Here is a 114793-nt window from a genome sequence, read left to right as displayed (position 1 = left end):
TGGTAGTAGCGCTGTATCTCTTTACAAAGAAAAAAAACCTGACATTGTTGTACTTGACTTAACTATGCCTATTATGAACGGATTAGATGTTTTAAAAAATATTTTAAAATTTGATCCAAAAGCAAAAGTAATAATTTGTTCAGCGATGGGGCAAAAAAGATTAATTAGTGATGCTATTGAAATAGGCGCTAAAGATTTCATAATTAAGCCTTATTTTAACGAATTAATTCCATCTTTAAATAAACTATTCAGGTAATTACGAAGCTGACCTATAATGTCTGACCTCACGCACATTTCACAATATATATTAGCCCATTTGTCTTATGTTATGTCCTATATATTATTATGTTGTGGGGTCTGGCACTTTGCTTTTGGATTCAGCCTCTTTTTTCTCCAAGATTATACAATTGTTTTTTCCTTTTAACAAAGATAACCCCTCTTCTTTTAAGCTGTTGCACGATTTATAAAAACGCTTGTATAAAATAAAAATCCCCCGCCAAACGTCAAGGGATTTATATTTAAACGCCATTTTTGCCCGACGCGAATAGATCGGGATTTTTAATGTTATTCAGTTTTATACTCAGCTGCAACCTTTCTGCACGATGTAGACTCGATGTTCCTCTTTTTTGGTCGCCTGGTTTCTTATTTCCGACCTTATCGTACCTGGTTAAATCCTATTTACCTCTATTTCTGTACAAAGGCATAAATCGTTTATTTTGCTGCGCAGTATCATCCTAATGCGAAATCTCTGTAAATGTTGACCATTGTTCATTGTTCTTCAACTACGCACCCGTCGTTAGTACAATCATTTTTAATATTAGTTATCATCTATTGGAACAGTTGTTTTTACGCCACTCTCAACAATTATCACATTTTTTAAATTCGCGGAAATTTCTTTATTAACTTCAATTACAAATGTTCTTGGTGTTGCATCGTCAGTACAAGGACCTTCTGAACTTGACAAATGAATAGTTATGTCTTGTTTATCGGTGGTTATTTTTACATCTCCTAATTTATCCGGACAACTCCCAGATTCCTCCAATCCAATGAAAAATATATCATTTTCATCAAAATTCACTTTAGGTATTTGCTGTCTTAATCTAAAGAAATTCCACAACTCTTCATACCGAATTTGATCATCTGTTCTCTTTACTAAATACCGCAAATAAGGCACCTGCTTCCTTTGTACTGCTGCTTCGTGAAAATTAAGAGGTAAGCTCTTTCCACTTGTCACTAGCCCTATATCAACATTAGTATTATTATCTTCTATGTTGATATGTTCCTTGGTATCGGTTGGAACTTCATCTCTTTTATAACTACTACAACCAAATAAAAATATGAATATAACAAAAGTCAAGGTAAGTAAAAATAACCTTTTCATAATACACCTCCCTCCTACTAAAAGATCATCTAATGCTTGCTGCATCCACTCGATTCTTTATCGCAATTCTTCTTCCGGTGTAAGTGGTCTGTCAACATATTCATAATCAATCATAAAGTGTTCGTTTCCTCGTTGGTTGTATACATAACAGCGATTTTTCCTTCAATTTTCATTTTTCTGAACCTTAAACTTGCTGATTAAATTCTGTAAACCTTCTGCCAGTTTAGATAATGAGTTGGCGGATGCCGAAATTTCTTCCATAGAAGCAAGCTGCTCTTCCGCTGATGCTGCTACGTTTTGAGAATACATAGAAGTATCTGCCGAAATTTGTTTAATCCCCGATACGGTGGCAGAAATTTCTTCTACGCTTGCTGCAACTTCTTTTGCTGTAGCTGCCATATCATGAATCTGATCAGCAAGCTTTTCCATAAATTCAAGGATTTCTTTAAAGCTGCCTTCTGTTTGTTCAACAATATTCAGACCATCTCCTACATCAAACGTTACTTGTTCAATTGATTGATTAGAACGAACCATATCTTGTTGAATCTCGATAATTAAGCTGGAAATTTGTGAGGCCGATTGTTGAGATTGTTCCGCTAATTTTCGAACTTCATCAGCAACCACGGCAAAGCCTTTTCCGTGTTCACCTGCCCTAGCTGCTTCAATGGCTGCATTTAAGGCTAATAAGTTGGTCTGTTCTGCAATGGCAGAAATGACTTTCGTGATGTCGCCAATTTCTTTCGAGCGCTTATCCAATGATTTTATAACTTCTCCACTTTCATTTACAGAACGACTGATTGAATTAATTTGTTGGACCGTTTTGCCAACAAGCTCCCAGCCATATTTTGCTTTTTGAGCAGCTTGAGAACTCAGTTCTGAAATAGAAGAAGCATTTTCGGCAATCGATTGAACTCCTTTACTCACTTCTTCTAATGCAGTTGCACCTTCTTGTATACTGGCAGTAGCATGTTCCGCGCCATTCGCTACTTGCTGAATCGACTCTGTAATGGCTTCAGTTGCCTTAGTTGTTTGTTCCGCACTGGCCGATAACTCTTCTGAAGAAGAAGCGACTTGCTCTGAGGCAGCAATTACTTCATTCATCATATTTTTAAGATTTTCAGCCATTCGGTTAAAACTAGCAGAAAGATTGCTCAATTCATCACCAGTGTTATCTTCAATTCGAGATGTAAAATCTCCATTTCCTGCTAATTCAAGAGCTGACGTAACCTTTGTCAATCTCTTTTTCATTCTCAAGGTAAACAAGTAAATAACTGAGCACGACACAATAACTATGACAGCAAGTATGATTAAAAATTTCACTAAGAAACTAGATAATATACTTTCAATGATGTTTTGAGGAGCTCCTACATAAAACATGCCAATGATTTCACCATTAGCATTTTTTATTGGCATATAGGCAGTTTGATAACGTTTCCCTGCTACATTCGCTTCACCGTAATAATGTTCTCCTTTTTTAAGTACAGCATCTACCACTTCAGAAGAGGCTTGTGTTCCAATTGCGCGATTTCCTCCTTTCATAACATTGGTCGATACACGTGTATCACCTTGGAAAATCGTTACCGTATCACCCGTATCTTCACCAATTTTATCTACTACTTCATAATTTTCATTTACGAGAACAGCTCCCTTATAAAGTTGATCATTCTTGATTTGCCAATCTCCAGGGTATTTATGATCAATATACCTATATGCTAAACGTAAATCGCCTTTTGCCTTTTCAATTGCAAATGCTTTAATTGCCTTTGTCATTTGTTGATTTACTACAACTCCTATAATAGTTGAGAACGAAATAATAATAGCCAGAACGATTAAGTTTATCTTCGTCCCTAAATTCAGTTTCAAGACAATCACCTCTATATATTCATTATTCTTCAAAGAATTGTTAAATAAACTAATGTAGCTTGTTCAACTTTTGTCAAATCAGCATGGATCCAACGTGCTTTTTTCCGATGCGAAGATTTGATGCTCATTACGGTCATACCGATCGCGCTTTTCACTTTCTTCTTTTTCGATGCGTTCAGCGGTTTCGCCAATACACCGTTCAATCGCTTCAAAAATATAGTTTGATGTTACGACGTGATATCTCCGTTGCAAAAAATGAGGTTCGAGTTTTTGAAGAGTTAACTTGCTCATACTGTTGCCTCCGTCAATTTTGGTTTATTACATTAAATATAAATATAACAAAATTATAAAAATTATAAATATAACAAATTTACTAAAATCTAACTACCCGTGTATAAAAATGACAATATAACTAATAAAGAGGCTGTCTCGAAAAAAGAGGTTGTCTCATAAGGGGCTGACCTCACGCGCGTTTCATAATATATAATTATGTCCTATATATCATGTTGTGGGATCTGAACTTTTGGAACACTCTCTTTTTATACGAAAATGTCCCGGAAAAAACAAAAAAGCCTGGGGCAAAGCAATCATAGTTATGCCCCCAAAAAAGAAAATAGCCTGTGATCTGCTTAATCATTAAGCAAGTCACAGACCCATCCATTTTCATTCATCGTGGTGGCTGGTAAGTCATAGACGTTTGAGACAGCCTCTTCTTTAACATTCAGTGAAAAACCGATATTTTAAGATGTTGTCCCTTTATCCACTATCACATAATTTTGTTCACATTCACCCTGCCGGAACATATCAAGACAACGTAGTTTACCTAAAACCCTCAATAAAAATCGAACTGCCTCTCAAAAAATGCCCTCCAATTTTAGTAAAGTTCACAGCTTTTTCATAGTTCATATCACCATATTATCAAAAAGTTAATTATAATAAATTTCAATCAAAAATCTATCTAATATGATTATTCTTATGAACCTCTCCCACCTACACGTTGTTTAGAGGTGAGAGACTTCTCGGTGAACACGTTAAACAACGCACCCGTTCGTTCGTCGTCACTATGGCGCTTCAAACAAAATCGCCAACGCAAAAAATAGTCATTGCACAATCCTGAGTCTTTCAAGTCTCACATCTCTCAGCCATCAACTCATTTGGAAAGTCAGTCATTAGCGCCGATACTTTCGCGTTCCGTAACAGAGGTACTACCTTTGCATCATTCACCGTGTAAACGCGTAATTTCATCCCTTGTGTTGCCGCTTCTTTTCCTTCTGAAGATAAAACAAACGACAAATCTCCATGTATGGCTTGAGCGTTCACTAACTTTGTACTTTGAATCGCGCTTTCATTAACTCCTGCAAACAATGTGCCGATATGAATCGTCGGATGAAGCTGCCGTACCTTTCCCATACTGCGTATGTTAAAAGAAGATAATATAACCTGCTTTTCTAGCTGAAATTGCTCAATCATTTTTAACAGCTTTTCTTCTAAATGCGGATAATCAATTACGTTATTTTTTAGCTCAATGTTAATCATTATTTTTTTATCTACATTTTGAACCCACTCTAACACCTCTCTTAAGGCAGGGATGCGTTGGCGGGCAAAGCAGTCATGAAACCAGCTTCCTGCATCAAACAAACGAAGCTGTTTATAAAGAAAGTCTTTTACATAACCAATCCCATTTGTTGTTCGATCGATTCGCTCATCATGAATAACGACAATTTCCCCATCTTTTGTCATTTGTACATCTAATTCAATCCCGTCAACACCAACATCATACGCTTTTTGAAACGCCAGCATCGTGTTTTCGGGATATTTCCCGCTAAATCCTCGATGAGCATAAATTTCCACTTTTCTCAACTCCCTCCTTTGCTGCGTTAAATCAAAGGAGCTGACCTTAAAGTGTCTGTTCACACACGCCATCCACAATATATACATTGTTCCTATATATCATGGTTGTAGGGTCTGATACTTTGCTTTCAGGTCAGCCTCTTTTATTTCAAACTTATTTCTTATTCGCTATTTCAAGAGCCCGGTCCGTTTCCGCTGCTGCACGATTCAACGCTTCTTGCGGATCAACACCTTGATATAGGCTTTCCATTGCTTTCACTACTTTTTGACGTGATTCTGGAAAAACGGATATGAGCGCTCCTTGCGTCGCAGGTATTGATTTTGTTTGTTTTAATTGATCGACAGTTACTTTTAATTGAGGGTATTTTTCCCATTCCGCTTTCACGATCTCTTCCTCATAAGCAGCTGGATTAATCGCAAAATATCCTGTCTTCACATGCCATTTCGCTTGAACTTCAGAGGTAGATAAATATTTCATGAACTCCCATGCCGCTTTTTGTTGCTTTTCGCTTATATCTTTCGTCATCCATAGCGACGCTCCGCCAATGATCACTCCTTGCCGCTCGACACCGTCTGGAACTGGCAAATAAGAAACTCCCACCTCAAACGGCGCATTGTCGATAATCGTTTTCACTCCTGCCGAAGAGTCCAAATACATCGCGATTTTCTTTGATTGAAACGCCGCACGCATATCATCCCAGTTTTGTCCTACGTTGTAGAACGTTCCTTCTTTATACATGTCACGAATCAAATCAAATACACGCAATCCTTCCTCCCCATTAAAAACCGCTTTCGTGGCGTTCTCCTTGCGACCATTTTCATGATTGACGTACAGCCCGCCTTGTACCGCGAGCATTTCTTCAAAAAACCAGCCATAATTTAAGATGGAAAAACCGTATTGAGTCGTTTGTCCCCCTTGTTTTTTTGTCAATTTTTTTGCTGCCTCTTTTAATTCACCATACGTCATCGGCGGCTTTTCAGGGTCCAATCCTGCTTCTTTGAACGCATCTTTGTTATAAATCAACACAGGCGTGGAGGAGTTAAACGGCATGGAGTAGATTTTTCCATTTACCGTATAATAATTCACGATATTTTTTTCCCATTGCGCTATGTCATAATTCTCTTCATCAATAAATTTTTGTACAGGCTGAATTTTACCGCTATCGATCATATACTTTGTTCCAACTTCAAATGTTTGCATAATCGCCGGTGCATCTTTCGTTCCGGCAACCGTATTAAATTTTGTCAACGCTTCTTCGTATGTGCCTTGAAAAATTGGTTTCACTTCAATCGAAGAATGGGACTTGTTAAATTCCTCCACAATCTCTTTTAATACCGTTTCTAAATCACCGCTCATCGCATGCCAAAAAACGATTTCTGTTTTTCCCTCTTTGTTTTCAGATGGAGTTGTCGCTGCTTCATCACTTTGATTTGAACAAGCAGCCAGTATCATAAAAATGAACGCGAACAAAGTGAAAATTCCCTTTTTCATCATTATTTCTCCCCCTTATTTAATAGCTCCCTGCATAAGTCCTTTTTGAAGATGCTTTTGCCCGACAAACAGCAGCAATAATGTTGGTAAAATGACTACGATAACTGCCGCCATCACCACCCCCCATTCTGTTGAAATTTCTTGCGTTTGCATCTGTTTTAGTCCAATTTGAACGGTACGGACACGATCGTTATTTGTAACGAGCAGCGGCCATAAATACATATTCCAAGTCGTTAAAAAGCTATAAATTCCTAATGTAATTAAGCTCGTTTTCGATAACGGAAGAACAATATTCCAAAAGAAACGAAAGTGACTAACCCCCGATACTTGTGCCGCCTCATATAATTCCAATGGAATCGTTTTAAAGTGCTGACGCAAAAGAAAGATGCCAAAAGCTAAAGCAAAAAATGGAACCGTCAATCCTAAATAGCTATTCAGCCAACCGAGCTTTTGGACGGTTAAAAAATTCGGAATCATCGTTGCCTCCCAAGGGATCAGCATCGTTGCAATGCATAGGAAAAAGAGAACATCTCTCCCTTTGAAGTTGAGAAACACAAAAGCAAATGCGGCCAAACTCGAAACGATTAACTGCCCCAACATGACAAGAAACGAAACGATAAAGCTATTTAACAAGTACTCTAGCAGCGGAACTTTCCGAAATGCTGCAACATAGTTAGCAGTTGTAAACTCCTGCGGCCATATATGTCCCTGCAGCACTTCCGCCCCGCTCATAAAACTGATGAGAAACGCGTAAACAATCGGAAACAGCATCACAACAGAACAAGTGATGAGAAGGGCATATAGCAGAAACGTTCGTAAAACGTTCATTGATAATGAACCTTCCTCTCTCCAAATTTAAATTGCAAAAAGGTAACCACTAAAATAGCGAAAAAAAGAATAACTGCCTGGGCACTAGCTGAACCGAAATTGTAATTAATAAAAGCATCTTTATAAATGGAGTAGACAATGACATTCGTTGCATCCATCGGGCCGCCCTTCGTCAAAATGTCGATTTGGCCAAACGTTTGGAATGAATGAATAAGTGACACCGTTGTCACAAAAAAAAGCGTTGGCGATAACAACGGCAATGTCACTTTACGAAGCTGATACAAGTAGCTCACCCCTGCAATGCGCGCACTTTCGTATAAAGATGGGTCAATATTTTGCAATCCTCCGAGCAAAATAAGAAATGTAAAGCCTGTATTCATCCAAATCGTTGAAATGGCGACGGAAACAAGCGCGATTTTTGGGTCAAGAAGCCACTGAACGTCCGAAATTCCAAATAAAGAGAGTACTTTATTGATAACTCCGATGGAAGGATTGTACATAAACATCCAAATCACAGAAGAGGCCGCTACACTCATCCCCATCGTTGAAGAAAAACATGTGCGAAATAAACCGATTCCTTTCAGCTTTTCATTGGCCATGAGCGCTAAACATAACGCCAGAAAAACACTCGTCGGAACCGTGTAGCAAACGAACAGCAATGTCGCTTTTACGCTTTGCAGAAAGTTCACGTCTTTTAACAAATAAACAAAATTCTCGATTCCGACAAATTGAACAGGATTTCCTTGGTAATCTGTTAAATAGACACTTAAATACATCGTCCGCAGCATCGGGTAAAAAAGAAAAATAGAAAACAAAATAAGAGATGGAAGTAAGTACGTTATTCCTTCTAACGTTGTCCTCATCGTTCGTTTTCGGCGAATCTGAACCGATGCAGGCGGTTGAACTGGAAGCGGTGTGTTCATTTTCTTTCCTCCCCGCTGGCTACATAAGAAGATACCGGGTGATTCAGTCGTTGCCCATCTTCATGAAAAAAGATGAAGGCTGTTTCATCAATGAATAAAGGTACTTGCTCACCGACATGAACGTTCCATTGCCCACTCCACCGCGCAATCCAATGCTCGGTTTTCGTCAGTTCGAATGTAATGAGCGTTTCGGTACCTAAAACTTCCACATTGACAACTTCCGCTATAAAATATTCATCGCCTGTATCAGCAAGGCGAATATGTTCCGGGCGAACGCCAACAATGACTTGTTGCTGTGAAGAAGGCAAATGATGATGAAGCCGCATTACCCGTTCGCTGTTAAAAAGCAACGAACTTTCTAGCACCTTTGCTTTCGCTAAGTTCATTGGTGGTGCTCCTATGAAAGAAGCGACAAATATATTGGAAGGATGGTTATAAATCTCAAGCGGTGCCCCAATTTGCTGCGGCCGCCCTTCGTTTAAAACCATCATTCGGTCTGCCATCGTCATCGCTTCTACTTGATCGTGCGTAACATAAATCATTGTGATTCCAAGACGTCTCTGCAGCTGACGAATTTCTGAGCGCATTTTCGACCGTAATTTTGCATCTAAATTCGATAAAGGCTCATCCATTAAGCAAATGGGGGCATGAGTGACAATCGCTCTTGCCAGTGCTACACGTTGGCGCTGCCCACCGGATAATTGGCGCGGTTTAAGTTTAAGAAAATCGGTCAATCCAAGCATCTCTGCTGCTTCTAAGCAACGTTTCTTTTGTTCTTGCTTAGAAATTTTCTTTGTATGTAGACCAAATGTAATGTTTTGTTCGACGGTTAAATGCGGATAAAGTGCATAGTTTTGAAATACCATCGACAAATTGCGTTCACTCGGCGGCATCCCATTGACCTTTATCCCGCCAATGAGTAATTCCCCTGATGTGATCGCTTCCAAACCGGCAATCATCCGTAAAATCGTACTTTTGCCGCAGCCGGACGGGCCGACAAGAACGAAAAACTCTCCCGGTTCAATGGAAACACTTAAATCTTGAATGACATCCTCTTTTCCGTTGTAAGACTTGCAAACATGAACTAATTCGACTTTCGCCACAGACGTTCACCTCTTCCCGATTTATACTTTTTCCACAGCCATGGACGTCCCGTCGAGACAGAAACCGCTCCGCTTTGCAACGCCGCTTCAATATGCTGCTCATGTTGAATCAACCCGCCTGTAATAATAGGAACGCGCGTCTGTTGACAAATCATCTCAATCATTTCCGGAATTAATCCGGGCATAATCTCCAATGCATCCGGCTGAACATCATGAATGCTTTTTATGCCATTTTCCACCGCATCTGTATCCACTAAAAATAAACGCTGAATGGTCATCAACCCTTCTTTTTTCGCTAATTGAACGAGAGAGCTTTTTGTCGTTACAATCCCATGCGGCTTTACAAACTTCGCTAAAAACTGTAAACCCTCGCGATCATAGCTAATTCCCGGAATCTTTTCGACATGAAGGAAAACAAAGCGTTGATGCTCTTTTAATAAATCGACATACCGCTTAATCACACTAATGTTTCCCGTTTGCAAAAAGGCAACTTGCAAGTCCGTTTTGAGAAATGTCTCTAAATGCTTCGGACTCTTAATTGCGGCAATAAGCCGATCGCTGCGAATACATTCCAACAACCGATCGCTCAAACAAATCCCCCTTTTCACCAAATAAAATGAAAAGAAACCATGAAAACATATAGGAGTATTCAGCGTGGTGTCCTCCTATTTTGTCTTCACGGTTTCTCATGCTCTCAACCTGCCCATTCACTTTTAATTACATCATAAAACGTTTTTGTAAATCGCATGTTAAAAAGGGGTTGTTTTTTTGTAAAATTTGGATATTTTATACAATTGGTATTAGTGTTTCATAGCAATTTAATATATGTTAAATCATAAAAAATTTGTCATATTTTCCATTAATAAATATCCCTTTCTATTTAGTAACATTTTTCTAAAAAAACCTTTATTTTCGTATTGAGATAAAGTATGATTAAAAAAAGTATTTTAGGACATGCCTGAAATATAGTTAAAGAGGTGATGGAATGAACATGTTTGTGCTCGTCATCGAAAAGCAACGGAATTATATGATGGAAATGGCGTTTCAATACGGCTTTACGGCCAAGCAAACTGTCAAAGCAAGTCAACACCTCGATAAGTTATTAAATTTGGTGCAACATTCCGAAATTTGGAAATATCTTGCTGAAGATGATAAAAACAGATATGAAAGCGCATTAGTAATGTGACAGTAAACTGCGTGCCACTTAAGTGCTTCTAAGCAGCCAGCATGCCTAAAGTTTTAAGTATAGAATATAGTCTTTAACAACACGGGAACGAATTGTGTTCATTCATCATCGTTGTGCCTGCCGCTTCAAGCAAACTCATTGGAACGAAACGGCTTTTGTTACTTGTGTTCAATTTGTTCAACGATTGGCTTTGCGTCTTCTTTTGTAAATTCCCCAAAAATGATAGTGATATTTCCATAACAATCTCTCCTGTTTGACAGCAAAACCATTCTTAACTGTCATCTACATAGGAGAGATTGTTATCAGGAGAGGGACATGGTTCTATTTGTTGTTGACAGATTGAAGTTTATTTTTGCTGTTCGTTATGATTATTATTAATTGGAATGTTTTTTGGCTTTTCCATTATTTCTTTGGAAAATTCCATCGTTGCTAAGCTTGGTATTTTCATTCGTCGATTCACAAAGTTATTTATGCCAAGCATCGCATTCTGAATCGGTTTTGACATCGTATACTGAGCATTGCGTCCTCTTCTCCTATTGAAAGCAACTGTCGCGGCAATTCCCAAGACTAAACTTAATATCGCCCATATTGCGTTGTTATTGTTTCGGCGCCCCGTTAAGCGCAACACTTGGTTCCACATCCCTCTATTACGCCCCAAATTGAATAGACGTAAACGATTCATGCTCTTTACACTCCTCTTTTCGAATTTTCCTTTCGCTCGAAAAAGAGAATAATTCTTTTCGAACATTTATTAATGTGCGTTAGAGAAGCAAGATCATGTATGGAAAACACTTACTTAATGCCAACGCATATCTTTTCCAACGAGAAATGTTAATAATCGGCGATTGTGCTCAAAGAGGCAAAGCTTTCTCCATGTTTATGCCGATGGAAGAAAGATGAGAGTTTCTCTTGTTGGTAGAGCGATTTTTGTTTTAAGTTTCAAAACGAACCTCTCCCACCTACACTTCGCTTAGAGGTGGGAGGCTTCTCAGTGAACATGTTAAAAAACATGTTATTTTTTTGTAATTATTTTCTTCTGTTTTCAGCGTTTATATGTTGTGCTACGCCGAATGTTCCGGCACTCTGTTTTATTGCTGAAATATGGATATGTTTTTTATAAAATAAACAAAAAGCAGGAACCAGTTAAGATTCCTGCTTTATTTGTTTAATTTCACGAATATCGTTATTTTAAATCCGGTAACAATTCTTCTACTGATTGATCGTTGGACATAAAGTTAGCTCTTCGCGGACTTTGTTCAAAAAGTTTAAATCCATATTTCTTCAGTTCCCGTTTTTGTTGTTCAGTTAAATGGTTATAAGAGGCAACAGATGGAGCTCCTGTTGCCTTATAAATAAGATTGCCGGTAACAGGACATTGAAAAACATCGGCTACATATCCTTCTCCATCTTCAATCGTAAACAGACGAACAGGCATTAAGTTCATCTCTTCTTTCCTTTCCATCAATTTTTCTTATTGCAATTATCGGAAAAACTCTTGTTTGCCCAGCCAAGTGTTTTATTTATCGCCATTATAAAAAATTAGGAAAATGCAAATGATAAAGTGGGATGCTCCGAAAGCAAAGTGCCAGACCCCACAACGATACTAATATATGATGTATTTCATATGAGGTCAGACACTTTTTGGTCAGCCCTTCTACACTTCCTGCAACTCTTCCACAGACACTTCCCGCTTTTCATTCAGATGACCGTCGCGCATATGAATGGTTGCTGTGTTATTCTTCTCGTCATAGCTGTCAATCCATACAGATACACCGTGATAATGAACAGTAATATCTGCTGGAGAGGAAACGATTTGCTTGACACGGTTCATATCCATTTACAAAACCTCCTGCGATATATGGTTTTCACAATGTTTATCTTTTCTTAATTAAAGAAAATTTATGTAAAAAAATGAGCAACTGCACAAACTATTGCTAAATGATGACTTGTTTTGGAGGAAACATTCTATGAAATTTCATTTAATCAACTCTTACCTTCGTATTCCATTATTTTACAGAATTTTACTTACAGGCGGCAGTTTTATTCTTTTATTCGGCCTCTTGATTCATCTCGTTGAACCAACAACATACCGCACGATTTTTGATGGCATATGGTGGGCAATTGTCACGACCTCGACAATCGGATATGGAGATTTCGTTCCGGAAACAACGGCAGGAAAATTCGTTGCGATTCTTCTTATTTTGTTAGGCACAGGATTCATCTCTGCATATTTCGTTACTTTGTCAGCTGCAGCCATCTCCAAAGAAAATGCATTAATTAACGGAACACTTGCCTATGAAAAAGAAGGGCATACGATTATTATTGGCTGGAACGAACGGGTACGGGAACTGTTAAGCCAATTAACGAAGTTGCGTCCTTTTGCTTCCTTTGTCATTATTGATGAAACGCTAGATAAACTTCCGATATCGAATAAAAATGTTCATTTTATAAAAGGAAATCCGACATACGAGCACGTCCTTCATAAAGCAAATATCGCCAAAGCGAAAACGGTATTGATTACTGCCAATCAGCATAAAAATGAAATGGAAGCAGATATGGCGGCGATTTTAACCTTATTAACGATGAAAGGGCTGAATCCTCATATTTATGCCATTATTGAAATTCTTACTGCCCATCAAGTGAACAATGCCAAACGGGCAGGAGCAGATGAAATCATCCAGACAAACTTACTTTCTAGTTTTATGATGCTGAACAGCGTGTTATCTTCAGGACTTTCACAAGTCGTTGAACATTTATTAGAACGATTAAAAGTTGAAAAATTGCAGCTGATCGATGTCCCAGACAATCTGATTGGAAAGACGTTCAAACAAGGACACGAAATGTTCTGGCAGCAGCAGACTCTGTTGCTCGGCATTATTAGAGAGGGAGAATCTTATCTTAATCCTCCCCCTCATTTTGTCATCGAAAAACATGACCAATTATTCATTTTGAAGCATTAATCAAGCAGGGTTTCTTCCAATTCTTTCACTAATGCTTTGCCGACATTCATATATTTTTCCGGGAACTGCGCGTCCGGGTCTTGCGGTTCAGAAAACTGATCGAAGGAAGCGCCTAAATTCCCAACATGAACATCGTCATCTAGCCCAATTTGATATTTATGAGATAACAAATACGGTCTTCCAATCTTCACTGTTGTACCATGCGAATCAAGCTGACCGTCAACAGCTTCAAACGGCACGCGCAAAAACTGATAACCGTCTTCATCATCTATTTTGTAGTCGAATGAGCCGTGGTCATAATCCCAATTGCCGCCAATCGTGTAACCGAGTGGTTTTAATTCTTGTTCTAGCTTAAATAATTGGAAGGTCTGTCCTTCAAGACGGGAAGGGATTTCAATCATTTCAACACCCCCTTTTTTATGTAGGGTGTCCAAATAAGTGCTAGCTTAGTTATCTTCCCATTTTTTCTTTTTCTTATCATTTTGTTATTTATTCCTTTTTGAATCAGGAATTTCTCCTGATTACTGGATTTTATCCTGTTTTTTTCTTGTCGAATCGGTCGTGGTGTCCCACTTTCTCAAATTGTGGGCAGCACAAACTAGCCCCCACTCCAAGGTATTTTTTGGGAGGCCTTTCAAAGAAAAACGATGAGAGAGGGTGTCCGAAAAGCGAACGCTTAGCGAACACTTTTGGGACACCCTCAACCACAATAATATAGTACATAAATAACATATATTATTTCGTGGGAGGTAACACTTTTGGAGCAGCCCCCCATTTGTTATTCTAAACTAAACCAGAGCTCATCATCCCATTCACGTTGCCATACAATTAACGGCGTATCATCTTCATCAACTAAGAAAGCTACCCATCCTTCAACTTCTCCACCTTCATACAATTCTGTGGACAAGCTTGGTTCCGGTTCAACAATCATAGGATTCTCGTAAACAACGCCATTACTACTTACTGCCTCGAACTTTGCTGAGTCTATATCATAAGAAGAAAAAGTTTCCCCCTCAAACTCGATTAATTTAAACTTGATGAATATCATTCAAGAAGAAAGACTTCATCGCCTACATGAATTTCACCTGTTTTTATAACAGAAGCATAAACGCCAAAATGATTATTTCTTTGTTGCATAAGAGTTTTAAGCAAAGACGAATCCCGTTCTGCATTATCAGGATTAACAGTAATAATCATACACCGTTCACAATGTCTTTTTAATTGAATCTCCACTTCTCGTCCTATTTTTATTCTTCTGCCAAACCACTTTTCTTCAATAAATGGGACTTTCTGTTTTAGCGATATAAGTAAATTAGGGCGAAAACGTTGATAATTGATCTCTTTTCCCCATATTTCTTTTAATTTAAGCAAAGAAGCGTCCGTTACCAATTGAATGTGTTCTTCTTCAATGGCCCCTAAAGGTACATAAGAGGGAGTATATTTTACAAGAGAAACTTTCCGTTTCGATTTGTTTTCTATTTCTCTAATTAGGTCTTCATCCCCCCAATCAATAACCTTGCCTTCAGGTGTCGTTATTTCGACTCTAGGATATTCTTCCATTAACTCTTCCCCAACAAATCTTGCTTTATATCGAACCATTTCCGGAAATTGTGTGATTGTTAAAAACTTCCCAGGTCTTGTTTCATCTAAAAAAGCATGACTACGGTCGCCATATAAACCATATTCCATTACTTTCGTTTTTTGTACACTCTCCCCATGGAAAGATTTCACAGGGTGACGGACAATTTCCTTGATATGACCGATTAACATTCCGTTTTCTCCCCCATTTTCTTTGAGTTTCTCCTAAAACAGCACGATTTGGGTCATGAAATCATCTCCATCAAGGCCGACACGTATAGCCATATCACAAAAAATGAAAAAAGAATCGAGAAAAAGATTTTCGGAGTACATGTCAAACCGCTTTTGAAAAAAATGTGATCAAACATCATTTTTGCACTCCGAAAATCTGCTCTTTTTCTTTTCTCGATTCTTCGAAAAATGCTGTTATTTCAAGCGTTTTTCAAGCTCCGCCTTCTTCTCTTCATACCCAGGTTTACCGAGAAGCGCGAACATGTTGACTTTGTACGCTTCAACACCCGGTTGGTCAAATGGGTTAACCCCTAGTAAATACCCGCTCATTGCACATGCTTTTTCAAAGAAATACACAAGATAACCGAATGTGTATTCATTTAATTCCGGAAGTGTAATGACTAAATTCGGCACGCCGCCGTCTGTATGCGCAAGCAGCGTTCCTTCAAATGCTTTCGTATTGACAAAATCAACCGTTTGGCCGGTTAAGTAATTTAAGCCGTCCAAGTCGCTTTCTTCCGCTTCAATCACTAAATCATGGCGCGGCTTTTCCACCTTTAATACCGTCTCAAATAAATCGCGGCGGCCTTCTTGGATATATTGCCCTAATGAGTGAAGGTCAGTTGAGAAGTTGGCAGATGCAGGGAAAATTCCTTTTTGGTCTTTTCCTTCGCTCTCGCCAAACAACTGCTTCCACCATTCTGCGAAATATTGCAGCGCCGGTTCATAGTTAATGAGCATTTCAATTGTTTTCCCTTTATTGTAAAGAATATTGCGGACTGCTGCATATTGGTAAGCAGGGTTTTCTTCAAGCTCCGATTTGCTGAAATCTTCACGGGCCTGAGCTGCCCCTTTCATCATTTCTTCAATGTTCGCGCCGCTCACCGCAATCGGAAGCAAACCAACCGCCGTTAAAACGGAATAGCGGCCGCCGACATCATCTGGAATAATAAATGTTTCATATCCTTCTTCAGTTGCTAATGTTTTTAATGCGCCGCGCGCTTTGTCCGTTGTTGCATAAATGCGCTTACGTGCTTCTTCTTTACCATATTTTTCTTCGAGCAGCTTGCGGAAAATACGGAAAGCAATCGCTGGTTCTGTTGTTGTTCCGGATTTCGAAATGACGTTAATGGAGAAGTCTTTTCCTTCCAACAAATCCATTACGTCTCTCATATATGTAGAGCTGATGTTGTTACCAACGAAAATAATTTGCGGTGTTTTCCGTTTTTCTGTTGGAAGAGCATTGTAGAAAGAATGCTGCAGCATTTCAATCGCTGCGCGCGCTCCTAAGTAAGAACCGCCGATACCGATAACAAGCAGAACGTCAGAGTCTGATTTAATTTTTTCCGCCGCTTTTTGAATGCGGGCAAATTCTTCTTTATCATAATTGACAGGAAGATCAATCCAGCCTAAAAAGTCATTTCCCGCTCCTGTCTTCTCATGTAATGAATGATGCGCAACTTTTACGGCGTCGCGTAAATATGTAAGCTCATGTTCTCCAAAAAAAGATAATGCTTTTGAGTAATCAAAACGAATATGTGTCATGTATTCGTTCCTCCAAACTAAAAATTTTTTACCTTATTCCACTTTAACGAAATGAACTTCGATAATCAAGTTGACAAAGATATTGTAAACGAATTCATTTTTGACATTTTTAGAAAAAATAGAGGCTGTCTGACCTTGGGGCTTTTTATACGAAAATGTCTCAAAAAACAAAAAGCCAGAGGCAAAGCAATCATAGTTATGTCCCGAAAAAGAAAATGGCCTGTAATCTGCCTAATAATTAAGCAAGTCACAGACCCATCCATTTTCATTCATCGTGGTGGCTGGTAAGTCATGGACGTTTGGGACAGCCTCTTTGAAATATTAAAGAGATGCACGTAAAATCGCTAATACATCATCACGGTTTAACTTTTTAAAACGGCCAAATTCGCCGAAAGCCATTGCCTTATCTGCCATTAATTCCAAATTTTCTTCACCAATTCCGTAATCAGCTAAACGGGACGGTGCACCGATGCTTGACCAGAATTCGCGCAGCTTTTCAATACCTTCTAAAGCGACTTCACGGTCCGATTTTCCGTCTGGTCTAACATCAAACACGCGAACTGCGAGTTGTTTAAAGCGAGCAACATTTTCATCAAGCACATGCTTCATCCAGTTTGGGAATAAAATTGCCAGTCCCCCTGCATGCGGGATGTCATAAACAGCGGAAACGGCGTGTTCAATGTTATGTGTCGCCCAATCGCCGCGCAAGCCCATTTGCAGGAACCCGTTTAAGGCAATCGTGCCACAGTAAAGAATCGTTTCACGCAGCTCATAATTTTCTAAATCATTCACAAGCTTTGGCGCTGTTTCCATCACCGTACGCAGCACCGATTCGCACATGCGGTCCTGCAGCGGGGTGTTTTCCACATGATGGAAATATTGTTCAAAGACGTGTGACATCATATCAACAATGCCGTAAATTGTCTGATCTTTCGGCACAGTTAATGTATAAGTTGGATCCAAAATCGAAAACTGCGGGAATGTGACCGGACTGCTCCAGCCATATTTTTCTTTTGTTTCCCAATTTGTAATAACAGAGCCAGAGTTCATTTCCGAGCCGGTTGCTGCAAGCGTTAAAATCGTACCAAACGGAAGAGCTTCCGTTACTGTCGTTTTCTTTGTAATAAAATCCCATGGATCGCCATCGTATTTTGCCCCTGCGGCAATCGCTTTTGTGCAATCGATTACGCTGCCGCCGCCAACAGCTAATAAAAATTCAATATTTTCTTTTTTACAAATATCAACACCTTTATATACGGTAGAAAGACGCGGATTTGGTTCGACTCCCGGGAGTTCAAATACTTCAATATTTAACTCGTTCAAAATGTTCATAACTTGGTCGTATAAGCCGTTACGTTTAATGCTGCCGCCGCCATATACAAGCAAAACCTTTTGGCCGTATTTAGGCAGTTCTTGTTTTAATTGTTCAATTTGTCCCTTTCCGAAAATTAGTTTTGTCGGATTATGAAACGTAAAATTTTGCATCACTTATCTCCTCCTTCACACTTTCATTATCACTAATTTTTCCTTGTTATGTAAAGCAAAGACACTTGATTAAATACAATGAATATTTTTATCACTTGTTATGCAACCTAGAAATGAACGCTATAAACAAAGGAGGAATCCGTTCATGAGTACACTGCAACGCATCGCACTATTACTTACCATTATCGGAGCAATCAACTGGGGCTTAATCGGCTTTTTTCAATTTGACTTAGTTGCTGCTATTTTTGGGGGACAAGATTCTTGGCTCTCCCGTATTATTTACAGTCTTGTCGGAATCGCGGGTTTAATCAACCTTGCTCTTTTATTCAGACCGGCTGAAGAACTCGGACGCACTGAACCAAAAGCTTCTAGGACATAAGAAAAGCGGAAGCGGCGCGATCAGCTCTCGAAGCCAAATGTTCTTCGACCGCAGAAGTGCTTGCACTTCAAGGGAGAAGGTTATTTGGCACAAGAGAGCTAGCCGCTAAAGCTAGACAATTAAGAAAAGCGGAGGCGAGCGTCCAACGCCGTGGGAAAATGTTCTTCCGACGAGAAATGCTTGCATTTCGACGGAGGAAGGTTATTTTCCACTAGGCGTTGCGAGCCGGAGCTAGACAATTAAGAAAAACGGAAGCGGCAAAAGAGGCTGACCATAAGTAAAATGTCAGACCCCACAACAAGGATATATTGTAGGATAAATCACTATATATCACGAGTTGTGCGTGAGGTGAGACACTTTTGGATCAGCCTCTGTTTGTCATTTGTTAAGTAAATCTTCTCTCTTTGACTGCTCAATCCATTCTTGCAGCTTTTCTCTTAATGTGTTAAATCCTCTCGGTCCTTCGATACTCGTTTTTATTTTTGCTTGCCGCTTTACTTTTTTATCAGCCAATACTTGTTTTACAGGCTGACTTTCTGCCGCCCTTATAGAAAGGCTGACTCTTTTTGACCCTTCATCGACAGAAAGGATCTTCACTGTTACTTCGTCGCCAACTTTCACATGCTCATTGATGTCTTTAACAAACCCATGCGCAACCTCGGAAATGTGTACAAGCCCTTGCGTCTCTTCATCAAGTGCCACAAATACACCATAAGGCTGAATTCCTGTTACTTTTCCTTTTACGATACTATCCACTGCAAACTTTGACATGAAAACACTCCTATTTTTTAAATATGCAATTTTAAATTATACCATTATGAATATGTATAATCAAAAAACACCATGACCATTAATAAGAAAGGTGACAAATTAAGTAAACTTTATGTAAATTAGCGCAAAAAACGACAGCATTTCGACAAGAATGATTCGAAAAAGTGATATGATAAATATAGAAAACTCACATAATACATACAAAGGAGGAAGAAAAAATGAATACAATTGGCCAAAACATAAAAAAATATCGGGAGCAGCGAAAAATGAGCCAGCAAGAATTAGCGCTAAAAGTACGAGTAGGAACGGCAACGATTCAAAAATATGAATCGGGAGAACAAATCCCCGATACACAAACCATTTTAAAGCTTTCAACCGCTCTTGATGTACCTGCCTCAGAATTGATGGAACAGGAAGTTTCCAATTCTTCGGGGATTGACCCGGAAATCGAATATCTCATTAAGGAAATCGGCGTAAAACGCGCAAAATTGATTTTGCGAAAAGCGAAAGAATTTAGCGAAGAAGATTTTTTACGCGTTATGCAAATGCTTTATGAAATTAAATATCATCCATCGGCAAAAGAATAAAAAACATTGATGAGGCTGACCTTAAAGCAAAGTGTCAGACCCTGCCATAATCATATATAGTACATAACGTTAGATGAAAACACTATATCATGGATTTTACGTGAGGTCAGACACTTTTCAGTCAGCCCTTTTTTAAGCTTGGAAACGAACCTCTTCCCGTTTTTTCCCATTCTTTCCGAACAGAATTACAACATTCCTTTAAAGAAATACAGCTGACCAATTTGTTGTACTTCAGTTCAATATAGGAGCAGTTATGTATTTTGATCGAAAACAAAAATGGAGAAATCGCAAATGCGATCTCTCCTTTGCTTTAGCTTTTCCGTCACCGCATTGGCAAACTGCCTTTTACAATCGAGCTAAAAAGCGCTTCATTCGCTTAACAGCTTCCTGTAATTGCTCAAGTGAAGAAGCATAGGAACAGCGAATATATCCTTCCCCGCTTTTGCCAAAAACGCTTCCCGGCACAACCGCTACCTTTTCTTCTAACAATAACTGTTCAGCAAATTGTTCTGACGTTAATCCTGTCGCTTTGATGGAAGGAAACGCATAAAAAGCTCCACCCGGCAAGTGGCAGGATAGCCCCATTTCATTCAATGATTGCACAAAATAATTGCGGCGGCGGCGGTAACTTTTCTTCATTTCCTCAACGTCATTGTCGCCGTTCTTCAAAGCTTCAATGGCACCATATTGCGCCATTGTCGGAGCGCACATCATCGCATATTGATGAATTTTAAGGATCGCTTGAGCAAATTCTTTCGGTGCAGCAACAAATCCGAGGCGCCATCCCGTCATGGCAAAACCTTTTGAAAAACCATTCACTAAAATCGTTCGCTCTTGCATATGAGGAATGGCCGGAAAGCTTGTATACGGCTCATCATAAACTAATTCCGCATAAATCTCATCAGAAATGACAATCAAGTCATGTTTTTGCACAATGGCGCCAATCGCCTCAAGCTCTCTTCTGTTCAGCACTGTTCCTGTTGGATTGTTCGGTGAACAAAGAATCATCGCCTTCGTCCGCGAAGTGATCGCTTTTTCGATTTGTTCGGGTTGAAGTTTAAATTCTTGCTTTCCGTCGGTTTGGACGGAGACGGGAACGCCGCCCGCTAAAGAAACAAGCGGTGCATAAGAAACAAAGCTCGGCTCAACAACAATGACTTCATCCCCTGGATTGATAATCGCTCTAAGTGCTAAATCAATCGCTTGACTTGCTCCAACAGTAACGATAATTTCCGTCTCCGGAGCGTATTCAACATGAAAACGGCGGGAAAGATAAGCTGCGATTTCTTCACGAAGCTCCAGAAGCCCCGCGTTTGCTGTATAAGACGTATACCCTTGTTCCAGGGAAAGAATGCAAGCTTCCCTCACGCTCCATGATGTCACAAAATCAGGTTCTCCTACGCCTAGAGAAATAACGCCCTCCATGCTTGCCGCTAAGTCAAAAAAGCGTCGAATGCCGGATGGCTTTAAGTTCACAACCGTTTCCGACAAATATGTTTTTGTTGCGCGCGTCATGGCGACATCACGATACGTTTGTCTTGATCGCCCTGTTCAAAAACGGTTCCGTCATGTTTATATTTTTTCAAAATAAAATGAGTTGTTGTTGAAATGACTGAATCAAGCGTTGATAACTTTTCAGAAACAAATTTCGCTATTTCGGACATGGACCGTCCTTCAATGACAACGGACAAGTCATACGCGCCGGACATTAAATAAACAGATTTGACTTCCGGAAATCGGTAAATGCGTTCCGCTACTTCATCAAAGCCAACGCCGCGCTTCGGTGTTACTTTCACATCAATCATCGCCGTAACACCTTCATGTCCGTCAATTTTCCGCCAATCAACGATGGCCGCATATTGAACAATCACTTTTTCTTCTTCTAACTTGCGCACAATCTGCTCTGTCTCTTCAATCGATAAAGATACCATTTTCGCAATGGTTTCTAGCGGTAAGCGGGCATTTTTCGATAAAATTTCAACGACTTCCAATTCTTTATCTGTTAACTTCATAAATCATCCCTCCTGTATTAGAATTTTCACATAATTTACATAAATTTGCACGAAAAATTTTCATAAAGTTCATAAAGAAATGTATATAAGGATATTCCGATGCGCAAATGAAAAAAGGACTGACCCGCAGTCTTGACCTCACGCATTGCACAATCATCGTTCATTTATCCAATGTGATTCCCTATATATTGTGCTTTGCATTGTGGGTCTGACACTTTTGGGCCAGCCTCTTTTGGCTTTTTACATCTCTCATTGTTTAATGATTTCAACCAATGGTAAAATATAATTCATGAAGGGGTAATGAAAATATGGGGGTCCGCCAACCTTCCAAATTATTTTAATGCCCCTTCGACTTCTTTTACCATTTCCATGACAGACACTAATCCGCCGCCTGATAAGTACCAAATATCAGGATTTAAATAAACGATATTGCCACTTTTATATGCGTTTGTCGTTTTCACTAAGTCGTTTTCCACTACTTGTTTTGCTGAAGATTGTCCGCCGACAACAGCCCCTCTGTCAATAACGAATAAATAATCAGGGTCTTTTTCGACAATATATTCAAAAGAAATGCTTTGGCCGTGAGTAGACACTTCAATGTTTTCATCCACAGCAGGTATGCCAAACACATCGTGAATGAGACCGAAACGTGATTTCGGGCCGTACGCACTCACTTTGCCGTCATTGGCTAAAATAATTAACGCGTTTTTACCATTTGTTTTTGCCTTTTCATTTAAAGAGGCAATCGCTTCATCTATTTTTCCAAGCTCTTCTTTTGCTACATCTTCCTTGCCAAAAATTTCAGCAAGCGTATTTACATTTTTCTTGAACGAGTCAATGTAGTTATTAGGATCGACCGCCATATAAATCGTTGGCGCAATTTCTGCAAATTGCTCATACAAGTCCATTTGTCTTCCGGAGATAATAATCAAGTCCGGACCGATTTCGTGGATTTTTTCAAAATCAGGCTCTTTTAAGCTTCCTGTATTCGCGTATTTTTCCTCTTCATATTTTGAAAGGTATTTTGGAATGTTTTCTTTTGGCAATCCGGCAATATCAACACCAAATTTGTCCAGTGTATCAAGCACTCCAAAATCGAAGACAACCACTTTTTTCGGATTTTTCTTGACCTTTGTTTCCCCAAGTTCATGCTTTACTGTGACTTCTTCGTTTGCTTTGTTTGAACCATTTGTACTGCCTGCTTCTTTACTTGAACCGTTTGAGCCGCAAGCCGCTGCTATGATGACAAGAAGAAGGCTGAGCATGAATAAAGATAATCTTTTGAACATCTGTTTCACCTCTTACATTTTTATTTTTATTTAAAATTTATTGAAAACAGTTCTCACCTAAAAGCAGAAAAGATATTGAAAGGCGCCTCTTTTTGCTTTAGGAGAACGTTTCAATAATTTTAATCACAAAGGAACTAAGCGTAATAAATGCATATTCTGTTTTGATCAATGTCTTGAATCGTGATATCCATTTCATAAATATCTTTTAAAACATATGAGTTCATAATGTTGTATGTCGGGCCTTCTTTCACGACTTTCCCATCTTTTAATGCAACAATATAGTCGGAATAACAAGAAGCAAAATTAATATCGTGAATGACGATAATGACCGTTTTGCCAAGCTCGTCGACTAAACGGCGCAGCACTTTCATAATTTGTACCGAATGTTTCATATCTAAATTGTTTAAAGGCTCATCAAGCAAGATGTATTCTGTATCTTGGGCGATGACCATGGCGATGAACGCTCTCTGCTTTTGTCCGCCGCTCAATTCGTCTAAATATTTATGTTGAATTTCTTCTAATTCCATATAGCGAATCGCTTCATCAACATAATGCCAATCCTCTTTTGTCAAGCGGCCTTGTGAGTATGGAAAGCGGCCAAAAGATACTAATTCTCTGACTGTTAAACGAAGATTAATAAAATTGGACTGTTTTAAAATCGAAATTTTCTTCGCAAGTTCATTGCTGTTGTATTTCGTAATATCTTGACCGTCAATAAAAACTTCTCCGGCGTCTTTAGCAATTAAACGGCTAATGATCGATAGAAGCGTGCTTTTTCCGGCACCATTCGGTCCGATAAACGAAGTAATTTTTCCTTTTTCAATTTTCAATGATACATTTTCAACGACATTTTTATTACCATATCGTTTGGAAACCCCTCTCACTTCTACCATGCTCGGCTTCTCTCCTTTAGCAAAAGAAATATAAAATAAATTCCACCGATAAAATTGATAATGACGCTTAACGTTGTCGAAAATGTAAATACCCTTTCAACAATGAGTTGACCGCCGACAAGAGCAATAATGCTAATCAGGCTGGAACCAACGAGCAAAAATTGATGCCGATACGTTTTAAAAAATTCGTAAGCGACATTGACAACAAGAAGGCCAAGAAACGTAATCGGTCCAACAAGCGCTGTTGAGACAGAAATGAATATCGTAACAATGATCAGCAATCGTTTGACAACATAATCATAGTTGACACCAAGGTTGACGGCATGCTCTTTTCCAAGCGCCAGCACATCCAAATATTTGCTGAACTTTGTCAAATAAAGCGCAGCCAGCAAAAGGATGATGACGGCAATATATAAAACATCTATGTTGATGTTGTTAAAGCTGGCAAACATTCTGTCTTGAACGATTAAAAATTCATTTGGGTCAATGAGCACTTGCATAAACGATGTAAAGCTTTGAAAAAATGTCCCCAAAATCATCCCGATTAATAGTAGAAAGTAAATGTTTTGCCCTTCGCTTTTGAAAAGGAATTTGTAAAGCAAAATGGCAAAAAACATCATTGCTGTAACAGAAATCAAGAAATTCACGTTTTTATTCATGAACGTTAAGTTTTGTGAGCCGAACACAAAAATGAGAAATGTTTGGATAAATAAATACAAAGAATCTAAACCAATAATGCTTGGCGTTAAAATACGGTTATTCGTAATTGTTTGAAAAATTAATGTCGCAATGGCGATCGCAGTGCCTGTCACGACAATCGCAAAAATTTTCATTCCTCTTTTCGGCAGGGCATAATCCCAATTGCTTCCCAAGCCGCCGAACAAAAACGCAGCGATTAAACTAAACATGACAATGAGCAATATGCCCAGTTTCCATTTATAATCCATATGCCTTTCTCCTCATCAATAAGTAAATAAAGATGCCGCTGCCAAGCACTCCTACTGTTAAGCCAATCGGAATTTCATATGGATAAATAATGATGCGCCCCAATATGTCGCAAAACAGGACGAATACAGCTCCTAACAGCGCTGTATGAGAAAGACTTTTCTTTAAATGGTCTCCTTGATAAATCGAGACAATATTCGGAATAATCAATCCTAAAAAAGGGATTAAACCAACCGTAAGAACAACGACTGCTGAAACTAAAGAAACGATGATTAAACCAACATTGACGACCTGCTTATATTTCAAACCTAAGTTAACGGCGAATTCCTCTCCCATTCCCGCTACCGTAAAGCGATCAGCATAAAGATAGGCAATAATAAGAAGCGGAATGCTTATGTACAACAGCTCATATCTCCCTTTTATCACCATCGAAAAATCGCCGTGCAGCCAGGATGAAATATTTTGGATTAAATCATACTTATAAGCAAAAAATGTAGTGATCGAGCTAATGATGTTGCCGAACATTAATCCGACGAGCGGAATGAAAATCGTATCTTTAAATTTAATTTTTTCCAAAATTTTCATAAAGATAAAAGTGCCAAGCAGTGCGAAAATAAAGGCGACAATCATTTTTTCAAGCGGACTCGCTGTCGTAAAAAGCAGCAATGAAACTAAAATGCCCAGCCTTGCTGAATCCATCGTGCCTGCTGTTGTTGGCGAAACAAACTTATTTTGGCTCAGCTGCTGCATAATCAAACCGCTTATACTTAGGCTAACACCGGCAATCACGATGCTGACGAGGCGCGGAATGCGGCTTTGCAGCATGATTTGCGTCTGTTCATTGCTTAAATCAAGCAATTCAAACGGAGAAATATTGGTCACTCCGATAAACAGAGACAAAAACGATAATAAAATGAATGCAATCACAAGATATCTTCGTTTCATTGCAGTTTCATCCTACTTTTTAATTTATGATATTGAAACTCATTATCATTAAAGATAAAAAATATAAATCGTTTTTAATAAAAACGATTCTCATTATCATCCAAAAATAGAACTGACCAATAAGCGTTTGTCCAGCCCCGCGTGCATTTCACCATATGCCATTCATTTGCTGTATAGTGTGTTGTAGGGATCCGACACTTTACTGTCTGGGTCAGCTTCATTTACTTGTTGTAACAAGTATTTTGCAATTAGAGAAAATCATTTTAGATTTTCTCTAATTTTGTCTAAAATGTTTAAACATTTTGCCAAGTCCTCAGCCTCAATACCGAGGGATGCTTCCTGAATCGTTTTACACGCCAACATTTTTAGCGGCTCTTCGATTTCCTTTGCCTTCTCGGTTAAATAAATCAAGTTTACCCGGCGGTCTTGAGGATGCGAGACCCTTTTTACCAAGCCGCTTTTAATCATATTATCAATCAACCGTGAAACGCTCGGCTGATCTTTTTCATTTAATAAAGCCAATTGATTTTGTGTTTGCCCGTCTTTTTCATAAAGACGGCTTAAAATTTGCCATTGCTCATGAGTTAAATAAAAACCGTTGTCTTTAAAATTCTGATTCAGTCGATTTGTCATGAGACGCGAAGCTTGGAATAATTTATAACCAAGCGAGTCATCTAAACGATACTTCATATAATCCATGAACTGTTTATCACCTATTTCCCTTATTTATCTTACAAAAAATTACTTGTCTACGCAAGTATTTTTTTTAACACTCACTTTCTGCTATAATTAATTTCATCTTACTTTATTACTTTAAAGCAACGCGGTTAGACCCCACATTCCGTTTCATTTTTCACTTTCAATAATTCTTCAGCTATTTTCATGCATTTTTCTAAAGGAATAATCTCTTCAAACGAGAATTCATAAATAGCTTGAATTTTTCGTGCTAACGGCTTAATTTCATCGTATTCGTGAACGGCTTGCAAAACGTCGACCGCCTCTGTTTCGTAAGCGTTGCTGCCGTAACCAAACGGATCCCAGCGCTGAATCATATCTAATAGCGTCATATTCATTTTTTGCATATTCATATTCATCTTCATCACCTTTTTTATTTTAACACGAACATATGAGAATGGAGAGATGTTTCATGTATTCGTTCGACGATTTTATTGAACGGCGAAACACTTATTCTGTCAAGTGGGATGAAACGGAGCGCATTTTTGGTGTAAAAGATGTGTTGCCGCTGTGGGTAGCTGATATGGATTTTAAAGCTCCTGAAAAAGTACTTGAAGCTTTGGCAAAAAGAGTGGAGCATGGCGTTTTTGGCTATACTTCCATTCCTGCTTCGCTAAAACAAGCCGTTTGCGACTGGATGATGAGCAAGCACGAATGGCACATTGACAGCAAGTGGCTTTCCTTTTCTACCGGAGTTGTACCCGCTTTAGCAACGGCCATTCAAGCGTTTACCTCTCCAGGTGATAAAATTATCGTACAGACTCCGGTTTATTATCCGTTTCTTCAGCTCGTCGAGAAAAACAACCGTGAACTTGTATTAAATCCGCTTCAGCTGACAAACGGAAAATATGAAATGGATTTCGCTGACCTTAAAGAAAAGATAAAAGGAGCAAAATTGCTGCTGCTCTGCAGCCCGCATAATCCCGGAGGGCGGGTATGGTCAAAAGAAGAGTTGATTAAGTTGGGAGAGTTATGTCTTGAACACAATGTCATTGTCGTTTCCGATGAAATTCATTCCGATTTAGTGTTTTCCGGTTCCCGTCACACACCGTTTGCCTCAATTTCCGAGGAGTTTGCACAAAATTCGGTCACATGCATCGCTCCGACAAAAACATTTAATTTAGCCGGCTTGCAATCCGCGATCTCGATTATTCCAAACCGTACATTAAAAACACAATTCGATAGCGTTCAACAGCGTCAAGGCTTTTTCACCCTCAATACGTTCGCCATCATCGGGACGGAAGCCGCTTACCGGCATGGTGAACAATGGCTTAACGATTTATTGAAATATATTGAGAAAAATGTTGAATTAACTTGTTCCTTCATTGAAAGACATTTACCAAAATTGAAGGTAATGAAGCCGGAAGCGACCTACCTTGTATGGATCGATTGCCGAAATCTGCAAAAAAGCGACCAAGAGCTAAAGCAGCTTCTTTTACAGAAAGGAAAAATTGCTGTTGAACCGGGAAACAAATTTGGTGAAGACGGCAGCGGCTTTATTCGTTTAAATGTCGCCTGCACTCGGGAAACATTGCAAGAAGCATTGAAAAGATTAGCAACGGCACTGGCGGAATTGTAAATATACCTGAACAACAAATCAAGAGGCTGTTCTGAAGCAAAGTGTCAGACCCCGCAACACAAAAAAACTACAAATGCGCGTGAGGTCAGACACTTTGAGACAGCCTCTTTATTGTGACTAAAGCGTCTATTCTTCCTTGTCAGCTTTACTTTCTCCCGTTTTTTCCCGCTCTTGTTTCTCTTCTTTGCTTTCGCCTCTGCCTTCTATTTTCTTTATTGCTCCGCAGGCAATTCTTCCGCCGGCATCCCCCGCCGGCTGTGTCATTCCATCATCTTTTTTCGCATGGATAACAAGAGAGGTTCCCTCTTTAGTTAATAATGTTGTTTTCCCTTCCTTTAACGTCACTTGCGGAGCAACAATCTCCGCTTTGACCTTTCCGTCTTCTCCGACAATTAAATTCGGCAAATCGCCGGCATGAGCTCCTTCGGGATGAAGCAGACCATGCTTTTTATCGTCCGGATTATAATGGTTACCTGCTGATTTAAAGTCCGGTGGCTTGCAGCTTCCTTTTTCATGAATGTGAAACGCATGCTCACCCGGCGGCAATCCTTCAAGATTTAATTCCATTTTAACCCCTTCCGGCTGTTCTGACAGCTTAACCGTTCCCAGTGAATCGCCAAAGCTGTTAAACATCTCTACATCCAGCTTTGTCGGCGGCTGTTCGGTACAAGCGCTTAAAACAGCGAAAACAAACAAAAAAAGCATTCCTCTTTTTAACACGTAAGACCCTCCAAAAACACGTTTTTGGGTCTAGTGTTTCCTAAACAAACGATATCTATAACTATTGCTGGTCTTTTATTATATTTTGTTTTCTCAATCGTTCCTCAAATTCTTTTGCCTTTTCTTCCTGATGCTTAGAAATTTTTATAATGAAACGCATCGTCAATACCGCAGCAATCATAAAAAGCGTAAACGTAATCGCCGCCGGAATGTATTCCGATTTATCTTCCGGAAAATATAAAAATAAGTTTAATATATAATTTAATAGCATCTTTCGACAACCTTTCATACATATAGATTTATAATCATATTATATCAGAGATGTTCCGGACACTTCTACTTTTGGAAATAAATAAGGGGCTGACCCAAAAACAAAACGTCAGACCCCGCAATGCAATATATAGTGAATGGACGATTATTGCGAAAAGCACATGAGATCAGACATTTATCGGTCAGCCCCTATTACAAAGCAAATTTACTTAACAGCTTGCTGAAGTCAACACGGTCGCCAATCGTCGTCGGTTTTGGTTTCGCCATATATTTTTTATCCTTTTCAATCAGCTTGAAAATATTATACGTCGTGAACGCGTCATCAAGCGCACAATGATGCTTGCCGACCCCTTCATTTCCATACTCTTGTACGGCTTTCCATAAACCAGTTTGATTTTGCTCCCCAAAAAACTTTTTATATTCCATCGCTAAATCGCGATGCTCACCGGTGAACGGAAATGGGAGACCCGCTTGCGAGCAGTTATGCCTGAGTACTTTCATATCCATATTTCCCCATGTAATAACCGTACTTGGATACAGGCTGTCATATTCTCTCAGCCAGCCGACAAGTTCTTCAAAGCTAATGCCTTTGTCTACTTGTTCTTGGGTGATATTTAAAAACGACTTACATCTTTCTGTCAAAATTGGAAATTTAATCGGCTTTACATAAGAAGAAAATTGATCATAAATTTCCCCATTTAGTACGGAAACAAGACCGACTTCAATAATTTCCGGAAAAAAACCGCGCGGATTTCTTTTACTCTCGGGCATCGTAAACTCAAAGTCAAGAAATAAATACTGATGTCTTTCCTTCACATCTCCGTCCCTCCCTTTTCAAAAAAACACATATTACAGCCTTTTCAATAACAAAGCAAAAATATTATTTCGACCAGTGATATTATTTTCATTATATCATGAGATTCCATTCTTTTACGTTTTTTTTCGCAAAATATTTAAAAAGAGGCGGAATATTCAAACTATTAGCCTAGCATTGACCGTTTCTCTGTATGTATGGAAAATGATAGTATGAAACATAGCTTCTTTTTTACGAAGGAAGTGGCAAATAAGTGCGTACAATCATTGGATATTTATTGACTTTTTTTACCTTGTCCTGCTTTTATATACTCATTTTAAAAATTGAAGAAGAATGGAACAACGTCAAACCTGTTTCCGCAGTCCTTGAAGAAAAAATCCAGATCAACGATATTCATTTGCAGCAAAACAGTTATATTTATGACCGAAATAACGAATTGATTTCCGAACATGTGAACGAGCAAAAAAGAAAATACATTCCGTTAAAAGAGATACCAGATATTGCAAAACAAATATTCATTGTAACAGAAGACTCCCGCTTCTATGAACATTCCGGATTCGACATAGCAGGAGTAACCCGGGCCGCGATTGTCAACGCAAAAAGCGGTTTGCTTGAACAAGGCGGCAGCACCATTACGCAGCAACTTGCGCGAAATCTTTTTTTAAATCACGAAAAAACATGGAACCGGAAATTAAGTGAATTGCTTTACGCTTACCAACTAGAGAAAAAGCTGACAAAAGATGAAATTTTAGAATTATACTTAAATGCGATTTATTTCCAACACGGTGTTTACGGAATCGAAACGGCGGCTCAATACTATTTCAGCCGCCCGCTTAAGCAATTAAGCATTGGGGAACTTGCGTTTATATGTGCAATTCCTAACAACCCGTCATTATATGACCCGCTCACTCATTTTACCGAAACGAAAAAACGGCAGGAACGCATCCTGCAAATTCTTTTTGACAAAGGGATGATTAACAAGGAAACCTTCCATGCAGCGCGTTCACAACCCATTTCCTTGCGCTTGCAAAAGCCGGTTGACCGTTTTCCTGATTATGTTACATATGTGTACGATGAATTAAAACAACTCATTGCCCTTAAAGAAGGAATCAGCGGTGAACAATTGGACAAGCGGGCAAGCGAAGTATTGCAATCGGGAGTGCGGATTTATACGTCTCTTGATCCAAATATTCAACAGACAGCCATCAATGCCATTCAAACGTATCTTCCGTACAAAAATGTGCAGGGAGCAGCTGTTGTTATCGATCACACAGCCGATGAAATTATCGCTTTAACCGGCGGCAAACATTACAAAAAATTTGACTTTCACCGCGCTTTTCAAGCATATCGCCAGCCCGGTTCCGCCATTAAACCGCTGCTTGTGTACGGTCCTTATATCGATCGATTTCGAGCAACTCCTTATTCGCTTGTTAGTGCAGGAGCGTTTTGTAAAAATGGTTACTGTCCAAAAAACTACAGCAATCGCACTTACGGAATGGTAACGCTGGAAACCGCGCTTCAATATTCATATAACACGCCGGCCGTACGGCTGCTTAATAAAATTGGAATTGAGCAAGCATTTGCCTATTTGCAAAAATTTGCGTTCAGCGGTCTGACAACTAAAGACTATGCGCTTCCGGCAGCGATTGGCGGCTTTACAAAAGGAATGACACCGCTTGAATTAACAAACGCCTATACGACGTTTGCCCATGATGGAATATTCCAAAAAGCATATGCCATTCGCAAAGTAACAGATTTACAAGGAAATGTGCTGTATGAACGTCCGCAGCACGCAAAGAAAATTTGGAGCAAAAAGACAAATGATACAATGCGGCAAATGCTCGCCGAAGTCGTAAAAGAAGGAACAGCGAAAAAAGCTTATTTTCCAAGCCCTTATATCGGCGGAAAAACAGGAACGACAAACGATTATAAAGATTTATGGTTCATCGGGCTTACCAATCATTATACTGCCGGCGTATGGGTTGGCCAGGACAAGCCAGCAAATATGGAAGCGATAAGCAAACAAACACCGCATTTACATATTTGGAAAACGATTATGCAAAGAGCTGCCCCATAAATGCCTAACCTCACGAGCAGCTTACAATTATTAAATATCCATTGTATTGTGAGGTCTGAGACTTTGTTTCCTTTGAACGAGCCTCCTTAATAAAAAACAAGAAGCTGACCAGCTATCGTCAACCTCTTGTTTTTCATTATTTTATTAAAGGGGCAGGCTCTCTAAAAAACCGTTATACAGTTTTATACATACATAAACAATCGTTAACATAAACGCAAACCAAAACGCAACATGAAAAAACACCATTCCAACAAGGCCTGTCAGCGGTAACGTTGAATACGTTTTATAAACAAAGTAAATAAAATATGCGAGCGTTGTCACTAAAAAGAGAACAACCATAACGACAATATCATTGACAAACAGAAGGGACAGCATTCCACTTAAAACGTAAAACAACGAGCCAAAACGAATTTCATTTAAAACGGCCCCTTGTCGATCTTTTGAAAAAAATAACATCGACAGCTGAATCATCGTATCAGCAATCAATTTTAAGGCGGAAAAAAACATAAAAAAAAGTAAACTTGCGAGGAAAAAAAGAGTAAGTTTTATTCCGTTTTCCGAAAAAAACTCTAACATTCCGCTGTATAAGCCAAATTTTTTTAATAAACGAATGATTTCTGTTTCCGCATAAATGCCGAAAGCCATGCTGTATAATATAATTGCAATGAGCGGCAAATATCCGGTTACATATGTATTTTTCATAAATACATCCTCCTACGTTTTCATTATAAAAAATACACTATAGAGTGGGAATAATAGCATGAAAAAATGGATTCATTTATTGCTTATTTTTCTGTTATTCGGCTGCGCTAACTCAGCCGAACCAAAAATTACATTCTTTTCACGAGCCTATTGTATATGAAGCAGGGGTTATTCAGTCATCTCCTCATAAGAAAGAGGCAGAACTGTTTTTAACCTATTTACACAGTAATGAAGCAAAAAATTTTTAAGGATTTCGAATTTATATTGGAAGATGAATAAGGTTGTCCTATAATATTTGGAAGATGTGATTAAAAACAAATATACCGTACTCATACGTCATCGCAAAAAGGAGGATTGGGGGCTTGAAAAACGTTATTATCCATAAAATTGTAACATTCATTTTCACAGAAGAGCAGCTAAGAGGCTACTGGAACAAACAAAAGCCAGCTGTAAATTTTGATTCCCTTACAAATAAACAGTTAATGAAGCTTGCTGAAGATATGCTTCATCATTCTTCACACAGCCAGCTTGAACAACACATTCTTGATCATGGGTGGAGAACGAAAGATGAGAAAGAAGGGCTTGTATTAGAGGAAGATGAATCACGGGAAGATATCCATGTCGAAGTAGTCGATACCTCCATTCCCGGCCGTACATCACACAAATTATTTATTGACCGCTTAACGGAACTTACTTGCGATAGTTGTCAATTTTCCTTCTATCTTCGAGAACTGCATACGGATGGAACTAAATTAAGTTGTCCATCATGCGGCGGTCCAGTCAATGAAAAATAAATTACAATTTATGAAGGGATGAAGACCATTGCATGGAACAGTAACGCACGAAGTTTCGAACTTTCAGTATTACTTAGCAATCGTCATCTTTTTAGTTACTTACGCCATCATCATTTCTGAAAAAATCAATCGTGCTGTAATTGCTTTGCTTGGCGCGGCATTCATGATTGCGTTCGGCATCGTTGATTTGCATAAGGCGTATACGCATCATATTGAGTGGGGAACGATTACCCTCCTTATCGGGATGATGATTCTTGTCAGCATTACAAGTAAATCGGGATTTTTCCAATATGTCGCTATTAAAGCAGCAAAAATGGCAAAAGGAAATCCGATTAATATTTTAGTCATTTTATCATTGTTAACAGCTACGTTATCGGCATTTCTCGATAACGTTACTACCGTATTGTTAATCGTTCCTGTAACATTTTCCATTACAAAAATATTGCGTGTCAATCCTGTACCTTATTTAATCTCAGAAGTATTATTTTCCAATATTGGCGGAACCGCAACATTAATCGGAGACCCGCCGAACATTATGATCGGCTCAGCGAACAAGCATCTTGATTTTAACGACTTTCTATTTAATTTAACACCTGTTGTAATCGTTATCATGCTTGTTACTGTCAGCATTCTTTATTTTATTTATCGCAAGCAACTGAAATCTGATCAAAAGCTGATTGAACAACTAATGACAATCGATGAAAGGGAGTATATCAAAGATGCTGTTCTATTAAAAAAATCGGTAACCGTATTAGGATTGACGATTTTAGGCTTCATTCTCCATTCCGTTATCCATCTCGATGCAGCGGTTATCGCAATGACAGGGGCAATTATTTTAATGTTAATCGGCGTTAAAGAACATGAGCTTGAAGACGTCTTCGCTTCTGTCGAATGGGTAACGATTTTCTTCTTTGCCGGCTTATTTACATTGGTCGGTGGACTTGTCGACATCGGCTTAATTAAGAGCTTAGCGGAGCATGCCTTAGAAATAACCGGCGGAGACATTTCTGTTGCCTCTTATTTAATTCTTTGGGTATCAGGAATTGCTTCAGCAACGATTGATAACATTCCGTTTGTCGCAACAATGATCCCGCTTATCCAGGATATGGCAGTCGGCATGGGCTTATCCCCTGACTCCCCGCAAATTGACGTGCTATGGTGGTCGTTAGCATTAGGAGCCTGCCTAGGCGGAAACGGAACGCTCATCGGGGCATCCGCAAACGTCATTGTGGCAGGAATGGCGTCGCGTGAAGGGCACGGATTCAGTTATATGGATTTCTTAAAAATCGGAGCCCCTTTAACGCTCATTGCTCTGCTTATCTCACATGTCTATATTTGGATTCGTTATCTCATGTAGAAATTGATTTTCTAAGAAAAGCGCGTTCATAAAGCGAACGCGCTCTTTTTTATTTTTCCTACATATAGTAAAGAGGAAATTTTATAATTTTACAAAGGAAAGGATGATGGATTATGTATTTTTATAGTGCATATCCCACTGCACCATATCAACAACTTGGCTGCAACACTTATCCAGCGTTCCCTTTACCGCCTTATCGTCAATACCCGCCGGTCGATCCCACATTATTTAATCAATCTGCTATCGCTATGCAACTAACATGAACAATATCTTCGTTCGCTCCCATTTTACTTCCCTTCTCAATTTCTTTTACATAATCGTTAAAATCGTTCATAATTCCCACCTAAAATAATGATATAGTGTAAAGATAGTTTTTACAGATGACAAACAGAACATGCAAGGACATAGAAATTTTTATATGAGAAAAATAACTACGTAAATAAACTTTGTTTCATAAATCCTAGCCTATCGCTTTTCTAATCTATACAAATAAATTTTCTCTTCCTAATTGCAATTGTCAGCCCTTCCAAAAATAAGATTGACATATTTCCCGTTATTCGATACGATTTTGTTAACTATATATAGTAGGAGGTTAACATATGTCTAATCAACCAAGATTCCGCGCACTTGATCTTACCTTAGTCGGAATGTTTGTCGCGTTAATGGCGATTGGCGCAAATATTACATCATGGGCACCGTTTTTAGTGATCGGCAGCGTACCAATTACACTCCAAACATTTTTCTGCGTGCTAGCCGGAGCTCTTTTAGGCCGTCGCCTCGGAGCTTTAGCAATGACGGTTTATATGTTCGTCGGTTTGTTCGGTGCACCAGTATTTGCCCAATTTTCTGGCGGCTTCGGCATGATTGTCCGCCCGACATTTGGCTTTATTTTATCGTTTATTCTTGCCGCTTATGTAACTGGTCTTATTATTGAAAAAAGCAGCGGAAAACCTTCTGTTATGCGATTTGTCGTTGCTACATTAATTGGCATGGTGATTAACTATGTCGTTGGAACGAACTGGATGTACTTTGCTTTTAAGTTTTGGGCTCAAGCGCCAGAAGGGTTCTCCTATGCGCTTGTCTGGAGCTGGATGCTCGCCCCGCTTCCAAAAGACATTATCCTATCTGTTGTTGCCGGAATAATCGCGCCGCGCATTTATTTCTCGTTGCAAAAAGCGTCTTCTTATACACGCCACATCGCTTAACATAATAAAAAGTGCATGTCGTAAACGACATGCACTTTTTATTATGTTAGAAAAATAGTTTTAATACTTGGTAAACAAAACCGGCAATAAGTGCAGAAATAGGCAATGTAATGATCCACGTCAATACAATCCGCTGTGCTACTCCCCATTTGACACCTTTCACGCGTTGCGCTGCACCAACACCCATGATGGCTGATGAAATAACATGCGTAGTACTTACAGGCAAATGGAAAGTAGTTGCCGCAAAAATAATCATTGCCGATGAAAGGTCAGCGGCAGCTCCGTTGACAGGGCGAATTTTCATAATTTTTCCGCCGACTGTTTTAATAATTTTCCATCCGCCGACGGAAGTGCCAAGTCCCATAGCAAGAGCCGCAGAGATGCGCACCCATTCAGGAATATCTGTCGTTGCATGATAATTGGCTGCAATTAATGCCATTGTAATAATTCCCATCGCTTTTTGCGCATCGTTTGTTCCGTGTGTATACGCCTGCATGGCTGCTGTTACCACTTGGAACATCCGGAATCCTCTTGTTGTTCTTGTTAAGTTTGCATTTTTAAACATAATACGGAAAAGGCTCATGACAATAAAACCGACCGCTAAAGCAAGAAACGGTGAAATAATTAACGATTGTAAAATTTTAAGAAATCCTTCATAGTTTAAAATTCCGAAACCGGCAGCTGAAATTGCTGCACCGGCAATGGAACCGATTAACGCGTGTGAAGAGCTGCTTGGAATGCCGTAATACCACGTAATCAAGTTCCAGGCAATCGCTGCCGTTAATGCCGCTAAAATCACGACAGGACCGTTTTCTAACGCAAACGGGTCAACAATATCTTTTGTGATCGTCTTCGCCACTCCTGTAAATGTTAACGCGCCGACAAAGTTCATGACAGCCGCCAAAATGATTGCTTGACGAGGTGTTAGCGCTCTTGTCGAAACGGATGTTGCAATCGCGTTTGCTGTATCATGAAATCCGTTAATAAAATCAAACGCTAAAGCAAAAATAACAATTAAAACGGTTAGCATTAAGATTGTATCCATACTCTCTATAGTCTCCCTTACGCGTTACGCATAATAATCGTTTCGATTGTATTTGCAACATCCTCACAGCTGTCAGCGATTTCTTCAAGCATTTCGTACAATTCTTTATACTGAATGAGTTTAATTGGATCTTTTTGCGTTACAAATAAGTTTTTAATCGATGCACGTAAAATCTCATCACATTTTGATTCATAATCTTTAATTTTAATCGCGTGCGCTCTCATATCGAGCAATTTTTTGCCCGCTAAAAGCTTTAAAGCTTCAGAGATTTCAATTGTGCTTTGGTAAATATTATTAAAAAATTTCGCCATATGGTCATCAATATCTGTAAAAGAAAACATTTCAAAACGAGCAGCGCACTGCTCAAGGCCATCTAACACATCATCCATTTTCATTGCCAATTGGTGAATATCTTCACGCTCAATCGGTGTAATAAACGTTTTGTTAAGGGCAACCACTAATTCATGAATAAAAGAGTCGCCTTTCCTCTCATATTCCTTCATGACGCGGGCAAACTCTTTTAAATCGCTTAAATTATTAATTTTGTACTCGACAAAATATTGCGCCCCTTCTTTGACATTTTCTGAAATGGTAAATAACAAATCGAAAAACACGTCTTTTTTTGGTGAAAAAATCATCACGAAAACCCCCATTTATTACTACATAAATATATAGAAAAAAAGAGCCACCTGTCCTATTTTATCAAGATATGTCGAATTTACAATTATTTTAGCTAAAATTTACACAAAATTAACATTAACTTAATATTTATTAAACAAAAATTTTGTTACTATCTCATTTTATTTTTGCACAAAAAGAAAGGGGTTATCCGAAATAAACGGACAGCCCCTTCTGCAAACTACTCAAAACGCTCGACAAATGCCGCAAGCGTGCGCACCATCACTCCTGTCGCACCGGCCGGTCCAAGGTCATGCGCGCTTGACGTCACCGATGTACCGGCAATATCAAGGTGAACCCAAGGTGTATCTTCGGCAAACTCGCTTAAGAAAGCACCTCCCATGATCGCATGCCCCTCACGTCCCGGAGAATTATTCAAATCGGCAATTTTACTGCTGCGAACGCGTTCTTTATCTTTCTCCGTAATTGGCAAGCGCCAAATAAATTCTCCCGTCTCTGCCGAAGCTTCCAGCAATTGTTCAAACAATTGCTCGTTGTTTGTCATTGCTCCAGTCGTGTGATTTCCCAACGCAACAATCACACCGCCTGTTAACGTAGCCACATCGACAATGTAATTGGCTCCATGATGCTTTGCATAAGTAATCGCATCAGCTAAAATCAATCTTCCTTCAGCATCTGTATTTTTGACTTCAATCGTTTTGCCGCTCATGGACGTAATCACATCATCCGGCTTTAATGCATGACCACTTATCATATTATCCGTTGCCGGAATAACGGCAACCACATTTTGTTCAGGACGAAGCTCACCGATGATTTCCATTGCTCCAAGGACAGCCGCAGCTCCTGCCATATCCGTTTTCATGTCCACCATGCTCTCCCGCGGCTTCAGTGAATAACCTCCTGTATCAAATGTTACCCCTTTGCCGACTAAACCGATGACATTTTCCCAAGTTTCTTTTCCTTGATATTTTAAAACAATCATTTTCGGCGGTTCCGCAGATCCTTGATTGACCGCAAGAAACGCACCCATGCCGAGCTTTTCCATATCTTCTTTTTCAAGCACTTCATATTCAAAATCGTATTTTTTTGCCATTTCTACTGCATAATCGGCTAAATCAGCAGCTGTTAACATATTGCCTGGCATGTTCACTAATGTGCGTGCAGAATTCGTCGCCTCTCCATATACATAGCCGACTGTTAAACTTGCTTGAACCTCTTCCTGGGCACCTTGTGTATAAACGATGACCTTCTCAATTTGTTTTTCCGGCTCATTTGCTTTTTGTTTATAGCCGGCAAACTGATAGGTTGCAAGCGGCAGCGCTTCGGCAAGAGCATGGGCTGCTTCATTGTAGTCAATCTTCCCATTGGTGAACGTATCAAGTGCAACCGCTATCTTTGTTAATTTCGCTTCTTTTACCGTTTTAAACAGCTTACCAAACGCTTCCCTTAACACTTCAAATGTGAGATCCTCTTCTTTTCCCAAACCGACAAAATAAAGCCGCTTTATATTTATTTTCCCAAGCGTATGTACTTTTGTAACCGCTTTTTTCTTTGCTGATATATCTCCTTCCTTTAACAAAGTCATGAGCTGTCCATCAAGCAGCTCGTTCATTTCTCCTGCCAATCCATCAAGCTGTTTATTCTTTTCAAATAGCCCAATGACTAATACCTCATGTAAATAACTTAGATCAAGATGATTTAATACGGTAAACATAAAAACACCTCCATCTTTTTTCTCTCAATATATAGCACAAAACAATAATGATTTTGATTATCTAAATATGATCTTGCAAATACAAGAGAAGTGTCGGCAGCTTAGGTAATTGATCAACTTTATCAAATTCAACACGCTCAATATTACGCGGCATGATTGTAAGACAGCGCTCAATAAATTCATTTACTTCCTCAAGGTTCACTCCCCAATAAACCGGCCGGTATTTTTGAATATACTGCCTGGCCGCTTCCATCATCATTCTTGCCCCTTTCACATTGCCATAGCTGTAATGATAAAGAGCAACCGTCATTTGCAGCATTCCTTTTAAAAAATAATTTTCTTTGTCGGTCATCCAAATTTCTTCAAGCAAATCATGGCAAGTGTAATAGTCCCCTTCGTTAAACTTAATAAAAAACTCATAGTACTCAAGCGGGTAATTCTCCAAAGAAATCCCCCCTTTTTTCCATCATAACAAACAAGGAAATAAAACAGAATATATCGAATTACATAAGTGGAAATTTCTTATGAAAAATCAAGGAGGTTATAATGAGGATTATTTCGATTTGTCCGAGCAATACAGAATTGCTTGAGTATTTAGGAATGACGGAACATTTAGTTGCGGTAGATGATTTTTCCGATTGGCCTTCAAACATCGGGCATTTGCCACGTGTCGGCCCTGATTTAAACATTAACATGGATTTAGTCGAACAATTACATCCTGATATTGTGCTTGCCTCTCTTAGTGTTCCCGGTATGGAAAAAAATGTGGAACAATTGCAAAAAAGAAACATTCCCCACCTCGTTTTCAATCCTGATTCTTTGGACGAAATCGCAAACGATTTGCTCACATTAGGAAATGTTTTAAATGTAAAGGACAAAGCCCAAATAATCGTTCAAAAATTTTACACTTTTATGGATAAGTACAAACAGTTATCCAATAAAATTGACCAAAAAGCTCGACTTTATTGGGAATGGTGGCCGAAGCCCGTTTTTACTCCCGGTAAAGAAAACTGGTTAACAGAAATTAGTTGGCTTGCTGGAGGAGTAAACATTTTTGCCGATCAAAAGAGAGCGAACGTGCAAACGGATTGGGAAGAAGTAAAATCGCGCAATCCGGAACATATTTGTCTTGCATGGGTAGGGGTAAGGACGGACAAAATCAATGTTGACATGATTCGAAAAAGGCCTGGCTGGAGTGAAATGAAAGCGGTGAAACAAGGAAGGATATATATCCTGGAAGAAGCTTTGTACTGCCGTCCTTCTCCCCGGCTTCTGCTCGGTTTAAAAAAGCTGGCCGCCATTCTTCACCCGCATATTTTTCCGCCGTATGATGAAAAAGATCCACTGTTAGAAAACTAAAAAGGGCAGGGGCGCCCCTACCCTTTTTTACTTTTAACTTTTCGCTTTTAAATATTGCTGGCGGAATACTTGCATCGTCTCATTTTCATTCAGACTTATCAATTCTTCTTCTGACAGCGTTCCGTCACCTTTTTCGACAATATATACATCAACCGTCTTTTTACCCCAATATTTATATACGTCTTCTACAGTATCGTAATATAAGTCAATGCGGTTCCCTTTGATCGCACTTCCTTTATCTGCAACAACTCCATATCCATAACCGGGAATAAACAAGATGGTACCAATCGGAAACACATTTAAATCAGCAGCAATCGTTGAGTATAAATCTCTTTTTACTTTCACTCCAGAATATGTAATTCCGTATTGCGGATGATCCGGTGTTTTTCCTGTCGACTCAACTCCTGCTGTATAACCGGTTGCAGTGACTGTTTTTGCCGGGTATTTTGACCAGTCAAATGCCTCTTCAAGACGAACTGAGTCATTAAAGGCTTGTTTAGATGAAATTTGCGGTTGCACGCGCTCTTGCCGTTGTAGCTCTTTATCATCTAACCATACGCGTTTTTCCGCATCATCATCACCATAAACAAAACGATAACTATAAAACCAATCAGGAAATATCTTTGCCTCTACCCCGGAAATAGATTGAAAGGTAGTTAGTAGTGCAAGAAGGAATAAAATAGACATTGTTATTCGTCTTACAGTGTTCTTAAATTTATTCATTTCCTCACTCCTCTCATAGTTGTATTTATTTCCAAAATAAAAAGGAAATATACATATTGAGAGGAACAGGAAACACAAACATGACTTCTTCATAAAAAAAGGGCTGACCGAAAAAAGCAAGTGTCAGACCCCACAACCATAACAATTAGGACATAGCAATGGATAAAAGCACAATATATTGTGAGTTTCGCGTGAGGTCAAACACTTATAGGTCAGCCCTTAAAACATTTGATACCCTTTAGCTCGCAAAGCACGAATGGCGATACCAGCGCATATCGCCCCAAACAAACCGCTGCTTAAAATCATAATATCAGCAGGGGCCAAAGATAAAATTCGTTCTTTCAAGGCACCGAAAGAAGTAACAGGATCAGTAAAATATTGAATAAACTTTACATCATCAATGATAAATATAAATACGATTGGACTTAATATCGCCATAATCCACGACATTCGAAGCAGCATATTCAACAAAAAGCCAATGCCAAAAAACAATACAAAAAATAATAACATCGATATAATTAAAACAGGCAGACTCATTTCCATCCCTACTCACCTCCAGTACATCATCCTTAAGTGTACTGAATCGTGAAAAGGGAGTCAATGAATTACAATGCTATTGTTTATCTTTAACTGTAACACCTTTTCCAGAGCAACAGTAACAAGTTTCAGAACCGCCTAAAACTAATTGTACATATCCGTTCCCTGAGCAATATGGACATACCGTTTGAATGGTTTCTTTCATGTTGATTCATCCTTTCATTAATTTTCTTAATTTTCTGATAATATATCAAAATTTTTGTTAAAAAGGAAAGAGGGAATTTCGGGCATTTAGACGAATGTAAACGGATACATCATGCATATGCTTCCATAATCTTTATTTTTCTTAATTTTTTAAATTTTAATCGTACAAAACAAAAAAGGCAAAAACAGAAGAATCATCTCTCTGTTCTTGCCTTTTCGTTTTATCGATAATTAAAAGAAATTGAATTTACCCTTTTTCATCACTAATGACGAACCACCGATTAAGTATAAAGCGCGGTTATCAATCATTTTCTTCATGAAGCTGGCTTTTGAACCCCAAATTTTCTTGCCGAATACAACACCAATCGCATCATCTTCACCGAGCGAGCAAACTGAACCTTTAAGATCTGGTTTAAACGCTTGCAACTCACCTTGCTGGCGGATAAGCACAGCGAGGTTTTTCGCACAAACTTCACCTTGCTGCATGGCAATTTGTGCAGTTGGCGGGTATGGGCGGTTCGTTTCTTCGTTGATAATTAACGAACAATCACCAACGATAAATACATTTTCATAACCTGGCGCACGTAAGAACGGGTCAACTTTTACGCGTCCGCGCATTGCTTCAAATCCTGACTCATCAATCACATAACTGCCGCGCACACCTGCTGCCCAAACAACAGTACTAGCTTTAATTTCTTCTACTTCATCGCCTTTGGCAACGATGATGCCTTCTGGCGTGCACTCTTTAATTGCTGTTCCAATTTTGAATTCGACACCTTTGCGCTCTAACAAGTTCACCGCATACTCAACTAGCTCTGGATCAAAACCAGGAAGAACGGTTGGAGCCGCTTCAACGCAAATAATGCGCACCTTATGCGGATCGACGTCGTATTCGCGGCAAAGCTCTGGGACACGATTCACTAACTCACCAAGAAACTCGATACCTGTGAAGCCTGCACCGCCAACAACAATCGTTAAACGCTCATCACGTTTTTCTGCTTCTGTGTTATAAGTCGCAAATTGATACTCAATGTGTTCGCGAATTTGACGGGCTGCGTTTACGTTCGCAATAGAGAAAGCATATTCTTTAATACCTTTAATACCGAATGTTTCTGACTCAAAACCTAACGCAACAACTAAGTAATCGTAAGATAATTCACCATTTTCGAGAATCACGCGGTTCTCCTCTGGCACAACCTTGACAACTGTATCTTTCACGAAATTAACTTTGCGGCTGTCAATGACATCGGCAATCGGATAGCGAACACGGTCATGATGCAGCGTACCAGCAGATGCTTCATGCAACCATGTTGATTCATAATGATAGTCGTTTTTGTTTACAAGCGTAATGTTCGCTTCATTGACACCTACCATTGTTTGCAGGCGCACTGTTGTCATTAAACCACCATAACCAGCACCTAAAATAACAACATTTGGCTTTTTCAACCGAATCACTTCCACCCTTTTTAATTTTTTCAGTTTGAATTGGCTATATTGTACCGCTTCAAAAATTTTTATCGAAAAAGTTTGTGAATTAATTCACGATATACTACACAAAAAAATACATACATTTGTAAAAATGTTGTCACAAAATCTTAACAATCTATTCACTAAATCATATTATTCGTTTTTCCGACAATTTTCAAGTCATTTTTATGTTTTTCGTCCTTATTTTTTATCGCTTCCCCGCTCGTTTTAAAAACCTCAAGTACAAGCCTGTTCAAAGCACCAACCGAATATGATAAAATGAATTATGTGCTAAAATTCTGAATTGAGTGATGAGAAAGCGAAAAATGATGATATAATCTTTTTTACAATGCTGGCTCATCAGACAATTGATATTTAGGGGGAATTGTTGTGAAAGAAGATCAAAAAGTATATGACATTACCATTATCGGCGGCGGTCCAACGGGATTATTTACTGCTTTTTATGGCGGTATGCGTCAAGCAAGCGTTAAAATCATTGAAAGTCTTCCACAGCTGGGCGGACAACTTTCTGCGCTTTATCCGGAAAAATACATATATGACGTTGCTGGATTTCCAAAAATCCGCGCCCAAGAATTAATTGATAACCTAAAAGAACAAATGTCCAAATTCAATCCTACTGTTTGCCTAGAGCAGTCTGTGGAAAAGCTTGAAAAACTCGAAGACGGCACATTCAAGCTTATTACAAACAAAGAAATCCACTATTCAAAAGCAGTGATTATTACCGCTGGAAACGGCGCTTTCCAACCGCGCCGCCTAGAGCTTGAAAGCGCGGCACAATACGAAGGAAAAAACCTTTATTACTTTATCGATGATTTAAATAAATTTGCCGGCAAAAAAGTGCTTGTCTGCGGCGGGGGGGACTCTGCGGTAGACTGGGCATTAATGCTTGAACCGATTGCAGAAAAAGTTACAATCGTCCATCGCCGCGATAAGTTCCGCGCTCATGAACACAGTGTTGAAAACTTAATGAAATCAAGAGTAGAAGTAAAAACTCCTTTCGTGCCAGTAGAGCTTATTGGCGATGAAAACAGCATTAAACAAGTCGTATTGGAAGAAGTAAAAACAGGAACGAAGGAAACAATTGATGTTGATGCAGTCATTGTCAACTACGGCTTTGTTTCTTCTCTCGGGCCAATTAAAGAATGGGGATTAGAAATTGAAAAGAACTCGATTAAAGTCAACTCGAAAATGGAAACGAACATTCCAGGCGTCTATGCCGCTGGAGACATTTGCACATATGAAGGAAAAGTTAAATTAATTGCTTGCGGTTTCGGAGAAGCACCAACAGCGGTTAACAATGCAAAAGCGTACATCGATCCAAACGCAAAAGTACAGCCGCTGCACTCAACATCCATGTTCTAACAAGAAAAGCGGAGGCGCCGCGGTTAGCTCTCGAAGCCAAATGTTCTTCACCCGCAGAAGTGCTTGTCACTTCGAGGGGGAAGGTTATTTGGCACAGAGAGCTAGGCGCTGAAACTAGACAACCAAGAAAAGCGGAGGCGGCTTGCTTATCCCCGACACGCGCTGGAGGATCCGCGAGGAGGCTGTTGCCGCCACAGCGGAGCCGAAGCGTCGGGAGGGGATAGCCGCCGGAGCTAGACAACCAAGAAAAGCGGAGGCGGCTTGCTTATCCCCGACACGCGCTGGAGGATCCGCGAGGAGGCTGTTGCCGCCACAGCGGAGCCGAAGCGTCGGGAGGGGATAGCCGCCGGAGCTAGACAACCAAGAAAAGCGGAGGCGCGGCGATCATATTAAAAAACGAGTTGGGGATTTGCCCAACTCGTTTTTTTTTATTCTTAGACATTCCATTTATCACAGGTATTCCCATCTTTACTTTCCTTCAAAAATATAAAAACTAAGGGTGTAAAAAAATAATACATTAGGAGGCGATACGATGATAAAGAAAATGATTGGCTTTCTCGCAGCTTCTGCCCTAGTAATGGGGCTTACAGCGTGTAACACAATGGATACAGATCGCAATGACAATGATGATAATAAAAACATGGATATTTCAGCTTCGTATACATCGATATCAAGCAACAACTATCCTCATACAAGAGCAGTATTGATCCAAGATGCAAAGTACAAATTTGTTGAGGTGGACCCTAAACAAGCAGCTGAGTGGCAAGCAAGACTTCAGCAACAATGGAATCAGCAGCAAAGACAATATACACTGCCACCAAATCAAATGCAAACGCCAACACAACAGCAACCAACTCAACCTAGACAGCAGACACCAACTCAGCAACAACCAACTCAGCCTTCTGCCGGGATCAGTCAATATGCTCAACAAGTCATTGAATTAACAAACAAAGAAAGAGCTCGAGCAGGTCTTCCTGTTTTAAAAGCGGATGCTCAGCTAAGTGCTGTGGCTCAGAAAAAATCCCAGGATATGCAACAAAACCATTATTTCTCACATACAAGTCCGACTTATGGTTCTCCTTTTGATATGATGAGGAACTTTGGTGTTACCTACAAAACAGCAGGTGAAAACATTGCTCAAGGTCAACGCACCCCACAAGAGGTTGTTACAGCCTAGATGAATAGCTCTGGTCATAGAGCAAACATTTTGAATAAACAGTTTACTCACATTGGAGTAGGCTTTGAGCAAGCTGGAAACCACTGGACACAAATGTTTATCGGTAAATAATAAAAAGGGGAGCCCAAATCTCGGGCGTCCCCTCTTTTTTTCTTATTTATCTCGCTTCTTTTAAGACCATCGGTAAGAAGATCGTTATTCACAATCCTATTTTGCTAATTTTAGGGTGTTAATATGAGGCTGTCTCATGGCTGATCTCACACTCATTTCACAATATATATCCAACATTATGTCCATTGTGTTGTGGGGCCTGACCCTGGGGCTTTTGGGACAGCCTCGGATTCTCACCCGCAGCGAGACAATCGATTGAACAGAATAATTCCCGCCTCTAAAAATGTTGATATATCGCGTTTAACCGCTTAACACTCCTCCGGCGTGCCCGCATTCGTCGCTGTTCTAAAGGAGGAGCCGCAGCCACACGTAGCAATGGCGTTCGGGTTATTGATCGTAAATCCTCCACCCATTAATGATTGCTTATAATCAATAACCGTCCCCTTTAAAATCGGTGCACTTTCTTTATCAATTAAAATTTTAATGCCATATTGCTCAAACTCATGATCATCTTCATGGCGCTCGTGGTCAAATCCCATTCCATATGATAAACCGCTGCAGCCGCCGCCTTTTACACCGATGCGGAGATATGCACCTTCTTCCTCATTTTCTTTCATCATATCTTTAATTTGGAAAGCAGCTGCTTCCGTAAGAGTAATAATATCATTCATTCTCTGTTCCCTCCTTACCTTTTAGTATATATGTTTTGTCATTAACTGCTCAAATAAGATGCTATCAATAATAATAGACACCTGTACAAATCGTTTCGGCCGGCCCGGTCATTAACACGTTTCCTTTATCTGTCCATGTAATATATAAGTCACCGCCGGCCAGATGAACAACCGTCTCTTTATTTCTCGCTGTCTTTCCGTTTAGCACGGATGCGACCACTGCCGCACAGGCTCCCGTTCCACACGCCTGCGTAACGCCAGAGCCGCGCTCCCAAACACGAAAATGAAGCTCATGATCATTAACGACCTCGACAAATTCGACATTAATCCCTTCCGGAAAGCGAGCATCTTTTTCGACAATTGGTCCAAGCGTCGTCACCGGAGCTTGTTCAATATCATCTACATAAAATACAGCGTGCGGATTTCCCATCGAAACACCTGTCATTTCATACCATTCTCCGCAAAATTGCACTGGTTCCGCGACAACCTGCTCAGCTTCTTCCCCAACCATCGGAATTTCGCTTCGCTTTAAACGCGGACGTCCCATATCAACGGTCACTTTTGTCACTACATCGTTTTCGACAAAAACTTCTGCTTTTACAAGACCTGATAATGTTTCAATCAAAAACGATGTTTCTTTCACTAATTGATGCTCATATGCATACTTCGCCACACAGCGCAATCCGTTGCCGCAGTTTTTCCCTTCTGAGCCATCACTGTTGAAAATACGCATTTTCACAGGTGCTACTTCTGATGGACAAATCAAAATCATTCCGTCAGCGCCAATTCCAGTGTTGACGTTAGAAACTTGAACCGCTAACTCTGACAACAGTTCCTCCGGGATATTCTCCTCAAATAAATTGACATATATATAGCTGTTGCCTAATCCGTGCATTTTTGTGAATGAAAAGCGTCGCATTTTTTCCTCCTAGATTATATAAATTTTTTAAGTTTAGTATAAAATGTAGAAGATTAGGAAACAATGAAAATATCCCCCAATCTAAAAAGAACTGACCCATAAGTGTCTGATCTCACACGAAATCCATCATACTATTATGTGCATTATTGTGGTTGTGGGGTCTGACACTTTGCTTTTGGTCAATCCTTTTTCAGGAAAATAGATCGAATTATACTAAAAAATCTATATAATATAGTGCTATAATCACGTATTTAGCGTTATAATTATGGTATATAATATAGGATTTTATTCTTAGTTGGCGAGAGGAAGGATTTATAATGGAACATTTAGAACCGCTCTATGACCGAAAGATGACATGTTTAGTATGTAAAAACGTTTATACAACGAAAAAAATTCGCTCTCGCTTTGTCCGGGCCATTCGTCATGATACCGACTTTTGTTCTTATTACGATCCTGAAGATCTGAACCCTTTGTTTTATTATGTTAGCGTCTGCCCTCATTGCGGATTTGCAGTAACAGAAGAATTTTCTACGTATTTTCCACCTTCGACTCTTGAAACGATTCAAAAGAAAATATGCGAACAGTGGTCCGGCTTCGATTACGGCGGTAAGCGAACATTTCAAGAAGCCGTTAACACTTATAAGCTCGGCATTTATTCTGCTACACTAAAACACGAAAAACATATTACAATTGCAGGATTATATATGCGCCTGGCTTGGTTATACCGCACATATAAAATCACAGACCAAGAACAGCGCTTTATGAGACTGGCATTACAGGAATATATCACTTCCTACAGCGAAGAGGACTTTATCTATACGCATATGTCAGAAGTTCGTCTTCTTTACTTAATTGGTGAACTGAACAGGAGACTTGGCAATAACAAAGAAGCTATTTTATACTTTTCTAAAGTAATTGCTAAAAAGAAAGAAACAATTGAAAAACGAATTGTTGAAATGGCATATGAACGTTGGCAGGAAATTCGCGAACAACAGAAGCTTGTACAAAACAAGAGCTGACCCATAAGTGCTGAACTCACTCCCAATCCATCATATATCGTGCTCTTATCAAGTGTTATGCACTATATACTTTTTTGCGAGGTTCGACACTTTTTTAGGGTCAGCCTCGTTTTTTAGCTAAAACATCGGATTTTCATCTAAATATTTATAAATATTTTTCACTAAATCTTCAGGAGTTTCCCCAGTGACAATTTCCCCATTCACCATCGCATATAATGTCTGCGCACATTTTCCGCAATACCCTAAACAGCCATATTCAAGGATATCTAAATTCGGGTCTTTTTCTAATATTTCCAAAGCCTTTTGGGCCCCATTGGCCAAATTGCTAATACAAAATTCGATCATCGGCTTAATCATTTTATTTACTCACCTCACTACTGTTTATCATCGTATCCATTTTTATTTGAAACGTCAATTTTTATTATTTTTTCAACATAATTAGAGAATGATGTTATCATTTTTCGAAAAATTGTTGTTATTTTGTCACAATTTAGCTATACTTTTAGTGTCATTTTGTACACGTTTTTTTGGATATACTGCTTGATGAAAAGAAGAAAAAAGGGGAAATTCTGCCATGAGAAACCTCGTTCTGCTCGGTGGAGGATACGGAAACATGAGAATTTTGCACCGTCTTCTGCCAAACAACGTACCTGAGAACGTTCACATCACGCTTGTTGACCGTGTGCCTTATCATTGTTTAAAAACGGAATATTATGCACTTGCAGCTGGAACAATTAGCGACCATCACATTCGCGTTCCATTTCCTGAACATCCTCAATTGACCTATCGTTTCGGTGAAGTGGTAAAAATTGATCTAGAAAACCAAACTGTTCTTTTAAGCGACGAATCGACAGTTTCTTATGATGATTTGGTTATCGGTTTAGGCTGTGAAGATAAGTATCATAATGTTCCAGGTGCAGAAGAGTTCACACACAGCATCCAGTCCATTGATAAATCTCGAGCTACTTATCAAAAGCTAAATAATTTACCGCCTGGATCGATTGTCGGTATTGTCGGTGCGGGTTTAAGTGGTGTAGAACTTGCAAGCGAATTAGTCGAAAGCCGGCCGGATTTACACATTAAACTATTCGACCGCGGACAACGAATTTTATCCATGTTTCCAGAGCGGCTCAGCAACTATGTAGAAAACTGGTTTCATTCTCACGGTGTTGAAATTGTTCGTCAATCGAACATTACAAAAGTGGAAGAAAATAAGCTGTATAACCATGACGAACCGATTCATTGTGACGCCATTGTTTGGACAGCAGGAATTCAGCCAAATAAAGTCGTGCGCGAACTTAATGTCGAAAAAGATGGCCAAGGTCGTGTTGTGTTAACAAACCAGCATAATATCCCAGGCTATGAAAACGTATATGTTGTTGGCGACTGTGCAAGCTTACCGCATGCTCCAAGCGCCCAGCTCGCCGAGGGGCAAGCGGAACAAATCGTTCAAGTATTGCAGAAGCGTTGGAGAGGCGAAGAACCGCCTAGTGAGTTTCCGCCAATTAAATTAAAAGGGATACTCGGCTCTCTTGGCAAAAAACACGGCTTCGGGCTTGTCGCTGATCGTCCTATAACCGGAAGAGTACCGCGCCTTCTTAAATCAGGTGTGCTTTGGATGTACAAATACCATAACGGTTATTAATTTTAAACGAAGCAAAACACCTATAAAACCGTTGATATATCAATATTTATATGAACCTCTCCCACCTACACTCCGCTTAGAGGTGGGAAACTTCTCGGTGAACATCATGTTAAAAAATATCCGTCAAAAATCAGGCGGGAAATAGGCGGGTTTTTATCTTTTTCTCACTACTATAAAAATACATCCGGTTTATCGCTTACTTCGTCTTCTTTCACAAAAAGAGAGGCTGTCTCATATCAGCCTCTCTTTTTTCGTCACTGAGCTTTATAACCGTATTTCTCCATTTCCGCATACACATCTTTTAACTTCGGGTTTCCTTCTCCGACAATAGTCCCTGCTACTAATACGACAGGGTAAAATAAATCTTCCTCAATCACCCTTTCTGCAAACGCTTTCTTTTCTTCATCATCCGGGGGATTAAAAATGTCAATATAGGAAATAGAAAACGGCTGGTTCGGATATTTACGCTTAATTGCCGCTTCTAACCATTCGTATGTCTCTTTCGAAGAGGGTAAATGGACGCAGGAAGGGCATACTACTTCTGCGCCATATACACATATTTCCACAGGTTTTAATACCATGTTTTGTCACCATTCCTCTCAGCGCTAAAAAATTACATCATATAAACCATGTCAATAGATTTTTTTCTTTATCCTGATTATAATAAAGTTACAGAAAGGAGTCGATAAGAATGTCTGATCAAGATATTAAACAACAAGTACAAGAAGTTTTAGATAAACTTCGTCCATTTTTGCTCCGCGATGGCGGTGACTGCGAATTAGTCGATGTAGAAGACGGCGTAGTAAAATTGCGCTTGCTTGGTGCATGCGGCAGCTGCCCAAGTTCAACAATTACATTAAAAGCAGGTATCGAACGCGCACTTTTAGAAGAAGTACCTGGCATCGTCGAAGTGGAACAAGTGTTTTAACAACAGTAAAATAGGAGCAGGCCCTTCATGAGCTGCTCCTATTTTACTAACGGCATTTTATACACTCTGCTGCCGTTTGGCTCCACTGATAATAATTCAACCGAACAATCTTGAAAATGATGAGAAAGATGTTTGTGCAGTTCTTTTCCTTTTCCTGATTCAGCAAAACAAAGCACCGTTGGCCCTGCACCGCTCAAGGCGACACCGAATGCCCCATACTTTTTAGCAACGTCTTGTACGGTTTGCAATTCCGGAATAATCGCTTTGCGATATGGTTGATGGAATACATCACAATCCATCATTCTCCCCGCTAAATTCCAGTTTCCTGTCAGCAATGCAGCCACCAATACATTGCTGACTGAGCTTGCTTCAACAGCTTCATGTCGGGAAAAAGAATCAGGAAGAACACTTCTTGCCTCTGCTGTTTTTAATTCATAACTCGGGATCACGGCAACGAGATCAAAATCAAGATTATTAACATGCACAATATTTGTCTCATCTTTCCTATGACTTCCAATGACGAGCCCACCGTATAAGGAAGCTCCTACATTATCGGGATGCCCTTCAAAACAGCTGGCAAACCGCATCTTTTCCTCCATTGTAAGCGAAAGATCAGCCAGTTCATTTGCCAATTCAATGCCGGCAATGATGGCAGCGGCACTGCTTCCCAATCCGCGTGTAAACGGAATATCACTATACACATTCACTAAGCAGCATGGAAGTGTTTTTCCATATTTTTTAGCTAAATGATCCGCCACTTGAAAAACGAGATTGTCTTCACCCGTTGGAATACTTTCTACTTCTGAAGTGCAGGGCACAAATATCCACTGATCGCTTAATGTAACTTCCAACGTTAAATAGCGGGACACGGCCAAGCCAATTGAATCAAAACCAGGACCAAGGTTGGCTGTACTGGCAGGAACAACAATTTTTAACATTTCACCTTCCTTCATTGATGAACAACTCCTTGAATATGCTGAAAGAGAATTTGTTCATCATTCGGAAGAACAAGCGGTTTTATCGCAGCTGCATCCATCGCTACATTCGGGTCTTTCAAACCGTTTCCTGTTAATACAGCAACAACCGTACTTCCTTTTACAATTTCACCTGATTTTAATTGTTTTAATACACCGGCAATGGAGGCGCATGAAGCCGGCTCGGCAAATACCCCTTCTTCTCTCGCAAGAAGCTTATATGCCTCTAATATTTCTTCATCTGACACCTCATCAATTTTTCCGTTTGACTCATTTGCTGCCTGTACGGCCTTATCCCAGCTTGCCGGATTTCCGATGCGAATCGCTGTAGCAATCGTTTCTGGATTCTCAATCACTTGATTGCGGACAATCGCCGCAGCCCCTTCCGCTTCGAAGCCGCGCATTTGCGGCAGTCCTGTCTGATGTTTTTCATTATATTCTTTAAAACCTTTCCAATAAGCCGTAATATTTCCGGCGTTGCCGACCGGAATTGCAAGAATATCCGGTGCTTTGCCAAGCTGGTCGCAAATTTCAAAAGCGGCGGTTTTTTGTCCTTCGATTCGATACGGATTCACTGAGTTGACTAATGTAATCGGGGCAACTTCACTTAGGCGGCGCACCATTTTTAATGCTTCATCAAAATTCCCTTGAATCGCAAAAATCTGCGCTCCGTACATCACTGCCTGAGCCAGCTTGCCCATCGCAATTTTCCCGTCAGGAATGACAACCATACAGCGCAAGCCGGCACGCGCTGCATACGCAGCAGCGGCCGCTGACGTATTGCCTGTCGACGCGCAAATAATGGTGCTGCTTCCTTCCTCTTTCGCTTTAGCGACCGCCATCACCATGCCTCGATCTTTAAAAGAGCCTGTCGGATTCGCTCCCTCTACTTTTACATATAAATCAATTCCCAATTTTTCCGACAAATTTTCTAAGCGAATCAGAGGGGTATTGCCTTCATTTAACGAAATCATCGGTGTTTTTTCCGTAACCGGCAAATAGTCACGATAATGATACAAAAGCCCTCTCCACATCATAACTGCCCGTCTCCTTCAACGCGATATGAACTTTTCACTTCATGAACAACTTCTAAATCGCGCAATTTTTGAAAAATTTCCTCATAATCTTGAAGTGATGCCTTGTGTGTAACAACAACAATCTCAGCAAGCTCGCTGTTTTTTAAAGGAAGCTGCAAAATCTTCTCAAAGCTGACTCCGTGCTCTGCAAAAATCGCTGTAATTTTCGCAAACGCTCCGACTTGATCTTTTACATGGATACGCAAGAAATATTTAGAAAAAATTTCACAAGGCGACTTCAATCGTTTAGGATACTGAGGAGTAACAGCGCTTCTGCCGTTAACCCCTAATCTCATGTTTTTCATCACCGCTACTAAATCGGACACAACCGCTGTCGCTGTCGGAAGGCTTCCTGCTCCCGGCCCGTAAAACATCGTTTCGCCGACCGCTTCTCCGTAGACATAAACCGCATTATATTCATCATTGACCGATGCAAGCGGATGCGAATCAGGCAGTAACGTCGGCTGGACGCTTACTTCGACTTTATCCCCATCGCGATGAGCAATACCAATCAGTTTCATTGTATAACCAAGACGTTTGCTATAATTGAGATCTTCCTCGGTAATTCCCGTAATCCCTTTTACTTGTACATCATCTAAATCGATGTTCATTGAAAACCCTAATCGCGCTAAAATCGCCATTTTTCTCGCTGCATCTAATCCTTCTACGTCAGATGTCGGATCCGCTTCCGCATAACCGAGCGCCTGCGCTTCAGCCAATACTTCTTCATAAGGCGCTCCGTATTTGCTCATTTTCGTTAAAATAAAATTCGTCGTTCCATTGACAATTCCCATCATTTTCGTAATCCGGTCTGAAGCTAACCCATCGACAAGGCTTCGCAAAATCGGAATACCGCCCGCTACGCTTGCCTCATAAAATAAATCACAGTGATTCTCCGAGGCAACCGCTAAAAGCTCTGAACCATATAATGCCATTAAATCTTTATTGGCTGTAACAACATGCTTGCCATTTCTTAACGCATTTAAAAGATAGCGTCTTGTTTCTTCAACGCCCCCCATCACTTCAATAACAACATCGATTTCCGGATCATGAATCACTTCATTCACATCTGTCGTCAATAAATGAGTATCGATTTTCACACTGCGTTCCTTATATAAATCTCTTACAAGAACTTTTTTTATTTTCACGGGACAGCCGACTTGATGTCTTAATTTGTCTTGATGATTCTCGATAATTTTTACAACTCCGCTGCCGACCGTTCCTAATCCTAACAGACCAACTGAAATCGGTTTTTCCACTTTCCTCACCCTTTGTGTGTTTTCTGTATAAACAATTGTATTTTTATAGTAGACATTATAATGGATGATTGTTTTCTTTACAATCATTATTTTTACTATCTTATATCCTGAAAACGCTTAACATCAAGTTAATTCTGAATTATTAAAATAAAAAATTTTTTTATTAAAATAAAAAGGTCTGACCAAAAAGAAAGTGTCAGACCCTGCAATCATGATAAAACCTAACAACAGATAATATACCGAGTCAAGTCGAGCCGTTAACAACGCTTCGTTTCGCATAGCCATTCTTTGTTTACCAATGTTTCCGGCTTTTCACCATTTAGCACTGACGTAATGTTTCGGCAGCATAATTCCATCATCGCAAAACGGGTCTCCATGCTTGCGCTTCCGATATGCGGCAAGGCGACCACATTTTTCAATGTTAATAGCGGATGGGTTGCATCAATTGGTTCTTTATAAAAGACATCTAAACCAGCTCCGGCAATTTCCCCGTTGACAAGCGCTTCATATAACGCATCTTCATCAACAACAGGGCCGCGTGAAACATTAACAAAAATCGCCGTTTTCTTCATTTTCTTAAATGCTTCTTTGTCAAACAAATGATGCGTTTCGTCCGTTAATGGGGTTAAACATACAACAAAATCGGATTGTTTTAATAACTCGTCAAATGAACAGTATGTAGCTCCAAGCATTTGTGCTGCTTCTTCATTTCTTGAACGGTTATGATAAAGAATGTTCATGTCAAAGCCTGTCGCCCGTTTTGCAACCGCCTGCCCAATTTTCCCCATGCCAACAATGCCGATTGTTTTATGATGCACATCATAGCCTGCTAAAAGAAGCGGACTCCAGCTTTTCCACTCTCCGGCTTTAACAAACTCAGCCGCTTCAACGAGACGGCGGGCCGTAGCTAGCAATAAAGCAAATGTTAAATCTGCGGTCGTATCCGTTAAGATGTCAGGTGTATTGCAAACAGCGATTCTCCGCTCAGTCGCAAACGGAATATCAATATTATCAAAGCCAACTGCTAAGTTGGCGATGATTTTCAGATTTTGTCCGGCTTCTATGACTTCTTTGTCAATGCAGTCCGACAGCATCGTCAATAGCGCATCCGCTTTTTTCGCTTCTTCTAACAACACTTCACGGGTAACGGGCACATCTTCGTACGGCCACATTTTTACTTCAGCAAATGACAGCAAGCGTTCAATGACGGTGTCCGGCAATTTTCTTGTAACGAAAATGTATGGCTTATTCATGAGTAGGACCCCTTTCAAAAGTTAAATTATTTCTATACTAGCATAGAAAAATTTCCATCTTTTTTCAAACAAAAATAAATCCGGATAGACTCCCTCTAATGCTATCCTCTTGAGGAAACCAATCACGAAAATGACAGCCATTTCATTTTTGGCAAGCTAAACCTATTTGCCGGAAGCTCTACTAAATCATAAAAATTTCCTAAAAACTGTTCATATTCTCCGGATTGATTTAATAGATGCGACAATTTTTCCTCATACATTTTTTTCTGCTCTTCCTCCCGCGCTAAATAGTATCCTTCAATACATTCAAAATAATGAAGCGGAAACAACAACCGGGAATAAATAAGCCGCCAAGAAAAAGTGGTAAGCGGTGTGATCCTTTGATATTCTGTGAAAAAGCTTTTCATTTTCTCCGCTGTCAGCAATCGATTCGTATGATAAAAATAGCGGACCCATTCGGCAAGGTCACGGGAGCAATGGTCATATACCCATTCCGTCGGCAGCTTTGCTCCCTGCCGCCACAACCGTTCTGTAAACCGCTGATGACAAATTGTCGCACAATCAACGGTATACGGCTCGTCATCCAATTCAGTATCAACTAAATATTGAATCGCATTTTCCGTCAATCCTAAATAGTAAGGAAAGGAGTCAACAAACATTCGTTCAAACTCATTTTCTGGATGCATTTGCACTTTGCTGCGCCAAAACATTTCCATCTGGTCTAACCTTTTTCCCCATAAATCTTTCCATTGACCGATTCGCTTACAATAATTTACATAATATGGATAAGTCCGGCCGCGCTGATGAAATTTTGCCAGTTCTTTTCCTATGTTGATTGTTCTTGTATATGGCTGAATATGGCTGCGTAAAATAACAATTGGCTGTTCATGAATGCGGGCAATGATCGTTCCTGCTCTCGTTGGAACAAAGGAAGCAACTGCGGCATCTCCTTTTGCTAACATATATGAACTCATCTGCTGTAATTCCATCATTTCTCCTTCTGTTATATTGATTGCCGGCACAATAAAATACAAATAATTTTGAATGATAAATGTGTCATAACCGTCAACGTTTTCAATTTTATCCGTTCTTAATCCGTATTTTTCATAAATTTGTTTTTGCATCTTTTCCGTCCCCCCTCTATGAAAAATATATGTAGATATTCAACAAAAAATCTGCATAAAGTTCTAAAGAGGGGCAATGATGAAAAAGAAAAATCATTAAAAAATCACATTTCTATCTTGACAAACATAAATATATATCTAAAAAGTTTTTACTTTAGAAGAAATAGGTGACGACGATGAGCGAAGAGAAAAGAATCATGAGCAAAATCGAGCAAGCAGCACGAAAACGGCTTGAGGAGCGCGGGGTTACCATTGAAGATATTGCGGAACTAGTGTACTATTTGCAGTCAAAATATCATCCTAACTTGCAAATAGAAGAATGTATTCATAATGTTAATCGCGTGATCGCTAAACGCGAAGTACAAAACGCCATTTTGACAGGAATTCAGCTTGACAAATTAGCGGAAAACGGAATGTTGGATGAGCCGCTGCAAACAACAATCAAAAGCGACGAAGGGCTATATGGAATAGATGAAATTTTAGCCTTATCGATTGTAAACATCTACGGTTCCATTGGTTTTACAAACTATGGTTATATTGATAAAGAAAAGCCGGGCATCTTAAAACACTTAAATGATAAATCAAGCGGCCAATGTCATACATTCTTAGATGATATTGTCGGAGCAATCGCCGCTGCTGCTTCAAGCCGGCTTGCTCACCGCGCCGCTAATACAGAATAATCAGGGGTAATGAATTTCATGATTTTAGGAGGCTGATGCATAAATGTCTAACCTTACGCACATTCGACAATATATAGTTTGTCCTATATATTGCGTTGTGGGGGGTGACAGTTTTCTGTTTTAGTCAGCCTCCTTTTGCGTTGCAGGATGTTGACTTAAATGCGATCCATCCACTCTTTTAATGAATCAACCGCATATGTCGGCTGTTTTTCATATTTCTTTAGCAATTCTTTTGTTGTTACTCCTGTATGAACGAGCAATGTATCCATCCCGGCGTTCATTCCGGCCATAATATCTGTATCATAATAATCGCCAATCATTAACGTATCTTCCCGGGGAACTCCTAAAACTTTCAAAGCTTGTTCCATAATGATTTTTTCCGGCTTGCCGATAAAGATTGGGTTTACTTGTGTCGATACGGCGACAACAGAAGTTAATGAGCCATTACCAGGCAGCAACCCTCTTTCTGTTGGAATGGCAATATCTCCGTTCGTCGAAATAAAAGTTGCCCCGTTGCGGACAGCCAAACAAGCAATCGCTAATTTCTCATAGTTAATGCTGCGGTCGATTCCCATGACGACAAATTCTGCGTTTTCTTCGGCAAACGTAAACCCTTTTTCCTCTAAAGCGGTACGAATGCCTTCTTCACCAATGACATAAACAGAAGCATTTGGTTTTCGTTCGAAAATATAATTAGCTGTTGCCTGACTTGTTGTAAATACTTGCTCTTTTGTTGCCGGAATCCCGAAGTTCTCCAGTTTTTTTGCGACTTGTTCTGGTGTGCGTGAGGAGTTATTGGTAACAAATAAATAAGGAATGTCTCGTTTATGCAATTCCTTAACAAAATCACGCGCTTCCGCAATACATTCCGTTCCGCGATACATCGTACCGTCTAAATCGATTAAATAGCCTTTGTACTTTTTCATTCCTATACACTCCTTTATGATGCCTACACGTGAAAAACTGTATCGTATGTTTTATTCATTGTCAAAAACAAAACGCTTCCTGCTCGGGAAAGCGTTTTGTTTATTCAGCATAATCGTGTTTCTTGATTTCGTAATAACAAACATTGTCGCCTTTTGCCATGCAAGCTTGTGACGTCACTTTTGGAGTTCCTAACAATTGCTGAAACAATTGCAACTCACAATCACAGGCAACTTGATAATCTTTAGCTACTTCGGCAATCGGACAATGATGTTCAATGAAATGATACGTGCCGTCTTCATCTTTTTTCAGCTCTGTCATATAGCCGTGTTTATTTTGAATATGGGCTAATTCAACCATTTTTTCATCAAATGATTTATTTGCAAACTGTTCCTCATACATTTGTTTCATGCGCTCTTTCCTGTTTTGAAACAATTTCTCTACTGTTTCTCGTCCTGCCACAGATTCAATATCCTTTAAAAAATCGAGAGCGATTTGCTTATAGTTTTGCGGAAATAGCTCTTCTCCCTTTTCTGATAATTCATAAACGTTCATCGGGCGCCCCATCGCTTGACGAACAAGTGTTGTCCGTACTAATTGATCGCGTTCTAGCGTATTTAAATGACGGCGCACCGCCATTTCTGTAATTCCCAGCTGCTTGGCCATCTCACTGACCGTTAAGCGTTTTTGAAATTTTAACATGTTTACAATTTCCTGTTTTGTTGAAGAGGACTTATGATTCATTTACCTTCACCATCCTCTTCTTATTTTATATGATCTACAGCAATGAAACAATTTTTAACATGTTCACCGAGAAGTCTCCCACCTCTAAACAATGTGTAGGTGGGAGAGGTTCATACAAAATGGTTTCATAAGTTAGTTACGGAAGGCTGAAACCGGACCGAGTTCATTTCGCAAATAGTCACGAATCGCCGTTGGATACACTTCTAATGCTGTAAAGTGTTTCGTTAACGTTTCCAATAATTCTTGGTGATTGATATTTGTATATTTTTGCACAAGCACTTTTCGATATTGAATAATGGCTTTTAAACCTTGTGCATGGTCCTCAGTAATTACTTTTTCATCCGTTAAAATATCAATAATATCTTCGTAACTTCCCGGGTCACGCATAATAAATCCATCAATCATCGCATTTCCAACATCGAGCACTGCTTCAATGAACAGGTGAGCAATACGCTCAAGAGCTAATTGTTCAAATTCGGATTCCCATGTTTGCCGTTGTTTAAAAATGTGCATTAATTTTTCCATGTACTGCAATGTTTCTTCAATTTTTTGCCGATCGACAAAATACATCCCCTTGTGCTCCTTTCTTATCTCCATTTGCAATATATATTTTATCACATATTGACAATAGTTCTGTTTCTTTGTTGCAGACATAGGCAAAAACGTTTGATATGATGGAGATATTGAAAATAATGGAGGTGTTTATGTATGGGAGAAAGATTTTTCCTTTATGATGATACAGTGGAAACAAAAACGCGGTTTGTCAGCTTTATGGGGGAAAATCAACGATTTGATTTGGCAATTATGCAAACAGACCGTTTTTACGGAAAATATTTAGTGTTAGACTTGCAAAGCAATCGATTTGCCATTATCGGGCAAGATGACTTAGATGAACCAGGATATTTAGAATATGCTTACAATTTAAGCGAAGAAGATGCCAATGATTTACGTTCATTTTTAAACGAATTTATTTAATATCCTCTCTTCCTTGCGGGGAAATTATAAGCGAGGAAGGTGATGAACCATGAAAGATGAAGAAAAATACAGTGACTTTTCCAATGTGGAAGCAATACGCAATTTTCTTATACCAGAATCACTGCCGGAAGGCGCATACGGCTCTCCACGCGGAAAAACAGAGCCTGTCGAAAATAAAAGCACTCCCTGGAAAAAAGGGCAGCGCTACCATAGTGCATTTAACTATGAATACAAAGCATTCCATCAAGACATTCCAAGACAAGACCCTGGGGCGCATCCGCCACACGATGAGTAAGGGGTCAGACCTCCACTCCATTAACGCTTTAAATTAGTGGGGGTCAGACCCCAAGTTTATTTTTTTACTTTGCGCAAAACAAAGTAAGCACAGCCGAAATTGCAGTATTCGTACAAATATTCTGATAATGTGCTTATTTTTGTGTCGTATGTCGCTTTTTGATTATGGTCGTCAAAAAAACCTCTCAGCCGTAACTGATTATATCCCCAATCGCCAACAATGTAATCATATTTGCTTAAAATATCGGCATAACGTGCGCGAAATGCCTCTTCATTAAACCCATTTTTCACATTTTCTATCAATTCATAACATATATTGTTAATGCAAATCATCCCACTCACCTCTTCTTCCTCTTTAATCATAAATGATGAAACATTCCCAATCAATTACTGTTATCAAATATTTTAAAGTTAGCCATTCTGAAAGTGAGGGGGTGTTAAAGTTGAAAAAGACGTTACTTGTGTTATCGATGAGTGCAACAATGTCATTGTTCGGCTGTGCACAGATGGCGGAAAATAATAATGATGAGCTGTTTGAACGCAGCGGCAATACGATTAATGTAACCGATCGCAATGAGTTATATAATGATGACGGCGTACGAAACGGCAATGATTCACGCATGACGAACTTTGGCTATGTGCGTCATCAAAAAAGCCCGATTCCTGGGGATAGGAACAACTACGCAAATATGCCTGCATTAAACCGTGAACGAACCGCTGATTTAATCAGCAAGTTATGTACACAATTGCCAAATGTCAATGATGTAGCAACGCTTGTCACAGATGAAGAAGTGTTAATTGCGTACGATACGGATACAAAAAACCGTTTTAAAACAGCAGACCAAGTAAAGAAAACCGCTCTTTCTGCTGTCCCGCGTTATTACCATGTGTATGTTGCCGATAATCCGCGCATGATCAAAGAAATTGAACGTTACGGCAACTTAGATTCAAATAGCAGAAACATTGATCAAATCATCGATACGACTATTAAAGAAATGCTAAAGTATCCGCAAGGCCGCAAACTAAATGATGGCGAAAACGCAAACGGAGAAATGATAAACGAAATGAATGACCGTATCGATCGTGACTTTAATGATGGTTCACCTAAACGCACTACTCCACAGCAAACAATGACAAGATAAAAAATGAAAAACAGAGAGCTGACCCATAAGTGTCCGACCTCACATACCTTTCGCAATATACAGTCCTATATATTGTGCTGTGGGGTTTGGCACTTTATTTTTAGGTCAGTCTCCTGTTTTATTTATGCTTTTTCATTCATCTGTTTTTGCTTCGCCGCAGCATTTACTTGCTCATCAGCATGATAAGAAGAGCGAACGAGAGGTCCTGCCTCACAATGGCTGAATCCTTTACTTAAAGCAATTTCTTTTAGCTCCATAAACTCATGCGGATGATAATATTTTTCTACTTTTAAATGTTTTTTTGTCGGTTGTAAATATTGTCCAATTGTTAAAATGTCAACATGATTCGCCCGCAAATCGTCCATCGTTTCTAAAATTTCTTCTTTCGTTTCTCCCAGTCCAATCATAATGCTTGATTTTGTCGGAATATCCGGTTGCAGTTCTTTAGCGCGGCGCAAAAATTCAAGTGAACGTTCGTATGTTGCACGGGCGCGAACTCTTGGAGTAAGACGGCGAACCGTCTCAATATTGTGATTTAAAATATCCGGTCTTGCATCCATTAAAATCTTTAAGTTTTCATAAACGCCGCCCATGTCGGAAGGAAGCACCTCAATCGTTGTAAACGGATTTTTGCGGCGAATCGCACGTACTGTTTCTGCAAAAACAGCCGCTCCCCCATCTTTTAAATCGTCGCGGGCAACTGCTGTCACGACAACATGCTTTAAGTTCATTAAGCGCACAGAATCGGCAACGCGCTCCGGCTCCTGCCAATCAAGCTCCGTCGGCAATCCTGTTTTTACCGCGCAAAAGCGGCACGCCCGCGTACAAACATCCCCTAGAATCATAAATGTCGCTGTTCTTCTGACCGCCCAGCATTCATGAATGTTCGGACATTTCGCTTCTTCACATACAGTATGCAGCTGTTTTTCGCGCATCATTTTCTTTAAACCGATATAATTTTCGTTTGTATTTAGTTTTATTTTCAACCATTCCGGCTTGCGAACATGTTCTTCTTTCGTTGCCATTTATCTCACTCCACTGTAATAGTTTCATATCAAGATGATTGTAACATAAACAACGATATCGTAAAAATTTTTTGCCGAAACAAACTCCTTTCACATAATTACCAACTATTATCAATTATGAAAAATGAACAATCTTCTTAAACTAAAAGCATGAAAATCGGCCGAAAGGAGTAAAAACCGTGCATAAATTGTTTGCTCTTATTACCAGCATAACAATGTTTTTCCCTGCTTTTGCGCAGGCAAAGGAAGAGCAAGATGTTATTTATGAAAAACGAATGGAGCTTTACAAAAAAGCGGAAACGGTTTCGCTTATTCCGTGGTACTACTTTGCAGCCATCGACCAATATGAGCGAAACATCCGCCAAGTGCGCCGCGATATCCCCAAAGCGGAAGGCGTACTTGGAATTTATATAAAGCCGCAAATATGGGCAGGACCGCTCAATAAGGACAAAAATGACACAAATCCCTTTACGATTTCACAATTCGGCGGGCTTGGAATAGATGGGAACGGTGACGGTATGGCTGATCGCAACGATGATGAAGATGTCATTTTTGCCATCGCCCGTTATCTTCAATCTTACGGCACCGACCATGAACATATAAAAATCGCATTATGGGACTATTATCAGCGAAGCAAAACGGTCGATTTAATATTAGGAAAAGGAAGAATTTATAAGAAATATGGAACATTGAAGTTAGATGAACACGCTTTTCCTCTCCCGCTTTATGCGAATTACAGTTATAAAAATACATGGGGGGATGCAAGAGGCTGGGGCGGAAGACGAATTCACGAAGGAACCGATATATTTGCTGGTTATGGAGTACCCGTCCGTTCGACTTGCTATGGCATTGTTGAGTTAAAAGGTTGGAATAAATATGGCGGTTGGCGTATTGGTATTCGTGATATTAACAATACGTATCATTATTTTGCTCATTTAAATGGCTTTGCGAGCTATTTGCGTGAAGGACAGATTGTTGAGCCGGGAATGATTATCGGCTCGGTTGGAAGCTCCGGTTATGGTCCACCAGGTACATCCGGAAAATTCCCGCCGCACCTTCATTATGGCATGTATAAAGATAACGGCTATACAGAATGGTCATTTGATCCATATCCTCATTTAAAGTATTGGGAACGGGAGGAAAAATGGAAAAAACGAAAATGAGGCTGACCGCAAGCCAGCCTCATTAAAGTTCCCTTTTATTCATAAAGAAAAAATGATTGTGCATAAGTAACCCTGTTAATCCACTGGAACTTCAAATGAAGGATTAACATTGCCGCCATTGTTATAAAAGTTTGGCACTTCGCCTGAAATAACCTGCATCCCTATAGGAATATTGCTTGATACGTTCGCTGTTTTCGTCGCAAATGGAATAACGACTTGAACATTTACTTCAATTTCTATAAACACTTTCACTAATGCATTATTAATTCCAAACGGCTCAATTTTCTCTTTTACATCTGAAGCAACATTGCCAATGATGTAAAACCGCACGGGAATGCGGGGACCAAGGTTTCCAAGCAGCGTGTTGTTTGTTGCTTGACCTAACGGAATATAATAAATAATTCCTCTTTCTTCCGGTTTCGTTTCTTTATCATAAAATTCTAATTCACTCAAATTCCCATCCATTGCGGCTTTTAAACTTCTTTCCACACTATCATTCGTTTTTGCAAGCACCTGTTGAACAACGGCAGCATCAAAATCAATAAACGAAATTTTTCCGTATTCATCCTTTTCCACCTTAATTAAGTTATTCATATTAATATCGCCATTGAGAATTTGTTGATCAACAGATCGGTTAATGATAAGGTTTGCAATCCGCTTTGTTTCTTTTTCAGCAATCTCCATCAATGTTGGCTCAATTCCTTTATTAATAATCCAAATGCTGATTGCTGTCGATAAAATAAAAAATACAAACGTCAACAAAAATACATAACGAAAAGGTAAAGGTCCTGCCCTCCTCATGCGACTGGGAAACTTAGCCAATAAAAATCCCCCCTTTACAAGCTATATGTATGCCGTAAAGAGAGGACATAGCGCAATTTATCGTATAATTTTCTTATATTTGCTGCTATTGTTGTTTCACAGTTCTTATTTTTAATTCCTCTAATTCGTTCGGAAGGAGCTGCAGCAAATAGATCTTTCAAATTATATCATTTTTAGTAATGCATCTTTCCCTTTTGTACCAACTGTAATGCCCAGTTCCTCAGCGGCAATCGTCACCGACTCAAGCGGAGCTTCCAGCAGCTGCTCAATGGTGCGAACTCCGACAGCTCTGCCGGCAATGATGCCCCGGCTTTTTAGCTTTTCATTTAACAGTCCTACATCCAAGGCTCCGCACATAATATAGCCTTTGTCACCAGCAACCGCTAACAAATTCGTTTTCGGCAGTTGAACAGAAATGGCGATAAATGGGTGATTTTCAATAAAGACCGGCGTTACGATAACCATTTCCCCACGCTCCTTTCCTCTCCTTCAATGTATGAAAAGGAAAGAAAATCGTGCCTAAGTTTTATATAAATTCGTTAATTTCCAAGCGAGCACATCGCGAAGGAACTCCGGCATATAATATTCCTTCCGCTCGGCGCGGCGGATCTCCGGATAAAGATTGCCAAATGTAAACATATCAATCGTTGCAACTGCATAGATTTTTTCTAAATCAATCGGCTCTCCGTTAATAAAAATGTGTTGAATATGTTCCAGTCCGTCGTTCATCATCTCTGTTTCAAATTGGACGCCTTCATCATACACCATCTGTCCCATGATTTTGCCGCGGAACCCGAGTCCTTTTATTTGTAATGTTTTCATCCGTTCTGTAGCAGCCTGCAAAATTACTTCCTTTAATTCGTCCCCACGTAAATACACTTTGCAAGGATTAATCGGATGCGGACAAATGCGATGTAAATCCTTTTTTGTCACAATTCCTTTATAAAGCGGCTCTAATAATACACCAGCGTTGACCATACCGATATCGCCATTGCACCACTCTTTTAACGCCTCGGCTAATAATTTTGGAAATCTCGAAGGAGCAAACCAGTGCAGCTCTAAATCCTCTGTTAATTCAACGACTGTTTCATCAAGCAGTTTTTCGCTTTGCCGGCAAAGATTTTCCAGCTTTTGTTTAGCTTCTTGACATTCTTGCAGCTCAGCCGTTTTTATTACCGATGCTTCTTTCTTAATCACTCTTTCCTGTTCATCTATTTGAAGCTTTACAACTCCAATATACTCACCGTACTTCCCTGCACCGCACAATAACGTGTTACGAATATATTGTCCTTTAGAAAGCAAATGATGCGTATGAGCACCAAGAATCAGATCAATGTCCGTAAACATTTCGGCAATTTGTTCATCTTCATGAATTCCTAAATGAGACAGCAAAATAATAAAATCCACTTGAGGCTTAAGTTCTGTTAACACCTTTTTTAATACATCAAACGGATTTTCAATGGTCCAGCCAAGCAATTCGTAAAACTTTGTAAAATGAATCGTTAAACCGATGACTCCGATTTTAAACGTGTTCGATAATTCAATAATACAGTATGGCTGTGCCCATTTTGGTCTTTCCCCGCTTCGTTTAAACAAATTCGCAACAAGAACAGGAAAAGCGGCTTTTTCATACAATTGATTTAAATGATCATGAGGCAGTGTAATCCCTTCATTATTGCCGATAGTCACTGCATCATAGCCTAAGTCATTTAACAACTCAACATTTGCTTTTCCATTCGTCGCTTCTGTAATTAGATGAAACCGATCAACAAAGTCACCAATATCGAATAAAAGCATGGTTTCGTTTCTTTGTTGATGAATCTTTCTTTGCTGCTTTAAAAACGAAACCATTTTCGGCCAATTTTCAAAATGACTGTGTATATCGTTTGTATGATAAATATAAATCGTTCTTTTCAAGCATCAGCATCCCCTTTTATCGCTGTTTTTAGGCAATGCCTTGATAAATAAGACGAATACCGAGAAGAATCAATACGATGCGCAAAATAATGACAATCGTTTTACTTTTTAGTCTTCGATTAATCAATGCCCCCGTCTTTGCGCCAAACCATACCCCTGGAATAAGCGCAAGAGAAAACAGCCATTGAACATTTCCTAAAATAATATGTGTAAATGAACTTACTAAGGAAGATAAAAAGATAATAAACATGGTCGTTGCCACCGCCACATGCGGCGGGAAGAAAAATAATAAAATCATGGCCGGCACCATTAAAGAGCCGCCGCCAATGCCAAACAAACCGCCAAAAAAGCCGACAATAAAGGAAATGACAATAGCCGGTACCGGATGATAGCCGTAGGTAATGGTTTCACCCTCGTTCGTTATATATGTACGCATAATCTTTACATTTTTCTTTTTTCTCTCATTAGCGGAGCGCCCTTGCAGCATAAGCAAGAACGAAGCAAAAATGAGAAACATTCCGAAATAAAGCGAAAAATGATCTACATTTAACAAATTGTTTACCCATGCCCCAATAATGGCTCCGGGTCCGCTTCCTAAAAAGAAAAGAAGGCCGCTTTTATAATCCACCGTCTTATGTTTCATATAGCTTAACGTTGAAGATAATCCGTTAAAAATAATAACAACAAGCGATGTTCCAACCGCAACTTGCGGCGATATATCCGGCAGAAAAGCGGTTGCTCCTAAAAACAACAAAGCAGGTACAATGATGACGCCGCCTCCCAATCCAACTAAGCTTCCAATCGTCCCTGCGGTAAAGCCGATTAAAATAAGCAATACGTATTCCATCTTTCCCTCTCCGTTCTAAAATAAGTCTAACTGCCGCGGTGCTAAATCCGTGTATTCAATACCCAGCATTTCAATAAGCTGTTTGGCATTATCCGCTGCATCGCCTCCAGAGTTATTGTTGAACAATACATAAATATTTTCCGTCTTCCTTTCTAATTGCTTTAAGTGTTCCACCCACTCCGCCAATTCCGCTTCATTATAACGATACAAATAACGGACCGCCCGCCAATTTTCGTCACTTGGCCGATTCCATCCATAAACGTTGCGTCCATGAAGACGCACAAGCGTTTTCTTTGAGTCAGTCGGATAAAGAACAGTCGGAACAGAGCCTTCTCCTGCCTGCGGTTCATCACAAATGCTATGAATCCATTTTTCCTCTTCCATAAATTTTAATGTTTTTTCATAAAAACGCGGTGTAAACCATGATTGATGCCGAAACTCAAGCGCCACCGGCACATCTCCCATTTGCGCGCGACACCAGCGCAAATACGTAACATGTTCCCGGCGGCAGTCAAACCAAGGAGGAAACTGAAATAATACCATCGCCAATTTTCCTGCTTCCATAAACGGTTCAATCGATGTTAAAAATGCCGAAAACATTTCCTCTTTGTTTTTATACGGGATTTCCCCGCGCTCATGTCCCGTCATTCCTTGATACGCTTTTACAATAAATTGGAATGATTTCGGCGTTTCGCGAATCCATTTTTCGACATTTTGCCTCGGCTGAATCGCATAAAAATAAGCATCAACCTCTACTGTTGGAAAATGGGCGGCATATTCCTGCAATTTATCTTTTGCTGATATTCCGGACGAATAAATGCTATCGTGATCTCCCCATCCGGTTAGTCCGACGTAAATCATATTCATCACCTGCAATTTCATCATACCATAAGTACCGAGCAGTGAGAAAAAGGATTGCACCTACACAATACAATATAGGCCTAAAAAAGAAAACCGATTATCCGCCTTGTTTGGCGAATAATCGGTTTGTTATTAACCGATGGAACCTTCCATTTCAAACTTGATCAGACGGTTCATTTCTACCGCATATTCCATTGGAAGCTCTCTTGTAAACGGCTCAATGAAGCCCATAACGATCATTTCTGTCGCTTCTTGCTCAGAAATGCCGCGGCTCATGAGATAGAACAATTGCTCTTCAGATACTTTCGATACTTTCGCTTCGTGCTCTAAAGAGATGTTGTCATTTAAAATTTCATTGTATGGAATTGTATCTGAAGTCGATTGGTTATCCATAATTAATGTGTCGCACTCAATGTTCGAACGTGAGCCTGCGGCTTTGCGGCCAAAATGAACGATACCCCGGTACGTTACTTTACCGCCTTGTTTAGAAATCGATTTTGAAACAATCGTTGAAGATGTATTTGGCGCAAGGTGAATCATTTTTGCACCGGCATCTTGATGCTGTCCTTTACCGGCAATCGCAATGGAAAGGGTTAAGCCGCGTGCGCCTTCTCCTTTTAAGATCACGGCTGGATATTTCATTGTTAATTTTGAACCGATGTTACCGTCGATCCATTCCATCGTCGCATTTTCTTCACAAACCGCGCGCTTCGTAACAAGGTTAAAGACGTTGTTCGCCCAGTTTTGAATCGTTGTATAACGGCAGTAAGCACCTTTCTTAACAATGATTTCAACAACCGCACTGTGCAGTGAGTTTGTCGTATACACCGGTGCTGTACAGCCTTCAACATAGTGAACATGCGCGCCTTCATCAACGATAATTAACGTGCGCTCAAATTGTCCCATGTTCTCAGAGTTAATACGGAAATACGCTTGCAGCGGCGTATCGACTTTCACTCCTTTTGGAACATAGATGAATGAGCCGCCTGACCATACCGCAGAGTTAAGTGCCGCAAACTTGTTGTCTGTTGGCGGTACTACTTTTGCCCAATACTCACGGAAAATGTCTTCGTTTTCTTTTAAAGCGGAATCTGTGTCTTTAAAAATAACACCCAGTTTCTCAAGATCTTCTTTCATATTATGGTAAACAACTTCTGATTCGTATTGAGCAGATACCCCTGCCAAATATTTTTGCTCCGCTTCCGGAATGCCAAGCTTATCGAATGTTGCCTTAATTTCCGCAGGCACTTCATCCCAAGAACGCCCAGATTTTTCTGATGGCTTTACATAATAAGTAATTTCATCGAAATCTAAGCTTGATAAGTCTCCGCCCCATTGCGGCATTGGCAAGCTGTAGAAAATATCTAATGCTTTTAAGCGGAATTCTAACATCCACTCCGGCTCATTTTTCATGCGGGAAATCTCTTCAACAATCTCTTTCGTTAAACCGCGTTTTGCACGGAAAACCGAAACATCCTTATCCACGAACCCATATTTATATTCGCCGATTTCTGGCATTTTTTTTGCCATCCGCATTCGCCCTCCTTTTTAAGCGTTACAGCTATTGCTTATTCGTATACAATCCTTTTTCCATCGCTTTCCACGCAAGTGTTGCACATTTAATGCGGGCAGGGAATTTTGAAACACCCTGAAGCGCTTCAATATCTCCTAAATCAATGGAATCATCATACTCTTTTCCTTGCATCATCTCAGAAAACACTTTTGAAAGTGTTAACGCTTCTTCCACCGTTTTCCCTTTAATCGCTTGTGTCATCATCGAAGCGGACGACATCGAAATGGAACAGCCTTCTCCTTCAAATTTCGCATCGACAATTTTTCCGTTTTCCACTTTCATTGTCAGGTGGATACGGTCACCGCACGTCGGGTTGTTCATATTAATATCGACGCTGTCGCCCTCAAGAACACCGCGATTTCTTGGGTTTTTATAATGGTCCATAATTACTTGGCGATAAAGAGTATCTAAATGATTGTTAAAAGACATGACCGAAATACTCCTTTGTTTTCTTTAATGCAGCAACAAGCTTGTCAATGTCTTCTTCTGTGTTATATAGATATAAGCTTGCACGTGCTGTCGCAGAAACGTTTAGCCATTTCATGAGCGGCTGGGCACAATGATGTCCGGCACGAACGGCGATTCCTTCCGCATCAAGCACAGTCGCCACATCATGCGGATGAACACCGTCAATATTAAATGTCACTAAACCGGCACGCTCTTTCGGACCATAAATCGTAAGTCCTTCAATCGCTGACATTTGTTCGAGCGCGTATTGTGCCAGCTTATGCTCATGAGCGGCAATGTTATTTAAGCCAATTTGCTCGAGGAAATCAATCGCTGCACCAAGGCCAATTGCTCCGGCAATAATTGGCGTACCGCCTTCAAATTTCCACGGAAGTTCCTTCCAAGTCGATTCGTATAAGCCGACAAAATCGATCATTTCCCCGCCAAACTCAACCGGCTCCATCTTCTCAAGCAATGCTTTTTTCCCGTACAACACGCCAATTCCTGTCGGTCCGCACATTTTATGCCCCGAGAATGCGAAAAAGTCGCAATCTAAATCTTGGACATCAATTTTCATATGCGGAGCACTTTGCGCACCGTCAACGACCATAATCGCTCCGTTTTTATGAGCAATTTTAGCAATCTCTTTGATTGGATTAATGGCTCCTAAAACGTTGGACACTTGTGCGACAGAAACAATTTTCGTATTTGACGTTACTGTTTTCTCCACTTCTTCAAGGCTGATGGAGCCGTCTTCTTGAAGCGGAATATACTTTAACGTTGCCCCAGTATGTTTGGCAACTTGCTGCCATGGAATAATATTGCTGTGGTGTTCCATATAAGTTATGACAATTTCGTCGCCTTCACGAAGGTTAGCGCGTCCATAGCTTGCCGCTACCGTATTAATCGCTGTCGTCGTTCCGCGCGTAAAAATGACTTCTTCGGTAGACTTCGCATTAATAAATTTGCGTACCTTTTCCCGCGCGCCTTCATACGCATCTGTTGCTTTTGTGCCAAGCGTATGCACGCCGCGGTGTACATTCGAGTTATATTCACGATAATATTTGTCAAGCGCTTCGATGACTGGAAGAGGTTTCTGAGAGGTTGCAGCGCTGTCCAAATAGACTAACGGCTTGCCATTTACTTCTTGATTCAAAATTGGAAATAGCTTACGAACCTCTTTTGCATCCATCATTTAACTTTCCTTTCGATAACCTCAATTAATTGTTTTTTCACGCTTTCAATTGGGATTTGGCTCACAACCGGTGCCAAGAAACCGTGAATAATGAGACGCTCTGCCTCCGCTTTTGGAATTCCGCGGCTCATCAAGTAGTAAAGCTGTGTCGGATCAACACGGCCAACAGAAGCAGCATGACCGGCTGTTACATCATCTTCGTCAATTAACAAAATCGGGTTCGCATCGCCGCGTGCTTTATCGCTCAACATAAGCACACGCGATTCTTGTTCAGCGTTCGATTTCGATGCGCCATGCTCAATTTTGCCGATGCCGTTGAAGATAGATGTTGCGCTGTCCTTCATCACGCCGTGTTTTAAAATATATCCTTCTGTATGTTTGCCATAATGAATGACACTTGTTGTGAAGTTTTGCGTTTGCTCACCGCGTCCGACTACCACGGTTTTTGTGTCACCAAATGAGCCGTCACCAATTAAACGAGTAATGTTTTCAGAAACCGTATCACCGTCGTTCATTAAACCTAACGCCCACTCAATGCGGCCATCACGACCTGCGATTCCGCGGCGGTTGACATATGTTGTTACTCCCTTTGCCAAATTATCAACAGCGCCAAAGAACACGCGCGCGTTTGTATTGGCAAATACTTCAGCAATAATGTTGACAACGGCATTCGCTGTTTCGTTTGTTGAAATATAGTTCTCCACATACGTTACTTTACTGTTATCATCAGCGACAACAATGACATGGTTAAACAATGCTGCTTCCGGATTTTCATGGATGTAAACAGCTTGGAGAGGTACATTTACTTCCACATTTTTTGGTACATATACGAATACACCGCCGTTGAACAGGGCCGCATGCAATGCCGTTAAGCGGTGTTCATCCACTTTAACGCCATCTTTCATGAAATATTTTGCCACAAGTTCACTATGTTCACTTACTGCTGTAAAAATATCTGTAAAAATAACACCTTTTGCCTTTAAATCTTCAGATAAGGAAATGTATGCTGCTGTATGATCACGCTGTACATATAAATTTTTATTTTCTTCGTTTAAATCAATAAGTGCTTTTACTGCCTCTGGAAGCTCTTCTAAAGAGGAAAGCGGCTTGCTTTCTACAACATGGTTTCTAAATTGCGTAAAATTCCAGTTATCAATTTTTGTTTTGTCTGGCTTTGGCAATGGCAACTCTTCTGCTTTCGCAAGAGCTTGTAAGCGAAGATTTAAAAGCCAGCTAGGTTCGCCGCGTTCTTCGGAAAACGAACGCACATAATCTTGAGTGAATGGTAATTTCGTCTCAACCGTCATAATAATCCTCCTAACGCTTACGCTTCTTGCTCAACAGCTTCGTCTTCGATACCTAGTTCTTTTTTAATCCAGTCGTAGCCTTCTGCTTCTAAACGTTGTGCTAACTCAGGACCGCCGGATTTTACAATGCGGCCTTGCATCATGACATGCACATAGTCAGGAGTAATGTAGTTCAACAAGCGTTGATAGTGCGTAATGATCAAACAGCCGAAGTCGCTGCCGCGCATTTCGTTAACGCCTTTTGAAACAATTTTTAATGCATCAATGTCAAGACCAGAGTCGATTTCGTCTAAAATAGCAATTTTTGGTTCTAGCATCATTAATTGAAGAATTTCGTTGCGCTTTTTCTCACCGCCGGAGAATCCTTCGTTTAAGTAACGATGAGCCATATCTGGATTCATTTCAAGAAACGCCATTTTTTCATCCAATTTGCGGATAAATTTCATTAACGAAATTTCGTTTCCTTCTCCAAGGCGGGCGTTAATCGCAGCGCGAAGGAAATCCGCGTTTGTGATTCCGCTGATTTCGCTTGGATATTGCATCGCTAAAAAAAGACCGGCACGAGCGCGCTCGTCTACTTCCATTTCAAGGACATCTTGACCATCAAGCGTGATGCTTCCTTGCGTTACCTCATATTTCGGATGCCCCATAATTGCCGAAGACAAAGTGGATTTTCCCGTTCCGTTCGGTCCCATGATGGCATGAATTTCTCCGCCTTTTACTTCAAGGTTAACTCCTTTTAAAATTTCTTTTCCTTCAACTGATACATGAAGATCCTTAATCGTCAACACTGCCATGACCAATACCTCCAATTTTCCACAAAAAAATTTGTGTATCTCATTGACTTTATCATATTCTCATTTTATTCTCATTACAATATTATAACAAATGAAATTTATTAGCAACCATTTAACAATATTGCTATACTTTTTAAACAAAAAAGTTTACTAAGTTTTTTATATGATATGTTCCAACATGATTGCCCGCGATCTTGCCGTTTATATTCGCGCTGAACAGGCGAAGGGCCTGACTTTCTCCAACAATAAATATGCCGTTGAGAGGCCAGACCCTTTTTTCATGTTTAATGTTTTCGGCTTAATTCAGTAACGCACTCTTGAACGAGAGTAACTGCTTGGCTCATTGCCGCTCCTCCGGCAAATGCCGCTGCAACACCGCATGCTTCTAAAATCTCCTGCTCCGATGCACCTTGATCTAGGCAGCCTTTTGTGTGATAAATCGTACAATATTCATCTTGCGTCGCTAAACTAATGCCAAGGGCGATTAGTTGCTTATCTTTTTGTGATAATGCTCCTTCTTTAAAGCATGCTTCAGTGAAAGCATTAAATGTTCCAGCTATTTCCGGCAATTTTTGCGTAAACGTTCCCAATCCTTCCTTATAATGACGCAACGCTGCTTCCGTCGATGTTTGAATTTGTTGATTCAACCCTAACACTCCTTTACTTCTAATAATCGTGTCGCTGTTAGTATGCATAAAGGAAAAGAGAATTAAACGACGAATAAATTAAACTAAATTCTAGAGCACACTTTGACGTTCCGGCAATTTGGATGGTTTGTTATGAAAGGTTGGAAGTGGAATGGGGAAATATATAGCATTATTTTTTACGATGATTGTCCTGTCTATCGGCTTATTTTATCTTGTCGTTTTCTTAATGGGTGGAGGAGAAGGAGCAACACTCGTCGATATCATCACTATTGTCGTTTCTATTCAATGCTCTGCGATAATCACCTTATTAATTGCCGTTCTTGAGCAACTGAGAAAAAATAAAAAATAACAACGGCAACATCTTTCGCTGCCGTTGTTATTAGTAGAGATACCTTTTTCTCTTCTTATTTTGAAGCAGGGATGACTGCTCCTTTATATTGTTCTTTAATGAAATCTTGAATTTCTTTTGATTGAAGCACTTCGACAAGCGTTTTAATTTCTTTACGGTTTTCATCGCCTTTACGCACGGCAATGATGTTTACGTATGGGTTATTTTCTGGAGATTCAACAGCAATCGGATCTTTTGCAGGATCTAAACCAGCATCGAGCGCATAGTTCGCATTAATTAATACAGCGTCTCCTTCATTGTTTTTGTACACTTGCGGTAATAGACCTGCTTCCACATCTGCTTCAAACACAAGTTTCTTTGGATTTTCGACAATATCGTCAACAGTTGCCTTTGTTTTGTCAACGCCTTCTTTTAATTTAATTAATCCTTTTTCTTCTAGCATTGATAAAATACGGCCATGGTCAGCAACAGAGTTGCTCATAATAATTTTTGCACCTTCTGGCAACTCTTCAAGACTTTTGTATTTTTTAGAATATACACCGATTGGCTCAATATGAATGCCGCCGGCGTTTACGAAATCATAGCCGTGTTCTTTTTTCTGAGACTCTAAATAAGGAATGTGTTGGAAATAGTTTGCATCAAGTTCTTTATCAGCAAGCGCTTTGTTTGGCAGTACATAATCCTGGAATGTAACTATTTCAAGTTCGATTCCTTTTTCCTTTAAAATTGGCTTTGCTTTTTCTAAAATTTCCGCGTGAGGCACGTTAGATGCTCCAACAACAAGCTTACTTGATTTTGTTTCTTCTTTGCCTCCATCAGCATTTTCTTTACTGCCGCATGCCGCAAGAGAGAACAATAACACAACGGCAAATAAAGCTGTTAACCACTTTTTCATCTCTAATATCCTCCTTTATCGTTTATCTATTTTAGAAGTGACAAAGTCACCAATAAACTGAATCACAAAGACAATGATTAAAATTAACACAGTTGCTACGAATGTGACATCATTATGATTGCGCTGAAAACCTTCTAAATAAGCAAGATTTCCTAAGCCGCCTGCTCCAACGACACCAGCCATTGCTGTATAGCCGACAAGCGCGATGGCTGTTACGGTTATTCCGGAAACAAGCGCCGGCATCGATTCAGGCAGCAATACTTTAAAAATAATCGTCGATGTTGTTGCTCCCATTGATTTCGCTGCTTCAATGACACCTTTATCAATTTCACGAAGAGCAATTTCCACCATGCGGGCATAGAAAGGTGCTGCACCAATAATTAATGCCGGCAATGCCGCCTCGGCACCGAGAATGGTGCCGACAATGAGTTTCGTAAACGGAATCAGCAAAATAATTAAGATAATAAATGGAATGGAACGAAAAATATTCACAAAAGCAGCGATCATTGTATTAGCTAGTTTATTTTCCCATATATTCCCTTTCGAAGTTAAAAACAACAACAAACCGAGAATGATGCCGAGAACGAACGTAGCCAATACAGAAATCCCTGTCATATAAAGTGTTTCAGCCGTAGCTGCCCAAATTTTTTCCCACTGTACATTCGGCAAGAGATTACTCCACATTCGTCATCACCTCCGCTTCTACTTGTTGTTGACGAATGTAATCAATCACCTTATCCATTTCTTCCTCAGTACCATCGATATGGATAAATAACACACCATATGCTCCCTGATGCGTTTGCGAGATTTTTCCCTGAACAATATTGACACTCACATTAAATTTCCGAATGATGTTTGTCATTAACGGCTGTTCTGCTGCATCACCAACAAATGTTAATTGAATCACTCTTCCTTGCGGATACTTTTCCAGCAAATGAGAAATCGTTTCTTTTGTTTCTTCCGGCTCTGTCACTTGCTGCACGAAACGCTTTGTAATTGGCTGCTCCGGTTTGCGGAACACACGGAGCACTTCCCCTTCTTCAACGATTTTTCCGCTTTCCATTACCGCTACTCTGTCGCAAATTTTTCGAATGACATGCATCTCATGAGTAATGAGCACGATCGTTAAACCGAGACGCTTATTAATATCAACAAGTAAATCAAGAATGGAATCCGTTGTCTGCGGATCTAAAGCAGAAGTCGCCTCATCGCACAGCAATACTTTCGGATTATTCGCCAAAGCACGGGCAATCCCGACACGCTGTTTTTGTCCTCCGCTTAATTGCGATGGATATGCATTTTCACGTCCTTCTAATCCGACTAGTTTAATAAGTTCATCTACCCGTTTGAGGCGCTCTTTTTTTGGTACCCCGGCAATTTCTAACGGAAAAGCTATATTTTCCCGTACCGTTCTTGACCATAATAAATTAAAATGCTGAAAAATCATGCCGATCTCTTGACGTGCCTTGCGCAGCTCTCTTCCTTTAATGTTGGCCATATCACGCCCAGCAACAATGACTTGACCGCTTGTTGCCTTTTCTAAACCGTTCAGCATGCGAATTAAAGAGCTTTTTCCCGCACCGCTGTAACCGATAATGCCAAAAATCTCACCTTCACGGATATGTAAACTGACATTGTCAACAGCTGTTACCGTTCCGCTTTTTGCTTTATAAATTTTCGTGACATTTGACAGTGTAATCATGCGTGCCTCACCTTCCTTCTTCTGCTGCTTATTTTCCGTAACAAAAAAGCCTTTCTGCTCAAGAGAACAGAAAGGCATTATTTCCCAATCTGTCTCTTATCTTCCAAAGCAAGCGCTTTGTGTGAATTGGCACCTTTTCAGCGAAAAAGCTGACGGTTGCCGGGCTTCATTGGGCACATCCCTCCGCCTCTCTTGATAAGAGCATCTATTGTGGCTTATTCAGTTAAAACTTAATCAATTCAAGCATTATCATAAATTACAAATGTGATTCTAGCACGCAGGATATACAGTGTCAACAAAAACTTTTCTCCTCTATTGCGACAAAGATAAATTCGAGCTAAGTCCGGTAGCTGCTGCAATCGCCTGTTCTAAATCTTCAATTAAATCATCGACATTTTCGATTCCAACAGACAGGCGAATTAAATCTTCTGTCACGCCAGATGCTTTTAGCTTTTCAGCGCTTAACTGCTGTTATACCAATCCAAGCAGCCACTCCACTTTGTCAATATCGGCACTGCGTTCAATCGAACGGCACAAATAAGATGTTGCAAATGTATTATCAATAATAAGCGGAATTCCAGCCTCATGAGCAATATTACAACGCCAACCAAGTACATGCAGGCTTGGATTGTCGTTGGCTCGAATTGTATCACTTATTCTTCCTCGCGTCAACAATTATCTGTATATTTCCAATTAACAGATAAATAGGTTTTCCCTAAATGAAAAATCGACTCTAAAAGAAGCATATGCCGAAAGCTTCCAACAACCGAAAGCTCTTTCAGGCGCATTTGCTGCTGCAGTTTTAATTCTCCGGTTAAGAGTGTGTGAATCGCTTCTGCTGAACCACGAATCGTTAAAAGTCTTTGTTCATCTTCCTCTTCTTTTTTCTTTTCTGTACCGTTCTTAGAAATCGCAAAAACAATATTCTCATTTTCCCATTCAAAGCGAATATAGATACGCTCCTCAGGCAAAAGTGGCGATAAATGACTCGATGTTTGAATTCTCTCAATAAATTGCTGAATTAACCCTTGAATTTTCACGATTCGCCCGCCCCCTTGTTTATTTCTCTGCAATGTACATTTCCATAGGAAAGCTTGCGAATCCTTTATGAACTTCTCGACAAATTCCTGGTCAAATAAGCTTTTCTAAACAATACTGCCTCTGTTTTTTAAAATTTCCCGAGAAATATGTCAAAAAAAGTAGTATTTTTGATTATTTTTTCAATAAAAAAGGCTGAACCATAAGCGTCTGACCTCACGTGCATTTCACCATATACGTTCATTTATCTGCTTCTATATATATTGTGTGACGGGGTCTGACACTTGTTTTTGGCCAGCTCTTTATAAAAAAGATTTGATTGTTTCATATAAATATGGCACAGAGTGAAAAGCATATATCTTTTTCGCTAATTTCCCATTACAAAATAGAAGCAAACACGGAACACTTTCAATGTTCCATTCGACAGCACGCTCTGGTATATAGTTAATATCTGTTTTACAAAATGTAATATGCGGAAACAGCTCTTTTACAATTTCAAGCATTCGGCCTGCTAATTGGCATGTTCCACATATCGGTGTATACAAATATACACATACAATGCTTTCCTGTTCAATGACTTGATCAATTTGTGCTAAAGTTAAAGAATCCATCGTTTCAGTCTTCACACCTTTTACAAATACTCAGTATGCACATCAATATTGGCGCTTAACAACACCGCGGCAATATGCTGTTTCGGTGCTGCGGCCACTTCGCGATACATTCGGTCAATGTATAAATGCTCGGCTTCCGGAAATTCTCTCATGAATTGTTTACGGAGCTTCTCCCCCGCTTCATCAGAGTCTACTAATATAAATACTTCCTTATTATATAGTTCGTCAATTAGTTCATCCAATTTTGCATAGCTAATCGTTCCGTTCGTGCAAATAATTTCAACGGGCTCTTTAATGATGCTCTCAAGCTTTTTTTTATCAGAGCGTCCTTCTACAATAATCACTTTTTCTACTTGTACAGTTGCCATCGTCATCACCTAATCAAAAAGATTACATATATTTTATTCGATATAATGATAAAAATCTCCTTTCAACTCCCATGGAAGAACGAATGAACTTCCATCATCAGTGGTGAAGCTCACTTCATGGACGGCTAACGAATAACAAAAAAAGGAGGCTGACCGGATAAGTGTCTGACCTCACGTAGTGTTGTTATTTATTGTTATGTCCTTATATTTATGATCGTTGTAGAGTCTAACGGCCGCTTCTAACACCATCCGCTTTCACTGCCGCAATCGACATATTTTTCGTCAGGTGATGTTGTTACCGTTACGTACTTGTAAATTTTATTTTGTTCCTGTGCATAACCATTTTTTAATTCAACTATATTTCCTGATTGATTGAGAAGAATACGTCCAATTTGCTCATTTTCATCAAATAATTGAACTTCTCCGTTTGCAAGTTTGCCGACAATACGGCCGGTTACTTCTAAACGTTTTTGCTCTAATACCATAAAAAAGACACCCTTTCTGCAATCATTTTGCTAATAGGGTGTCCAAAATTTGAACAATCAATCAGCTTTCCTTAATCATTTCCTCATATTGTTCCGCTGTCAAAAGGTTGTCCACTTCGCCTAAATCGGAAGGTTCAACGACGATCATCCATGCTTTTTCATATGGAGATTCGTTCACAAACTCCGGATTATCGTTTAACTGTTCATTTACTTCAACCACTTTTCCGCTGATTGGCGCATACAATTCGGAAACCGTTTTTACAGATTCAACACTGCCAAACGGTTCATTCGCTGTAATTTCTGTGCCCACTTCAGGAAGCTCTACGAATACAATATCGCCTAATTCAGACTGCGCGAAATCCGTAATGCCGATACGCACTTTGTCACCTTCAACGAGCACCCATTCATGCTCTTCTGAATAACGCAATTCTTTTGGTGTGTTCATGTCAAGTCCCTCCAACAACAAGTGTGTTCTTTTTAATAATAACCGATTTTTCAGAAAAACTCACCGACTCTGTGGCGTTTATTCAAAAAATTTTTGATACTCTTCTTCTTTAAAACCCACTGCTACTTTTTCGCCGTCAGTCAAAATCGGCCGTTTAATGAGCATTCCGTCTGATGCGAGAATGTCAAGCAGCTCTTCTTCAGTAGCTGTATTCACTTTATCTTTCATGCCCAATTCACGGTATTTCATTCCGCTTGTATTAAAAAATTTTTTCAGCGGCAACCCGCTTTTTCGATAAAGCTGTGCCAATTCTTCTCTTGAAGGAGGATTTTCTGCAATATGTACCTCATGAACGGAAATGCCATGGTCTTCTAACCATTTTTTCGCTTTTCGACATGTGCCGCATTTCGGATACCAATAAAATGTGAACGCCATCTCTCTATCACCCTTTACAAGCAAAGTGGCTGACCCAAAAGCCAAGTGTCAGACCCCGCAACACAATATATAGAACATAACATTGGATACTATATATTGTGAAAAACACGTGAGGTCAGACACTTATGGTCAGCCCCTTTCCATTATTACACAATATAGCGTTCTGCTTCAATTAATGCGGCAGCTGCTTCACGTTTTTTCGCAATGACATTGATTGGTGTATGGCGTGTCAATTTGCGCAATGCTGATAACATCATGCGCAATGTATCGCCTTGCTCAACGGCGACGAGCGTTTCTTTCGCATGCGCTTCAATTTCATTGAACGCTTCTTGGCAGAAAATTTGCGTATAAAGAACTTTTTGTTTGTTTTTCTCAAGACCTGATTTTTGAACCGCTTTTTCCGTACGGAGCAAAGCGGATTCCATTGCATATATGTTGCTTACGATATCAGCAATATTGACTAAAATCTCTTGCTCTTTTTCCAGCTTCTGACCAAATTTTTGTGCCGCTAATCCAGCAACCATCAGAGCGATTTTCTTCGCATTGCGGACAAGATATTTTTCCTGCTCTAACACGCCGTCGCCAACTTCTTCAGGCATTAACATCATTAGCTCTTCCTGAAGCTGCTGCGCTTTTTGTAAAAGTGGAAGTTCTCCTTTCATCGCCTTGCGTAAATACATGCCCGGCACTAGCAAACGGTTAATTTCGTTCGTGCCTTCGAAAATACGGTTAATGCGGGAGTCACGGTAAATCCGCTCGATTTCATATTCTTGCATAAAACCGTAACCGCCGTGAATTTGCACACCTTCATCCGCAATATAATCCAATGTTTCAGTCGCAAAAAATTTGTTTAGTGAACATTCAATCGCATATTCAGCAATCGATTTTGCCACTTCTTTACCATCTCTTACTTGTTCCTCTGTCAGTTGGCTCATTCTCTCTTCAAACAGGCCTACTGTGCGATAAACGGAGCTTTCTGTTGCGTACAGCTTTGCCGCCATCGTCGCTAATTTTTCTTGCGTTAATGTAAATTGAGAAATCGGTGTTTTAAATTGCTGACGTTGGTTGGCATATTGAATCGTAATTTCCAACGCCCGTTTCGAAGCGCCGACCGCTCCGACACCGAGCTTATAGCGGCCGATATTTAAAATGTTAAAGGCAATCACATGTCCTTTGCCGACTTCGCCAAGCAGGTTTTCTTTTGGTACAAGGGCATCTTGTAAAATTAATGTGCGTGTCGAAGAGCTTTTAATTCCCATTTTCTTTTCTTCCGCACCTGTTGAAACGCCCGGAAAGTCACGCTCGACGATAAACGCGGAGAAATGCTCGCCATCTACTTTTGCATAGACAACAAACACATCAGCAAAGCCGGCATTTGTAATCCATTGTTTTTCTCCGTTTAAAATGTAGTGTGTGCCTTCTGCATTTAACTTTGCCGTTGTTTTTGCTCCTAATGCATCCGAACCGGAACCCGGCTCAGTCAGCGCATAAGCAGCAATCTTTTCACCTGTCGCTAATGCTGGAAGATATGTTTTCTTCTGCTCTTCTGTACCGAATAATACAATTGGCAGTGAACCGATACCGACATGGGCACCGTGGGTGATGGAGAAACCGCCGGCACGTGCCATTTTCTCAGCGATTAATGCCGAGCTTACTTTATCTAAGCCAAGCCCGCCATACTCCTCCGGAACGTCCGCTCCTAAAAGACCTAACTCCCCTGCCTCTTTTAATAGTATTACAGAGCGGTCAAACTCATGATTTTCCAGATGTTCCAGCTGCGGAACCACCTCGTTGACAACAAACTCTTCTGTTGTTTTGGCAATCATTTTATGCTCATCTGTGAAATCTTCCGGAGTAAACACCCGCTCGCATGGAACATCTTCAATTAAAAAGCTGCCGCCTTTAATCACATGATCAAGCGCTTTTGTCATTTGATAACTCCTCCTTCATTTTTTATCATTGCTCACAATTGAACAACAAGTCGTCATTTCTATAAAACTTTCATTCTTTTTCAATTAAGAAATCAGCTCAAATACTCCCGCTGCTCCCATGCCGCCGCCGATACACATCGTCACAATTCCAAATTGTTCATTACGGCGCCGCATTTCATAAAGCAAGGATAATGTCAGCTTTGTCCCTGTGCAGCCAAGCGGGTGACCAAGCGCAATCGCTCCGCCGTTGACGTTTACTTTTTCCTCATCTAATCCAAGTTCGCGAATGACTTGAATAGCTTGGGAAGCAAAGGCTTCATTTAGTTCAATCAAGCCGATATCGGAAAGCTCAAGTCCGGCAAGCTGCAACGCTTTCGGAATGGCTGCCACCGGGCCGATTCCCATTACTTCAGGCGGCACTCCGGCAACGGCAAACGAACGGAATTTGCCAAGCGGTTTTAAACCGAGAGACTCTGCCTTTTCACGGTCCATCACCATGACTGCCGCAGCACCGTCACTTGTTTGCGATGCGTTTCCAGCCGTTACCGTTCCGTTTACGGCAAATGCCGGACGCAGTTTTGCTAACGTTGCCATATTCGTATCTGGACGAACCCCTTCATCTTCAGAGAACAGCACTGTTTTTTCCACTAGCTTGTTATCTTCAGAAACAGTCCGCACCGTTACTTCAACCGGCACAATTTCATCGACGAACTTTCCTTCACGGATCGCTTTCGCGGCACGCTGATGACTGCGAACAGCAAATGCATCTTGATCTTCGCGGCTGATGCCATACTTTTTCGCCACCTGTTCCGCTGTATGTCCCATGGACATATAGTATTCCGGAGCATTTTCGGCGATTTTCACGTTTGGACGAACGACATGCCCCATCATTGGTACAAGGCTCATCGATTCAACACCGCCTGCGATAACCGTGTCGGATTGTCCGAGCATAATTCGCTCCGCTGCATAGGCAATCGCCTGTAATCCCGATGAGCAATAACGATTAATCGTAATCGCCGGCACGGTATAAGGCAATCCTGCCAATGCTCCGATGTTTCTTGCCACATTTAACCCTTGCTCCGCTTCCGGCATTGCGCAGCCAATAATTAAATCATCGATATTTCCTTCATAATTTCCGGCGCGTTTTAATGTTTCTTTGACAACGAGAGCCCCCAAATCGTCCGGCCTCACGTTTGCAAGCGTGCCTTTTTTCGCCTTTCCAACCGGTGTACGCGCTCCAGCAACAATGACCGCTTCTCTCACAATATTCCCCCCTGTTTCTTGTTTTCGTGATGCTGACCTATCAGTGTACATGACCGTATATAGTTTGATTGAGCCACTATATTGTGTTATCAGCTCTGATCAGCTGCGCAAATTAGTTGCGCAGCGGCTTACCTTTTACAAGCATATGCTGCATTCTTGCCTGCGATTTCGGCTCGCCAACTAAACTTAAAAATGCTTCACGCTCTAAATCTAGTAAATATTGCTCGTCAACTTCCGTACCGTACGGAACTTTTCCGCCGGCAATGACATACGCCAACTTTTTCGCAATTTTCAAATCATGTTCAGAAATATAACCTGAATGGTACATTCCTTGTGCAGCAAGCAGCAATGTCGCATAACCTGTTTCGCCGACAACCGGAATTTTCTTGCGAACAGGCGGGCGATAGCCGCTGTCGTATAGCGAGATAACGGCTTGTTTCGCATGATGAAGCAGTTGATCACTGTTCATCGTAATGCCGTCTTTTTCGTTTAAAAAGTTCAATTCGCGCGCTTCTGCGGCCGATGTGGATACTTTCGCCATCGCAATCGTTTCAAATACTTTATTGGCAACTTTTTGTAAGTCGAATTCAACCCCTTTTGGCATGCTGTTCAGATGTTTCATGTATAGTTCTTTATTTCCGCCGCCGCCAGGGATTAAGCCGACACCAACTTCAACAAGTCCCATATACGTTTCGCTTGCCGCTTGAATGCGCGCTGCCGGCAGGCAAATTTCCGCTCCTCCGCCGAGTGTCATCGCAAACGGTGCAACAACAACCGGCTTTGAACTGTATTTAATATTCATCATCGCCTGCTGGAACTGACGGACAACAAGGTCGATTTCGAAATAGTTATCATCTTGCGCTTCCATTAAAATCAGGGCAAGGTTGGCACCGACACAGAAGTTTTTTCCTTGGTTGCCAATCACCAGCCCTTTATAGTTGCGGCCTACTTCTTCAAGCGCATAGTTAATCATTTGCACAATATCTAAGCCGATTGCATTGTTTGGCGAATGGAATTCAAGCAATGCTACATCATCGCCTAAATCGATTAAACTTGCCCCGCTGTTTTTCTTGATCACGCCTTTTTCTTCTTTTAAGCGCTTAATATGAATGACTTTCGGATTTTCCTCAACCGCTTTATATTCACCTTTGTCATAAAATAAAACTTTTCCGTTTTCATTTTTATAGAAAGATGTATGGCCATTGGCGAGCATATCAGTGATCCAAGATGGAACTTGCCGGCCTTCTGCCATCATTTTTCTTACAGACTGTTCGACACCGATCGCATCCCACGTTTCAAACGGGCCGAGTTCCCAGCCAAATCCCCATTTCATCGCACGGTCAATCGCAACGATATCATCAGCAATCTCGCCTAAAAGCTCTGCTGAGTAGAGAAGCACAGGGCTTAAAAGGTTCCAAAGCAATGTACCCGCACGATCATCTGCATATACAAGCGCTTTCAATTTATTCGCAAGTCCTTTTTCCTGCTTGCTCATTTCCGTAGCTGCTGTTTTTAATTGTTTACGCGGTTCATACTCAAGCGTTTTATAATTTAGTTCTAAAATGTCTTTTCCCTGTTTTAAGAAAAATCCCTGTCCTGATTTGCTGCCAAGCCATCCTTTTTCAAGCATCGCTTTCATAAACTCCGGAACGCGGAACACTTCTTTTTCATCGCCTTCGACCTTTTCAAATACGTTATTGGCGACATGAACAAACGTGTCTAATCCAACAACATCAAGGGTGCGGAACGTTGCACTCTTCGGCCGGCCAATAAGCGGACCTGTAACCGAATCAACTTCACCGACGCTGTATCCGCCGTTCACCATTTCCCTTACTGTTACGAGTAAACCGTACGTACCAATTCGGTTGGCAATAAAGTTTGGTGTATCTTTGGCAACAACTACTCCTTTACCAAGAACATCTTCGCCAAATGTTTTCATAAACGCCAGCACTTCTGGATCCGTGTCTTTTGTTGGAATGATTTCAAGCAATTTTAAATAGCGGGGCGGGTTAAAAAAATGTGTGCCTAAAAAATGTTTTTTGAAATCTTCGGAGCGGCCTTCGCTCATCGCTTCAACAGAAATGCCAGATGTATTGGAGCTGACGATGCTTCCAGGCTTCCTTACTTCGTCCACCTTGGCAAATACATTCTTCTTTATTTCTAAATTTTCAACGACAACTTCAATAATCCAATCCGCTTCTGCTAAACGGTGGAAATCGTCCTCGAAGTTGCCTACTTCGATTAAAGCCAAATTTTCTTTCGAAGTAAGCGGTGCCGGTTTTTGTTTAAGCAGTTTCTGCAATGCTTGATTGACAAAACGATTGCGCACTTCTTTATGTTCAAGCGTAAGCCCTTTTGCTTCTTCTTCTTTTGTTAATTCACGCGGAACGATATCTAGCAGTAAAGTTGGAATTCCGACGTTTGCTAGATGAGCGGCAATCCCTGACCCCATGACCCCAGATCCGAGAACCGCTGCTCGCTTAATTCGTTTGACCATGCGATTTCCCCCTTTATATTTATTGAATGAATAATCATTCATTTTTTGTCCAAAAAAATTTGCATTTCATTATTTTTCTAACTTAAATATAGATTATTTTTTAAATTTTCGCAATATATAAACATAGAAAAATTTGGTCCATTTTTTCGACATTGCCTGCCACTTTTTTGGTCAATCTAATAGTGGAGGTGATCAAACTTGGCTAAACAAAAGAGAAACCCATCGAAAGCAGCAGTAAGTGCAGCAAGTGTGAAAGGAAATGCGGGACCAACCGTTGAAATGGACGGCAACGGCAAACAGACGAGTCAAAACCAGCAATATAAAAAAAATAATATGCAAGAGGAATAATTTTAGCGAGGCAGGTCCATATCATCGCTTACCGGAGATCAATGGGACTATTTATTCACAACATATAGCTATACAATATGAAAAATGGATGTCTCTCTAAGAAGACATCCATTTGTTTTATTTGCGCAATATCCCTTTTAATACAAACGCAACGTTTGCTGGACGCTCTGCAAGGCGGCGCATAAAGTAGCCGTACCAGTCTGTTCCGTACGGTACATATACGCGCATCGTATAGCCTTCTTTAACAAGCTGCTCCTGACGTTCCGGACGAATTCCGTATAACATTTGAAACTCAAATTGGTCATTTGGAATGTTATACTCTTTAACTAACTGCTTTGTATATTCAATGATCGCATCATCATGTGTCGCCACAGCTGTGTAGTTTCCATTCAGCAAATGCATCTTAATAATCTTTTTGAAGTTTTCATCCACATCTTTTTTATCCGGAAACGCCACTTCCGGTGACTCTTTGTACGCACCTTTTACAAGACGCAAATTTGGACGATAATCCTTCAAATCTTCAATATCGGACTCCGTACGATATAAATATGCTTGCAGTACGGTGCCGACATTGTCGTATTCTTTTTTCAGCTGCTTGAAAATATCAAGTGTTTTTTGACAGCGAGAATAATCTTCCATATCGATTGTGACAAAAACGCCATGTTCTTTCGCTGCATCTAAAATACGGCGCATATTACGCATAACAAGCTCATCAGAAATATCTAATCCCATTGAAGTCATTTTTAAAGATAGCTGAGAATTTAACTTTTCGCGTCCGATAGCGCGAATGGCTTCAATGGAGTTATCTGCCATTTCATTTGCTTCTCTTTCGTTATCGACAAACTCCCCTAAGTAGTCGATGGTTACAGCAAGACCTTTTCTGTTTAATTCCTTGATGACTTCGACAGCTTTATCGATTGTCTCCCCTGCCACAAAACGAGAAGCGCCAAAACGCAGTCCGTATTTTTTAGCCAAGCTTGTTAATGTTTTATTTTTTGATAAAAATAAGAAAAAGTCGCGCATGAGTTGTTCCATTGCTGTACCCCCTTTATTTCCGTAAACGCATACAACGACACGCATAACTTATTGTAACACTTTTTCATATCATTGAATATCTTTTTTGTCGAAAACATTCGTTTTTTGTCATACGCATATTTTTTCCATAAAGCGGACAATATACACACGAACAACGATACTTTGGAAGGAGCGTTTTATGATGCACCAACAAATGAATATGCAAAATCAACAAGCGGCAATGCAGCAGCCGCCGCAAGTCATTTCCACGAAAGATTCACTTTATCTTACAGACATGATGTCATGGAATTTATTAGCGATGAAAAAAGCTCATTTTTTCGCATCACAATGTCAAGATCGGGAAATTGTAGCAGCCATCGAAAGAGCAGGGCAAATGCATCAACGCCATTATCAAAAGATTTTAAGCCATTTGCAAAATCCTAATCAACCATCACTGCAATAATGAAGGAGGACGCTCAAATGAATCAAACCAAAATTCAAAATCCCGAAACGCAAACACCGAAAACACCGCAAATGAACGAACGCGATTTTCTGAATGACATCTTAACAACAGAAAAATATATGACCCATTCTTACTCGACATTTTTAAATGAGGCAAGCCACAACAGTCTTTATCAAGATGTGTTAAACATTTTTACAGAAACGCAAAACTGTCAACGCGAACTGTATAATTTAATGTTCAAAAAGGGCTGGTACACTCTTGAAGCAGCTGATCAGCAAAAACTGCAACAAACATATCAACAATTTCAAGGATATGCAAACCAATTCCCTTACAACAACATGGTTCAGTAACGCGAACAGAGGCGGCTGTCCCAAAAGCCGCAGGGTCAGACCCCACAACACAATATAATAGGACATAACATTGGATAAATGGCCGATATATTGTGAAGCTCGCGTGAGGTCTAAAGCAAAAAGAAGATGAGTTTATACACAGTAGGGCTCATCTTCTTTTTTCGATTTCGCCGTTACTTATAAATAAAAGTTGGAAAATTACACAAACTATAGTAAATGTTTTTACCTTAGAAGGTGAATGATAATGTTCAATTGGTTTAGCAAGAAGCAAAATAAACAGAAGCAGACGTCATCGTTCAATACAACATCGGAATTACTTCATGTATTGGCACAATCAATGGATTTCGAAAAACAAACTTTTACAAATTCCCATTCACAACAACGTTTTTGGGTGTCGTACATCGTCCCCTTAGTTGATTTCGAAATTGTCCAAAAAAACATTTTGCCTTATTTGCTCCATTCCCCTATTGAAACATTAGATGATATTAAACAGATGATTCCTGTTGAAGATATTATTATTACATCTGATGTTACCACTGCCGAAGAGAAGATGCATGAAGGTTATTTAATTGTACAGTTTCATGAGTTTGCTAGTGAAGGGGCTTTGATTAAGGCACAACGAAACGTTATTAGAAACGTTTCAATCCCTGAAGTAGAATTTAGCGTTGTTGGTCCAAAGGAAACATTTCTCGAATCGCTAGAAATCAATCTACATCTATTACGGAAGCGAATTCCTTGTAATAAATTAACAGTTAAAATCCTTAAAATCGGCAAATTATCAAAAACGAAAATCGCAATTATTTACCTCAAAGGCATTGCCGATGAAGAAAATGTTAACACGGTTACACAAAGAATTAGCGAAATTGATTTTGATCAAATCACAGACAGTTCTTATATTGTACAGTTAATTTCCGATAATCAAAAGTCTCCTTTTCCTCAGCTATTGGATACAGAACGGCCAGACCGGGTAGCTGCCATTCTAGCTGAAGGAAAAGTGGCGATTATTGTTGACGGCTCTCCCCATGCATTAATTGGTCCAACCACATTAGTGGAGTTCTTTTCATCATTTGAAGACTATTTTTTAAACTGGTATATCGCATCGTTTTTTCGTCTCATTCGTTTATTTTCCGTCGCATTTTCCGTATTGATTACGCCTATTTATGTTGCGACACTAAATTATCATTACGAACTAATTCCGAAAGACTTATTAGGCACACTTATTACATCGCGCCGCGAAATTCCCTTCCCTCCTATTTTAGAAGCATTATTTTTAGAGTTGACGATTGAGCTTTTAAGAGAGGCAGGGGCAAGGCTGCCGACAAAAGTCGGTCAGACAATCGGTATCGTGGGAGGTATCGTCATTGGAACAGCTTCAGTTGAAGCAGGTTTAACAAGTAATGTCTTGCTTATTCTTGTTGCTTTAGCAGCACTGGCATCATTTACGACCCCGGTTTATAAAATGGGCAATACCATTCGTTTAATGAGATTTCCGTTCTTATTGTTTGCGGAATTTTGGGGACTGTTAGGTGTCGTGTTCTGCTTTTGCTTTTTAATGGGGCATTTACTTCAGCTAACATCTTTAGGAAGACCGTTTTTGGAGCCGATTTATCCGCTACGAGTGACAGATTTAAAAGATGCGCTCATTCGTTTGCCATTTTCTCAACAATCAAAGCGCCCGCAGCACCTTCGCCCTGAACAGCCAATCCGCTTTTCAAAGAAAAAAGCGAAGCAGAAAAAGGATATTGATGAATGATTTGGGAGGAGCATAATGCAAGATGCAAGCCATTTCCGAACGATTTAAAATTTCTCCATTTCTTGTCTTTTTTGCCGTGTCCTCTATGCAAATCGGTATCGGCGTATTAGGATATCAACGTATTATTGCTAAGTCCGCAGGATACGATGCCTGGATTTCCGTTATATTAGCCGGCATCGCCGGACATATTACTCTATGGATGATGTATTCTATTTTACAAAAAACAAACGGCAGCATTGTCGAGACAAACCAACAAATCTTTGGGAAATTAATCGGCAACATTTTAAACCTTCTTTTAGCGCTGTATTATACAGCACTCGTTGTCGGTGTTCTCCGTACATATATTGAGGTCGTTCAAGTTTGGATGTTCCCGGATTTAAAGATAGAGGTTTTGGCCGCTGCTTTTATGCTGCTTACCATCTATATTGTTTTAGGCGGCTTTCGTGCAGTGGTCGGTGTCTGCTTTTTCAGCATTATTTTGCCGTCTTATTTAATCTTGACGTTCGTTTACACGTTTGAATATGCAAACTTCCGCATGTTATTGCCGATTTTTGACCATTCTATATTAGATATCTTAAAAGCAACAAAAGATATGACGTTAACAATTCTCGGATTTGAAACATTGTTCATTTATTATCCATTTATCAAAAATGCCGGGCAATCGAAAAAATGGGCACATTTAGCCATCCTTTCAACCACCCTTATATATGTTGTAATAACAGTCATTACTTTCGCTTTCTTTAGTGAAAAACAGTTGCAAAAACATATTTGGGCAACTTTATCAATGTGGAAAATCGTTGAAATGCCTTTTATCGAGCGTTTTGAATATCTTGGCATCGCCACCTGGACCATTGTTATATTGCCAAATATTTGTCTCGCTGCTTGGTGTGCATCGCGAATTGTAAAACAGGTTGTAAACATTCAGCAAAAATACGCGTTAATTGTTCTGTCCGTAATTTGTACGGTCGCTGTTTGTCTTATTAAAACACGGGAAAACGTTAACCTGTTGAATGATATGTTAGGATATGTCGGCTTTTATTTTTTATATGGATTTGTTCCGTTCATTTTTATTTTGCTTCACATTATTCATAAAGTGAGGAAAAAAGGATGAAAAAATGGCGTGTTCTTTTGCTGGCTAGCTTCATTATCATTGCTGGCGGCTGCATTCGCAAAAGCATTTTAGACGACATTAACATTCTAACGGTTATAGGATATGACTATATAGACAAAAACTCTATAAAAGGAACCGCTTTAATTCCTGTGTATGAAACAGAAAAGATCTTAAATGAAACATTCACGACAACATCAATCGCAAGCCAAGATATTTTTGAAGAACTGCAGCATGAATCCTCCGACCCAATCGCTCAGGGAAGTTTAGAAATGGTATTATACGGGGAAGAACTTGCAAAAAAAGGAGTTATTCCGATAATTGATACGTTACAGCGCGATTCACGAATTGGAACGAGACTGTATTTAGCAGTTGTGAATGGAACCGCCAACGAATTATTAAAAGGAAAATACGGAACGCGGGGAAATGGAATTTACTTATCAAATTTAATTCGGCAAAACATTGAGCAGCGTGATATTCCAAAAACAAATCTACATAAGTTTTTATATGCATATTACTCAGATGGAAGAGATCCTTTCCTTCCTTATATTCAAAAAGAAAAAGATAAAGTCAAAATCGTCGGTATCGCTTTATTTGACGGCGATCGCATGGTTCATTATATCAAGGAGAGCGATATGTTTTATTTCAAAATTTTAGTCGACCGTTATACAGAAGGAACGTATACGATTCAAATGGCAGACAATCAATACGCTGCTGTTAAAAGTATTGTTACAGATCGGAATTTTTTCTTTTCTGGTTCAAAAGAGCGGCCAAACATTACTGTTGACATCGAATTTAGAGGCATTTTACACGAATATTCGCAGAGAAAATATAACAAGAAAATAAAACAAAAAATTGAAACAACTTTCGAAAAAGAAATTGTAAAAGAAACTAGTAAGCTGATAAAACATTTACAGTCACATCAAATTGACCCAATTGGTTTTGGTGAAGAAGCGAAGAGCCGATATCGCAACTTTAGCTACAAAGCGTTTTATGAAAATTATCCAACTCTTGATATTAAAATAAACGCAAAAGTGACAATCATTGATTCAGGAATTGTGGATTGAACGACTCCCATTTCGAACAAGAACATCTTTGGAAAAATGAAAACCATTCTTTTGTTTGTTCGATGTGATGTGTGAACATGACACAATAGTAACTTTTGAAAAAGAGCTGTTACATGAGCCTCACCCACCTACACTTCGCTTAGAGGTGGGAGACTTCCCGGGGAACATGTTAAATATAAAAGCCTGCCATAGAACAGGCAGGCTCAAGCAATTTTTATTACCACCACATTCCTCCGTAAGGGACTCCGTATCCGTAGCCATAGAAAGGATAGCCACCATAACCATAACCGCCATAGAACGGGCTTAGTAGCGCGCCACCCAACAATCCTCCTAAAAGACCGCCGCTAAAACCGCCCAAGAATGGGCCGCCAAAGCCACCAAAGAATGGACGGCCAAAACCAAAGCCCCATGGACGCCAACCAAAGCCCCATGGACGGCCAAAACCCCATATTCTTGTATCTTGTACATTCACGTCACTCATCGCATTTATCCTCCTTAGTATTTTCTCGTTACATTTCTATACATATGTAGGACAAACGTGGAGGGCATGGGCGAATGCGCTGTATTTTTTGATTTTTTTGTTTGATTTTTGAAAAAAGCAAATCCAAGATGTTCAAAACGCAAACAAGCCGTCGAGATTCGCCCGACAGCTTGTAAATTTACATTAATTTCACTTTATTGGCTTGAACCGTTGCGTTAATCGCAGCAAAAATAATATCAACGGAGCTTTCCAGCTGTTCATCTGTCATCGCTAAAACCGGAATAAACGTCAAGACAGGTCCTAATGGTCTGATAATGAGCCCGCGCTTTCTTGCTTCCAAAATCATTTTATGCTCGATCTGCTCCGAGCGGTCAAAAATTTCTTTTGTTTTCTTATCCTTGACGATTTCGATCCCAATCATTAACCCTTTTTGACGCACATCACCGACGACTGGCAGTTCATAAAGCTTTTGCAGCTTGCCTGCCAACGCTTGAGCCTTGCGCTGTACATCGGAAACTAAGTGTCTCTTTTCAATGAGCTCTATATTTTTTAAAGCAACCGAACAAGATAATTGGTTTCCCGTATATGTATGTCCATGGAAGAAGGTTTTATTTTCATGAACTTCTCCTAAAAATGCAGAATAGATTTCTTCTGTTGTTAATGTTGCCGCAAGCGGTAAATAGCCGCCTGTGATCCCTTTTCCTAAGCATACAATATCCGGCTCGACCTCTTCTTGTTCACAGGCAAACAATGTTCCTGTTCTGCCGAATCCTACAGCCACTTCATCACAAATAAACAAAATATTGTATTTGCGGCAAAGCGTTTCAACCCCTTTTAAAAACCCTTCCGGATGCGTAATGATTCCTGCCGCTCCTTGAACGAGCGGTTCAACAATCATTCCGGCGACTTCCGAATGACGCTGTTCAAGAGTTTCCTCAAGTTGTTTTAAACAATAATTCACAATTTCCTCTTCATCGCCATATTCGTCCATCCGGTACACATAAGGAGAAGGAACTTCAATTCGTTCAAACAGCAGCGGTCTGAAGATTCGATGGAATAAATCCATTCCGCCTACACTTACCGCACCAATTGTATCTCCGTGATACGCTTCTTTTAGTGAAATAAATTTGTTTTTATGCTTGTAGCGGACAGGATCGATGTTTTGCCAATACTGATAGGCCATCTTCAAAGCAATTTCAACAGCAGCAGCCCCTGTATCGGAATAAAATACTTTTGATAATTTTCCGCCCCAAATTTCAACTAGTTTTTTCGCTAATAGAATGGAAGGAACATTGGCAGAGCCTAAAAGCGTTGAATGAGAAATTTTTTCGATTTGTTCATGCAGCGCTTCGTTTAATTCAGGGTCATTATGTCCATGTACATTTACCCATAGGGATGCATAACCATCCAAATATCGATTCCCGTCTACATCATAAAGATAACTTCCCTTTCCTCTTTCAATAATTAACGGCTTCTCTTCCAAGTAGGATTTCATTTGTGTAAATGGATGCCAAACATATTGTTTATCAAATTGTTCTAATTGTTCGTAACTATACTTCAATTGCTAATCCCCCTAACAATACATTCTTAATTTCTTTATTCGATAAAAATATTTTTGCCAATTGAATGAGACTGTCTTTTGATAAAGAATCCATTGTTGGTAATTTAGCGAGTACTGGAAGATTCAACATTTTTTGTATTGTGCGCACATTATCTAAATGAACAATATTTTTGGAGTCGAAATAATTGAAGATGAGACCAATCATATCGATATGATGCTTCTCTGCGTAAGAAACAGTGCTAACGGTATGGTGTATCGCCCCTAATCCTGCCAAAGACACAATAATCACCGGCAATTCACATTCTTTAATTAAATCTTTCGTCATATAGAACCCATTTGAATTTTCAATCAGCGGAACAGCGAGGCCACCCGCTCCCTCAACAAGAACAACATCGTACTGATTTTTTAATTCGAAAATTTTATTTTTAATTAAATCGGGACTAATCGTTGTGTTGGTTAACACCGATGCTAAGTGCGGGGAAACGGCTGGTTCCATATAATACATCCCCGTAGAGCCTTTTTCTTCTCCGAGCACTTCTTCATACCAATATTGATCGGCAAAAGAAGAAGCGTTTTCTTCGGCTAATCCTGTTTGAATCGGTTTAAAAATTTTTGTTTTCACTCCCATTTCCTGCAATGCTAGATATAGAAAGGAAGTGACAACCGTTTTGCCAATTTCCGTTCCTGTGCCTGTGATAAAAATCGCTTTTCCCATCAGGATGCAACTCCTTGTTTATTAATAATGAGACTCGTTCTTGGAAGAGCTTTTGCTGCGATAATAGAACAGATGATGCATAATAAAATATCACCTGGAATTGGAAGCACAAAACCAAATAATAATGTTTGAGCCACGGTGAACGGCTTCTCGACAATAAACTTCATCGCTGCATACAACCAAAGACAACCAAGAAGATACACAACAAGAAGGCACGCAAAATTAGCGAGAAAAATCGAAGATGTTTTTACTAATTGAAATCTCTTAACGAACCAACCATTGACATAAGCTCCTAACACAAAACCTATTAAATAGCCAAATGTAGGTTTAAAAATGTAGCTTGGTCCTCCCCCCTCCGCAAAAACAGGTGCACCTGCCAGTCCAATCAGCACATAAACAAGCTGGCTTAACATCCCGAGCTTCGGTCCTAATAAACAACCGGCTAAATAAACAGATACAATTTGCAGCGTAAATGGAACATAGGGAATCGGGACTTTAATAAATCCTCCGATTGCCGTTAACGCCGCAAAAAGAGCAACTAACACCATCGACTTCGTTTTCATTATTTACCTCCCAATCCAATATTTTGTTTCTATTCTGCATGAAAAATTATATATTTGTCAACCTTTTATTTTATTGGGTTAACATATAAGAGGGGGGTAAGGGAAGAGAGATGAACGAAGGCAGCTATGCTCTGCTTTAAAATAATTTTATTGATAAGGGAATGACAAAGTTACTTCCTAATATGTTAGTAAAAACTACATTTCTAACAGGACAGAGCTGTATATCCTTACAATTGTCATTATTATCGTGCTCTTAGATTCAATTACAGATTGATTTTTTCGGCATTTTCGATGCTTAATAATCGATTCCGTTCGCTTTTAATAGTATAATGAAAGCAATATTCATATTATTTAGAAAGGGGATGGAAAATTATGTACGATGTAGCGATTATCGGCGCTGGTCCTGCCGGAGCAAGCGCTGCGATTTTTACAGCAAAAGCAGGCAAAAAAACATTATTGATTGACAACGATAAAAGCATTACAAAACGAGCTTGGATTGAAAACCACTATGGAGTCATGGAAGCGACAGGTCCTGATCTAGTGGAAACCGGGAAAAAGCAAGCGGTTAAATTTGGAGCAGAATTGGTAGATGGCCAAGTTGTCAATATCCAAAAATCAGAAACAGGCTTTCAAGTCGAAACCGAAAACCAAACATTTGAAGCTAAACATGTTATTTTAGCAACTGGTATAGCAACTGACCTTGCTGAAAAAATTGGCGTGAAAACAAAACCAGGTACAGAGCCGCGTATTAAGACGATCATCGACGTTGATGACGCCGGCCGCACCAATATCGAAGGAATTTGGGCAGCCGGAACCGCAGCAGGAGTAAGCGTTCATACGATTATCACTGCCGGCGATGGAGCCAAGGTAGCCATTAACATTATCAGCGAGCTCAACGGCGAACGATATGTTGACCATGATGTATTAAAATCGTAAATAATATGAAAGATGTTGCCCTATGAAGTGTCTGGCCTCACACGCAATCCATATTCTCGTGTGATGTACCATATAGATAATTGTGGGGTCTGACACTTTGTTTTATCCCCTATCAATCTTCTTCCCTGTTTCTCGTACATAGTACAAATTCTTATAGAAAACTGCTTTAATTTGCGTTTTAAATATGTAATTCCCGCATAAAAACACTTTCTCCGATTTGTTTCATATAATAATGTTCCCATCTTTCAGCATCTTGGAATTCAAATGCCACATTTTCCGCGCTTTTCTTTCTCTTTTTTTGATACGTGTGGGAAGTTGAAAATCTTAAATGAAACTTATTCATTTTTTGATTGTACCAATCTGCGCTGAACGAAAAATGCTGTTCGCTTGGCTATACTTTTCATACATTTCTCATCATCTCCTTTACGATTTTCAATTTTTATATAAATTTTTTATTTATTATTTTTATCTAATTATAATTATTATAAAAAAGTATTGACTTTTGTTTGATAAGTGTTATCATTTAAAGTAACGAATCCAATAAAACATAAAAAATGCCACGAGGTGATGTTGGTATGACAAAGAAACTGACTACTAGCTGGGGTGCTCCAGTTGGAGACAACCAAAACTCAATCACAGCCGGTTCCCCTGGTCCGACATTAATTCAAGATGTCCACCTTCTTGAAAAATTAGCACACTTCAACAGAGAGCGTATTCCTGAACGCGTCGTACACGCAAAAGGAGCAGGCGCACATGGATATTTTGAAGTAACAAATGACATGTCCAAATATACGAAAGCAAAAGTTTTCAATGGAGTTGGCAAACGTACACCGGTATTTGTCCGCTTCTCGACTGTAGCCGGCGAGTTGGGATCTGCCGATACGGTTCGTGACCCGCGTGGATTTGCGGTAAAATTCTATACAGAAGAAGGAAACTACGACATTGTCGGTAACAACACGCCAATTTTCTTCATTCGCGATGCGATTAAATTCCCTGACTTTATTCATACACAAAAACGAGATCCAAGAACTCATTTAAAAAATCCAACTGCCGTTTGGGATTTCTGGTCTCTATCTCCTGAATCATTACATCAAGTCACCTATTTATTCGGCGACCGTGGCATCCCTGCTACTTACCGTCATATGAACGGTTACGGAAGCCATACATTTAAATGGGTCAATGCTGAAGGCGAAGCTGTATGGGTAAAATATCACTTTAAAACAGACCAAGGCGTTAAAAACATGGATCCAGAGCTTGCGGCAAAAATTGCCGGTGAAAATCCAGATTATCATACAGAAGATTTATTTAATGCGATTGAAAACGGAGATTATCCGTCTTGGACGCTATATGTTCAAATCATGCCGCTAGAGGATGCAAAAACATACCGTTTTAATCCGTTTGATGTGACAAAAGTATGGTCACATAAAGATTATCCATTAATTGAAGTAGGTCGCATGGTATTGAATCGAAATCCAGAGAACTATTTTGCTGAAGTAGAACAAGCAACATTCTCTCCTGGAAACTTAGTGCCTGGTGTTGAGCCGTCTCCAGATAAAATGTTGCAAGCGCGTCTATTTGCCTATGCAGATGCCCATCGTTATCGGGTCGGCGTAAACCATAACTTACTGCCAATCAACCGTCCAAGAGTAGAAGTGAACAACTATCAACGCGACGGCTTTATGCGCTTTGATAATAATGGCGGCGGTTCTGTATACTACGAACCAAACAGCTTTGGCGGGCCAACAGAAGTACCTGAACATAAAACAACACCATTCCCGGTATCCGGTTTGGCTGAAAGCGTTCCATATGATGATAACGATCACTATACACAAGCCGGCGACTTATATCGCCTCATGAGTGAGGAAGAACGAGCTCGTTTGGTTAAAAATATTGTCGAATCCTTAAAGCAAGTAGCAAAAGAAGAAATTAAACTTCGCCAAATCCGTCATTTCTATAAAGCAGATCCGGAGTATGGAAGACGTGTAGCGGAAGGACTCGGATTAAGCATTCCAGACGATGTCATTACAAATGCATAGTAGTAATAAGTAAACAAGGGATAGACGCTTATGGCTTCTATCCCTTGTTTTCAGCAAAGTTTTTATTGATATTTGTAAACCATAAACTTTTTCTGCACAATGACTATTGACTAAACCAATAATCATAAGAAACGAAAGAACCGGTTTAAACGTTGGGAAAACAATAATAAATCTTTAAGCTCCTCCCAATTCAAATTTTAGCATTAATCTATATTATGGAGTTAATTTTAAATCCGCCCAATGTGGATATGCCTCAAGTCTACGTTCCATATCACGGAACGCTTTGAGTGAACGGCTTAGCTTACTGTAAGCGTCGCCGCCTTCACTCCAGCCTTGGTAGCCAATCATTCCATTGTAACCTATCTTTTTTAACTGCCCAAGTAATGCAAAATTATCTAACTCCCCGGCGTCCAAAGGCTCGATTGTTGCCACTCCTCCAAAACCGTGCGGATTGCGACGGCTGCCAGAAATGTTCACTTGTTTCAAGTAAGGAGATACCGCTTGAAGCGTAGCTGATAGATTGGTTCCATCAACTGCGTACCAATGATAGCCGCAAAATACAATGCCGAGATTCGGATGATTGAGACGCTTACAAAGTCTCACTGCATCTTCATGACGTTCAACCCAGAATGATAGGTGTGTGTAAAGTAAGATGTTAATGTTTCTTCGCTCTGCAATCTTCAGCGCTTTTTCCAGCCACTTCACTGCGATGTCGTCCCCTTTAGGGTCTGAAGGGCGGATATGATGTCCGACAGATTGAATCGCCAGCTCTACCGTAGAGCACCCCTCCATGATCTCCAGCATTTTTAAAATGCCCGCATTTCTTGGATGATCCTCACCTAATGAAAGGTCTAACACAACGTACACGCCAGCGACATCCAGACCATATTTCTCCTTAACGTTTTTAAGCTTCTCTACATCTCTCCACCGTTCTCCGTGCCAGACGGATAAATGGGTCGCGTCATACCCGATTTCTTTTAACATTTCACATCGAGCTTCAAAGCTATAAATGCCCATTGAGTTATAAAAGGCAAAATCCATTGCGTAAAATGGGTAAGTCATATTTCCAGATTCTCCTTTTCAATGAATGCTTCATTACAGTGATTTCAACGCTTCAGCAATCTCTGTATCCCCTGACGTTAAATCGAATGCTTTTTTATACGTATTTGGTTCATCAAGAGATTGAACGATTGTTTCTTGCTACATCTTCACGTGGAATGCTCCCCCCATTTAAGTTCTCTGCTGCAGTCACCAGCCCCGTGCCTTTTTCATTACTAAGATAACCCGGACGAATAATCGTATAATTTAAACCGCTATTCATTAGCATACGGTCAGCATAATGATTGTTTCTCATTATGATAAAGCCGGAAAATGCGGAAGCACAAATTCACCTAATTCTTCGATCACTTCTTCTACTGGGCGTTGGCCATATTTTAAGTTGATGATGACATGGTTCACACCTGCATCTTGTAAAGCGGCAAGAAATTCAATCACGAAATTTCGCCCTGTACGGAATCCAAGATGAATCGGGATCGGTACATGATTTGGATCTTCTGTTAAATCAATATAAAGCGATTGAGTAAATGGCTTAAATTCCTCTGTTAACGAACGCCAATGGTCGATTAATGCTTTTTGAAATTTGAGTCCGCGTGGATAGTAAATCCAGCCATCACTATGTTCAGCAATCCATTCAGGAGACTGTCCGCTGTGACCTGTCACCATTAATGGGATGTCTGCCAATTTCGGTTTTGGCAAAAGATCTCCGTTTGTCATATGCACTCGTGCAGAGTCAATGACAGGAAAATGCTCGTTCCATGCTTTTCTCATCACAGCTACTGATTCGCGGAATAGCTCGCTCCGATCTTCTGGATTCACAGCGAACGCAGGAAATTCGATTGGACGGTCCCCTGTTGCGACACCGAGAATGAGTCTTTCACCAGATAGCCTGTCTACAGAAGCTGCCGCTTTTGCGACATGAAGAGGATGGCGCAACGTTAAAATAATACTTCCCGTTCCTAAGGCAATTTTTTCTGTGTGGGCCGCAACAAACCCTAAATACGTAAACGGATCATACATTTGCCCGACATCACCGAAATTCGGATCGCGTAATGGTACATCTCTCACAAATAATGAAGCGAAATTGAGTTCTTCTGCTCGTTTTGCTAACTTCATTTGCTTTTCTATATTCATCTCAGGGACGTCCCCCATATACGATTCAATTGGAAAGAACAACCCTAAAGTCAGTTTGTTTTCTTGATACATGCGTGAATACCCTTTATGGTTTTTAAATTTTTCCATTGTTACCACTCCTTAAGAAAAGTTGAGCCATACATAATTAAAATCATTACGTTATGCCACACCTGAAAGCTTCAAACCTCTTTTAGATCTAGTCGATACATACAGCGCTGTTAAACACAGATATAAACAATATTTATCTTTTGTAAAAAACAAATATATATAGAAAAAATCTTGAATTTCCATAACGATCTTTTTACGATGCGACAGCGGCAATAGCTGCATCATCTTTGATCACTTTGTCAATAACGGCACTGCCAAGACAAACCTCATTGTCATAAAATACCGCTACTTGTCCCGGAGTCACGGCTTTAATCGGTTTTTCGAATTCTACAAAGACCGTTCTATCCGGACGAACATGGACACGTACTTTTTGATCTTCTTGACGGTAGCGGAATTTAGCTGTACATACAAACGTACCCGGACGAACATCCCCGTTTATCAAGTTAAAGTTAGATGCAATAAGACCGGTAGAGAACAATGCCGGATGATTTTTTCCTTGAGCAACGAATAAAACATTGTTTTCTAAATCTTTATCGACGACATACCAAGGTTCGCCTGTTCCTTTGCCGCCGATGCCAAGTCCTTTTCGTTGGCCAATTGTGTAGTACATTAACCCATCATGAGTGCCCAGCACTTCCCCATCGAGTGAACGAATTTCTCCGGGCTGTGCCAGTAGAAAATTTTTTAAAAAGCTTTTGAAATTTCTTTCCCCAATAAAACAGATTCCAGTACTATCTTTTTTATTGGCGGTAGTAAGGTTCAATTCTTGAGCGATTTTTCGCACCTCATCCTTCGTTAATTCTCCTAGTGGAAACAGAACTTTAGACAAATGTTCTGCCGTTAATTGGCTGAGAAAATATGTTTGATCTTTATTGGAGTCTTTTCCGCGCAGTAAGGTAATTTGTCCGTTTTCTCTTTTGATTCTTGCGTAATGACCAGTCGCGATATAATCAGCATCCAGTGAGAGAGCGTAATCAACGAACGCTTTAAATTTAATTTCGGTATTACATAATACATCTGGATTAGGTGTTCGGCCTCGCTTCAGCTCATCGATGAAGTACGTAAATACATGATCCCAATATTCTTTTTCAAAGTTTACGCTATAGTAAGGAATACCGAGTTGATTGGCCACTCTCTTAACATCTTCATAATCTTCCGCTGCCGTACATACGCCATCATCATTCGTATCATCCCAGTTTTTCATAAATACACCGATGACGTCGTACCCTTCTTTTTTAAGAAGGTAAGCAGCCACAGAGGAATCGACCCCACCAGACATTCCGACGACAACTCGTTTTTTCTTCAACCTTATTCACCTCTCTTAAACTGAAATGTTTTTTGTTACAGTTATGTTTAAAAAAATTTATGGTGAAGCTGTCCCAAAAGCCCCAGGGTCAGATCCCACAACACAATATATAGGACATCAAATTGGATAAATCAGCTATATATTGTGAAACTCGCGTGAGGTCAGACCCTTATGAGAAATCCTCCTTTAAAACTAACTATTATTGATTTCATCAATGATATCTTTGATCGTCACACCTTTTAAATAGTTTAAAAAGTGTTCTTCCGCATTGTGAAAAATGCGAATGAGTATATCTGATAGGTTTTTACCTATTGGGCAATTCTCATTGGAATCAGGGCATTTCGGTACAAGTGTTTCCTCACTAGTAATTTTAAATATTTTGTCTAACGTAATATGTTCAGGTGGATCGTTTAAAGAGAATCCGCCTTTTGCCCCTTCTTTGGAAGTAATAATATTTTCTTTCCTTAAGGTGCTCAAAATTTTCCTTAACCTTACTGGATGGACCGAAACACTTTGAGCGATGTCTTCACTAGTCACTCGTTGGTTTTGCTTTTTGGCTAAATAAGTGACGCAGTGAACGGCAATCGAAAAATCGCTATTCATAATGAACCTTCCTCCTAAATGTAATAATAATGATTACAGTTTATCCTGTCAACTCGTAAATAACTTCTTTTGGTCTACCGTGAATAAAAGTACTGTCGGTATTAGCCATGTATGTAAGCGGACATATACCTATCGATTAGGAAATACATTGTGAAAATCACAATTGAATGATAAATATATGAATTATAAAAAAAAAAAAAAGGGATCCCAAAAACAAAAAATGGAATACCCTCTTTATTCACTATTGCCGCAAGTTCATCTTTTTTCCGTGTCATTACATTTATGTATGTTAAAATTTTCTTTAATAAACTCTTTCTCGATTTTTCCTGTGTGATAACCTGATTTTAACTAAACTTCAATCCCTATTTTTTTTAATAAACACTACCACAAATAAAATAAAGAGTAATACTAATGCTGCATAAACTACATTTGAATAAATATCCATGTAACCTACAATACTTTCCCATGATTCCCCAACAACAGTACCTATTTTTATAAGAGTAACATTCCAAATGAGGGTGCCAAGAGTTGTCAACAATAAAAAAACACTAAAGTTCATACGTGACATTCCAGCCGGTATAGAGATTAAGCTTCTTATTAAAGGGATAAAACGGCAGAAAAATACAGCCCACACACCATATTTTAAAAACCAAGCATTGGCATTATAGATGTCTTTCTTAGTTAGTCGAAGAATATGGCCCCATTTATCAACAATTTTTTCCATTCTATTCACATCGATGAGTAAGCCAATACTATAAAGAATAATAGCTCCGATCACTGAACCAATCGTTGAAAACGTTATGACCCCTATGACACTTAAATTTGTGGTGGTAGTCATAAAACCTCCAAACGTTAGTATTACCTCTGATGGAATTGGCGGGAATATATTTTCCAGTGCAATTAATAAAAGAATCCCCATATATCCGAATTTTTCTATTATCTCTATTATCCAATTTTCCATGACTTTACTCCTTTTCAAACCGCTAAGTTCTATTGAGGAATTATGATAAATTCTCTTTTTCTTTGTAAACCCCTCACTTTGAGTCAATTCGCTGAATGATTTCAAATTCTGGTTTATTATTACTTGAGCCTGAGCCGTCCAAATGAAGGGCGGCTCAAGCTATGTTTCTAAAAGGGAAAATCTTTGAAACTACCCATTTCCATTGGATTCTTCTGAGGAAGGCAGTTCTTTTTTCTCCTTTGATAAAAACCAGCCACCTAATGCGATCAGAACGAGTACAGCATAGAATGTTATTTTCCATTCAGGTGATTTTGCAAACCCTTCAGGTAATATTGCCAGCTGAGGGTGTGATAACGTATAAACAGATAGCTTTACCCCAACCCAGCCAACAATGAGAAACGCAGCGATTTCCAAACCAGGTTTCGAATGAAGCAATTTTACAAAGAAATTAGCAGCAAAGCGCATAATAATTAAGCCTATTACTCCTCCAGCAAAGATAACGAGAAACTTACCTCCATCCAGTCCGCCGATTTGCGGAAGATTTGTATTCGGAAGCGTAACTGCTAATGCTACTGCTGCAAGAATGGAGTCGACTGCAAATGCGATATCGGCCAATTCTACTTTGAAAACAGTTCCCCAAAATCCGGATTGTTTCTTTTCCTGTATTTCTTTATTTTTTTCTTTTTCTTTATTTACAGCAACTTTTCTAAAAATATGATTGATTGCGATGAATAAAAGATAAAGAGCACCTATCGCCTGAATCTGCCATACATTGACAAGGAATGAAATCACAAATAGTGAAGCAAAACGGAAAACGAATGCACCTGCAAGCCCATAAAACAACGCTTTCTTTCTTTGTTCTTCCGGAAGATGCTTGACCATAATAGCTAAAACAAGTGCATTATCAGCTGCCAAAAGCCCTTCAAGTGCAATTAGAAGTAGTAATACCCAGCTGTATTCTAATAAAATTGAAAGTTCCATGTAACCTGAATCCTCCTTTAGTATTTTACTGTAGTTTGATATTTCATTTTCTAAATAAGACCGTATTTTCCTTTAGGAGAGCCAACATTCATTTTTACCAATCATTATGAATTTTATCCTTTTTATACACTCACAAGTAAATAAATCATCGTTTTTACAACGAGTAAATGCTGTCTTTTTTTCATACACTTACCTCCAAGATTATCAAATAAAAAACCTTTACCATATTTGGTAAAGGTTTTTACATACAAATAAAGACCTTTACCAACGGGTAAAGGTCTTGCTAACAACATTACGTTGCCAACAAAGCCGGGAGCGGCAAAACTCCGAAATGACGACTTTGTTGTAAAAGCTACTCCCCTTTAGGAGAACTATTCAACTGTCTAGTTTAATCATAAAATACCTCTACGAATCTGTCAATTATTATTTGAATCATTTTTTAGCCACTATATATATGATTTCCAGAATGAATGCATTCTTTGCGTCCTTTTATGCATCTTATTTGTTTTGCAACACATTCAACTTTTTGTAATTCAAAAATGGAATTTAGAGGATTTTTTATTTCAAAATTTCAAAAGACTACACTACATTAAGAAGCATAACTTTACATTGTATGCAAAATTATGCTTCTTGTAATATATATGAATAACGTTGGTATTTCTTATGTATGGTGGAGACGGTGGGAGTCGAACCCACGTCCAGAGATATCGCCACTTAAGCATCTACGAGCGTAGTCGGTATATTTATTCTTCGCTGCATCTTCCGCCTACCGACAGGCCTCCGAGCAGCTAGTCTGATTCGTCTCTTCCCGCATCCTCAGACGGCGGACTTGGGCGTATCCCACTCACTATGAACCCCTGACCCTACCACATGGGCGATGGAGGGAGGAGTTAGCCGCAATGATTAAGCAGCTAAAGCGTAATTTTCTTTGCCAGTTATCTTTAGGTGACGTTTTTACGAGGACGATCCCCTCGGCTCGCAGCTTAAGCTCGATCTATCCCTGTCGAATCCGTAACGTCCCCATGTTTAAACAAGAGGCGTTAACGTTTGAAGCTTAAGCGCAACAATGAACTGGCATTGACAATTATTATTATAGCATATGAACTTCATTTTTCAATTGTAAAGTCTTGGTTTTACATTTTCTGACGTTCGCGGAAAGCACGTTCAATTTCCCGCTTTGCTTCTCTCTTTTTCAAGTCTTCGCGCTTATCGTATTTTTTCTTACCTTTACCAACGCCTAACAATAATTTGGCAAATCCATTTTTTATATAGAGCTTTAACGGAACAAGCGTATAACCTTGTTCTTTCGTATAGCCAATCAGTTTATTAATTTCGCGGCGGTGAAGAAGCAATTTTCTTGTGCGCAACGGATCATGATTATAGCGGTTTCCTTGTTCATAAGGGCTGATATGCATATTATGAAGGAATACTTCGCCCTTTTCCACTTTCGCAAATGAATCTTTTAAATTCACTTTTCCAGCGCGAATCGATTTAATTTCTGTTCCCTGCAAAACAAGACCGGCTTCATATGTTTCTTCAATGAAATAATCATGGTGCGCTTTTTTATTTTGTGCAATCAGTTTTCCCTCACCTTTTGGCATCCGCTTTTCCTCCCCATATAAAGACAGATTACATTTTAACAAAAACTCTCTGAAATCTCAAGAAAATAAAGCGGTTCGTAAGGGGCTGCTCCTTCGACATTGACAATATTTTCATTTCATCCAAGAAGCTAGCCCGCTTATCTTTCTTTTTTACCGTTTTTTCTTTTTCTTCTTCTTTTTCACTTTTAAGTTTGGAATATCTTCATAAAATTTCTTTTTCTTCTTTGGCTTTTTCGTTGACCATTCATCATCAACCAATTCGTTGCTGCGCTTTTTTCGTTTTTTCCGCTCTTTTTTTCCTTCAATGACAAGAGGAGCATCTTTCGCCTTTTTTCTGCGGCTTCCCTTCATGCCAACGATTTCAAAATCAACAATACGTTCCTCTTTATCTACGTTGATGACACGAACCGTAATCTCATCGCCGATGCGATATACTTTTCCGGTCCGCTCGCCAATCATCGCATAATGGTGCTCATCGTAGCGATAATAGTCATCTGTTAAGTAGCTGACATGAACAAGACCTTCAATCGTATTTGGCAGCTCAACAAATAAGCCGAAACTCGTCACAGAACTTATAATGCCGTCAAACTCCATACCGATTTTATCTTCCATAAACTCGGCTTTCTTCAAATCATCTGTTTCACGTTCCGCTTCAACCGCACGGCGCTCCATATTCGAAGCGTGCTCCGCAATATCAGGCAGCTTTTCCGCCCACTTTTCCTGCGTTTCAGCATCCAGCTGTCCGTTAATTAAATACGTACGAATGAGCCTGTGGACAATTAAATCCGGATAACGGCGAATCGGTGAAGTAAAGTGCGTATAAAATTCGGTCGATAAGCCATAGTGGCCAAGACTTTCGGCATCGTAACGCGCCTGCTTCATCGAACGAAGCATGACCGTGGAAATGACCATTTCTTCCGGCTCGCCGCGCACCGCTTCTAAAACTTCCTGTAATGCGCGCGGATGGATTTGATTCCCTGTTCCTTTGACAACGTAGCCGAAGTTTGTAATAAACTCAAGAAAACGCTGCAGTTTCTCAGGTTTTGGATCTTCATGGACACGGTAAATAAACGGTACGTTCAGCCAATGGAAATGTTCGGCGACGGTTTCGTTCGCCAGCAGCATAAATTCCTCAATGAGGCGTTCAGCAACGGAACGCTCCCGTAAGACAACATCATATGGTTTGCCGTCTTCATTAACCAATACTTTTGCTTCTTTAAAATCAAAGTCGATCGCACCGCGCTCCATCCGCTTATTGCGTAAAATTTCCGCAAGCTCCGCCATTAACTCAAACATCGGCACAAGCGGTTCGTATTTTTTTCGCAGCTCTTCGTCTTTATCAACGAGAATTTTATTGACATCCGAATAAGTCATGCGCTCTGTCGTTCTAATCACACTTTGGAAAATTTCATGGCTGACGACCTCACCGTGCTCATTCACTTCCATTTCACATGAAAGCGTCAGGCGGTCGACTTTCGGATTTAACGAGCAAATTCCGTTCGATAGACGATGCGGAATCATCGGAATGACGCGATCCACTAAATAGACGCTCGTTCCGCGCTCATATGCTTCGCGGTCAATCGGTGAGCCTTCTGTTACATAATGGCTCACGTCGGCAATGTGAACACCTAATTTGTAATTGCCGTTTTCGAGCTTCGTGACAGTAACGGCGTCATCCAAATCTTTCGCGTCCTCTCCATCAATCGTGACGATCATTTGATCGCGCAAGTCGCGGCGCCCTTTTAAATCTTCTTCCGAGATAGTATCTGGAATACTGTTAGCATGCTCAATGACATCCTCAGGAAACTGCAGCGGCAAACCATGCTTATGAATAATCGATAAAATATCAACGCCCGGGTCATTTTTATGGCCAAGAATTTTAACGACTTCCCCCTCAGCGCTGATTCGTCCTTCTGGATAAGTCGTCAGTCTCACGACAACTTTATGTCCCTCTACGGCGCCGTTTTTCGCATGTTTTGGAATAAAAATGTCATTGACAATTTTTTTATCATCAGGAATCACAAAACCGAAATTTTTACTTTCTGTGTATGTGCCGACGATTTCCGTAACGCCGCGTTCGATAATGCGAACAATCGTACCTTCTTTTCGCGCCCCTGATGTTTGCGAACTGATGCGCACTAATACGGTGTCACCATGCATCGCGTTTTTCAATTCCGAAGGCGGGATAAAAATATCATCCAATGCCGGGTCTTCAGGAACGACAAAAGCAAATCCTTTCGCATGTCCTGCTACTTTTCCGCGAACAAGATTCATTTTTTCCGGCACGCCGTAGCGGTTACTTCTTGTTCGCACAATGAGTCCCTCTTCTTCCATAGCGACAAGCGCCTTCACAAATTCCTTAAATTGTGCTGCATCTTCAATTTGAAACGCTTCCTCAAGCTCCTGCACCGTTAACGGCTTGTAAGCTTCATCTCTCATAAACGTTAACAGCTGCTCTTTTAACTCATCCATCTTTCTTCCTTCCTTTCAAGGATTTACCAATCTAATGACTCTAAAAACTCGTAAATATCCTCATGAAGTTGATCACGTTCTTTATCTAGCGTTATGACATGCCCTGATTCTTCATACCATTTAATTTTTTTCACTGGAGATTCCACTCCGTCATAAATAATATTTGCGCTATCGGTATTAATCATTTCATCGTGGCGTGCTTGAACGACGAATGTCGGCGCATAAATAAGGTCGATATTGTCGCGAACTTCAGCGATTAATTGCTGCAGCGCTTTTAACGTTTTCATCGGCGTTTTTTTGAACTCTTCCATTTCTTTTTCAATTTGTTCAGGCGTTTTTCCTTCACGTTTTTTATATTCGCGCGCATATTGTAAAACTCCTTCGTACATCGTTTCCTCGCTTTTGATGTACATTGGCGCGCACATCGGTACAATACCTGTTATAGGTACAGTGTAACCTAATTTAAGCGAAAATACGCCACCAAGCGATAAACCAACAACGGCGATTTTTTCATAACCTTTCTCTTTTAAAAACTGATAGGCATTCATCACGTCTTGCCACCAATCATCCGGACCTGTATGTACAAGCTCTTCCGGCGGCACACCATGTCCTTTATAAATCGGTGCATGACATGTATATCCTTTTGACTCAAGAAAGCGCCCTAACATACGCACATCCGATGAATTTCCTGTAAATCCGTGGAGCAGCAATACCGCACGCTCCCCAGCCTCAAACAAAAATGGTTTAGGTGAAACTAGTTTCATGATGCAAAACTCCTTTCTTTTGGGGTCTGACCCCCATCACATTAAAGTACTAAAGTAAAAATAATGTGATTGTAAGCAGTTGTAAAGAGAAAAGGCAGTCCACCATATACGGACCGCCCCCCCAAAACTATTATAGCTGAAAATACGTTACCGCAATCGTTAACACGAAGAATAATACAGATAACACAACCGTTACGCGGTGCAATACAGCATCAATACCGCGCGCTTTTTGCTTGCCAAACAATTGCTCCGCACCGCCTGTAATCGCTCCGGAAAGCCCTGCGCTTCTTCCGGATTGCAACAATACGACGGCAATCAGTGCAAGCGATACAATCACTAATAATGTCACAAGCAGAGCATGCATGTCTACTCCTCCTTCTAAAGAACGCACGTTGCAATGATTTTAATGTATCATAAATTGGCTCATTACACAATAGCGTTTCCCTTTTGGAAATACGAAAGCGGATGTCTTGAAAGCAAGACACCCAACGCTGTATTACCTTCCACGATGTTTGGCTTTCGCCTTTAAGCGCTTTAACTCTCTTTTTCGCTTGATGAGAGCTTCACGCTGTTCCTTCCGCCAAACCTTTCTCTCTTTTTTACGATGCTCCAATTCTAGCTGAAGGGCTGTTTGCGCATATGTGGAAAGTGGCCTTGTTTTCATTTCTTTTGCAGCTTCACGTTGCATTCGCTTCGGATTTTTGCGCCTTTGCATTTCAAGCGGCACGGTGGTTGTTGTGCGACACTTGTGCAACAACGATAGCATCGGACCATTAACAAATGCCAAAACTTCTTCATCTTTTGGCTCTGAACCAAATACGTAGCGAACCGCTTTTAAGGCTTCACCTTCCTTTTGCTCAACCACACCGAGCCAGAATTGTCCATCGTAAAAAACCGTCAATTTCATGAAAGGTCCCTCCTTTAAAAATTACCGACAGCGATGGACATCCCAAGGAGGGGAAGGTTACTGACACTCTTCGCGGAGTGCGCCCGGACTACCAACCGGGACTGTGTTTTTACGCTGTCTATGTTTATTATACGTACTGCATCCTCTCATATGGAAGCCGTTCTTTGCTATTTTCCTATCGAAAAAAGACCTAACCGCTCATCGGTTAGGTCTTGCCTCATCGTTGACAAGTGCCTGGCGCCGAAAAATCATATCCACTGCACTTTATCTTTGTTATTGAAAGTCACAATAACATGTTTCAAATTGTGTACTAAAATTCAGATGATATTATTTGCTGGAGAATCCATAATTCCTGGTATTCGACAAGTGACAGGCACCCATTCCCCATGGAAATGTTACATCGACATCCATTACGGCTGGTACAACGACTGATACGATTGGATACAGCTATAATCCATTGGACCAGTTAGTCGTCTTGTCAAGAAACAGCGCGAATTTAGCGAGATTTACGTACGATGAGCGCGGAAATATTTCGGCCATCATCCATGCCAATGGAACTTATACCGCTTATGAATATAACGATGCCAATCAGCTAAAATCATTGAAAAATTTCGATGCCAACGGAAATGTTTTAAACTACTTCCTCTACAGTTACGATGCGAATGGCAATATTACAGCTGTAGAAACAAAAGATGGAACGATTACGTATGAGTATGATGCATTGAATCAGCTGACAAAGGAAACACTAGCGGATGGAACAGCGATTACGTACGAATACGACGCGGTTGGCAACCGGACGAAGAAAATCGTCAACAATGGAACAACTACAACGACTACGTACACGTATGACGCCGCCGACCAACTAACAGCCGTTAACGGACAGGCATACACATATGATGTGAACGGGAATTTAACGAACAACGGCAACAAAACGTTTGTGTATGATGACGAAAACCGTCTCATTCAAGTAAAAAACGCATCGGGCACTACGATCGCAACCTATACGTATGACCATCAAGGAAGACGCATCAGCAAAACAACATCAAGCGGTACGACTTACTATCACTACGATGGCGACTCGATTCGTCTGTTGTATGAAACAGACGCCAACAACAACATCACAGCGGAATATACGTGGGACGCATTGGGCCGCCCGGTCACGATGACGAAAGCCGGAGCCACTTACTACTATCATGTGAACGGTCATGGAGATGTCGTCGCATTGACGGACGCAAGCGGAAATGTCGTCGCCCAATACGAGTATGACGCATGGGGTAACATTCTGTCCAAAACCGGTGCGATGGCAACAGCGAACCCATACCGTTATGCCGGGTATTATTACGATGAGGAAACCGGGCTATACTACCTAATGGCGCGGTATTATGATGCGAATATGGGACGGTTTATTACAAGAGATACGTTCCATGGGTTTGAAAATGAGCCGCTTAGTATAAATCAATATGTTTACACTAAAAATAATCCTGTTATATATGTGGATATAAATGGTCACTTCGCTTTTCTTTTAGTTCCATTAGCAGGTGTATCAATTTCATGGCTAACAGCAGCCGCTGTTGAGGCAACCGCAATAGTGATTGCATATGTTGCAGCAAATGAGATAGTCAGTGTTTTAGAACGTAAATTTAATAGGAAAAACCCAACAGTTATTTATCGTACTGGAAGTGGAAACGGCACTAATTTAACTCCAAGACCAAAAGATGTTAGTGGGCTATCCTATACTACAGTAAAGCCTTTATCTGGACCATATACAGCAACTACTATTGAGGCCATTAATGCAACAGGAAAACTAGTAGCAATAAAAGATGGTAAAACTCATGTGTCAGTGAGACCAGTAAATATGAAGAAAATGCAGGGATGGATAAACTCAAGGGAAAATGCTAATACTAGACCACATGAATATACAAAATTATTGCAGGCCCTTTCTGTGAAAGTTAAATAGTAGGAGATGAATTTTAATGGAACTTAGTGAAGTTAAAAGATTGATGAAAAACTTGAGTTGGAATATGCCCCAAGAAGTTCAACTATCTGCAATAAGGGAGTTAACAACAATTGATGATGAATACACTCCTTTGTTAATACAAGATACCGAGAAGCATTGTTGGGAGAATGCGGTTAAAGTTTTAAATAAAATTGGATACCCACGAAATAGGCTGGCGATACCCTGCTTAATAGAGTTAATGCAAGATATGAATTGGCCTGGTGTCCCTACAGCGATAGAGATATTGAAGAGTATAGATAAAAGTGTGATAGTTCCACATATAGAGGCTTCGCTAATAAAAGCAGCTGAGGATGACGATCGCATGTGGATAGGGGGAATTCAGAGACTTATAGATATATTACAAATTTCTGAATCAGACTTTCATGATAAGGAAGTATATAAGTTATTAAAATTATCGGATTGGTAAACCAAGAAATTAGGAGCGGGCACTTGTCTTTTATGAAATAATATTGTATAGAATCCCCCAACTGCGTAAAATGCAGCTGGGGGTGTTTTATAGGATGAGTATCTGTCACTTGGTTTATGTGACGAAGCGGGTGCCAATAAAAAATGGTAGTGCAATATATATGGGCCGCCTAGTGATGATGACGAAAGGCGGAGTCATTTACTATTTCGGTCTTCCATACTTTTTGCCAGCCTGCCTCTGTTTTTTCAATGCAATCGCTCCGAATTTGGAGCGGGAAGGCGGTTCGCCCGCTTGAAGTTGGAATGTCGCCACGATTTGGTTGCGCCCGTCTTGATCAAAATCATACAGCTCGATCGATTCGGGATCTGCAAGAACAGTGTTGGGTGGTATAAACTTTTTCGCTATTTCCATCCACTCATCGCGGGCCAAAGCATGAATGGACTGCAAGGAGAAGAGCCCTGCGAAAAGCAAAAAGCGAGCCGTTTTTTCATCTTGTTCCTCCGTTATCCGGTTTTTGAAGTTATGATTCCGGATTAGCGGCGGCATTTATACATGAAAACAGCGGCTCATCCCGGCAACATGCCGGACTTATGCAGCGCGGTGGAAAGCAGAAGAGCAGCGATCAAAGCGGGAATCGATATTGGCGAACAGTGCCTGGCACTGTTCGATAATATTTTGTGTCTAGATCATCAACAATCAATGCAACATGTTGTTTAAATCAAAAAGGCGTCCCCATAGGAGAACGCCTTAACAAACGATTTTACTTGTTTAATAACTTAATAAATTCGCGCATGAGCGCTGGTAAATCTGGCCATGCATGAGCAGATACGAAATTGTTGTCAACATGAGTTGGCTCAGATACATAGTTGGCGCCAATCGCTTCTACACCTGGCTTGCAGGCAATATATGCAGTCATGCTGCGCCCTTTCATAATATCAGGAAGGGTTTCTAATACAAGTGAAGCATGGCAAATCGC

Annotated in this window: 127 protein-coding genes, 1 other RNA gene, 3 pseudogenes and 1 riboswitch (1 of these 132 cut by a window edge); of the genes and pseudogenes, 33 read left to right on the top strand and 98 right to left on the bottom strand. The window is 40.0% G+C overall.

Annotated elements, in window-relative coordinates; all coding sequences use genetic code 11:
- Positions 1-256: the 3' portion of a response regulator gene (locus B0I26_RS11625; protein WP_111645600.1), read on the top strand. 104 nt of this gene lie to the left of the window's left edge; 256 of the gene's 360 nt are visible here — the last part of the coding sequence; its start codon lies off the left edge, out of view; the stop codon is at positions 254-256.
- Positions 257-817: 561 nt separating this feature from the next.
- On the opposite strand, the gene B0I26_RS11620 is transcribed toward B0I26_RS11625, so the two are convergent.
- The 9 genes from B0I26_RS11620 to B0I26_RS11580 form a co-directional block, all read right to left on the bottom strand.
- Positions 818-1381, bottom strand: a complete 564-nt coding sequence (locus B0I26_RS11620) for a hypothetical protein (RefSeq protein WP_111645599.1) — start codon at positions 1379-1381, stop codon at positions 818-820.
- 162 nt (positions 1382-1543) lie between these two features.
- Positions 1544-3253, bottom strand: a complete 1710-nt coding sequence (locus B0I26_RS11615; RefSeq protein ID WP_409991429.1) for a methyl-accepting chemotaxis protein — start codon at positions 3251-3253, stop codon at positions 1544-1546.
- A 69-nt stretch (positions 3254-3322) separates the two neighbouring features.
- A complete protein-coding gene (locus B0I26_RS11610) occupies positions 3323-3535 on the bottom strand; it encodes a hypothetical protein (protein WP_111645598.1) in 213 nt (70 codons plus the stop codon).
- Between the two features lie 831 nt (positions 3536-4366).
- Positions 4367-5095 (bottom strand): glycerophosphodiester phosphodiesterase, encoded by a 729-nt coding sequence (locus B0I26_RS11605; RefSeq protein ID WP_111645597.1) that lies wholly within the window; start codon positions 5093-5095, stop codon positions 4367-4369.
- A gap of 154 nt (positions 5096-5249) precedes the next feature.
- Positions 5250-6587 carry an ABC transporter substrate-binding protein gene (locus B0I26_RS11600; RefSeq protein ID WP_111645616.1) on the bottom strand — a complete coding sequence of 446 codons (1338 nt, stop codon included), beginning with the start codon at positions 6585-6587 and terminating at the stop codon, positions 5250-5252.
- Between the two features lie 15 nt (positions 6588-6602).
- Complete coding sequence (locus B0I26_RS11595; RefSeq protein ID WP_111645596.1) at positions 6603-7415, bottom strand: carbohydrate ABC transporter permease; 813 nt, start codon at positions 7413-7415, stop codon at positions 6603-6605.
- Positions 7412-8338 carry a carbohydrate ABC transporter permease gene (locus B0I26_RS11590; protein ID WP_111645595.1) on the bottom strand — a complete coding sequence of 309 codons (927 nt, stop codon included), beginning with the start codon at positions 8336-8338 and terminating at the stop codon, positions 7412-7414. The genes B0I26_RS11595 and B0I26_RS11590 overlap by 4 nt, the downstream gene beginning before the upstream one ends.
- Positions 8335-9441: an ABC transporter ATP-binding protein gene (locus B0I26_RS11585; RefSeq protein ID WP_111645594.1), complete on the bottom strand. Its 1107-nt coding sequence runs from the start codon at positions 9439-9441 to the stop codon at positions 8335-8337. The genes B0I26_RS11590 and B0I26_RS11585 overlap by 4 nt, the downstream gene beginning before the upstream one ends.
- Entirely contained in the window at positions 9423-10031 is a 609-nt protein-coding gene (locus B0I26_RS11580; protein ID WP_111645593.1) for a glycerol-3-phosphate responsive antiterminator, read from the bottom strand. The genes B0I26_RS11585 and B0I26_RS11580 overlap by 19 nt, the downstream gene beginning before the upstream one ends.
- A 395-nt stretch (positions 10032-10426) precedes the next feature.
- Between B0I26_RS11580 and B0I26_RS11575 the strand changes: the two genes are divergently transcribed.
- Positions 10427-10627, top strand: coding sequence for an aspartyl-phosphate phosphatase Spo0E family protein (locus B0I26_RS11575; RefSeq protein WP_245934770.1), 201 nt, complete (start codon positions 10427-10429; stop codon positions 10625-10627).
- Between the two features lie 73 nt (positions 10628-10700).
- Here B0I26_RS11575 and B0I26_RS18310 read toward each other — a convergent pair whose 3' ends face one another.
- The 4 genes from B0I26_RS18310 to B0I26_RS11560 all read right to left on the bottom strand — a co-directional run bounded on the left by B0I26_RS18310 (position 10701) and on the right by B0I26_RS11560 (position 12464).
- A complete protein-coding gene (locus B0I26_RS18310; RefSeq protein ID WP_181502861.1) occupies positions 10701-10865 on the bottom strand; it encodes a hypothetical protein in 165 nt (54 codons plus the stop codon).
- 108 nt (positions 10866-10973) lie between these two features.
- The gene (locus B0I26_RS11570; RefSeq protein ID WP_111645592.1) at positions 10974-11309 is read right to left on the bottom strand and encodes a hypothetical protein; all 336 of its coding nucleotides are present in this window, start codon (positions 11307-11309) and stop codon (positions 10974-10976) included.
- A 501-nt stretch (positions 11310-11810) separates the two neighbouring features.
- On the bottom strand, positions 11811-12071 hold the full coding sequence (locus B0I26_RS11565; RefSeq protein WP_111645614.1) for a hypothetical protein: 261 nt from the start codon (positions 12069-12071) through the stop codon (positions 11811-11813).
- 210 nt (positions 12072-12281) lie between these two features.
- Positions 12282-12464 carry an H-type small acid-soluble spore protein gene (locus tag B0I26_RS11560; RefSeq protein WP_111645591.1) on the bottom strand — a complete coding sequence of 61 codons (183 nt, stop codon included), beginning with the start codon at positions 12462-12464 and terminating at the stop codon, positions 12282-12284.
- Between the two features lie 130 nt (positions 12465-12594).
- Between B0I26_RS11560 and B0I26_RS11555 the strand changes: the two genes are divergently transcribed.
- Positions 12595-13587, top strand: a complete 993-nt coding sequence (locus tag B0I26_RS11555) for a potassium channel family protein (RefSeq protein WP_111645590.1) — start codon at positions 12595-12597, stop codon at positions 13585-13587.
- On the opposite strand, the gene B0I26_RS11550 is transcribed toward B0I26_RS11555, so the two are convergent.
- From B0I26_RS11550 to B0I26_RS11530, 5 genes are all read right to left on the bottom strand, one after another.
- On the bottom strand, positions 13584-13988 hold the full coding sequence (locus tag B0I26_RS11550) for a YugN-like family protein (protein ID WP_111645589.1): 405 nt from the start codon (positions 13986-13988) through the stop codon (positions 13584-13586). The two genes, B0I26_RS11555 and B0I26_RS11550, sit on opposite strands and share 4 nt — an antisense overlap.
- Positions 13989-14365: 377 nt before the next feature.
- The gene (locus tag B0I26_RS18305) at positions 14366-14518 is read right to left on the bottom strand and encodes a hypothetical protein (protein ID WP_181502859.1); all 153 of its coding nucleotides are present in this window, start codon (positions 14516-14518) and stop codon (positions 14366-14368) included.
- 113 nt (positions 14519-14631) lie between these two features.
- On the bottom strand, positions 14632-15357 hold the full coding sequence (locus B0I26_RS11540) for an MOSC domain-containing protein (protein ID WP_111645587.1): 726 nt from the start codon (positions 15355-15357) through the stop codon (positions 14632-14634).
- 234 nt (positions 15358-15591) lie between these two features.
- A complete protein-coding gene (locus B0I26_RS11535) occupies positions 15592-16941 on the bottom strand; it encodes a glucose-6-phosphate isomerase (protein ID WP_111645586.1) in 1350 nt (449 codons plus the stop codon).
- Between the two features lie 321 nt (positions 16942-17262).
- Positions 17263-18426 (bottom strand): iron-containing alcohol dehydrogenase, encoded by a 1164-nt coding sequence (locus tag B0I26_RS11530; RefSeq protein WP_111645585.1) that lies wholly within the window; start codon positions 18424-18426, stop codon positions 17263-17265.
- A gap of 145 nt (positions 18427-18571) precedes the next feature.
- Between B0I26_RS11530 and B0I26_RS11525 the strand changes: the two genes are divergently transcribed.
- Entirely contained in the window at positions 18572-18805 is a 234-nt protein-coding gene (locus tag B0I26_RS11525) for a DUF378 domain-containing protein (RefSeq protein ID WP_111645584.1), read from the top strand.
- Between the two features lie 378 nt (positions 18806-19183).
- On the opposite strand, the gene yugI is transcribed toward B0I26_RS11525, so the two are convergent.
- Positions 19184-19576: a S1 domain-containing post-transcriptional regulator GSP13 gene (gene yugI / locus B0I26_RS11520; RefSeq protein ID WP_111645583.1), complete on the bottom strand. Its 393-nt coding sequence runs from the start codon at positions 19574-19576 to the stop codon at positions 19184-19186.
- Between the two features lie 218 nt (positions 19577-19794).
- Here yugI and B0I26_RS11515 point away from each other — a divergent pair, with 218 nt between their 5' ends.
- Positions 19795-20163: a helix-turn-helix domain-containing protein gene (locus B0I26_RS11515; protein WP_111645582.1), complete on the top strand. Its 369-nt coding sequence runs from the start codon at positions 19795-19797 to the stop codon at positions 20161-20163.
- Between the two features lie 345 nt (positions 20164-20508).
- On the opposite strand, the gene B0I26_RS11510 is transcribed toward B0I26_RS11515, so the two are convergent.
- The 8 genes from B0I26_RS11510 to B0I26_RS11475 form a co-directional block, all read right to left on the bottom strand.
- A complete protein-coding gene (locus B0I26_RS11510) occupies positions 20509-21678 on the bottom strand; it encodes an aminotransferase (RefSeq protein WP_111645581.1) in 1170 nt (389 codons plus the stop codon).
- On the bottom strand, positions 21675-22175 hold the full coding sequence (locus B0I26_RS11505) for an Lrp/AsnC family transcriptional regulator (RefSeq protein ID WP_111645580.1): 501 nt from the start codon (positions 22173-22175) through the stop codon (positions 21675-21677). The genes B0I26_RS11510 and B0I26_RS11505 overlap by 4 nt, the downstream gene beginning before the upstream one ends.
- A 332-nt stretch (positions 22176-22507) precedes the next feature.
- The gene (locus B0I26_RS11500) at positions 22508-23464 is read right to left on the bottom strand and encodes a siderophore ABC transporter substrate-binding protein (RefSeq protein ID WP_111645579.1); all 957 of its coding nucleotides are present in this window, start codon (positions 23462-23464) and stop codon (positions 22508-22510) included.
- A 134-nt stretch (positions 23465-23598) separates the two neighbouring features.
- The gene (locus B0I26_RS11495; RefSeq protein ID WP_111645578.1) at positions 23599-24357 is read right to left on the bottom strand and encodes an iron ABC transporter ATP-binding protein; all 759 of its coding nucleotides are present in this window, start codon (positions 24355-24357) and stop codon (positions 23599-23601) included.
- A complete protein-coding gene (locus B0I26_RS11490; RefSeq protein ID WP_111645577.1) occupies positions 24351-25304 on the bottom strand; it encodes an iron chelate uptake ABC transporter family permease subunit in 954 nt (317 codons plus the stop codon). The genes B0I26_RS11495 and B0I26_RS11490 overlap by 7 nt, the downstream gene beginning before the upstream one ends.
- Complete coding sequence (locus B0I26_RS11485) at positions 25294-26247, bottom strand: ABC transporter permease (protein ID WP_111645576.1); 954 nt, start codon at positions 26245-26247, stop codon at positions 25294-25296. The genes B0I26_RS11490 and B0I26_RS11485 overlap by 11 nt, the downstream gene beginning before the upstream one ends.
- Positions 26248-26505: 258 nt before the next feature.
- Entirely contained in the window at positions 26506-26946 is a 441-nt protein-coding gene (locus tag B0I26_RS11480; RefSeq protein WP_111645575.1) for a MarR family winged helix-turn-helix transcriptional regulator, read from the bottom strand.
- Between the two features lie 128 nt (positions 26947-27074).
- Positions 27075-27335, bottom strand: coding sequence for a DUF1871 family protein (locus B0I26_RS11475; RefSeq protein ID WP_245934769.1), 261 nt, complete (start codon positions 27333-27335; stop codon positions 27075-27077).
- A 59-nt stretch (positions 27336-27394) separates the two neighbouring features.
- Here B0I26_RS11475 and B0I26_RS11470 point away from each other — a divergent pair, with 59 nt between their 5' ends.
- Entirely contained in the window at positions 27395-28561 is a 1167-nt protein-coding gene (locus B0I26_RS11470) for a MalY/PatB family protein (RefSeq protein ID WP_111645574.1), read from the top strand.
- Positions 28562-28687: 126 nt separating this feature from the next.
- Here B0I26_RS11470 and B0I26_RS11465 read toward each other — a convergent pair whose 3' ends face one another.
- From B0I26_RS11465 to kapD, 3 genes are all read right to left on the bottom strand, one after another.
- Entirely contained in the window at positions 28688-29266 is a 579-nt protein-coding gene (locus B0I26_RS11465) for a superoxide dismutase family protein (RefSeq protein ID WP_111645612.1), read from the bottom strand.
- 76 nt (positions 29267-29342) lie between these two features.
- Positions 29343-29552: a hypothetical protein gene (locus B0I26_RS11460; RefSeq protein WP_111645573.1), complete on the bottom strand. Its 210-nt coding sequence runs from the start codon at positions 29550-29552 to the stop codon at positions 29343-29345.
- Between the two features lie 191 nt (positions 29553-29743).
- Positions 29744-30367, bottom strand: coding sequence for a 3'-5' exonuclease KapD (gene kapD, locus B0I26_RS11455; RefSeq protein WP_111645572.1), 624 nt, complete (start codon positions 30365-30367; stop codon positions 29744-29746).
- Between the two features lie 251 nt (positions 30368-30618).
- Here kapD and B0I26_RS11450 point away from each other — a divergent pair, with 251 nt between their 5' ends.
- Complete coding sequence (locus B0I26_RS11450) at positions 30619-32442, top strand: transglycosylase domain-containing protein (RefSeq protein ID WP_111645571.1); 1824 nt, start codon at positions 30619-30621, stop codon at positions 32440-32442.
- Positions 32443-32586: 144 nt separating this feature from the next.
- On the opposite strand, the gene B0I26_RS11445 is transcribed toward B0I26_RS11450, so the two are convergent.
- Positions 32587-33144, bottom strand: a complete 558-nt coding sequence (locus B0I26_RS11445) for a DUF5366 family protein (RefSeq protein ID WP_111645570.1) — start codon at positions 33142-33144, stop codon at positions 32587-32589.
- A gap of 362 nt (positions 33145-33506) precedes the next feature.
- On the opposite strand from B0I26_RS11445, the gene B0I26_RS11440 reads away from it, so the two are divergent.
- The 3 genes from B0I26_RS11440 to B0I26_RS11430 all read left to right on the top strand — a co-directional run bounded on the left by B0I26_RS11440 (position 33507) and on the right by B0I26_RS11430 (position 36500).
- Positions 33507-33938 carry a hypothetical protein gene (locus B0I26_RS11440; RefSeq protein WP_111645569.1) on the top strand — a complete coding sequence of 144 codons (432 nt, stop codon included), beginning with the start codon at positions 33507-33509 and terminating at the stop codon, positions 33936-33938.
- A gap of 28 nt (positions 33939-33966) precedes the next feature.
- Positions 33967-35295: an ArsB/NhaD family transporter gene (locus B0I26_RS11435; protein WP_111645568.1), complete on the top strand. Its 1329-nt coding sequence runs from the start codon at positions 33967-33969 to the stop codon at positions 35293-35295.
- 599 nt (positions 35296-35894) lie between these two features.
- The gene (locus B0I26_RS11430) at positions 35895-36500 is read left to right on the top strand and encodes a biotin transporter BioY (RefSeq protein WP_111645567.1); all 606 of its coding nucleotides are present in this window, start codon (positions 35895-35897) and stop codon (positions 36498-36500) included.
- A 46-nt stretch (positions 36501-36546) separates the two neighbouring features.
- Here B0I26_RS11430 and B0I26_RS11425 read toward each other — a convergent pair whose 3' ends face one another.
- The 4 genes from B0I26_RS11425 to B0I26_RS11410 all read right to left on the bottom strand — a co-directional run bounded on the left by B0I26_RS11425 (position 36547) and on the right by B0I26_RS11410 (position 40343).
- The gene (locus tag B0I26_RS11425) at positions 36547-37545 is read right to left on the bottom strand and encodes an inorganic phosphate transporter (RefSeq protein ID WP_111645566.1); all 999 of its coding nucleotides are present in this window, start codon (positions 37543-37545) and stop codon (positions 36547-36549) included.
- Positions 37546-37562: 17 nt separating this feature from the next.
- Positions 37563-38183, bottom strand: coding sequence for a DUF47 domain-containing protein (locus tag B0I26_RS11420; RefSeq protein WP_111645565.1), 621 nt, complete (start codon positions 38181-38183; stop codon positions 37563-37565).
- 221 nt (positions 38184-38404) lie between these two features.
- A complete protein-coding gene (locus B0I26_RS11415; protein ID WP_111645564.1) occupies positions 38405-39898 on the bottom strand; it encodes a leucyl aminopeptidase in 1494 nt (497 codons plus the stop codon).
- 61 nt (positions 39899-39959) lie between these two features.
- Positions 39960-40343 carry a DUF309 domain-containing protein gene (locus B0I26_RS11410; protein WP_111645563.1) on the bottom strand — a complete coding sequence of 128 codons (384 nt, stop codon included), beginning with the start codon at positions 40341-40343 and terminating at the stop codon, positions 39960-39962.
- Between the two features lie 101 nt (positions 40344-40444).
- On the opposite strand from B0I26_RS11410, the gene B0I26_RS11405 reads away from it, so the two are divergent.
- Positions 40445-41257: a cobalamin-binding protein gene (locus tag B0I26_RS11405; protein ID WP_111645562.1), complete on the top strand. Its 813-nt coding sequence runs from the start codon at positions 40445-40447 to the stop codon at positions 41255-41257.
- Between the two features lie 33 nt (positions 41258-41290).
- On the opposite strand, the gene B0I26_RS11400 is transcribed toward B0I26_RS11405, so the two are convergent.
- From B0I26_RS11400 to B0I26_RS11390, 4 genes are all read right to left on the bottom strand, one after another.
- On the bottom strand, positions 41291-41980 hold the full coding sequence (locus B0I26_RS11400) for a 3D domain-containing protein (RefSeq protein ID WP_111645561.1): 690 nt from the start codon (positions 41978-41980) through the stop codon (positions 41291-41293).
- A gap of 219 nt (positions 41981-42199) precedes the next feature.
- On the bottom strand, positions 42200-42523 hold the full coding sequence (locus tag B0I26_RS11395; RefSeq protein ID WP_111645560.1) for a YuiB family protein: 324 nt from the start codon (positions 42521-42523) through the stop codon (positions 42200-42202).
- A gap of 70 nt (positions 42524-42593) precedes the next feature.
- The gene (locus B0I26_RS18300; RefSeq protein ID WP_181502857.1) at positions 42594-42722 is read right to left on the bottom strand and encodes a YuiA family protein; all 129 of its coding nucleotides are present in this window, start codon (positions 42720-42722) and stop codon (positions 42594-42596) included.
- Between the two features lie 230 nt (positions 42723-42952).
- Positions 42953-44176 (bottom strand): NAD(P)/FAD-dependent oxidoreductase, encoded by a 1224-nt coding sequence (locus B0I26_RS11390; protein WP_181502855.1) that lies wholly within the window; start codon positions 44174-44176, stop codon positions 42953-42955.
- Between the two features lie 402 nt (positions 44177-44578).
- On the opposite strand from B0I26_RS11390, the gene B0I26_RS11385 reads away from it, so the two are divergent.
- Together B0I26_RS11385 and B0I26_RS11375 are read left to right on the top strand one after the other, a co-directional pair.
- Complete coding sequence (locus B0I26_RS11385; protein ID WP_111645558.1) at positions 44579-45571, top strand: NAD(P)/FAD-dependent oxidoreductase; 993 nt, start codon at positions 44579-44581, stop codon at positions 45569-45571.
- A 532-nt stretch (positions 45572-46103) separates the two neighbouring features.
- A pseudogene (locus tag B0I26_RS11375) lies at positions 46104-46859 on the top strand (CAP domain-containing protein).
- Positions 46860-47167: 308 nt separating this feature from the next.
- Here the strand turns inward: B0I26_RS11375 and B0I26_RS11370 are convergent.
- Positions 47168-47530: a HesB/IscA family protein gene (locus tag B0I26_RS11370; protein ID WP_111645556.1), complete on the bottom strand. Its 363-nt coding sequence runs from the start codon at positions 47528-47530 to the stop codon at positions 47168-47170.
- A gap of 64 nt (positions 47531-47594) precedes the next feature.
- On the bottom strand, positions 47595-48449 hold the full coding sequence (gene dapF, locus B0I26_RS11365) for a diaminopimelate epimerase (RefSeq protein WP_111645555.1): 855 nt from the start codon (positions 48447-48449) through the stop codon (positions 47595-47597).
- Between the two features lie 317 nt (positions 48450-48766).
- Here dapF and B0I26_RS11360 point away from each other — a divergent pair, with 317 nt between their 5' ends.
- Positions 48767-49468, top strand: coding sequence for a DUF2225 domain-containing protein (locus B0I26_RS11360; RefSeq protein ID WP_111645554.1), 702 nt, complete (start codon positions 48767-48769; stop codon positions 49466-49468).
- A 117-nt stretch (positions 49469-49585) separates the two neighbouring features.
- Here the strand turns inward: B0I26_RS11360 and B0I26_RS11355 are convergent, their stop codons facing one another.
- Complete coding sequence (locus B0I26_RS11355) at positions 49586-49825, bottom strand: YuzB family protein (RefSeq protein WP_111645553.1); 240 nt, start codon at positions 49823-49825, stop codon at positions 49586-49588.
- A gap of 217 nt (positions 49826-50042) precedes the next feature.
- On the opposite strand from B0I26_RS11355, the gene B0I26_RS11350 reads away from it, so the two are divergent.
- Positions 50043-51113: an NAD(P)/FAD-dependent oxidoreductase gene (locus B0I26_RS11350; protein WP_111645552.1), complete on the top strand. Its 1071-nt coding sequence runs from the start codon at positions 50043-50045 to the stop codon at positions 51111-51113.
- 254 nt (positions 51114-51367) lie between these two features.
- Here B0I26_RS11350 and B0I26_RS11345 read toward each other — a convergent pair whose 3' ends face one another.
- A complete protein-coding gene (locus B0I26_RS11345; RefSeq protein WP_111645551.1) occupies positions 51368-51694 on the bottom strand; it encodes a YuzD family protein in 327 nt (108 codons plus the stop codon).
- A 110-nt stretch (positions 51695-51804) separates the two neighbouring features.
- Here B0I26_RS11345 and B0I26_RS11340 point away from each other — a divergent pair, with 110 nt between their 5' ends.
- Complete coding sequence (locus tag B0I26_RS11340; RefSeq protein WP_111645550.1) at positions 51805-52041, top strand: NifU family protein; 237 nt, start codon at positions 51805-51807, stop codon at positions 52039-52041.
- Between the two features lie 38 nt (positions 52042-52079).
- On the opposite strand, the gene thrB is transcribed toward B0I26_RS11340, so the two are convergent.
- The 5 genes from thrB to yutH form a co-directional block, all read right to left on the bottom strand.
- A complete protein-coding gene (gene thrB, locus B0I26_RS11335) occupies positions 52080-52994 on the bottom strand; it encodes a homoserine kinase (protein ID WP_111645549.1) in 915 nt (304 codons plus the stop codon).
- Positions 52991-54052 (bottom strand): threonine synthase, encoded by a 1062-nt coding sequence (gene thrC / locus B0I26_RS11330; protein WP_111645548.1) that lies wholly within the window; start codon positions 54050-54052, stop codon positions 52991-52993. Before thrC ends, thrB begins: the two co-directional genes overlap by 4 nt.
- Positions 54049-55350 (bottom strand): homoserine dehydrogenase, encoded by a 1302-nt coding sequence (locus B0I26_RS11325; RefSeq protein ID WP_111645611.1) that lies wholly within the window; start codon positions 55348-55350, stop codon positions 54049-54051. The genes thrC and B0I26_RS11325 overlap by 4 nt, the downstream gene beginning before the upstream one ends.
- 257 nt (positions 55351-55607) lie before the next feature.
- Positions 55608-56603, bottom strand: a complete 996-nt coding sequence (locus B0I26_RS11320; RefSeq protein WP_111645547.1) for a 2-hydroxyacid dehydrogenase — start codon at positions 56601-56603, stop codon at positions 55608-55610.
- A gap of 122 nt (positions 56604-56725) precedes the next feature.
- Complete coding sequence (yutH, locus tag B0I26_RS11315; protein WP_111645546.1) at positions 56726-57727, bottom strand: spore coat putative kinase YutH; 1002 nt, start codon at positions 57725-57727, stop codon at positions 56726-56728.
- A 176-nt stretch (positions 57728-57903) separates the two neighbouring features.
- Between yutH and B0I26_RS11310 the strand changes: the two genes are divergently transcribed.
- Positions 57904-58407: a phosphatidylglycerophosphatase A family protein gene (locus B0I26_RS11310; RefSeq protein ID WP_111645545.1), complete on the top strand. Its 504-nt coding sequence runs from the start codon at positions 57904-57906 to the stop codon at positions 58405-58407.
- 155 nt (positions 58408-58562) lie between these two features.
- On the opposite strand, the gene B0I26_RS11305 is transcribed toward B0I26_RS11310, so the two are convergent.
- From B0I26_RS11305 to B0I26_RS11295, 3 genes are all read right to left on the bottom strand, one after another.
- The gene (locus B0I26_RS11305; RefSeq protein WP_111645544.1) at positions 58563-59333 is read right to left on the bottom strand and encodes a TIGR01457 family HAD-type hydrolase; all 771 of its coding nucleotides are present in this window, start codon (positions 59331-59333) and stop codon (positions 58563-58565) included.
- Positions 59334-59433: 100 nt separating this feature from the next.
- Entirely contained in the window at positions 59434-60075 is a 642-nt protein-coding gene (locus tag B0I26_RS11300) for a helix-turn-helix transcriptional regulator (RefSeq protein WP_111645543.1), read from the bottom strand.
- 132 nt (positions 60076-60207) lie between these two features.
- The gene (locus tag B0I26_RS11295; protein WP_111645542.1) at positions 60208-60645 is read right to left on the bottom strand and encodes a DUF86 domain-containing protein; all 438 of its coding nucleotides are present in this window, start codon (positions 60643-60645) and stop codon (positions 60208-60210) included.
- 138 nt (positions 60646-60783) lie between these two features.
- Here B0I26_RS11295 and B0I26_RS11290 point away from each other — a divergent pair, with 138 nt between their 5' ends.
- Positions 60784-61050 carry a DUF3055 domain-containing protein gene (locus B0I26_RS11290; protein WP_111645541.1) on the top strand — a complete coding sequence of 89 codons (267 nt, stop codon included), beginning with the start codon at positions 60784-60786 and terminating at the stop codon, positions 61048-61050.
- A gap of 49 nt (positions 61051-61099) precedes the next feature.
- Positions 61100-61345: a cytosolic protein gene (locus B0I26_RS11285; protein ID WP_111645540.1), complete on the top strand. Its 246-nt coding sequence runs from the start codon at positions 61100-61102 to the stop codon at positions 61343-61345.
- 56 nt (positions 61346-61401) lie between these two features.
- Here the strand turns inward: B0I26_RS11285 and B0I26_RS11280 are convergent, their stop codons facing one another.
- Positions 61402-61677, bottom strand: a complete 276-nt coding sequence (locus tag B0I26_RS11280; RefSeq protein WP_111645539.1) for a YutD family protein — start codon at positions 61675-61677, stop codon at positions 61402-61404.
- Between the two features lie 110 nt (positions 61678-61787).
- On the opposite strand from B0I26_RS11280, the gene B0I26_RS11275 reads away from it, so the two are divergent.
- Positions 61788-62486 carry a YhcN/YlaJ family sporulation lipoprotein gene (locus B0I26_RS11275; protein WP_111645538.1) on the top strand — a complete coding sequence of 233 codons (699 nt, stop codon included), beginning with the start codon at positions 61788-61790 and terminating at the stop codon, positions 62484-62486.
- Between the two features lie 122 nt (positions 62487-62608).
- Here B0I26_RS11275 and lipA read toward each other — a convergent pair whose 3' ends face one another.
- Entirely contained in the window at positions 62609-63511 is a 903-nt protein-coding gene (gene lipA / locus B0I26_RS11270; RefSeq protein ID WP_111645537.1) for a lipoyl synthase, read from the bottom strand.
- Between the two features lie 215 nt (positions 63512-63726).
- Between lipA and B0I26_RS11265 the strand changes: the two genes are divergently transcribed.
- Positions 63727-64674 (top strand): M23 family metallopeptidase, encoded by a 948-nt coding sequence (locus B0I26_RS11265; protein ID WP_220084980.1) that lies wholly within the window; start codon positions 63727-63729, stop codon positions 64672-64674.
- Positions 64675-64749: 75 nt separating this feature from the next.
- Here the strand turns inward: B0I26_RS11265 and yunB are convergent, their stop codons facing one another.
- From yunB to B0I26_RS11210, 11 genes are all read right to left on the bottom strand, one after another.
- On the bottom strand, positions 64750-65496 hold the full coding sequence (gene yunB, locus B0I26_RS11260; protein WP_111645535.1) for a sporulation protein YunB: 747 nt from the start codon (positions 65494-65496) through the stop codon (positions 64750-64752).
- 162 nt (positions 65497-65658) lie between these two features.
- The gene (locus B0I26_RS11255; protein WP_111645534.1) at positions 65659-65961 is read right to left on the bottom strand and encodes a YunC family protein; all 303 of its coding nucleotides are present in this window, start codon (positions 65959-65961) and stop codon (positions 65659-65661) included.
- 54 nt (positions 65962-66015) lie between these two features.
- Positions 66016-67413, bottom strand: a complete 1398-nt coding sequence (locus B0I26_RS11250) for a bifunctional metallophosphatase/5'-nucleotidase (RefSeq protein WP_111645533.1) — start codon at positions 67411-67413, stop codon at positions 66016-66018.
- A gap of 28 nt (positions 67414-67441) precedes the next feature.
- A complete protein-coding gene (locus B0I26_RS11245) occupies positions 67442-68260 on the bottom strand; it encodes a sulfite exporter TauE/SafE family protein (RefSeq protein WP_111645532.1) in 819 nt (272 codons plus the stop codon).
- Between the two features lie 15 nt (positions 68261-68275).
- The gene (locus B0I26_RS11240; RefSeq protein ID WP_111645531.1) at positions 68276-69121 is read right to left on the bottom strand and encodes a DUF72 domain-containing protein; all 846 of its coding nucleotides are present in this window, start codon (positions 69119-69121) and stop codon (positions 68276-68278) included.
- Positions 69122-69253: 132 nt separating this feature from the next.
- Entirely contained in the window at positions 69254-70651 is a 1398-nt protein-coding gene (gene sufB, locus B0I26_RS11235) for a Fe-S cluster assembly protein SufB (RefSeq protein ID WP_111645530.1), read from the bottom strand.
- Positions 70652-70682: 31 nt separating this feature from the next.
- Positions 70683-71123: a Fe-S cluster assembly sulfur transfer protein SufU gene (gene sufU / locus B0I26_RS11230; protein WP_111645529.1), complete on the bottom strand. Its 441-nt coding sequence runs from the start codon at positions 71121-71123 to the stop codon at positions 70683-70685.
- Positions 71113-72333 carry a cysteine desulfurase gene (locus tag B0I26_RS11225; RefSeq protein WP_111645528.1) on the bottom strand — a complete coding sequence of 407 codons (1221 nt, stop codon included), beginning with the start codon at positions 72331-72333 and terminating at the stop codon, positions 71113-71115. The genes sufU and B0I26_RS11225 overlap by 11 nt, the downstream gene beginning before the upstream one ends.
- Complete coding sequence (gene sufD, locus B0I26_RS11220) at positions 72333-73643, bottom strand: Fe-S cluster assembly protein SufD (protein ID WP_111645527.1); 1311 nt, start codon at positions 73641-73643, stop codon at positions 72333-72335. The genes B0I26_RS11225 and sufD overlap by 1 nt, the downstream gene beginning before the upstream one ends.
- A gap of 17 nt (positions 73644-73660) precedes the next feature.
- The gene (gene sufC, locus B0I26_RS11215; protein ID WP_409991428.1) at positions 73661-74440 is read right to left on the bottom strand and encodes a Fe-S cluster assembly ATPase SufC; all 780 of its coding nucleotides are present in this window, start codon (positions 74438-74440) and stop codon (positions 73661-73663) included.
- 284 nt (positions 74441-74724) lie between these two features.
- Positions 74725-75087, bottom strand: coding sequence for a carboxymuconolactone decarboxylase family protein (locus tag B0I26_RS11210; RefSeq protein WP_245934768.1), 363 nt, complete (start codon positions 75085-75087; stop codon positions 74725-74727).
- A gap of 151 nt (positions 75088-75238) precedes the next feature.
- On the opposite strand from B0I26_RS11210, the gene B0I26_RS11205 reads away from it, so the two are divergent.
- A complete protein-coding gene (locus B0I26_RS11205) occupies positions 75239-75436 on the top strand; it encodes a hypothetical protein (RefSeq protein ID WP_111645524.1) in 198 nt (65 codons plus the stop codon).
- Positions 75437-75491: 55 nt separating this feature from the next.
- Here the strand turns inward: B0I26_RS11205 and B0I26_RS11200 are convergent, their stop codons facing one another.
- The 14 genes and pseudogenes from B0I26_RS11200 to B0I26_RS11140 all read right to left on the bottom strand — a co-directional run bounded on the left by B0I26_RS11200 (position 75492) and on the right by B0I26_RS11140 (position 87106).
- Positions 75492-76331 carry a MetQ/NlpA family ABC transporter substrate-binding protein gene (locus B0I26_RS11200; RefSeq protein ID WP_111645523.1) on the bottom strand — a complete coding sequence of 280 codons (840 nt, stop codon included), beginning with the start codon at positions 76329-76331 and terminating at the stop codon, positions 75492-75494.
- A gap of 15 nt (positions 76332-76346) precedes the next feature.
- Complete coding sequence (locus B0I26_RS11195; RefSeq protein WP_111645522.1) at positions 76347-77015, bottom strand: methionine ABC transporter permease; 669 nt, start codon at positions 77013-77015, stop codon at positions 76347-76349.
- Positions 77005-78033 (bottom strand): methionine ABC transporter ATP-binding protein, encoded by a 1029-nt coding sequence (locus tag B0I26_RS11190; protein ID WP_111645610.1) that lies wholly within the window; start codon positions 78031-78033, stop codon positions 77005-77007. Before B0I26_RS11190 ends, B0I26_RS11195 begins: the two co-directional genes overlap by 11 nt.
- Before the next feature lie 93 nt (positions 78034-78126).
- Positions 78127-78235, bottom strand: a riboswitch (SAM riboswitch).
- Positions 78236-78345: 110 nt separating this feature from the next.
- A pseudogene (locus B0I26_RS18615) lies at positions 78346-78504 on the bottom strand (PLP-dependent transferase); the annotation flags it as partial.
- Complete coding sequence (locus tag B0I26_RS18610) at positions 78505-78708, bottom strand: PLP-dependent transferase (RefSeq protein ID WP_245934767.1); 204 nt, start codon at positions 78706-78708, stop codon at positions 78505-78507.
- Positions 78702-79073 carry a sterol-binding protein gene (locus tag B0I26_RS11180; RefSeq protein WP_181502853.1) on the bottom strand — a complete coding sequence of 124 codons (372 nt, stop codon included), beginning with the start codon at positions 79071-79073 and terminating at the stop codon, positions 78702-78704. Before B0I26_RS11180 ends, B0I26_RS18610 begins: the two co-directional genes overlap by 7 nt.
- Before the next feature lie 300 nt (positions 79074-79373).
- The gene (locus tag B0I26_RS11175; protein WP_111645521.1) at positions 79374-79682 is read right to left on the bottom strand and encodes a thioredoxin family protein; all 309 of its coding nucleotides are present in this window, start codon (positions 79680-79682) and stop codon (positions 79374-79376) included.
- A 20-nt stretch (positions 79683-79702) separates the two neighbouring features.
- Entirely contained in the window at positions 79703-80050 is a 348-nt protein-coding gene (locus B0I26_RS11170; protein ID WP_111645520.1) for a toprim domain-containing protein, read from the bottom strand.
- 239 nt (positions 80051-80289) lie between these two features.
- The gene (locus B0I26_RS11165; RefSeq protein ID WP_111645519.1) at positions 80290-80535 is read right to left on the bottom strand and encodes a YusG family protein; all 246 of its coding nucleotides are present in this window, start codon (positions 80533-80535) and stop codon (positions 80290-80292) included.
- 61 nt (positions 80536-80596) lie between these two features.
- On the bottom strand, positions 80597-80980 hold the full coding sequence (gene gcvH, locus B0I26_RS11160; RefSeq protein WP_111645518.1) for a glycine cleavage system protein GcvH: 384 nt from the start codon (positions 80978-80980) through the stop codon (positions 80597-80599).
- A gap of 78 nt (positions 80981-81058) precedes the next feature.
- On the bottom strand, positions 81059-81415 hold the full coding sequence (locus tag B0I26_RS11155; RefSeq protein WP_111645517.1) for an arsenate reductase family protein: 357 nt from the start codon (positions 81413-81415) through the stop codon (positions 81059-81061).
- A 146-nt stretch (positions 81416-81561) separates the two neighbouring features.
- Positions 81562-83346, bottom strand: coding sequence for an acyl-CoA dehydrogenase family protein (locus B0I26_RS11150; protein WP_111645516.1), 1785 nt, complete (start codon positions 83344-83346; stop codon positions 81562-81564).
- A gap of 84 nt (positions 83347-83430) precedes the next feature.
- Positions 83431-84609 carry an acetyl-CoA C-acetyltransferase gene (locus B0I26_RS11145; RefSeq protein ID WP_111645515.1) on the bottom strand — a complete coding sequence of 393 codons (1179 nt, stop codon included), beginning with the start codon at positions 84607-84609 and terminating at the stop codon, positions 83431-83433.
- Between the two features lie 112 nt (positions 84610-84721).
- Positions 84722-87106: a 3-hydroxyacyl-CoA dehydrogenase/enoyl-CoA hydratase family protein gene (locus B0I26_RS11140; RefSeq protein ID WP_111645514.1), complete on the bottom strand. Its 2385-nt coding sequence runs from the start codon at positions 87104-87106 to the stop codon at positions 84722-84724.
- A 198-nt stretch (positions 87107-87304) separates the two neighbouring features.
- Between B0I26_RS11140 and B0I26_RS11135 the strand changes: the two genes are divergently transcribed.
- Positions 87305-87454, top strand: a complete 150-nt coding sequence (locus B0I26_RS11135) for a YuzL family protein (protein ID WP_111645513.1) — start codon at positions 87305-87307, stop codon at positions 87452-87454.
- A 117-nt stretch (positions 87455-87571) separates the two neighbouring features.
- On the opposite strand, the gene B0I26_RS11130 is transcribed toward B0I26_RS11135, so the two are convergent.
- The gene (locus tag B0I26_RS11130; protein WP_111645512.1) at positions 87572-88489 is read right to left on the bottom strand and encodes a proline dehydrogenase family protein; all 918 of its coding nucleotides are present in this window, start codon (positions 88487-88489) and stop codon (positions 87572-87574) included.
- A gap of 181 nt (positions 88490-88670) precedes the next feature.
- Here B0I26_RS11130 and B0I26_RS11125 point away from each other — a divergent pair, with 181 nt between their 5' ends.
- The 5 genes from B0I26_RS11125 (at position 88671) to B0I26_RS11105 (ending at position 93209) form a co-directional block, all read left to right on the top strand.
- Positions 88671-88931 carry a hypothetical protein gene (locus B0I26_RS11125; RefSeq protein ID WP_111645511.1) on the top strand — a complete coding sequence of 87 codons (261 nt, stop codon included), beginning with the start codon at positions 88671-88673 and terminating at the stop codon, positions 88929-88931.
- A 17-nt stretch (positions 88932-88948) separates the two neighbouring features.
- Entirely contained in the window at positions 88949-89281 is a 333-nt protein-coding gene (locus B0I26_RS11120; RefSeq protein WP_111645510.1) for a spore coat protein, read from the top strand.
- A 244-nt stretch (positions 89282-89525) separates the two neighbouring features.
- Positions 89526-91034, top strand: a complete 1509-nt coding sequence (locus B0I26_RS11115; protein WP_111645509.1) for a spore germination protein — start codon at positions 89526-89528, stop codon at positions 91032-91034.
- 22 nt (positions 91035-91056) lie between these two features.
- Positions 91057-92145, top strand: coding sequence for a GerAB/ArcD/ProY family transporter (locus tag B0I26_RS11110; RefSeq protein WP_111645508.1), 1089 nt, complete (start codon positions 91057-91059; stop codon positions 92143-92145).
- Positions 92142-93209 carry a Ger(x)C family spore germination protein gene (locus B0I26_RS11105; RefSeq protein WP_111645507.1) on the top strand — a complete coding sequence of 356 codons (1068 nt, stop codon included), beginning with the start codon at positions 92142-92144 and terminating at the stop codon, positions 93207-93209. The genes B0I26_RS11110 and B0I26_RS11105 overlap by 4 nt, the downstream gene beginning before the upstream one ends.
- Before the next feature lie 217 nt (positions 93210-93426).
- Here the strand turns inward: B0I26_RS11105 and B0I26_RS11100 are convergent, their stop codons facing one another.
- The 4 genes from B0I26_RS11100 to B0I26_RS11085 form a co-directional block, all read right to left on the bottom strand.
- Positions 93427-93690: a hypothetical protein gene (locus tag B0I26_RS11100; protein ID WP_111645506.1), complete on the bottom strand. Its 264-nt coding sequence runs from the start codon at positions 93688-93690 to the stop codon at positions 93427-93429.
- Between the two features lie 178 nt (positions 93691-93868).
- Entirely contained in the window at positions 93869-95251 is a 1383-nt protein-coding gene (gene bioA, locus B0I26_RS11095; protein WP_111645505.1) for an adenosylmethionine--8-amino-7-oxononanoate transaminase, read from the bottom strand.
- Positions 95241-95966: a dethiobiotin synthase gene (gene bioD / locus B0I26_RS11090; protein ID WP_111645504.1), complete on the bottom strand. Its 726-nt coding sequence runs from the start codon at positions 95964-95966 to the stop codon at positions 95241-95243. The genes bioA and bioD overlap by 11 nt, the downstream gene beginning before the upstream one ends.
- Complete coding sequence (locus B0I26_RS11085; protein ID WP_111645503.1) at positions 95966-96529, bottom strand: biotin transporter BioY; 564 nt, start codon at positions 96527-96529, stop codon at positions 95966-95968. Before B0I26_RS11085 ends, bioD begins: the two co-directional genes overlap by 1 nt.
- Positions 96530-96901: 372 nt before the next feature.
- Here B0I26_RS11085 and B0I26_RS11080 point away from each other — a divergent pair, with 372 nt between their 5' ends.
- Complete coding sequence (locus tag B0I26_RS11080; RefSeq protein ID WP_111645502.1) at positions 96902-97465, top strand: FAD-dependent oxidoreductase; 564 nt, start codon at positions 96902-96904, stop codon at positions 97463-97465.
- Positions 97466-98040: 575 nt separating this feature from the next.
- Complete coding sequence (gene katA / locus B0I26_RS11075; protein WP_111645501.1) at positions 98041-99501, top strand: catalase KatA; 1461 nt, start codon at positions 98041-98043, stop codon at positions 99499-99501.
- Positions 99502-99714: 213 nt separating this feature from the next.
- Here the strand turns inward: katA and B0I26_RS11070 are convergent, their stop codons facing one another.
- From B0I26_RS11070 to B0I26_RS11010, 13 genes and pseudogenes are all read right to left on the bottom strand, one after another.
- On the bottom strand, positions 99715-100563 hold the full coding sequence (locus B0I26_RS11070; RefSeq protein WP_111645500.1) for a sugar phosphate isomerase/epimerase family protein: 849 nt from the start codon (positions 100561-100563) through the stop codon (positions 99715-99717).
- Between the two features lie 33 nt (positions 100564-100596).
- Positions 100597-100843 (bottom strand): annotated as a pseudogene (locus tag B0I26_RS11065) (NAD(P)-binding oxidoreductase); the annotation flags it as partial.
- Positions 100844-100854: 11 nt separating this feature from the next.
- Positions 100855-101799, bottom strand: a complete 945-nt coding sequence (locus B0I26_RS11060; RefSeq protein ID WP_111645499.1) for an LLM class oxidoreductase — start codon at positions 101797-101799, stop codon at positions 100855-100857.
- 193 nt (positions 101800-101992) lie between these two features.
- Positions 101993-103105, bottom strand: coding sequence for a tRNA 2-thiouridine(34) synthase MnmA (mnmA, locus tag B0I26_RS11055; RefSeq protein WP_111645498.1), 1113 nt, complete (start codon positions 103103-103105; stop codon positions 101993-101995).
- Positions 103106-103297: 192 nt separating this feature from the next.
- Positions 103298-103708, bottom strand: a complete 411-nt coding sequence (locus tag B0I26_RS11050) for an RrF2 family transcriptional regulator (RefSeq protein ID WP_044893279.1) — start codon at positions 103706-103708, stop codon at positions 103298-103300.
- Positions 103709-104063: 355 nt separating this feature from the next.
- Complete coding sequence (locus tag B0I26_RS11045; protein ID WP_111645497.1) at positions 104064-104669, bottom strand: DedA family protein; 606 nt, start codon at positions 104667-104669, stop codon at positions 104064-104066.
- Between the two features lie 189 nt (positions 104670-104858).
- Positions 104859-105650 carry a TerC family protein gene (locus B0I26_RS11040; RefSeq protein WP_044893281.1) on the bottom strand — a complete coding sequence of 264 codons (792 nt, stop codon included), beginning with the start codon at positions 105648-105650 and terminating at the stop codon, positions 104859-104861.
- Positions 105651-106318: 668 nt separating this feature from the next.
- Positions 106319-106672: a transfer-messenger RNA gene (gene ssrA, locus B0I26_RS11035) on the bottom strand.
- A 111-nt stretch (positions 106673-106783) separates the two neighbouring features.
- Positions 106784-107251, bottom strand: coding sequence for an SsrA-binding protein SmpB (gene smpB / locus B0I26_RS11030; protein WP_044893002.1), 468 nt, complete (start codon positions 107249-107251; stop codon positions 106784-106786).
- Between the two features lie 150 nt (positions 107252-107401).
- Entirely contained in the window at positions 107402-109723 is a 2322-nt protein-coding gene (gene rnr, locus B0I26_RS11025; RefSeq protein WP_111645496.1) for a ribonuclease R, read from the bottom strand.
- Positions 109724-109746: 23 nt separating this feature from the next.
- Positions 109747-110487, bottom strand: coding sequence for an alpha/beta hydrolase (locus B0I26_RS11020; RefSeq protein ID WP_111645495.1), 741 nt, complete (start codon positions 110485-110487; stop codon positions 109747-109749).
- Positions 110488-110617: 130 nt separating this feature from the next.
- Positions 110618-110851 (bottom strand): preprotein translocase subunit SecG, encoded by a 234-nt coding sequence (gene secG / locus B0I26_RS11015; RefSeq protein WP_111645494.1) that lies wholly within the window; start codon positions 110849-110851, stop codon positions 110618-110620.
- 132 nt (positions 110852-110983) lie between these two features.
- A complete protein-coding gene (locus B0I26_RS11010) occupies positions 110984-111394 on the bottom strand; it encodes a YjdF family protein (protein ID WP_111645493.1) in 411 nt (136 codons plus the stop codon).
- 457 nt (positions 111395-111851) lie between these two features.
- Between B0I26_RS11010 and B0I26_RS11005 the strand changes: the two genes are divergently transcribed.
- Both B0I26_RS11005 and B0I26_RS11000 read left to right on the top strand, forming a co-directional pair.
- Positions 111852-113351 carry an RHS repeat domain-containing protein gene (locus B0I26_RS11005; protein ID WP_245934766.1) on the top strand — a complete coding sequence of 500 codons (1500 nt, stop codon included), beginning with the start codon at positions 111852-111854 and terminating at the stop codon, positions 113349-113351.
- 16 nt (positions 113352-113367) lie between these two features.
- Positions 113368-113817: a DUF5071 domain-containing protein gene (locus tag B0I26_RS11000; protein ID WP_052023561.1), complete on the top strand. Its 450-nt coding sequence runs from the start codon at positions 113368-113370 to the stop codon at positions 113815-113817.
- A gap of 201 nt (positions 113818-114018) precedes the next feature.
- Here B0I26_RS11000 and B0I26_RS10995 read toward each other — a convergent pair whose 3' ends face one another.
- Entirely contained in the window at positions 114019-114264 is a 246-nt protein-coding gene (locus tag B0I26_RS10995) for a hypothetical protein (RefSeq protein WP_143271315.1), read from the bottom strand.
- Between the two features lie 105 nt (positions 114265-114369).
- Between B0I26_RS10995 and B0I26_RS18295 the strand changes: the two genes are divergently transcribed.
- The gene (locus B0I26_RS18295; RefSeq protein ID WP_178378773.1) at positions 114370-114534 is read left to right on the top strand and encodes a hypothetical protein; all 165 of its coding nucleotides are present in this window, start codon (positions 114370-114372) and stop codon (positions 114532-114534) included.
- Positions 114535-114577: 43 nt separating this feature from the next.
- Here B0I26_RS18295 and B0I26_RS10990 read toward each other — a convergent pair.
- On the bottom strand, positions 114578-114793 hold a 216-nt coding region (locus B0I26_RS10990; protein WP_181502851.1), incomplete at its 5' end, for a DJ-1/PfpI family protein.

The organism is Paranoxybacillus vitaminiphilus, from assembly GCF_003259935.1.
GTDB lineage: Bacteria > Bacillota > Bacilli > Bacillales > Anoxybacillaceae > Paranoxybacillus > Paranoxybacillus vitaminiphilus.
This window is presented reverse-complemented; position numbering and strand designations above follow the sequence as displayed.

Coding starts and splice junctions, on each gene's coding strand:
- B0I26_RS11355 (WP_111645553.1), bottom strand. CDS start 49,825: ATGATTAAGCCGATGATCGAATTTTGTATTAGCAATTTGGCCAATGGG.
- B0I26_RS11480 (WP_111645575.1), bottom strand. CDS start 26,946: ATGGATTATATGAAGTATCGTTTAGATGACTCGCTTGGTTATAAATTA.
- B0I26_RS11415 (WP_111645564.1), bottom strand. CDS start 39,898: ATGTTTACCGTATTAAATCATCTTGATCTAAGTTATTTACATGAGGTA.
- B0I26_RS11245 (WP_111645532.1), bottom strand. CDS start 68,260: ATGGAATACGTATTGCTTATTTTAATCGGCTTTACCGCAGGGACGATT.
- B0I26_RS11555 (WP_111645590.1), top strand. CDS start 12,595: ATGAAATTTCATTTAATCAACTCTTACCTTCGTATTCCATTATTTTAC.
- B0I26_RS11620 (WP_111645599.1), bottom strand. CDS start 1,381: ATGAAAAGGTTATTTTTACTTACCTTGACTTTTGTTATATTCATATTT.
- B0I26_RS11500 (WP_111645579.1), bottom strand. CDS start 23,464: ATGTTCAAAAGATTATCTTTATTCATGCTCAGCCTTCTTCTTGTCATC.
- B0I26_RS18310 (WP_181502861.1), bottom strand. CDS start 10,865: ATGGAAATATCACTATCATTTTTGGGGAATTTACAAAAGAAGACGCAA.
- B0I26_RS11350 (WP_111645552.1), top strand. CDS start 50,043: ATGAGAAACCTCGTTCTGCTCGGTGGAGGATACGGAAACATGAGAATT.
- sufU (WP_111645529.1), bottom strand. CDS start 71,123: ATGTCTTTTAACAATCATTTAGATACTCTTTATCGCCAAGTAATTATG.
- B0I26_RS11540 (WP_111645587.1), bottom strand. CDS start 15,357: ATGTTAATCGGTCATATCAAGGAAATTGTCCGTCACCCTGTGAAATCT.
- B0I26_RS11225 (WP_111645528.1), bottom strand. CDS start 72,333: ATGGATGCAAAAGAGGTTCGTAAGCTATTTCCAATTTTGAATCAAGAA.
- B0I26_RS11360 (WP_111645554.1), top strand. CDS start 48,767: ATGGAACATTTAGAACCGCTCTATGACCGAAAGATGACATGTTTAGTA.
- B0I26_RS11285 (WP_111645540.1), top strand. CDS start 61,100: ATGAAAGATGAAGAAAAATACAGTGACTTTTCCAATGTGGAAGCAATA.
- B0I26_RS11170 (WP_111645520.1), bottom strand. CDS start 80,050: ATGGCAACTGTACAAGTAGAAAAAGTGATTATTGTAGAAGGACGCTCT.
- B0I26_RS11510 (WP_111645581.1), bottom strand. CDS start 21,678: ATGACGCGCGCAACAAAAACATATTTGTCGGAAACGGTTGTGAACTTA.
- B0I26_RS11515 (WP_111645582.1), top strand. CDS start 19,795: ATGAATACAATTGGCCAAAACATAAAAAAATATCGGGAGCAGCGAAAA.
- B0I26_RS11150 (WP_111645516.1), bottom strand. CDS start 83,346: ATGACAAAAGCGCTTGATCATGTGATTAAAGGCGGCAGCTTTTTAATT.
- B0I26_RS11080 (WP_111645502.1), top strand. CDS start 96,902: ATGTACGATGTAGCGATTATCGGCGCTGGTCCTGCCGGAGCAAGCGCT.
- yutH (WP_111645546.1), bottom strand. CDS start 57,727: ATGCAAAAACAAATTTATGAAAAATACGGATTAAGAACGGATAAAATT.
- B0I26_RS11300 (WP_111645543.1), bottom strand. CDS start 60,075: ATGAATCATAAGTCCTCTTCAACAAAACAGGAAATTGTAAACATGTTA.
- B0I26_RS18300 (WP_181502857.1), bottom strand. CDS start 42,722: ATGAAAGAAACCATTCAAACGGTATGTCCATATTGCTCAGGGAACGGA.
- B0I26_RS11575 (WP_245934770.1), top strand. CDS start 10,427: ATGAACATGTTTGTGCTCGTCATCGAAAAGCAACGGAATTATATGATG.
- B0I26_RS11085 (WP_111645503.1), bottom strand. CDS start 96,529: ATGAAAACGAAGTCGATGGTGTTAGTTGCTCTTTTTGCGGCGTTAACG.
- B0I26_RS11550 (WP_111645589.1), bottom strand. CDS start 13,988: ATGATTGAAATCCCTTCCCGTCTTGAAGGACAGACCTTCCAATTATTT.
- B0I26_RS11395 (WP_111645560.1), bottom strand. CDS start 42,523: ATGGAAATGAGTCTGCCTGTTTTAATTATATCGATGTTATTATTTTTT.
- B0I26_RS11595 (WP_111645596.1), bottom strand. CDS start 7,415: ATGAACGTTTTACGAACGTTTCTGCTATATGCCCTTCTCATCACTTGT.
- B0I26_RS11560 (WP_111645591.1), bottom strand. CDS start 12,464: ATGGATATGAACCGTGTCAAGCAAATCGTTTCCTCTCCAGCAGATATT.
- B0I26_RS11255 (WP_111645534.1), bottom strand. CDS start 65,961: ATGGTTATCGTAACGCCGGTCTTTATTGAAAATCACCCATTTATCGCC.
- B0I26_RS11140 (WP_111645514.1), bottom strand. CDS start 87,106: ATGGTCAAACGAATTAAGCGAGCAGCGGTTCTCGGATCTGGGGTCATG.
- B0I26_RS18295 (WP_178378773.1), top strand. CDS start 114,370: ATGAAAACAGCGGCTCATCCCGGCAACATGCCGGACTTATGCAGCGCG.
- B0I26_RS11265 (WP_220084980.1), top strand. CDS start 63,727: ATGTTTTTCCCTGCTTTTGCGCAGGCAAAGGAAGAGCAAGATGTTATT.
- B0I26_RS11105 (WP_111645507.1), top strand. CDS start 92,142: ATGAAAAAATGGCGTGTTCTTTTGCTGGCTAGCTTCATTATCATTGCT.
- B0I26_RS11175 (WP_111645521.1), bottom strand. CDS start 79,682: ATGGATTCTTTAACTTTAGCACAAATTGATCAAGTCATTGAACAGGAA.
- gcvH (WP_111645518.1), bottom strand. CDS start 80,980: ATGAACACACCAAAAGAATTGCGTTATTCAGAAGAGCATGAATGGGTG.
- B0I26_RS11115 (WP_111645509.1), top strand. CDS start 89,526: ATGTTCAATTGGTTTAGCAAGAAGCAAAATAAACAGAAGCAGACGTCA.
- B0I26_RS11420 (WP_111645565.1), bottom strand. CDS start 38,183: ATGATTTTTTCACCAAAAAAAGACGTGTTTTTCGATTTGTTATTTACC.
- B0I26_RS11535 (WP_111645586.1), bottom strand. CDS start 16,941: ATGACACATATTCGTTTTGATTACTCAAAAGCATTATCTTTTTTTGGA.
- B0I26_RS11020 (WP_111645495.1), bottom strand. CDS start 110,487: ATGAAACTAGTTTCACCTAAACCATTTTTGTTTGAGGCTGGGGAGCGT.
- yugI (WP_111645583.1), bottom strand. CDS start 19,576: ATGTCAAAGTTTGCAGTGGATAGTATCGTAAAAGGAAAAGTAACAGGA.
- B0I26_RS11200 (WP_111645523.1), bottom strand. CDS start 76,331: ATGAAAAAGTGGTTAACAGCTTTATTTGCCGTTGTGTTATTGTTCTCT.
- B0I26_RS11485 (WP_111645576.1), bottom strand. CDS start 26,247: ATGAAACGAAGATATCTTGTGATTGCATTCATTTTATTATCGTTTTTG.
- B0I26_RS11400 (WP_111645561.1), bottom strand. CDS start 41,980: ATGAATAAATTTAAGAACACTGTAAGACGAATAACAATGTCTATTTTA.
- B0I26_RS11240 (WP_111645531.1), bottom strand. CDS start 69,121: ATGATTTACGTCGGACTAACCGGATGGGGAGATCACGATAGCATTTAT.
- B0I26_RS11195 (WP_111645522.1), bottom strand. CDS start 77,015: ATGTGGAGTAATCTCTTGCCGAATGTACAGTGGGAAAAAATTTGGGCA.
- B0I26_RS11490 (WP_111645577.1), bottom strand. CDS start 25,304: ATGGATTATAAATGGAAACTGGGCATATTGCTCATTGTCATGTTTAGT.
- B0I26_RS11570 (WP_111645592.1), bottom strand. CDS start 11,309: ATGAATCGTTTACGTCTATTCAATTTGGGGCGTAATAGAGGGATGTGG.
- dapF (WP_111645555.1), bottom strand. CDS start 48,449: ATGCGACGCTTTTCATTCACAAAAATGCACGGATTAGGCAACAGCTAT.
- B0I26_RS11280 (WP_111645539.1), bottom strand. CDS start 61,677: ATGATTTGCATTAACAATATATGTTATGAATTGATAGAAAATGTGAAA.
- B0I26_RS18305 (WP_181502859.1), bottom strand. CDS start 14,518: ATGATTGTTGAACCGGAACCAAGCTTGTCCACAGAATTGTATGAAGGT.
- thrC (WP_111645548.1), bottom strand. CDS start 54,052: ATGATGTGGAGAGGGCTTTTGTATCATTATCGTGACTATTTGCCGGTT.
- B0I26_RS11070 (WP_111645500.1), bottom strand. CDS start 100,563: ATGACTTACCCATTTTACGCAATGGATTTTGCCTTTTATAACTCAATG.
- sufC (WP_409991428.1), bottom strand. CDS start 74,440: ATGGCAGTGTTGACGATTAAGGATCTTCATGTATCAGTTGAAGGAAAA.
- B0I26_RS11405 (WP_111645562.1), top strand. CDS start 40,445: ATGAGGATTATTTCGATTTGTCCGAGCAATACAGAATTGCTTGAGTAT.
- B0I26_RS11525 (WP_111645584.1), top strand. CDS start 18,572: ATGAGTACACTGCAACGCATCGCACTATTACTTACCATTATCGGAGCA.
- secG (WP_111645494.1), bottom strand. CDS start 110,851: ATGCATGCTCTGCTTGTGACATTATTAGTGATTGTATCGCTTGCACTG.
- B0I26_RS11060 (WP_111645499.1), bottom strand. CDS start 101,799: ATGGAAAAATTTAAAAACCATAAAGGGTATTCACGCATGTATCAAGAA.
- B0I26_RS11290 (WP_111645541.1), top strand. CDS start 60,784: ATGGGAGAAAGATTTTTCCTTTATGATGATACAGTGGAAACAAAAACG.
- B0I26_RS11495 (WP_111645578.1), bottom strand. CDS start 24,357: ATGGTAGAAGTGAGAGGGGTTTCCAAACGATATGGTAATAAAAATGTC.
- B0I26_RS11190 (WP_111645610.1), bottom strand. CDS start 78,033: ATGATTACACTGTCAAATGTCACGAAAATTTATAAAGCAAAAAGCGGA.
- B0I26_RS11305 (WP_111645544.1), bottom strand. CDS start 59,333: ATGAAAAAGTACAAAGGCTATTTAATCGATTTAGACGGTACGATGTAT.
- bioD (WP_111645504.1), bottom strand. CDS start 95,966: ATGGGAAAAGCGATTTTTATCACAGGCACAGGAACGGAAATTGGCAAA.
- sufD (WP_111645527.1), bottom strand. CDS start 73,643: ATGACGGTTGAGACGAAATTACCATTCACTCAAGATTATGTGCGTTCG.
- B0I26_RS11610 (WP_111645598.1), bottom strand. CDS start 3,535: ATGAGCAAGTTAACTCTTCAAAAACTCGAACCTCATTTTTTGCAACGG.
- B0I26_RS11445 (WP_111645570.1), bottom strand. CDS start 33,144: ATGAAAAATACATATGTAACCGGATATTTGCCGCTCATTGCAATTATA.
- B0I26_RS11310 (WP_111645545.1), top strand. CDS start 57,904: ATGAGCGAAGAGAAAAGAATCATGAGCAAAATCGAGCAAGCAGCACGA.
- B0I26_RS11050 (WP_044893279.1), bottom strand. CDS start 103,708: ATGAATAGCGATTTTTCGATTGCCGTTCACTGCGTCACTTATTTAGCC.
- B0I26_RS11565 (WP_111645614.1), bottom strand. CDS start 12,071: ATGAACTTAATGCCTGTTCGTCTGTTTACGATTGAAGATGGAGAAGGA.
- thrB (WP_111645549.1), bottom strand. CDS start 52,994: ATGAAGGAAGGTGAAATGTTAAAAATTGTTGTTCCTGCCAGTACAGCC.
- B0I26_RS11600 (WP_111645616.1), bottom strand. CDS start 6,587: ATGAAAAAGGGAATTTTCACTTTGTTCGCGTTCATTTTTATGATACTG.
- rnr (WP_111645496.1), bottom strand. CDS start 109,723: ATGGATGAGTTAAAAGAGCAGCTGTTAACGTTTATGAGAGATGAAGCT.
- katA (WP_111645501.1), top strand. CDS start 98,041: ATGACAAAGAAACTGACTACTAGCTGGGGTGCTCCAGTTGGAGACAAC.
- B0I26_RS11295 (WP_111645542.1), bottom strand. CDS start 60,645: ATGTATTTTGTCGATCGGCAAAAAATTGAAGAAACATTGCAGTACATG.
- B0I26_RS11130 (WP_111645512.1), bottom strand. CDS start 88,489: ATGGAACAACTCATGCGCGACTTTTTCTTATTTTTATCAAAAAATAAA.
- B0I26_RS11320 (WP_111645547.1), bottom strand. CDS start 56,603: ATGAATAAGCCATACATTTTCGTTACAAGAAAATTGCCGGACACCGTC.
- B0I26_RS11370 (WP_111645556.1), bottom strand. CDS start 47,530: ATGAATGATATTATTACTCTTACGGAAGCAGCTGCTTTCCAAATTAAA.
- B0I26_RS11165 (WP_111645519.1), bottom strand. CDS start 80,535: ATGGTATTAGAGCAAAAACGTTTAGAAGTAACCGGCCGTATTGTCGGC.
- B0I26_RS11425 (WP_111645566.1), bottom strand. CDS start 37,545: ATGGATACAATCTTAATGCTAACCGTTTTAATTGTTATTTTTGCTTTA.
- B0I26_RS11045 (WP_111645497.1), bottom strand. CDS start 104,669: ATGGAAAATTGGATAATAGAGATAATAGAAAAATTCGGATATATGGGG.
- B0I26_RS11100 (WP_111645506.1), bottom strand. CDS start 93,690: ATGAGTGACGTGAATGTACAAGATACAAGAATATGGGGTTTTGGCCGT.
- lipA (WP_111645537.1), bottom strand. CDS start 63,511: ATGGCAACGAAAGAAGAACATGTTCGCAAGCCGGAATGGTTGAAAATA.
- B0I26_RS11120 (WP_111645510.1), top strand. CDS start 88,949: ATGAATCAAACCAAAATTCAAAATCCCGAAACGCAAACACCGAAAACA.
- B0I26_RS11000 (WP_052023561.1), top strand. CDS start 113,368: ATGGAACTTAGTGAAGTTAAAAGATTGATGAAAAACTTGAGTTGGAAT.
- B0I26_RS11345 (WP_111645551.1), bottom strand. CDS start 51,694: ATGGTATTAAAACCTGTGGAAATATGTGTATATGGCGCAGAAGTAGTA.
- sufB (WP_111645530.1), bottom strand. CDS start 70,651: ATGGCAAAAAAAATGCCAGAAATCGGCGAATATAAATATGGGTTCGTG.
- B0I26_RS11155 (WP_111645517.1), bottom strand. CDS start 81,415: ATGGCGTTCACATTTTATTGGTATCCGAAATGCGGCACATGTCGAAAA.
- B0I26_RS11125 (WP_111645511.1), top strand. CDS start 88,671: ATGCACCAACAAATGAATATGCAAAATCAACAAGCGGCAATGCAGCAG.
- B0I26_RS11505 (WP_111645580.1), bottom strand. CDS start 22,175: ATGAAGTTAACAGATAAAGAATTGGAAGTCGTTGAAATTTTATCGAAA.
- B0I26_RS11530 (WP_111645585.1), bottom strand. CDS start 18,426: ATGCAAAATTTTACGTTTCATAATCCGACAAAACTAATTTTCGGAAAG.
- B0I26_RS11460 (WP_111645573.1), bottom strand. CDS start 29,552: ATGCTATTAAATTATATATTAAACTTATTTTTATATTTTCCGGAAGAT.
- B0I26_RS11110 (WP_111645508.1), top strand. CDS start 91,057: ATGCAAGCCATTTCCGAACGATTTAAAATTTCTCCATTTCTTGTCTTT.
- smpB (WP_044893002.1), bottom strand. CDS start 107,251: ATGCCAAAAGGTGAGGGAAAACTGATTGCACAAAATAAAAAAGCGCAC.
- B0I26_RS11475 (WP_245934769.1), bottom strand. CDS start 27,335: ATGAATATGCAAAAAATGAATATGACGCTATTAGATATGATTCAGCGC.
- B0I26_RS11205 (WP_111645524.1), top strand. CDS start 75,239: ATGGGGAAATATATAGCATTATTTTTTACGATGATTGTCCTGTCTATC.
- B0I26_RS11465 (WP_111645612.1), bottom strand. CDS start 29,266: ATGCTTTTTTTGTTTGTTTTCGCTGTTTTAAGCGCTTGTACCGAACAG.
- B0I26_RS11340 (WP_111645550.1), top strand. CDS start 51,805: ATGTCTGATCAAGATATTAAACAACAAGTACAAGAAGTTTTAGATAAA.
- B0I26_RS11010 (WP_111645493.1), bottom strand. CDS start 111,394: ATGAAATTGACGGTTTTTTACGATGGACAATTCTGGCTCGGTGTGGTT.
- B0I26_RS11590 (WP_111645595.1), bottom strand. CDS start 8,338: ATGAACACACCGCTTCCAGTTCAACCGCCTGCATCGGTTCAGATTCGC.
- B0I26_RS11430 (WP_111645567.1), top strand. CDS start 35,895: ATGTCTAATCAACCAAGATTCCGCGCACTTGATCTTACCTTAGTCGGA.
- B0I26_RS11040 (WP_044893281.1), bottom strand. CDS start 105,650: ATGGAACTTTCAATTTTATTAGAATACAGCTGGGTATTACTACTTCTA.
- B0I26_RS11470 (WP_111645574.1), top strand. CDS start 27,395: ATGTATTCGTTCGACGATTTTATTGAACGGCGAAACACTTATTCTGTC.